General features: G+C 55.8%; 103 protein-coding genes, 1 pseudogene and 2 riboswitches. Of the genes and pseudogenes, 64 read left to right on the forward strand and 40 right to left on the reverse strand.

Annotation, left to right across the window (positions count from 1 at the left end):
- The 10 genes from N3G78_06490 to N3G78_06535 form a co-directional block, all read right to left on the reverse strand.
- The coding region (locus N3G78_06490) for a cobyrinate a,c-diamide synthase (protein ID MCX8117557.1) at positions 1-670 on the reverse strand (670 nt) is incomplete at its 3' end.
- Positions 667-1,194, reverse strand: coding sequence for a cob(I)yrinic acid a,c-diamide adenosyltransferase (locus tag N3G78_06495; protein ID MCX8117558.1), 528 nt, complete (start codon positions 1,192-1,194; stop codon positions 667-669). The genes N3G78_06495 and N3G78_06490, both read right to left, overlap by 4 nt.
- Before the next feature lie 16 nt (positions 1,195-1,210).
- Positions 1,211-3,784 (reverse strand): cobyric acid synthase, encoded by a 2,574-nt coding sequence (locus tag N3G78_06500; GenBank protein MCX8117559.1) that lies wholly within the window; start codon positions 3,782-3,784, stop codon positions 1,211-1,213.
- A 36-nt stretch (positions 3,785-3,820) separates the two neighbouring features.
- Complete coding sequence (locus tag N3G78_06505; protein ID MCX8117560.1) at positions 3,821-5,809, reverse strand: TonB-dependent receptor; 1,989 nt, start codon at positions 5,807-5,809, stop codon at positions 3,821-3,823.
- 142 nt (positions 5,810-5,951) lie between these two features.
- A riboswitch (cobalamin riboswitch) is annotated at positions 5,952-6,161 on the reverse strand.
- A 54-nt stretch (positions 6,162-6,215) separates the two neighbouring features.
- Entirely contained in the window at positions 6,216-7,433 is a 1,218-nt protein-coding gene (locus N3G78_06510) for a hypothetical protein (GenBank protein ID MCX8117561.1), read from the reverse strand.
- Between the two features lie 15 nt (positions 7,434-7,448).
- Positions 7,449-8,759 carry a cytochrome ubiquinol oxidase subunit I gene (locus tag N3G78_06515; GenBank protein MCX8117562.1) on the reverse strand — a complete coding sequence of 437 codons (1,311 nt, stop codon included), beginning with the start codon at positions 8,757-8,759 and terminating at the stop codon, positions 7,449-7,451.
- 46 nt (positions 8,760-8,805) lie between these two features.
- Positions 8,806-9,207 carry an Rrf2 family transcriptional regulator gene (locus tag N3G78_06520; protein MCX8117563.1) on the reverse strand — a complete coding sequence of 134 codons (402 nt, stop codon included), beginning with the start codon at positions 9,205-9,207 and terminating at the stop codon, positions 8,806-8,808.
- 87 nt (positions 9,208-9,294) lie between these two features.
- On the reverse strand, positions 9,295-10,239 hold the full coding sequence (locus tag N3G78_06525) for a PfkB family carbohydrate kinase (protein MCX8117564.1): 945 nt from the start codon (positions 10,237-10,239) through the stop codon (positions 9,295-9,297).
- A 34-nt stretch (positions 10,240-10,273) separates the two neighbouring features.
- The gene (gene glmM / locus N3G78_06530; protein ID MCX8117565.1) at positions 10,274-11,623 is read right to left on the reverse strand and encodes a phosphoglucosamine mutase; all 1,350 of its coding nucleotides are present in this window, start codon (positions 11,621-11,623) and stop codon (positions 10,274-10,276) included.
- Positions 11,624-11,633: 10 nt separating this feature from the next.
- Entirely contained in the window at positions 11,634-12,902 is a 1,269-nt protein-coding gene (locus N3G78_06535; protein ID MCX8117566.1) for a UDP-N-acetylglucosamine pyrophosphorylase, read from the reverse strand.
- A gap of 204 nt (positions 12,903-13,106) precedes the next feature.
- Between N3G78_06535 and N3G78_06540 the strand changes: the two genes are divergently transcribed.
- Positions 13,107-14,489 (forward strand): cytochrome c biogenesis protein ResB, encoded by a 1,383-nt coding sequence (locus N3G78_06540; protein MCX8117567.1) that lies wholly within the window; start codon positions 13,107-13,109, stop codon positions 14,487-14,489.
- 91 nt (positions 14,490-14,580) lie between these two features.
- The gene (locus N3G78_06545) at positions 14,581-14,871 is read left to right on the forward strand and encodes an integration host factor subunit beta (GenBank protein ID MCX8117568.1); all 291 of its coding nucleotides are present in this window, start codon (positions 14,581-14,583) and stop codon (positions 14,869-14,871) included.
- Here the strand turns inward: N3G78_06545 and N3G78_06550 are convergent.
- Entirely contained in the window at positions 14,868-15,923 is a 1,056-nt protein-coding gene (locus N3G78_06550; GenBank protein ID MCX8117569.1) for a histone deacetylase, read from the reverse strand. The two genes, N3G78_06545 and N3G78_06550, sit on opposite strands and share 4 nt — an antisense overlap.
- 220 nt (positions 15,924-16,143) lie before the next feature.
- On the opposite strand from N3G78_06550, the gene N3G78_06555 reads away from it, so the two are divergent.
- A complete protein-coding gene (locus N3G78_06555) occupies positions 16,144-16,977 on the forward strand; it encodes a CsgG/HfaB family protein (GenBank protein ID MCX8117570.1) in 834 nt (277 codons plus the stop codon).
- Positions 16,978-17,049: 72 nt separating this feature from the next.
- The gene (locus N3G78_06560) at positions 17,050-18,279 is read left to right on the forward strand and encodes a hypothetical protein (GenBank protein ID MCX8117571.1); all 1,230 of its coding nucleotides are present in this window, start codon (positions 17,050-17,052) and stop codon (positions 18,277-18,279) included.
- Between the two features lie 3 nt (positions 18,280-18,282).
- Here N3G78_06560 and N3G78_06565 read toward each other — a convergent pair whose 3' ends face one another.
- Genes N3G78_06565 through N3G78_06585 form a run of 5 tightly spaced genes read right to left on the reverse strand, consistent with a single transcriptional unit; the run spans position 18,283 to position 23,613 of the window.
- Positions 18,283-18,783, reverse strand: a complete 501-nt coding sequence (locus N3G78_06565) for a CsgG/HfaB family protein (protein MCX8117572.1) — start codon at positions 18,781-18,783, stop codon at positions 18,283-18,285.
- Positions 18,784-18,787: 4 nt separating this feature from the next.
- Complete coding sequence (locus N3G78_06570) at positions 18,788-20,743, reverse strand: tetratricopeptide repeat protein (GenBank protein MCX8117573.1); 1,956 nt, start codon at positions 20,741-20,743, stop codon at positions 18,788-18,790.
- A gap of 12 nt (positions 20,744-20,755) precedes the next feature.
- Positions 20,756-21,937 carry a protein kinase gene (locus N3G78_06575; GenBank protein MCX8117574.1) on the reverse strand — a complete coding sequence of 394 codons (1,182 nt, stop codon included), beginning with the start codon at positions 21,935-21,937 and terminating at the stop codon, positions 20,756-20,758.
- Between the two features lie 6 nt (positions 21,938-21,943).
- Positions 21,944-22,882: a serine protease gene (locus N3G78_06580; protein ID MCX8117575.1), complete on the reverse strand. Its 939-nt coding sequence runs from the start codon at positions 22,880-22,882 to the stop codon at positions 21,944-21,946.
- Positions 22,879-23,613: a Stp1/IreP family PP2C-type Ser/Thr phosphatase gene (locus N3G78_06585; protein MCX8117576.1), complete on the reverse strand. Its 735-nt coding sequence runs from the start codon at positions 23,611-23,613 to the stop codon at positions 22,879-22,881. Before N3G78_06585 ends, N3G78_06580 begins: the two co-directional genes overlap by 4 nt.
- 84 nt (positions 23,614-23,697) lie before the next feature.
- Here N3G78_06585 and N3G78_06590 point away from each other — a divergent pair, with 84 nt between their 5' ends.
- The 9 genes and pseudogenes from N3G78_06590 to N3G78_06630 all read left to right on the forward strand — a co-directional run bounded on the left by N3G78_06590 (position 23,698) and on the right by N3G78_06630 (position 34,284).
- Positions 23,698-24,582, forward strand: a complete 885-nt coding sequence (locus tag N3G78_06590) for an FHA domain-containing protein (protein ID MCX8117577.1) — start codon at positions 23,698-23,700, stop codon at positions 24,580-24,582.
- A gap of 34 nt (positions 24,583-24,616) precedes the next feature.
- Positions 24,617-26,182 carry a type VI secretion system contractile sheath large subunit gene (locus tag N3G78_06595; protein MCX8117578.1) on the forward strand — a complete coding sequence of 522 codons (1,566 nt, stop codon included), beginning with the start codon at positions 24,617-24,619 and terminating at the stop codon, positions 26,180-26,182.
- A 40-nt stretch (positions 26,183-26,222) separates the two neighbouring features.
- Positions 26,223-26,426, forward strand: a riboswitch (cobalamin riboswitch).
- Positions 26,427-26,567: 141 nt separating this feature from the next.
- On the forward strand, positions 26,568-27,311 hold the full coding sequence (locus N3G78_06600) for an energy transducer TonB (protein MCX8117579.1): 744 nt from the start codon (positions 26,568-26,570) through the stop codon (positions 27,309-27,311).
- Positions 27,308-28,246, forward strand: coding sequence for a cobalamin-binding protein (locus N3G78_06605; protein ID MCX8117580.1), 939 nt, complete (start codon positions 27,308-27,310; stop codon positions 28,244-28,246). The genes N3G78_06600 and N3G78_06605 overlap by 4 nt, the downstream gene beginning before the upstream one ends.
- A 32-nt stretch (positions 28,247-28,278) precedes the next feature.
- A complete protein-coding gene (locus tag N3G78_06610; protein ID MCX8117581.1) occupies positions 28,279-29,343 on the forward strand; it encodes an iron ABC transporter permease in 1,065 nt (354 codons plus the stop codon).
- On the forward strand, positions 29,340-30,119 hold the full coding sequence (locus tag N3G78_06615; GenBank protein ID MCX8117582.1) for an ABC transporter ATP-binding protein: 780 nt from the start codon (positions 29,340-29,342) through the stop codon (positions 30,117-30,119). Before N3G78_06610 ends, N3G78_06615 begins: the two co-directional genes overlap by 4 nt.
- 59 nt (positions 30,120-30,178) lie before the next feature.
- Entirely contained in the window at positions 30,179-31,384 is a 1,206-nt protein-coding gene (gene ilvA / locus N3G78_06620) for a threonine ammonia-lyase (GenBank protein MCX8117583.1), read from the forward strand.
- Between the two features lie 63 nt (positions 31,385-31,447).
- Positions 31,448-32,185, forward strand: a pseudogene (locus N3G78_06625) (NYN domain-containing protein).
- A gap of 248 nt (positions 32,186-32,433) precedes the next feature.
- Positions 32,434-34,284 carry a hypothetical protein gene (locus tag N3G78_06630; GenBank protein ID MCX8117584.1) on the forward strand — a complete coding sequence of 617 codons (1,851 nt, stop codon included), beginning with the start codon at positions 32,434-32,436 and terminating at the stop codon, positions 34,282-34,284.
- Between the two features lie 89 nt (positions 34,285-34,373).
- Here the strand turns inward: N3G78_06630 and N3G78_06635 are convergent, their stop codons facing one another.
- Entirely contained in the window at positions 34,374-36,116 is a 1,743-nt protein-coding gene (locus tag N3G78_06635; protein ID MCX8117585.1) for a DUF2207 domain-containing protein, read from the reverse strand.
- Positions 36,117-36,195: 79 nt separating this feature from the next.
- Entirely contained in the window at positions 36,196-36,756 is a 561-nt protein-coding gene (locus tag N3G78_06640; protein MCX8117586.1) for a LemA family protein, read from the reverse strand.
- Positions 36,757-36,894: 138 nt separating this feature from the next.
- On the opposite strand from N3G78_06640, the gene amrS reads away from it, so the two are divergent.
- A complete protein-coding gene (gene amrS / locus N3G78_06645) occupies positions 36,895-38,031 on the forward strand; it encodes an AmmeMemoRadiSam system radical SAM enzyme (protein MCX8117587.1) in 1,137 nt (378 codons plus the stop codon).
- Between the two features lie 432 nt (positions 38,032-38,463).
- On the opposite strand, the gene N3G78_06650 is transcribed toward amrS, so the two are convergent.
- Genes N3G78_06650 through N3G78_06665 form a run of 4 tightly spaced genes read right to left on the reverse strand, consistent with a single transcriptional unit; the run spans position 38,464 to position 43,052 of the window.
- A complete protein-coding gene (locus N3G78_06650; protein ID MCX8117588.1) occupies positions 38,464-39,411 on the reverse strand; it encodes a DUF523 and DUF1722 domain-containing protein in 948 nt (315 codons plus the stop codon).
- Positions 39,353-40,507 carry a glycosyltransferase family 4 protein gene (locus N3G78_06655; protein MCX8117589.1) on the reverse strand — a complete coding sequence of 385 codons (1,155 nt, stop codon included), beginning with the start codon at positions 40,505-40,507 and terminating at the stop codon, positions 39,353-39,355. The genes N3G78_06650 and N3G78_06655 overlap by 59 nt, the downstream gene beginning before the upstream one ends.
- Positions 40,504-41,373 (reverse strand): ChbG/HpnK family deacetylase, encoded by an 870-nt coding sequence (locus tag N3G78_06660; GenBank protein MCX8117590.1) that lies wholly within the window; start codon positions 41,371-41,373, stop codon positions 40,504-40,506. The genes N3G78_06655 and N3G78_06660 overlap by 4 nt, the downstream gene beginning before the upstream one ends.
- Positions 41,370-43,052, reverse strand: a complete 1,683-nt coding sequence (locus N3G78_06665; protein ID MCX8117591.1) for a 50S ribosomal protein L11 methyltransferase — start codon at positions 43,050-43,052, stop codon at positions 41,370-41,372. The genes N3G78_06660 and N3G78_06665 overlap by 4 nt, the downstream gene beginning before the upstream one ends.
- 384 nt (positions 43,053-43,436) lie before the next feature.
- Here N3G78_06665 and N3G78_06670 point away from each other — a divergent pair, with 384 nt between their 5' ends.
- Positions 43,437-44,600, forward strand: a complete 1,164-nt coding sequence (locus N3G78_06670) for an ATP-binding protein (GenBank protein ID MCX8117592.1) — start codon at positions 43,437-43,439, stop codon at positions 44,598-44,600.
- A gap of 15 nt (positions 44,601-44,615) precedes the next feature.
- Here the strand turns inward: N3G78_06670 and N3G78_06675 are convergent, their stop codons facing one another.
- From N3G78_06675 to N3G78_06700, 6 genes are read right to left on the reverse strand one after another with little or no spacing between them, the layout of a single operon-like run.
- The gene (locus N3G78_06675; protein MCX8117593.1) at positions 44,616-45,734 is read right to left on the reverse strand and encodes a carotenoid 1,2-hydratase; all 1,119 of its coding nucleotides are present in this window, start codon (positions 45,732-45,734) and stop codon (positions 44,616-44,618) included.
- A 45-nt stretch (positions 45,735-45,779) separates the two neighbouring features.
- Complete coding sequence (locus tag N3G78_06680) at positions 45,780-48,269, reverse strand: FtsX-like permease family protein (GenBank protein ID MCX8117594.1); 2,490 nt, start codon at positions 48,267-48,269, stop codon at positions 45,780-45,782.
- Complete coding sequence (locus N3G78_06685; protein MCX8117595.1) at positions 48,266-48,955, reverse strand: ABC transporter ATP-binding protein; 690 nt, start codon at positions 48,953-48,955, stop codon at positions 48,266-48,268. Before N3G78_06685 ends, N3G78_06680 begins: the two co-directional genes overlap by 4 nt.
- A gap of 10 nt (positions 48,956-48,965) precedes the next feature.
- On the reverse strand, positions 48,966-49,169 hold the full coding sequence (locus N3G78_06690) for a hypothetical protein (protein MCX8117596.1): 204 nt from the start codon (positions 49,167-49,169) through the stop codon (positions 48,966-48,968).
- Between the two features lie 55 nt (positions 49,170-49,224).
- A complete protein-coding gene (locus N3G78_06695) occupies positions 49,225-50,088 on the reverse strand; it encodes a thiamine pyrophosphate-dependent enzyme (protein MCX8117597.1) in 864 nt (287 codons plus the stop codon).
- 9 nt (positions 50,089-50,097) lie between these two features.
- Complete coding sequence (locus N3G78_06700) at positions 50,098-51,822, reverse strand: 2-oxoacid:acceptor oxidoreductase subunit alpha (protein ID MCX8117598.1); 1,725 nt, start codon at positions 51,820-51,822, stop codon at positions 50,098-50,100.
- A 206-nt stretch (positions 51,823-52,028) separates the two neighbouring features.
- Between N3G78_06700 and N3G78_06705 the strand changes: the two genes are divergently transcribed.
- The 6 genes from N3G78_06705 to N3G78_06730 are packed head-to-tail and all read left to right on the forward strand — an operon-like array spanning position 52,029 to position 56,319.
- Complete coding sequence (locus N3G78_06705) at positions 52,029-52,766, forward strand: ZIP family metal transporter (GenBank protein MCX8117599.1); 738 nt, start codon at positions 52,029-52,031, stop codon at positions 52,764-52,766.
- Positions 52,767-52,793: 27 nt separating this feature from the next.
- Positions 52,794-53,423, forward strand: a complete 630-nt coding sequence (locus tag N3G78_06710) for a DUF3365 domain-containing protein (protein MCX8117600.1) — start codon at positions 52,794-52,796, stop codon at positions 53,421-53,423.
- 33 nt (positions 53,424-53,456) lie between these two features.
- On the forward strand, positions 53,457-53,621 hold the full coding sequence (locus N3G78_06715; GenBank protein MCX8117601.1) for a hypothetical protein: 165 nt from the start codon (positions 53,457-53,459) through the stop codon (positions 53,619-53,621).
- A complete protein-coding gene (locus N3G78_06720) occupies positions 53,605-54,780 on the forward strand; it encodes a radical SAM protein (GenBank protein MCX8117602.1) in 1,176 nt (391 codons plus the stop codon). The genes N3G78_06715 and N3G78_06720 overlap by 17 nt, the downstream gene beginning before the upstream one ends.
- A gap of 60 nt (positions 54,781-54,840) precedes the next feature.
- The gene (locus N3G78_06725) at positions 54,841-55,803 is read left to right on the forward strand and encodes a TAXI family TRAP transporter solute-binding subunit (GenBank protein MCX8117603.1); all 963 of its coding nucleotides are present in this window, start codon (positions 54,841-54,843) and stop codon (positions 55,801-55,803) included.
- A complete protein-coding gene (locus tag N3G78_06730) occupies positions 55,804-56,319 on the forward strand; it encodes a DUF1850 domain-containing protein (protein MCX8117604.1) in 516 nt (171 codons plus the stop codon).
- Here N3G78_06730 and N3G78_06735 read toward each other — a convergent pair.
- The gene (locus N3G78_06735) at positions 56,269-57,558 is read right to left on the reverse strand and encodes a nickel-dependent lactate racemase (GenBank protein ID MCX8117605.1); all 1,290 of its coding nucleotides are present in this window, start codon (positions 57,556-57,558) and stop codon (positions 56,269-56,271) included. The genes N3G78_06730 and N3G78_06735 overlap by 51 nt on opposite strands.
- Positions 57,559-57,676: 118 nt before the next feature.
- Between N3G78_06735 and N3G78_06740 the strand changes: the two genes are divergently transcribed.
- Positions 57,677-59,620: a TRAP transporter fused permease subunit gene (locus tag N3G78_06740; GenBank protein MCX8117606.1), complete on the forward strand. Its 1,944-nt coding sequence runs from the start codon at positions 57,677-57,679 to the stop codon at positions 59,618-59,620.
- Positions 59,617-60,657, forward strand: coding sequence for an aminopeptidase (locus N3G78_06745; GenBank protein ID MCX8117607.1), 1,041 nt, complete (start codon positions 59,617-59,619; stop codon positions 60,655-60,657). Before N3G78_06740 ends, N3G78_06745 begins: the two co-directional genes overlap by 4 nt.
- 9 nt (positions 60,658-60,666) lie before the next feature.
- Here the strand turns inward: N3G78_06745 and N3G78_06750 are convergent, their stop codons facing one another.
- Complete coding sequence (locus N3G78_06750) at positions 60,667-61,779, reverse strand: inositol-3-phosphate synthase (protein MCX8117608.1); 1,113 nt, start codon at positions 61,777-61,779, stop codon at positions 60,667-60,669.
- A gap of 249 nt (positions 61,780-62,028) precedes the next feature.
- Here N3G78_06750 and N3G78_06755 point away from each other — a divergent pair, with 249 nt between their 5' ends.
- The 11 genes from N3G78_06755 (at position 62,029) to N3G78_06805 (ending at position 72,060) form a co-directional block, all read left to right on the forward strand.
- Positions 62,029-63,357: a radical SAM protein gene (locus tag N3G78_06755; GenBank protein ID MCX8117609.1), complete on the forward strand. Its 1,329-nt coding sequence runs from the start codon at positions 62,029-62,031 to the stop codon at positions 63,355-63,357.
- The gene (locus N3G78_06760) at positions 63,357-64,043 is read left to right on the forward strand and encodes an MBL fold metallo-hydrolase (GenBank protein ID MCX8117610.1); all 687 of its coding nucleotides are present in this window, start codon (positions 63,357-63,359) and stop codon (positions 64,041-64,043) included. The genes N3G78_06755 and N3G78_06760 overlap by 1 nt, the downstream gene beginning before the upstream one ends.
- 10 nt (positions 64,044-64,053) lie before the next feature.
- Complete coding sequence (locus N3G78_06765; GenBank protein ID MCX8117611.1) at positions 64,054-64,905, forward strand: amidohydrolase; 852 nt, start codon at positions 64,054-64,056, stop codon at positions 64,903-64,905.
- A gap of 148 nt (positions 64,906-65,053) precedes the next feature.
- Entirely contained in the window at positions 65,054-66,712 is a 1,659-nt protein-coding gene (locus N3G78_06770; protein MCX8117612.1) for a glutathione ABC transporter substrate-binding protein, read from the forward strand.
- A 108-nt stretch (positions 66,713-66,820) separates the two neighbouring features.
- Complete coding sequence (locus N3G78_06775; GenBank protein ID MCX8117613.1) at positions 66,821-67,744, forward strand: ABC transporter permease; 924 nt, start codon at positions 66,821-66,823, stop codon at positions 67,742-67,744.
- Between the two features lie 48 nt (positions 67,745-67,792).
- On the forward strand, positions 67,793-68,656 hold the full coding sequence (locus tag N3G78_06780) for an ABC transporter permease (GenBank protein ID MCX8117614.1): 864 nt from the start codon (positions 67,793-67,795) through the stop codon (positions 68,654-68,656).
- 53 nt (positions 68,657-68,709) lie between these two features.
- Positions 68,710-69,684: an ABC transporter ATP-binding protein gene (locus N3G78_06785; GenBank protein ID MCX8117615.1), complete on the forward strand. Its 975-nt coding sequence runs from the start codon at positions 68,710-68,712 to the stop codon at positions 69,682-69,684.
- Between the two features lie 15 nt (positions 69,685-69,699).
- A complete protein-coding gene (locus N3G78_06790; protein MCX8117616.1) occupies positions 69,700-70,677 on the forward strand; it encodes an ABC transporter ATP-binding protein in 978 nt (325 codons plus the stop codon).
- Between the two features lie 359 nt (positions 70,678-71,036).
- Positions 71,037-71,321, forward strand: coding sequence for a hypothetical protein (locus tag N3G78_06795; protein MCX8117617.1), 285 nt, complete (start codon positions 71,037-71,039; stop codon positions 71,319-71,321).
- Between the two features lie 40 nt (positions 71,322-71,361).
- Entirely contained in the window at positions 71,362-71,604 is a 243-nt protein-coding gene (locus tag N3G78_06800) for a hypothetical protein (protein ID MCX8117618.1), read from the forward strand.
- 27 nt (positions 71,605-71,631) lie between these two features.
- Positions 71,632-72,060: a response regulator gene (locus N3G78_06805; protein MCX8117619.1), complete on the forward strand. Its 429-nt coding sequence runs from the start codon at positions 71,632-71,634 to the stop codon at positions 72,058-72,060.
- Between the two features lie 111 nt (positions 72,061-72,171).
- On the opposite strand, the gene N3G78_06810 is transcribed toward N3G78_06805, so the two are convergent.
- The 3 genes from N3G78_06810 to N3G78_06820 are packed head-to-tail and all read right to left on the reverse strand — an operon-like array spanning position 72,172 to position 74,255.
- Entirely contained in the window at positions 72,172-72,930 is a 759-nt protein-coding gene (locus tag N3G78_06810) for an energy-coupling factor transporter transmembrane protein EcfT (protein MCX8117620.1), read from the reverse strand.
- On the reverse strand, positions 72,918-73,661 hold the full coding sequence (locus N3G78_06815) for an energy-coupling factor ABC transporter ATP-binding protein (protein ID MCX8117621.1): 744 nt from the start codon (positions 73,659-73,661) through the stop codon (positions 72,918-72,920). Before N3G78_06815 ends, N3G78_06810 begins: the two co-directional genes overlap by 13 nt.
- 30 nt (positions 73,662-73,691) lie before the next feature.
- The gene (locus N3G78_06820; GenBank protein MCX8117622.1) at positions 73,692-74,255 is read right to left on the reverse strand and encodes a biotin transporter BioY; all 564 of its coding nucleotides are present in this window, start codon (positions 74,253-74,255) and stop codon (positions 73,692-73,694) included.
- Positions 74,256-74,398: 143 nt separating this feature from the next.
- Here N3G78_06820 and N3G78_06825 point away from each other — a divergent pair, with 143 nt between their 5' ends.
- Entirely contained in the window at positions 74,399-74,740 is a 342-nt protein-coding gene (locus N3G78_06825) for a phage holin family protein (GenBank protein MCX8117623.1), read from the forward strand.
- A gap of 40 nt (positions 74,741-74,780) precedes the next feature.
- Here N3G78_06825 and N3G78_06830 read toward each other — a convergent pair whose 3' ends face one another.
- Positions 74,781-75,305, reverse strand: a complete 525-nt coding sequence (locus tag N3G78_06830; protein ID MCX8117624.1) for a ferritin family protein — start codon at positions 75,303-75,305, stop codon at positions 74,781-74,783.
- Positions 75,306-75,535: 230 nt separating this feature from the next.
- Here N3G78_06830 and N3G78_06835 point away from each other — a divergent pair, with 230 nt between their 5' ends.
- The 20 genes from N3G78_06835 (at position 75,536) to N3G78_06930 (ending at position 102,121) form a co-directional block, all read left to right on the forward strand.
- Positions 75,536-75,916, forward strand: coding sequence for a hypothetical protein (locus N3G78_06835; GenBank protein ID MCX8117625.1), 381 nt, complete (start codon positions 75,536-75,538; stop codon positions 75,914-75,916).
- Positions 75,909-76,649, forward strand: coding sequence for a hypothetical protein (locus N3G78_06840; GenBank protein ID MCX8117626.1), 741 nt, complete (start codon positions 75,909-75,911; stop codon positions 76,647-76,649). The genes N3G78_06835 and N3G78_06840 overlap by 8 nt, the downstream gene beginning before the upstream one ends.
- 4 nt (positions 76,650-76,653) lie before the next feature.
- On the forward strand, positions 76,654-77,190 hold the full coding sequence (gene tssJ / locus N3G78_06845) for a type VI secretion system lipoprotein TssJ (protein ID MCX8117627.1): 537 nt from the start codon (positions 76,654-76,656) through the stop codon (positions 77,188-77,190).
- Between the two features lie 87 nt (positions 77,191-77,277).
- Positions 77,278-78,666: a type VI secretion system baseplate subunit TssK gene (gene tssK / locus N3G78_06850; protein MCX8117628.1), complete on the forward strand. Its 1,389-nt coding sequence runs from the start codon at positions 77,278-77,280 to the stop codon at positions 78,664-78,666.
- A 10-nt stretch (positions 78,667-78,676) separates the two neighbouring features.
- Entirely contained in the window at positions 78,677-79,354 is a 678-nt protein-coding gene (locus N3G78_06855) for a DotU family type IV/VI secretion system protein (protein MCX8117629.1), read from the forward strand.
- Entirely contained in the window at positions 79,355-82,822 is a 3,468-nt protein-coding gene (locus N3G78_06860) for a type VI secretion system protein ImpL (GenBank protein MCX8117630.1), read from the forward strand.
- A complete protein-coding gene (gene tagF / locus N3G78_06865; GenBank protein MCX8117631.1) occupies positions 82,819-83,550 on the forward strand; it encodes a type VI secretion system-associated protein TagF in 732 nt (243 codons plus the stop codon). Before N3G78_06860 ends, tagF begins: the two co-directional genes overlap by 4 nt.
- Positions 83,540-85,093 (forward strand): type VI secretion system protein TssA, encoded by a 1,554-nt coding sequence (gene tssA, locus N3G78_06870; protein ID MCX8117632.1) that lies wholly within the window; start codon positions 83,540-83,542, stop codon positions 85,091-85,093. Before tagF ends, tssA begins: the two co-directional genes overlap by 11 nt.
- Before the next feature lie 72 nt (positions 85,094-85,165).
- A complete protein-coding gene (gene tssB, locus N3G78_06875; protein ID MCX8117633.1) occupies positions 85,166-85,651 on the forward strand; it encodes a type VI secretion system contractile sheath small subunit in 486 nt (161 codons plus the stop codon).
- Between the two features lie 12 nt (positions 85,652-85,663).
- Positions 85,664-87,151 carry a type VI secretion system contractile sheath large subunit gene (tssC, locus tag N3G78_06880; GenBank protein MCX8117634.1) on the forward strand — a complete coding sequence of 496 codons (1,488 nt, stop codon included), beginning with the start codon at positions 85,664-85,666 and terminating at the stop codon, positions 87,149-87,151.
- Positions 87,152-87,187: 36 nt separating this feature from the next.
- Positions 87,188-87,682 carry an Hcp family type VI secretion system effector gene (locus N3G78_06885; GenBank protein ID MCX8117635.1) on the forward strand — a complete coding sequence of 165 codons (495 nt, stop codon included), beginning with the start codon at positions 87,188-87,190 and terminating at the stop codon, positions 87,680-87,682.
- 114 nt (positions 87,683-87,796) lie between these two features.
- Positions 87,797-88,231, forward strand: a complete 435-nt coding sequence (tssE, locus tag N3G78_06890) for a type VI secretion system baseplate subunit TssE (protein ID MCX8117636.1) — start codon at positions 87,797-87,799, stop codon at positions 88,229-88,231.
- Between the two features lie 30 nt (positions 88,232-88,261).
- Positions 88,262-90,022, forward strand: coding sequence for a type VI secretion system baseplate subunit TssF (gene tssF / locus N3G78_06895; protein MCX8117637.1), 1,761 nt, complete (start codon positions 88,262-88,264; stop codon positions 90,020-90,022).
- Positions 89,986-90,993, forward strand: a complete 1,008-nt coding sequence (tssG, locus tag N3G78_06900) for a type VI secretion system baseplate subunit TssG (GenBank protein MCX8117638.1) — start codon at positions 89,986-89,988, stop codon at positions 90,991-90,993. The genes tssF and tssG overlap by 37 nt, the downstream gene beginning before the upstream one ends.
- Before the next feature lie 12 nt (positions 90,994-91,005).
- Positions 91,006-93,636: a type VI secretion system ATPase TssH gene (gene tssH / locus N3G78_06905; protein MCX8117639.1), complete on the forward strand. Its 2,631-nt coding sequence runs from the start codon at positions 91,006-91,008 to the stop codon at positions 93,634-93,636.
- A 2-nt stretch (positions 93,637-93,638) separates the two neighbouring features.
- Positions 93,639-95,675: a type VI secretion system tip protein VgrG gene (vgrG, locus tag N3G78_06910; GenBank protein MCX8117640.1), complete on the forward strand. Its 2,037-nt coding sequence runs from the start codon at positions 93,639-93,641 to the stop codon at positions 95,673-95,675.
- Positions 95,676-95,683: 8 nt separating this feature from the next.
- Complete coding sequence (locus tag N3G78_06915; GenBank protein MCX8117641.1) at positions 95,684-96,934, forward strand: tetratricopeptide repeat protein; 1,251 nt, start codon at positions 95,684-95,686, stop codon at positions 96,932-96,934.
- A 30-nt stretch (positions 96,935-96,964) separates the two neighbouring features.
- On the forward strand, positions 96,965-97,924 hold the full coding sequence (locus tag N3G78_06920; GenBank protein ID MCX8117642.1) for a PAAR domain-containing protein: 960 nt from the start codon (positions 96,965-96,967) through the stop codon (positions 97,922-97,924).
- Positions 97,925-97,955: 31 nt separating this feature from the next.
- Entirely contained in the window at positions 97,956-101,477 is a 3,522-nt protein-coding gene (locus tag N3G78_06925) for a DUF6531 domain-containing protein (GenBank protein ID MCX8117643.1), read from the forward strand.
- Positions 101,478-101,491: 14 nt separating this feature from the next.
- Complete coding sequence (locus tag N3G78_06930; protein ID MCX8117644.1) at positions 101,492-102,121, forward strand: hypothetical protein; 630 nt, start codon at positions 101,492-101,494, stop codon at positions 102,119-102,121.
- 45 nt (positions 102,122-102,166) lie between these two features.
- Here N3G78_06930 and N3G78_06935 read toward each other — a convergent pair whose 3' ends face one another.
- A complete protein-coding gene (locus N3G78_06935) occupies positions 102,167-102,385 on the reverse strand; it encodes a hypothetical protein (protein ID MCX8117645.1) in 219 nt (72 codons plus the stop codon).
- A 187-nt stretch (positions 102,386-102,572) separates the two neighbouring features.
- On the opposite strand from N3G78_06935, the gene N3G78_06940 reads away from it, so the two are divergent.
- The 4 genes from N3G78_06940 (at position 102,573) to N3G78_06955 (ending at position 105,354) form a co-directional block, all read left to right on the forward strand.
- Positions 102,573-103,322, forward strand: a complete 750-nt coding sequence (locus N3G78_06940; protein MCX8117646.1) for a YkgJ family cysteine cluster protein — start codon at positions 102,573-102,575, stop codon at positions 103,320-103,322.
- A 61-nt stretch (positions 103,323-103,383) separates the two neighbouring features.
- Positions 103,384-104,142, forward strand: coding sequence for a hypothetical protein (locus N3G78_06945; protein MCX8117647.1), 759 nt, complete (start codon positions 103,384-103,386; stop codon positions 104,140-104,142).
- 91 nt (positions 104,143-104,233) lie between these two features.
- The gene (locus N3G78_06950) at positions 104,234-105,010 is read left to right on the forward strand and encodes a hypothetical protein (protein MCX8117648.1); all 777 of its coding nucleotides are present in this window, start codon (positions 104,234-104,236) and stop codon (positions 105,008-105,010) included.
- Positions 105,011-105,075: 65 nt separating this feature from the next.
- Positions 105,076-105,354 (forward strand): acylphosphatase, encoded by a 279-nt coding sequence (locus tag N3G78_06955; protein ID MCX8117649.1) that lies wholly within the window; start codon positions 105,076-105,078, stop codon positions 105,352-105,354.
- Here the strand turns inward: N3G78_06955 and N3G78_06960 are convergent.
- Positions 105,348-105,575: a hypothetical protein gene (locus tag N3G78_06960; protein MCX8117650.1), complete on the reverse strand. Its 228-nt coding sequence runs from the start codon at positions 105,573-105,575 to the stop codon at positions 105,348-105,350. The two genes, N3G78_06955 and N3G78_06960, sit on opposite strands and share 7 nt — an antisense overlap.
- Positions 105,576-105,729: 154 nt before the next feature.
- Here N3G78_06960 and metC point away from each other — a divergent pair, with 154 nt between their 5' ends.
- Positions 105,730-106,971: a cystathionine beta-lyase gene (gene metC, locus N3G78_06965; protein ID MCX8117651.1), complete on the forward strand. Its 1,242-nt coding sequence runs from the start codon at positions 105,730-105,732 to the stop codon at positions 106,969-106,971.
- A gap of 5 nt (positions 106,972-106,976) precedes the next feature.
- Here metC and msrA read toward each other — a convergent pair whose 3' ends face one another.
- Positions 106,977-107,990, reverse strand: a complete 1,014-nt coding sequence (gene msrA, locus N3G78_06970; protein MCX8117652.1) for a peptide-methionine (S)-S-oxide reductase MsrA — start codon at positions 107,988-107,990, stop codon at positions 106,977-106,979.
- A gap of 647 nt (positions 107,991-108,637) precedes the next feature.
- The gene (locus N3G78_06975) at positions 108,638-108,763 is read right to left on the reverse strand and encodes a hypothetical protein (protein ID MCX8117653.1); all 126 of its coding nucleotides are present in this window, start codon (positions 108,761-108,763) and stop codon (positions 108,638-108,640) included.
- A 396-nt stretch (positions 108,764-109,159) separates the two neighbouring features.
- On the opposite strand from N3G78_06975, the gene N3G78_06980 reads away from it, so the two are divergent.
- Together N3G78_06980 and N3G78_06985 are read left to right on the forward strand one after the other, a co-directional pair.
- Positions 109,160-109,363 (forward strand): cold-shock protein, encoded by a 204-nt coding sequence (locus N3G78_06980; protein MCX8117654.1) that lies wholly within the window; start codon positions 109,160-109,162, stop codon positions 109,361-109,363.
- A 77-nt stretch (positions 109,364-109,440) separates the two neighbouring features.
- A complete protein-coding gene (locus tag N3G78_06985; protein ID MCX8117655.1) occupies positions 109,441-109,983 on the forward strand; it encodes a hypothetical protein in 543 nt (180 codons plus the stop codon).
- On the opposite strand, the gene N3G78_06990 is transcribed toward N3G78_06985, so the two are convergent.
- Positions 109,978-110,643: an MBL fold metallo-hydrolase gene (locus N3G78_06990; GenBank protein MCX8117656.1), complete on the reverse strand. Its 666-nt coding sequence runs from the start codon at positions 110,641-110,643 to the stop codon at positions 109,978-109,980. The two genes, N3G78_06985 and N3G78_06990, sit on opposite strands and share 6 nt — an antisense overlap.
- Before the next feature lie 105 nt (positions 110,644-110,748).
- On the opposite strand from N3G78_06990, the gene N3G78_06995 reads away from it, so the two are divergent.
- On the forward strand, positions 110,749-111,396 hold the full coding sequence (locus tag N3G78_06995) for an MBL fold metallo-hydrolase (protein ID MCX8117657.1): 648 nt from the start codon (positions 110,749-110,751) through the stop codon (positions 111,394-111,396).
- A 136-nt stretch (positions 111,397-111,532) separates the two neighbouring features.
- A complete protein-coding gene (locus N3G78_07000) occupies positions 111,533-112,219 on the forward strand; it encodes a cupin domain-containing protein (protein MCX8117658.1) in 687 nt (228 codons plus the stop codon).
- Here N3G78_07000 and N3G78_07005 read toward each other — a convergent pair.
- Positions 112,212-112,781 (reverse strand): DMT family transporter (locus N3G78_07005; protein ID MCX8117659.1); only part of this gene is annotated, 570 nt, incomplete at its 5' end. The two genes, N3G78_07000 and N3G78_07005, sit on opposite strands and share 8 nt — an antisense overlap.

Raw genomic sequence — 112,781 nt, forward strand, 5'->3', positions numbered from 1 at the left:
CGCTAAGGGAGACGGATCTATCGAAGAGATCGGACATCTCGTCGAGCATTGCCGGGGTGAGGGTGTCCGAAGAGGCGGTGACAAGGCCGAGGTGGCGGCTCGGAAGCAAAGGAAGGGCCCCTCTCGGGATCGCCCCTAAGAGAGGTGGCAGAGAGGCGCCTTCGAGGGATCGGGAAAGCCACATCTTGTGGCTTTCCGATCCGCCCTGATTGCCGATGACGCCTGCAATTCGAAGGACATTGTCGAACTCGACACACCCTTTCACGAGGGCGGCAAGGCTTCGGGCCATGCCATGGACATTCACCACCAGAAGGACCGGTGCATCGAGCCAGCGAGCGATCTCTGCGGTGCTGCCCTCCAAGGTTTCCGGATCGGCGCCATCGAAGAGTCCCATCACTCCTTCGATCACTGCGAGGTCGGCATCTCCGGTGGTCCGGGAGAAGAGCCTGAGGACATATTCCTTCGAGGTCATCCAGCCATCGAGGTTGTAGCAGGGCCTTCCGGAAGCGAGGCTCAGGTAGGTGGGATCGAGAAAGTCGGGTCCTACCTTGAAGGTCTGGACCCTCAGGCCCCTTCGTCTGAAGGAGGACACCAGGGCCAGGGCGACAGAGGTCTTCCCCGCTCCGCTCTGGAGGCCTGCGATGACGATCCTCGCAACCGATCTCTTCAATATTCGATCCCCCGCTGGGCCCTCCAACCCTCTCGCAAACCGTGTTTGAGGCAAAGCATCTCGGTCACGGTGTCGGCCTCCTCGATCAATCCCGGGGTCGCCCCCCTTCCGGTCAAAACGAGACAGACCTTCTCGTCACCCACTCGGAGGAGTTCGATCACCCGATCCTCCTCCACCAATCCCTTGGCGATGGCGGTGCAGATCTCGTCCAGAACGATCAAATCGTATCGCTTCGACTGCAACGCCTTGAGAACCACTCCCAGAGCATTCTCTGCGGCTTTGCGATGTTCAACAAAGGCTGGATCATCGGCCGGCGGCGTAAAACCGCTTCCCATCTGGAGGACCTCCACTCCTGGAAGGTCTCTAAGGGCTTTTAATTCGCCGACCGATGGGTTCGATTTGATAAACTGGATCACAAGGATCCGAAACCCATGGCCAGAGGCCCTGAGGACGATTCCCAGGGCCGCTGTCGTCTTCCCCTTCCCCTCGCCCGTAAAGATCAGGATGCGCGGCTTTCCGTCCATCCCTTAGCCCTCTTCTTCATTTAAGCCCCATCACCCTGTAGATCTCGTCGATCCTCAAACTCCTACGGACGACCTCTGCAAGCCTCTCCAACGCCGGCTCCAGATCGTAATAGGCACAGATTTTTCCGAGGGGAGGGAGGCCCCGGCGTACGCGCAAACGGTCGATGAACCAGCGTCTGAACCCGTCGGCATCGAAGATCCCGTGGAGGTAGGTCCCCCAGATCTGCCCTTCCCCGATTGCGCCTCCGATCACCTCGCCATCGTCACGCCTTACGAGGGGCGTGAGGAAGCGAAAATCGGTCTCTCCATGGTGGATCTCGTAACCCTGGATTCTCAAGCCCGAGGCGAGGTGTTGCCCTTCGACGCGAAGGAGCGTCTTCTGGGCCGCCATGGTGGTTCGGATGGGGAGGAGACCCATCCCCGGAACGGTTTTCTCGTTCGATTCGACCCCTAAGGGGTCTTCGATCCTCTCGCCCAACATCTGTAACCCGCCGCAGAGACCCACGATCTCCGTTCTTCCCTCCCTCGCCAGGCCGATGATCTTCTCCTCGAGCCCGCTCTTCCGGAGATACCTCAGATCGTTCACCACGCTTTTGCTTCCCGGGAGGATGAGGACATCAGGGTGATCGAGGTCTTTTGGCGATCGAACGATCCGGAGGAAGACATCGGGTTCGATTCGGAAGGGGTCGAAGTCGGTGAAATTGGATATGTGGGGCAGGTCGATCACGGCGATCTCCACGGCTTCGGGCTTAGGAGGCATGTCGAGGCCTCCGCTCTTGAACTCGACCGAGTCTTCTTCGGGCAATTTCAGATCTTGGAGATAGGGGACGATGCCGAAGAAGGGAAGCCCTGTGTGTGCCTGGGTATATTTCATTGCCGGGTCGAGGAGATCCTTCTGGCCCCGGAAACGGTTGATCACGAAACCGGCGATCAGCCGCCGCTCCCACTCTGTTAAGACCTCGAGGGTCCCGATGAAGGAGGCGAAGACCCCACCCCGGTCGATATCTCCCACGAGGATGACCGGTGCTCGGGCATATTCGGCCATCCTCAGGTTGGCGATGTCGTGGTGCTTGAGGTTGACCTCGGCCGGGCTTCCCGCTCCCTCGAGGACGATGACGTCAAACTCTTCAGCCAATGAGTCGTAGGCCTTCTTGGCGGCCTCGAAGGCCTCCGGTTTAAATTCGATGTACCGGGAGACCTCCATATGGCCGACGGGCCTTCCGTTGAGGATGACCTGGGATCCCGTGTCGGAGCTCGGTTTGAGAAGGATCGGGTTCATCCGGACATCCGGATCGATCCGGCAGGCCTGGGCCTGCACCACCTGGGCCCTCCCCATCTCTCCACCGTCGCGCGTCACAAAGGAGTTGAGCGACATGTTCTGGGCCTTGAAGGGCGCGGGTCGGTATCCGTCCTGGAGGAGGATTCGGCACATGGCCGCGGCGAGCACGCTCTTTCCCGCATTGGAACCCGTACCTTGGAACATGACGGCAGGCGTCCTCTTCCGTTTCGAAACAAATACGGAGGGGAAACCCATCTCCTTCTTCAGGGCATCGAGGAGCTTAAGGTTCTCCTCCCTTCTCCTCACCGCTACGCGGAAGAATCGCTCATCCAGTCCTTCGAAGTTGGCGCAGACACGGATGGTGATGCCGGAGGAGAGCAGGGCCCGGAAGAGACGATGGGCATTCATACCTTTTCGATCGATCCGCACCAGAAGGAAATTGGCCCTTCCCGGATAGACCGTCACTCCGGGCAGTGAAAGCAATTCGTCAAAAAGGAATTCCCGTTCCTTACGGACGTACATCCTGGTTTGGCCGATAAAGGCGTCGTCCTTGAGCGCTTTCTCGCCCACGGCCTGGGCAAGGGCGTTGACCGACCAGGGAGGCTGAAGCTTCTTCATCTCATCGATCAAACCCTTTTCTGCGATGGCAAAGCCGAGTCTCAGACCCGGGAGGGCATAAAATTTTGTGAGGGAACGAAGGACGATGACGTTGGGAGGTCTATCTTTGATGAGGCTTTCCACCTCGTCCACAAAGTCAAGGAAGCTTTCGTCCACGATAAAGAAGGTGGAGGGATGCCTCGTTGCCAGGTCTCTTATCGCCTCGGGTGGAAGGACGAATCCGGTGGGGTTGTTAGGCTGTCCTAAAAAGACGATCTCATCTCCGATGAGCTTCGAATCGAGCACGGAGAGATCGAGTTTGAAACCTTCTTCCTCTTCAAGGACGATCTTTTCTATGGGTTTTCCCGTCAAAATCACCGCTTTGGCATAATCCGCGTAGGTCGGAACGGGGATGAGGGCCCTCGAGAAGGGCAAAGCCCGGGGAAGAAGGTAGATGATCTCGGAGGAGCCATTTCCCGCGAGGACCTCTTCCCCTCTCACACCATATCGATCAGCGATGGCGGCCTTGAGGAGGCTGCATTCCGGATCGGGATAGTGGACGATCGAACTCAACCGAGAACTGATCAGGGGACGAAACCATTCCGGAGGCCCCAAGGGGTTGATGTTGGCCGAAAAGTCGAGAATATCCTTTTCGGACCGACCCGAGAGCCTGCCTAGCTCCCTCAAATTTCCTCCGTGTTCATGGTCCGCCATCCCAGCCGATCTTGCTCCCTGGTTGAGGATACATGTTTAAAAGTTAAAAGAGAGGCCTCCGAAGAAATTTCGCTCCGGAGATGGATAATAGAATGGGAGGCCCGCGACATTGAGGACGCCGTGTTCGGCATACTTCTGGTTGGTGAGGTTGTTTACGCCCACGAAGGCTTTTAGGCCTCTCCACTCATAAGAGAGCTTGGCATCGAGCGTATAGTATCCATCGAGTCTTCCTGCTCGATTCCCCCAGTCACTGATGAAATGGCGGGAGCCTACAAAATTGGCCCTACCGCTAAAGGTGAGGCCTTTGAGAAAGGCATTTCCGAAGGCCTCTCCAAAATGGAGATCCGTCCCTAAAGAGCCTTTGTGCCTTGGAACGGCAGGGATGTCGCTCCCGGAGAAGCCGTCTCCCCGGAGTTTGGGATGGACGTATCCATAATTTCCCCAAACATGGAACCCCTGGAGGGGTTTCGCTTTTAAACCCGCCTCCAACCCACGGCGCCTCGTCCTCGGGTAGTTCTCATTGCTGAACGTGAGGGGATTAAAGAAGAGCTCGTCTCGAAGATCCGCCCAGAAGAGGGTGAGAGTCCCTTCTAACCAATCGTTTAAGGCGTGACGGATACCGGTTTCGTAGTGGTATCCTCTCTGGGGCTTGATCGCGGTATTGGCCTGAAATAGAGGAAAGTATTGAATCAATTCATCCGACACCGGAAAACGGAAACTCCTTTTCAGGCTTAAAAAGACAGAACTCCCCTTTCCGAAGAGATAGTTGAGCCCTATATTCCAAGCTGGCTCGGATTCCCGTTTGCGATCCTCGGCGCCCGAGGAGGCCTGGGCGACATCATAGGTAACCCATTCCCATCTTCCTCCGAGGGAGAGAAAGAGCTTTTCGAGTATGGAAAATTCATCGTAGAGATAGAGGCCGATCGACTTTTTCTCGACGCTGATACGGTCAGGGCCGAAGAATAGGGATTCGGAATCCACCTTTGAATCGGAATGATAATAATCCAAACCCAAAATGAGCTTATTGGCGCGGCCTCCTATTGTTTTTTCAAGCACATACTTGGGGGTGAGTCCGAAGGTGGAAAGATTCTTTCTGTCTTCAAAGAAGAAGGAGCGAAAGAGACTGTGCACCTCGCGATGCCGATAGGAGAGATCGGTTTCGACCCGGCCCATCTCCTTGAAATCCATTTTGGTGCCGAGGGAGAGGTAGCCGTCGTCCGTATCCGCTTTATCGTCAGGGTTCAGCGTCGTCCTTCTGTCAACTTTATAAAGGAACCGTGGAAGGGCCCCTGGCATACCATAATCGTCTCGGTGGAAATTTCCGTTTAAAGAAATTTGCAGGGTGGGATTGAGGTCGAGCTGGATCTTGCCACCGATGTCCTTATATCGGAAAAAGTTGTTTTCCCGATAGCCTTCGGTGGAGCTGTAAACCCCGTGAATTAGGGCGGAGAGGGGACCGGATTTTCCTGAAACGGAGGCGCTCTCCTTATGATAGAGATAACTTCCCCTTACAACCTCCCCTTTGACAGAGAAGGGTTTTTCAGGTTTTTTGGTGATGATGTGGATCACACCGCCGACGGCATTGTCTCCATAGAGGACGCTTCCCGGACCCCGGAGGATCTCTATCCGCTCGATCTGATCCAGGGGGATCTGGGTCCAATCCACCCCGCTTAGATCGATCTCGTTCACCCTCCTTCCGTCCACGAGGACGAGGGTGTTGAGCAGACCGGTTTCACCGAATCCCCGGACATCGACCGAGACGGTCTTTCCGCTTCCGGTGTAGTCCCGGACCACTACCCCGGCCTCTGTCCGCAACAGATCGACCGTCGATTGGGCGTTGGATCGCTCGATCTGTTCTCGGGTGATGACGGTGATATTGGCCGGAATCTTTCTTACCTCTTGGGGGTCTCTTGTGGCGGTGACGACGATGGTTTCGAGGGTGATCTCTTTTTCTTGAGCCCTCAAAGAATTTGGGTCGGCGAGCAGCAGGATCGTCGTTGCAAGAAGGTAAAAAAACCTTATCATAGGAACCCTCCTCTCGATGTGTTCCATTGACCTGGTTTTTCGGGGGAGAAGAAAGGGATCAAAAAAAATCCCCGGCCTTCGCACGAAAGACCGGGGATTTTACCCGCTTTTGACCCTTCACAGTCTCGACCTCGAAGACCTTTGCGTGAAGCGCATCCGGGCAAGGTTTTCTGACTTTCCCGACCTTAACTCGCCTTCCCAATCCCAAGGACCAGTGGCTTTCTCGTTAAGGCGCTTACCTCGGCTGGAACCGAGGTCGGGATTACAGCGGCGGGTCCGTCCCCGACTCTCACGGGGTTCCCTTTTCCCGGATACCACCTATTCAATTGATCTCCCATTAACCGATTGAGGAATAGGTTGTCAAGACGGTCGGGGTTTAACCTTTGATTTTAAATAATGAGCTCTTCTACAAAAGATAGTTTTTGATCGAAAGGAATACTCCCAAACCTGCCACAACGACGATCCAGAGCACGAGCAAGGCGATGCCGAATTTTCCCAATTTATGGAGAGAAGGGGTGGCTTCGTAAAAACCCCTCTGCCTTCCCGAATGGTAGGCCACCGAGAGGAGGTAGGCGACGACGACCAGGCCCATCAGAAAGGTGCCGAGAAAGAGGATCGTGCTTCCCCAGTCGATGTTCAGTTTATAATCGAAGATGGAATAATGAAACCGGCCCACATATTTCATCCTCAAGGACTCCCTGGCATAGGACATCCCGAAGAGGGTGAGAAAGGCACCGAGGAGGCTCGGTAAGGCGTACTTGACCGGATCGTTTTGAGCAAAATGGAGGAGAAAGAGGAGACCGAGGCCGAGCCCCGCGCCGATGAGGAAGAAGGGATCGGTGTGGAAGTTAAATTCCTGCGGCAGGCTGAGGAGCCACCAGAAACCCACGGCCGCCTGCAGGGCGGTGAAGAGGAAGGCCGTCTTGGCACCGAGCCTTCCCACCCAAGCGAGGTAACTTTTCTCGAAGTCCGTCCTCTCTTTGAAATACCAGGAATAGAGCATGAGAAATATCCCGGCCAGGGCGAAGGAGGGGACGATGAAGTGGATGAATCTCGAAAGCTGGAAGGCATGGAGAGAGCTTCCGGAGGCGTCGACCCTCCCGCCTTTGATATACCAGCCGAACCATTTTTCTGGCTGAAGGAGCTGGTATCCGAGGCCGTGCATGATGGCCCCGGCAAGAAAGAAGAGGAGGACCGCCACGATCCCGAAGAAGGCATAACCCCTCCCGCCATGGCTTTCTCTCTTAAGATAGAAGATATAGGTAAAGCCATAGGCTACCATCAGGATGAGGACGAAGGCGATGACCCAGACGGCCGAAAGGGTATTCGACGTATACCAGAAAGGATCGTAGATGACCTGCACGAAGAGAAGAGGCGCTATCCCCAGGAGCATGGCCATGGAGAGGTTGGCCGGAACGGCCCTGGCCAAGGCCCTCGAGAGACGCTTCCAGTAGCCATCCTTCTTGAAATGGCCATAGACGGCATAGAAAGAGGTGCCCAGGGTGAAGTTGACAAAGAGGATGTGCAAGGCAAAGGTCAGAACCATCAACACCTGGAAGACGAGAGGGTAAAAGGGTATTCCCATCGGGTCCTGCAAGGCCTTCAACATCGTCCCGGTATCCATGGTCTCCTCCTTTCCTCATTCTTTAATGAAAGAAGCGAGATAGGCGGCGAGGGCCTGCTTCTCCCTCTCCGTTCCGAAGAAGGGCGGCATATAAGGCGATTGTTTGAGTCCCTCCAGAAACTCTCCCAGGGCCTCCTTGTCCAGTCCAAGGTTCTTGATCCTCTGGGGCATCGGCCTCAGACCTTTTTCGTCGAGGGTGTGACAGGCAGTGCATTGGATCATCGCGATCAGCCGGCCGGCTTCGAGCAAGTTTTCCTCTTTGACCTCTCTCAAATCTTCGGGGACGAAGGGAGAGATCTTAAGGAGTCCCGTCTCGTCCATCCTTCCCGTCTCCGCCTTAACCCCTTTGGCAGGGATATCATGGCCGATGATCTGGTTGGAGTACATGTACTGGGGGATGAGGTAAGGTTTTCTCACGATCTCCCTTATCCTCTCGGCCGACCAGATGCCTCCAAACATGACCGCGATCATCGCCAGGGCCGGGATGAGCCTGATCGTGAGGGGTTTGATTTTGACGAAGATGAAGTAAAGGATGAGGAGCCCGAGGGGAACGGCGATCCCGGTTTTCAGCCCCCGGGAGACGGCTGTGGAGAGCAGGCCGCGGGCCTCCTCCGGAAGGGTCTTTAAATACCATAGAGACAGGAAGGCCCCGAGGATCAGGCCGGCAAGCCCCCATTTGGCCGCGGTCTTCGTGACCCATCCCCTCACCTCGGCGTTCTTCACCCGTGTGGCCACGGCGATGGCATAGACCGCCGAAACGGAAAACATCAACGCTGTCCTCATCAAAAGCTGGGGCCAATAGGTCTGATTGAAGAACCCATCGAAGAAGTTCCCGGTCTCCATCAACTTGCCAGGAGAGACCATGAAGGCCAGGATTCCCACGATGATGACCATCGTGATCCATGAGCCTATGGCGAAGATCCAGCCGATCGTCAGATGGGTCCTCCGATCCACCTTGCCGAAGGTGTAGTAATAGACGAAGATTCCGACCACCTCGATGATGAAGAAGACCCATTCCGTCGCCCATCCCCAGACATAGGTGTGGATCAGGGCGGAGATGCTTCGGGGGCTGCCCACGGTTGCGGCGAACCAGATGCCGATGCCGCTCAGGGAGCCGAGGACATAGGAGAAGACGAGGAGGAGCAAAGTATATTTTTTTAGGAATTCCAGAAGATCCTCCCTCTTCTCCCGATAGGCTTTCGTCTCCACGAAGACGTTGAACCACATGGCGCCGATCAGGAGATGGGACGGCAGGACGTGGAAGGTGGCCATGAAGGCGAGAATCATGCCCGAGGTCCATCCAGGCACTTCCCAGATCGGATACATCTTCTCCTCCTTTCCCCGTCAAGGAAGCTTTCGTTAGACGGTTCACTCATCCCTTTTTGGCGAGGGTCGCGAAATTTTCCCTCCTCAGTCTCTTTTCCACATGGGTCCGGATCTCGGTCCAGATCGGATGGACCGTGCAGGTGGAGCTTCGGCTGCATCGCCTCCGATCGATGGCGCATACGTTCATGGCCGAAGGGCCCTGGATCGCCTCGATCACGTCGAGCAAGGAGATCTCCCTCGGCTTTTTGGCCAGTTGAAATCCTCCGGCCACCCCGCGGACGGAAGAGACGATCCCCTTGGCCGCGAGGCGTTGGAGGATCTTGGCAAGAAAGGTCCGCGGGATCTCCATGGACTCCGAAATTGCCTTGGCGCTGGCGGTCTTGTCTGGGTTCTGGGCAAGGTAGAGGACGCAACGGACCGCGTAATCGGCCTCTCTCGTGACATACATGGTCAGGTCTCAGGGCGAGGAGGTTCCTCAAAATAGGACTAAATTAGTCCTATATTCGCCCAAAAAAAATTTTTTGTCAAGCCTTTTTTAAGGCGAAAGGGTGGGCTCCCCCTGGCGCATGAACTTCTGGGCCTCCTCCAGGGGAGGGATTCCCTTTCGGCCGCCGAGGTCTCGGCATTTGAGGCCGGCGACCACATTGGAAAATCTCAAAATCTCCTCTACCTCCCAGTTCTGAAGCAGCCCATAGATGAAACCCGCATGAAAGACATCGCCCGCGCCGGTGGTGTCGATGGCCTCGACGGAAAGCCCTTTTGAATAGACGATCTCTCCATCGATGAGGGCCATTGCGCCTTCGGCCCCGAGGGTCGCACAGAGGAAGCCGGAGGTGTACTTCTGGAGTTCCAAAAGGGCCTTCTCCCGATCCTGGACCCCTGTGAAAAGGGAGGGGAAGCGTGAGGAGGTGATGACGAAATCGATCGTCTCGATCAATTCTCCCGTCAACGGCTCCACCTTGTCGATGTCGATCACCGTGGGGATCTTCTCCTCCTTTGCCCATCGGGCACACTGGAGGGCGGCCTCGATGTCGTGCCCATCCAGATGGAGGATCTTTCCGGAACAGACCTCCTCCCTCTTGAGTTCTCCGGGACGGTACATCAGTTTTTCGTCCCGATCCCAGAGGATCGTCCGTTCTCCCGAAGGGGCATCGATCAGGATCACCGCGACCTGATTGGTCGCACCAGGTTCGATCGTCACGGAGGAGACGTCCACCCCTTCCTCCCGGATCGACTCGAGGGAGTAGCGGCCCAGTTCATCATCGCCCACCTTCCCGATATATTTGGTTTTTACTCCCCAGCGGGCCAGGGCGACCATGGCGGTAGCCACCTGACCACCTCCTTGCTTCGAGAATCGGAGCACCTTCAGCTTCGAGTTGAACTCCGGAAAATGGGGGAGGACGGCGAGAAAGTCGACCGCGTTGAGGCCCATCCCTACCACATCGAAAGGCCTGTTTAGGAGGGGGAGATCGAAACGCATCCTTCTTGGATCGAGGATAGATTTGGATGGAGGGTCAGCCGATCGTCTTTCGGATCACCTCGGCGATCTCCTGGCAGTATTGCTCGGTCAGGTCGTGAGTGGGGCCTTCCACCATCACCCGGCACATGTTCTGGGTCCCGGAATAGCGTACCAGAACCCGGCCGTTGTCTCCCAGCTCCGACTCGACCCGTTTGATGATCTCTACAACCTTGGGCAACGAGGCGATCTCGGGTTTCTGCCTCACCTCGACATTGATCAGTTTTTGCGGGTAAATTTCCATCCACTTTGCCAGCTCGGAGAGGGGTTTTCCTGTCTCCACCATCGCGGCGATCAACTGGATGGCGGTGATGATCCCATCGCCCGTCGTGTGGTGTTCGAGAAAGATGGTGTGGCCCGCCTCCTCACCGCCGATGATCCCGCCCAACCGGAGCATCTCCTCCAGGACGTAGCGGTCTCCGACGGCAGAGGCATGGTGCTGAATGCCGTATCGCTTGCAGGCCACCTTGAGGCCGTAATTGCTCATCACCGTGCTGACCAGCAGGTTGTTCTTAAGCTTCCCTTTCTCTTTGAGGAGTTTGGCACAGATGATGAGGATCTGGTCGCCCGTGAGGACCTGGCCCTTTTCGTCCACGGCAATTAAACGATCGCCATCGCCATCGAAGGCCAGCCCGATGGCCGCTCCGGTCTCCAGGACCCGATGCCTCAAGTCCTGAGTATATTGGGAGCCACAGCGATCATTGATGTTGAGGCCGTTGGGGGTGTTGTGGATCACGTCCACGCTCGCCCCGAGCTCGAAGAAGGTGGTCGGCGCCACCTTATAGGTGGCCCCGTTGGCCGTATCGAGGACGATCTTCATCCCTTCCATCGAAAGGTCTCTGGGAAAGGTATTTTTAAGAAAGACGATATAGCGCCCCTGCACATCCTCGAGCCGAAAGGCCTGACCCATCTCTTTGGGAGGAGGGACCATTTCGGAGAGCCGATTTTCGAAGATGAGCTTTTCGATCTTCTCCTCCTCCTCGTCGGAGAGTTTGAAACCGTTCCCCGAAAAAATTTTGATGCCATTGTCCTGGTAAGGATTGTGAGAGGCCGAAATCACAATCCCTGCATCGGCCCTCATGCTCTGGGTGATGAAGGCGATGCCGGGCGTGGGAAGGACGCCCACCAGGTAGGGATGGCCTCCCATCGACGTGATGCCCGATTCGAGGGCCCCTTCGAGCATATAGCCGGAGATGCGGGTATCTTTGCCGATGATAATCCTCGTTTTATGGTTGGGCTTTTTTAAAAGATAGGTCATCGCCTGCCCCACGGAGAAGGCCACATAGGCATCCATCGGATATCGATTGGCCTCCCCTCGAATTCCGTCTGTGCCAAACAACTTCCCCATGGTTCCCCCTTCAGGTCTCTCCGATTCCCTTGAACAACCTCAAGGCCGGCAGGCCCCTCTTGGCCTTCAGGCACGTGTTCAGAACGATGGCATCGAGCCACGCGGTGCCTACGGACGATATCTTGGTAGGCAGGCCCTGGATGACCTTGAGGTAGTGGTCCCCATGCTCTCTCTTCTGCTTGAGAAGGCCGTCGAGGAAGGTATCCCGCTCCTCCTCCCCGGCCCTATGGGTGGCCTCGGCGTCGAGCAGCCCCTCAAGGTCTTTTCCTTTTTCAAAGAACTCCTGTTTGGCTTTTTGATGTTCAGGACCCTTTGGGGCGGTAAGATCGATGGCCTCGGCCACCTTGTTGGCCATCTCTTTGAGTCGTTGGAACCTCTCTTTTTTGGCTCGCTGGAGATTGTCGAGAACCGCTTCCCAGATCAGGGTCCCGTATTCCTGTTCCCTAAAGAAGAGCTTCCTTACATGGCGATACCACTGCTCCAGGGCGATCAAATTTCCGATATAGCGAACGTTATTTTCAACGATCTTGGAAAGATTGGGATAGGCCTTGGGAATCCGATGGAGAATCTTGGGCGAGTGCCTTCTCCCAACAATTAAACAGTTCTCCATCTCGATGTCCTTCCGGAGGATCGCTCCAGCCGCCGTCACATTTCCGAAGTTGACCCATAACGGCCCGACCAAACCGCCCTGTCCCCCGAGAAAGATCGGGGGTTTGTTGAGCATCACCCCCCGGGGGACATCCCCGATCAAGGATGGGGTGGCTTTATCCCCATCGGGGGTAAAGTTAAAGTGAATAAAAGAGCTTCCCACCTCGCTATGATCTTTTCGGCTCGTCCCTCCGGCCATCAGGCAGTCACAGAAATTGATGAGGCTTCCGAGGGTGACGAAAGGGAAGAGGATGGTATGTTTCAGACCGACGCAGTGGGCCCCGCTCGCCTGTTCTTCAAGCAAGCAAGCTTCCCGGACATGGGCGCCCGACCCCATGCTCGACTTTTCGAGAAAGACCGAATTTTTGAAGTAGCCGCCTTTCAATTCAACCCCAGGCCCGAGTTGGCAGTTTTCCAGTGTGACCGGGCCTTCGGCACCGAGCTGAACGCCAGAGGAGATGACCGTTTTTTCTCCATAGATTCGGCATCCTGGATAGATCCGGACGCCCTTTCCTGAAATCCGGTCGATATCGACCTCTTCGCCTATGTCGATGGTGAAAGGGGAAGGAAGCTTCACCCCTTTCTTAAATAATTGGTCGATTTTTGGATCGGGCGTGAGTTGATAACCCAACCTAAATCCCTCCAACGGGGTTCTGGCCCCATCATCTTAATATAAAAATCTCGGAAAAAAAAGATTCTTTCTTGAACCCAAGGTCCGACCTTTTCCTTGACAGGGTGTGGTCTATAGGTTAAAAATTTCAAATACTTGTCATGCTGAGGGTCCTTCTGAAGGGATTCCCCCAGAAGGAGGGCCTAAAAAACCTCAGAGGGGATCATGGGTCAAAAGGAGAAGGGGTGGTTAAGTATTCTTTTCGATTTTCTCCGTTCCGTTAAGCTTACTATATTTCTCCTCATTCTTCTTGCTCTAATCTCCGTCATCGGCACGGTGATCAAGCAGAACGCCCCCCAAGAGGAATATATCCGTCGCTACGGGATCGAGCTCTACAATATCCTTGATTTTTTCAATCTTTTCGATATGTACCATTCTTGGTGGTTCAGTGCCATCCTGCTGTTTCTCGTGCTCAATCTCATCGCTTGCTCCCTTCATCGCCTTCCTGGGGTTTTGAAACAGATCTTCCGAGAAGCCGAACTAAAGGGGATTGAAGCGTCGAGCCTTAAAACACTTCCTTTTGTGGAACAGATCCGCCTCCATTTGCCTCCGGAGGATGTCGCCTCCGAGATCGACTCCCTTTTAAAGAAAAGGTTCAAGAGGCCCAAACGAATCGACGGGGAAACCTATCGGGGGTTCTATTCGGAAAAAGGAAGGTTTTCGAGGCTTGGGGTCTATATTACCCATTTAAGCATCCTCATCATCCTTGTCGGCGGGATGATCGGGTCCCTTTTCGGATTCAGGGGATTCGTCAATATCCTGGAAGGGGAGACCGTGGACCATATCTTCCTGAGAGGCAAAGACGGGGAGATGATGAGACCGATCGGTTTTTCCCTCCGCTGTGACGATTTCAGGGTGATCTTTTATGACCTCGAGAGACCTGAGAAGATCGTCAAAGAGTACATGAGCGACCTGACCGTCCTTGAAGAGGGAAAAGAGGTGTTGAAGCGAACGATCGAGGTCAATCACCCCCTCCAATACAGGGGATTGACCTTTTATCAGTCCAGTTATGGAACGATCCCAGATCTGACCATCGGGGTTCAATGGAAGGGGAAGCAGGAGAAGCGATTCCTCAGGGGGCTTGAGGGTGAGACGATCGGGATCCCGGAATCCCAGATGAGGCTTCGCCTCCTGAGATATGTACCTCAGGTCCATAATTTTGGGGAAGGGGTCCAAGTCGCCCTTTTCGAGCCCAACCGGCCGCCCAAAACCCTCTGGGTGCTAAAGAACTTTCCGAAGATGGAACAGCCTGGGGAAGATTCTTTAATCCTCACCCTCGAAGAGGTGAAGACAAAAGAGTATACCGGCCTCCAGGTCACGAAAGACCCAGGGGTCTGGATCGTCTGGGTGGGCTGCGGCTTGATGATCGTCGGGCTCATCCTCGCCTTCTTCTATTCCCACCAGAGGGTCTGGGTGGTAATTCCCCTGAAAGGTGACGGTGAGATCGTCCTGGCAGGTTCGACGAATAAAAATAGGGTGGGGTTTGAAAAGAGGTTCAGGGAGATCGCGGAAGAGGTTCGCAATTTGGTCTCGGGTTCCAAACGGTGAGTTCGGAAGCAGGGACCTTAACCGAGACTGGTCTTTAGGGCCAGGGGAAGGAGGAGCTATGGTGCAGGGCAAAAGGGAGAAGGCAGGCGTCATGAACAAAGCAGAACTGATCGAAAAGGTCTCGGAGAGGACGAATGTGACCCAGAAAGTGGCCAAGGTGATCGTCGATACCCTCTTCGAAGGGATGAAGGAGAGCCTCCAGAAGGGTCAACGGATCGAAATCAGGGGGTTTGGCAGTTTTATGGTCCGCCATTACGGAGGTTATAAAGGCCGAAATCCAAAGACAGGGGAGGTCGTCGATGTCCCTCCCAAAAGACTCCCTTTCTTTAAGGTCGGAAAAGAGCTTAAGGAGATGGTCAACACCGTTGGAAAAACGACCTAAAGGCTTTTCCAGTAACGCTTTTGAATCTCCTTCACCTGACGGATGACCCCATCGATCCGGGAGTATTCCGACTTCTCTTTTTCGAGGAGGTCTTTCTTTTCGAGGGGAGAGATCTGGGCCAGCTCTTTCAAAACGGCTTTGACAGATCTCCCCTGACCCGCAACGTCATACCCCCCCTCTAAAGCGATTGCCACTCTCCCTTGGGCGGTCGCCTCTGCCACTTCCATCAAGATCTGGGTCATTCTGGCAAACCCCTTCTCCGTTACTTCCATCCCTCCCAGGGGATCGTTGTAATGGGTATCGAATCCGGCAGAAATCAGAACCAGCTGGGGTCGATATTCGAGGGCGATGGGCTTGATTAACTTCTCAAAGATATTTCCAAATTCGGCATCGCCGGCTCGGATGGAAAGGGGGATATTGACCGTGAATCCCAATCCCTTCCCTTTTCCCACCTCGTTGGCCGAACCCGTTCCAGGATAGAAGAAGCCGTATCGGTGGGTCGAGACGTAAAGGACCCTGGGATCCTCGTAGAACATGTTCTGTGTTCCGTTTCCGTGATGGACATCCCAGTCCACGATCAGGATCCGTTCGAGAGAAAATTCCTTGATCGCGTAAAGGGCTCCGACGGCGATGTTGTTGAAAAGGCAGAACCCCATGGCCCGGTCCCTTTCCGCATGGTGACCGGGTGGCCGGATCAAGGCAAAACCGTTTTTCAATCTTCCCTCCATGACGGCCTTGATCAGCTCCAAGAGCCCTCCCGCTGCGAGAAGGGCCGTTTCGTAGGATTTGGCACAGGTGGAGGTATCCATATCGAGACGGTAATAGGGTTTTCCCGAGGTCTTTGCCACCTGATCGATATAGGCGGGCGAATGGACCAGTTCCAACTCCTCCCGCGTGGCAAACCGGGGTGGGACAAGTTCGAGAAACCCTTTTAGGTCCGGCTCTTCGAGCATCTCATAAATGACCCTTAACCGCTCCGGGCTCTCCGGATGGCCTGGGTCCATGACATGATCCAGATATCGTTCGTCTTTAACGATACCGGTTTGATTCATCTTCGAGCTCCTTTCACGAGGAATAGACCTTTTGAGCCTAATGGGTTTATCTCTGTTTGTCAAGAAAAAGCTTGACAATAGGCCATCCTAAGGTATAGATTAAACCCATTCCAATGAATCAAAAACAGGGTGATTGAGGATGAAAAACCTAATTCTACTCCTTCTGATAACGGGCTGGTCTTTCTTCCTTTTTCCTCCGTTCCCGGGGGAGGCAGGAGAGGTGGTAACCCCTAATATTAAACTCTGGGCCAAGAAGGCCCTTGAAGAGGAGAAAGCTCTTCGGCCCGTCGAAGCTCGAAATACGGTGGCGGTTCTCTATTTCGAGAACAAGACCGGCAATCCAGACCTCGATCCCCTTCAGAAGGGCCTCGCCCTGATGCTGATCACCGACCTCAGCACCCTCAAAGGGCTTCAGGTGGTGGAGCGAATCAAGTTGCAGGCCTTGGTGGAGGAGATGGGATTTGGAACCGCAGGCCTGGTTCAGCCCGGAACGGCTCCCCGGGTGGGAAGACTCCTGGGAGCCAGGTGGATCATCGGGGGAGAGATCGTCAAAGGGTCGATCCACCTCAAATCGACCCTCCTCGACGTAGGGGAGCAGAGAATTGTGGGGCAGCCCCTCGTGACGGGGGAATTGGCAGACCTGTTTCGTCTCGAAAAAGAGCTCCTCTTCAAGCTGATCGAATTTCTCAAGATCGAGGTCTCCCCGCAGGAGCGGGAGGAGCTTCGGAAATACATTTCCACCAATCTTCGGGCTCTTACCCTCCTCTTCAAGGGGATTGAGGCAAGCGACCGGGGGCAGTACGAAAAAGCCGGCCAATTCTATGAGTCGGCTCTTAAAGAGGATCCCAAGATCTTTGTGGCCCGGAGTGCCTTGCAGGAATTGATCCAGCTGAAATTGATCAAGCCGCAGAAGAGAACCCGTGAGCTTCTCAATTCCTTGAGAGATCGAAGCTCCCTCACGGATCAACTGACTCCCGAAGACGCAACGAGAAGGGGGCGGGGGCCTTCCGAGATAACCCCCTCCAAGGGCGAAAGGCCCTATAACCCAGATTAAGGGAACAAGGAAAAGGAATCCTGGAACCACGGGCAATATTGAAATACTTTATAGAAATTAGGAGCGATTTTCATGAAAACTTTCCTTAAATGGGTCATTTTTTCTTTTCACATCCTTCTCGGTTTGGAGGCAAGTTTTGCAGTGGAGTTCGAGGCCCAGACATGGGTTCGGTCGGATTGGTGGAAGGATGACGTCAATCGTCAGGGTCAGCAGGTCTACATCCCCATCTGTGCCGAAGCCCGTTTTCAAAATCTATCCCTGAGGATCCTTACTGGGGAGGCTTACACCCGACTCGACCCGCGTAGAAATCCAAATCGTTCCCTGGCCACTCTCCTTGACACCAAAGTAAACTTTTCCTATGAAATCATTGAGAAATTGCCGGTTGATCTCCTCGTGGGCCTCGATTTCAACTTGCCCACCGGTAAATCGAACCTCAAGCTTAAAGATCGGGGACTCCTCATGGATCCGGACCTTGTCTCCATTAACAAATTTGGAGAAGGTTTTAACGTAAATCCCAACCTTAGCATTGCGAAGGATTGGGGAAGGTTCGCTGCGGGAGTCGGTTTGGGTTATGTCTGGAGAGGAGAATACGATTTTACCACTCAGGTTTTGGAAATCAACGACTTCTTATTCGGAAGAATTATTAAATTTTATGCCCGGGATTATGATCCGGGGGAGATCTTCAATATCAATGCTGAGCTCCGTTATGATGTTTTGCCGAGATTCCAGGGTCGTCTTTACAGCCAGTATGTCTGGTATGGCCGGGACAGGCTGAAGAAAAAGGACTTTTATCAGGAAGGTGATCTTTGGATGGTTGGCATGGGGCTCCAATATTCCCAAGAGGAGTGGGAGGTGGAGATCACCTTAAGAGGGCTTCTCCGAGGGAAGAGCAAAGTGAAACAAGACCCAGGAGATGTTAGCTTGATTCCTCCGGACCGGTGGTATCTCTATGGACTCCGCCAGCCCATCCGGACCGAACCCAAAAACAGCCACGGCGACGAATGGGTGGCGGATCTTTCGATCCGATATTTTCTCGACGAAAAGACCGCGCTGAAATCCTTTCTCCAAGGGCTTTACGTCACCAAAAACGACTATCCCTTCGGCTCGCCCCGTTTCCTAGGGAGACGAGAGAAAGGCTCCCTCGGTCTCGGCCTCTCCAGGGTGTTGCATCCCTCGCTCCAGGGAGAGCTTATCGGCAGAGCCTTCCTCATGCATGACGAAGAACGCTTTATGCCGGAATTTCAGAGCGAGCGGAATTACCGGGGATATTCCGTCGGTCTCTACCTGACCGGAAAGTTTTGAACCCTACCGAAGAAGTTCTTCGGCGGCCTTCCTCGTCGCCTCCATCCACCCTTCAAGGCTACCGGAGGCGGAAGTTTTCTGGACCGCCCTTCTCACCCTTCCGGTTTCGACTTCCACGAGCCTCAAATCGAGGCGCATCTGACCTCCGATGACCTGATAGCCGCCGAAGACCATCTGCTTCGCCCCGAGCATTTTTCCCAGTCTCAGCCGGGTCGCTTCGTCGACCAAGGCGGTGGACCCCAGACGAAGCTCTTCAAGGGCAAGCAGAAGGCGCTGCCTCTCGACCACGACATACTCCCTGCGCTCCTTCAGAAATTCGATGATCTTCCCGGCAAGGATTTCTCCCATGGGAAGCCTTGTCCCTTTGGCCGGGCTCAGATCATCGAGGTCCCAGACGGCGATCGTTTCTACCTTCTGCTCCCCCGGGGGGGAAGTGGCGCAGCCGGTCAGAATCCATAAGCCACACAAGAAAAAAATCGTCCCGGTCAGGTCTCTCTTCCTCATCGTCCTATCTCAATGCGACCTCCTCGGCCCTCTCCTGGACTTTGTCGTCTGTCCGGAAGGGCCGGGTCTGTTCGAGGATCTTGGCATAGCTGAAATCTGGTTCGACCCGAACGACCTCCATCCGGCCCGCAGACTTGGGAGTGCCCCGTAGCGTCTTACCCTTATAGGTTATCTCTTCCCCTTCCTCGATCACTTCCAGTTTGGTTCCCACCACCATTCCATGTTTCGCCCCGAGATTGAGGACGACCTGGTCCCCCGTGACTTTGACGATATATCCCCTCAGAGGATATTTGGTCACGACCGTCTTCAAAATCTCCCGATTCAGCTGAAAGAGTTCCTTTTCGAGAGAGGCTTGGGGAGGGATCTGTCGGGTGGTGACCTGCGGGATGGCCGTGGTCTCGGTATCGATCAGCCTCAGATTGAGGAGCGTGCCCTGGGGGAGATAGAGGAGCGAGCCTGTGCCGATCAGCCTGGCCGCCAGAACCCGCCCCAATTTAAGGGCGGTCTCCGGATTGGCCAGTTCGGACGAGCCGATGTTCAGCTCCTCAAGGAGGCGGTCGATCAAAATCCTTTCGACGACCTTGACCCTTCCGGAGGCATTGAGATGGTCCGCCAACTGACTCATCAGCACGGCTGAAAGACCATCTCTTTCGGCAAGGCCTCCCCTTTCCTGAAAATCGACAAAGGTCAGCACCATAGGGGGAGACGTCCAGGCGTCTTCGACCTTCCTGGCCTCTTCCTTTTGTGCCCTGAAGCGGGCGGCCAGCTCCTTCACAAGTTGATCGACCCGTTCTTTTCGTTTGAGGTCTTTCTGAAGATCGATCATCTCCTGGGCCTTTTTGGCAAGGACGGCGGCAAAGGTGTCCGTCTTATCGAGGGCCAGGGCCATCCGGTAGGATTCGAGGGCCTGATCCCATTTGCCCTCTTTTTCAAAAGTCAACCCCTTATTGGTCGTCCCTTCGATATAATAAGGATCGATCTGGATCGCCTGGTCGTAGAATTCTCGAGCTTTACCATATTGTCCCGCGTTGGCGTAATAGCGTCCCATTTGATTGTAGCGGAGGGCCTCCTGATAGGGTTCGACGGTCTTTTTCTGTATCCCCTTCTGATATTCCGTCTCGGCCTCCTTCCTCTTATCCTGGGCGTAAAGCAGGTCGCCCTTGACGACGTGGACATAGGCTCGATCAGGGGCCTTCTGCTCGACCTCCCTCGCCAGCTGAAGGGCCTTTTCGGATTCCCCCTTCTTCGCATAGACCGTGGCGAGCCCCTCTTTGCCAAGGATCTCTCCCTGGCCACCCTTTTGAGAGACCTCTTTGAAGACCTCCTCAGCCTCCTTCAGGTTCTGCTCTTTGAGGGCCGCATAGCCCTTAACGGTCTGGGCTTTCACGTTCTGGGGATTCTTCTTCACGACATCGTCGCTGATGGCCTTGGCAAGCTTGGTCTGCCTCCTCTGGAGCTCCCTTTCGGCGACCCGAACGAGCATCGCCTCCGTCGTCTTTCCCCCTCCCTGGAAGTAGTCGAGGACCTTCAGGCCTGGACCGAGGATACAAACCGTGGGAAGGACCTGCCGGGCCCGGTAAAGGTCGCTCACCTTGGCAACGTCCTGCAGAACCGGGAAGAGGATCCCCGTGCTTTCGACGAATTTCGAGACCTTCTCCCTGGAGGAGAGGGTGATGGCCCATACCGTCATCGACGCTTCCTGATGTTGTCTGGCAAGCTGGTGGAGGGTGAAGAGCCCCTCCTGGCTGGGCCGGGAGTCGACATCGAAAAAGTAGAGGATCACCATCGATCGGTCCTTCAGCATCGAGAGGTCATGGACTTGGCCTTTCAGGTCTTTCAACGAGAAGGTGGGGGCGCTCTGGCCCGGTGCGACCTGTCCATAGCTTACGGGCATGCCCAAGATCAGGAAGACCGTTACCGACATCAAGAAGCGACCCAGGTTGAGCACTGGCTTTTTCATAAACTCCCTCCCTCATCTATTCCCTTCGCGGATGGGAATCAACCGCACCTGCAAAGGGGTTTCTCCTTCCTCGGTGATCTGGACCTGCGCCTCCCAGTCGTGGTGGTCTGGATGGGTGATCCGAACCTCATGCTTGCCGACCGGAAGGCTCAAGGTTAAAGGGGCATTCCCTTTAAAAGCACCGTCGATGAAGACCTGTGCTCCGAGGGGATGACTCTCGATCCTCAACGAGCCCAGGAGGACCTTTTCCACGACATCCGGTTTCGACCCTTTCGAAGTGACAAACCAATAGCCTGTCCCCCCCAGGCCCAAAAGCATCAGAACCAATATCAGCATGGGGAGAAAGCGCGATCTCGCCCCTTTCTCCTCTTGGGAGACGGAGGGCTTCTCTTCGACCGATTCCAGCAAGGCCCGGGCCAGGGCAGAACCCGTTTGGAAGCGTTCCTCCGGCCCCTTTTTGAGGCATCTCAAAATGGTTTGAGACAGTTTCGGGGGAATGGACGGGTTGATCTGGGAAGGCTCGGGAGGATGGGCCTGGACGATGGCCTGGAAGATGGCCGACATATTTTCGCCCACAAAGGGCCTCTGACGGGTGGCCAGTTCGTAGAGCACGATGCCCAAAGAGAAGAGGTCCGAACGGCCATCCACCGGACGCCCCTGGACCTGCTCTGGCGACATGTAGGCTGGGGTGCCCAGGATCTCCCCGGCTTGCGTCTGAACCAGGGCCGAAGGGTCTTCGATGTGGGCGATTCCGAAATCGGTGATCTTGATCTGGCCGTCTTTTTGGAGGAGGATGTTGCTCGGTTTCACATCCCTGTGGACGATCCCCTTCTGATGGGCATAACCGAGGGTTTCGGCGATCTGGGCCCCCCAACGGGCGATCTCCTGAAAAGAGACCTTTCCCTCCTGAACCACCCGATTTAGCGGGATCCCTTCGAGGAGCTCCATGGCGATGAAGATGGTCCCATGGTCTTCCCCTACATCATAGATCGTCACGATGTTCGGGTGGGAAAGCCTGCCGATCGCCCTGGCTTCTTTCAGAAAGCGTTGGACAAAGGCCTCGCTGGTGACCCGGTCTTCCCGGAGCACCTTGAGGGCGATGGACCGGTCGATCTGGGGATCGTACGCCTTATAGACGACCCCCATCGACCCTTTGCCCAGCTCTTCGATAATCTCGTAACGGCCGTATTTCATCAAGGGTCAATCCTTCATGAAGTCCGCGAGGGTGGAGACGGGGATGAGAAACCCGATCCCCGAAACCCCCCGATACCTCCCCTTGATCATCCCCACCAAATGCCCTTCACGGTCAAAGACGGGGCTTCCGCTGCTTCCCGGTTGAATCTCCATTTCCGCCTGATAAAGGGGAAGATCATTGACCCACCTCATGGGGCCGTCGATCGTACCGGTGAGGAAGCGTCTCGTATGATTGGGACAGCCGAGGGCGAAGATTTTATCTCCGTGTTGGAGGGGTCTCCGAATGGGCGAAAGGGGAACCGAGACATTCCATTTCGAGCGGATATCGATCAGAGTCAGATCCCGGCGGGGATCGATCTTCTTGATGGAACCCCGTAGGATCCGTCCATCCGGAAGGGTGACCGAGACCTCCGAGATGCCTTTGAGATCGTGCGCGGTGGATAGGATGAGGCCTTTGCGGTCCGCGACGAAGCCGGTAAACTGCATCGTTTCCTTCCCGTTGGAGACGCCCAGACAGACCAGGGCCTCCATTTTCTGCTGGACTTTCTGTGGAATCGTCTCAGAAACTTTCTCGGAGGCTCTCGGACATTCTTCTTTGAATTGGCCCTCAAGAAAGGCCTCAAGGTCAGCCAGGACCTCCTCCGAAGTTCTCATCTCCCCTTCCCCACGAAGGACCTGGACCTGGGTGGCTAAGGCCGATTTCGGCCTGAGGACGAGGACCAACACCTCCTTCTCTTTTTTGATTCCCCTGAGGTGAATCTCCAACCCTTCCCTCTCCTGTCGGTGAACCTCTAAGCCCCCTTGGAGAAGCCATCGGACGAGGAGATGCTCGATCTCTCTTACGGGAAGGGGGAGAAGCTTCTCTTCGGCCCGAGGGAAAACAGGGCTCGCGGAGAAGATCAAGAGGAGCCAGAGGAGAACAGCCCGACATCGGTTCGGCCTCACCTTTCCTCCATCTCGCACAAGACCACGGTGATATTGTCCTTTCCCCCTGCGGCCTTGGCCAGATCGATCAGGCCCTCCCCTTTTTGATCGAGGCGGAGGGAGGAGTGGAGGAGGTTCAAGATTTCATCATCCTCCACCATATCGGTCAACCCATCCGAGCAGAGCAGAAAGAGGTCGCCCGGAAAGACCCTCCCTCTGATCAAATCCAAGGCTAAGGCCTCTTCAATGCCAACGGCCCGGAGGATGACGTGCCGCATGGGATGGTGTTTTGCCTCCTCTTTCTGGAGCAGCCCCTGATCGATCTGTGCCTGAAGATAAGAGTGGTCCCGGGTCAGCTGTCTCAATTCTCCTTTTCTCAGGAGGTAGGTCCGGCTATCGCCCACATGGCCTAAGACGTAGGTCTGATTCGAGAAGGTGATCAGTTCTGCCGTGCAACCGAGGCCCTGATGATGGGGATGGGTGGCCGAATATTTCAGGATCTTTTCATTGGCAAGCTGGAAGGCCTTTTGGACCGACCTGGAGCTCTCCTCTCCGGGGCGTAGGATTGAGGTGGAAAAGACCTCGAGGGCGGTATCGATAAAGATTTGGCTTGCGACTTCCCCTGCGGCCGCCCCCCCCATGCCATCGGCAACCACAAAGAGATTTAATTCGGGTTTTATGAGGAAGGCGTCTTCGTTGTTGGCCCGTTTCAAGCCCGGATCGGACCTGCCGTAAGACCGTATTTCAAACATGACTCATTATACAAAAATTGTCTCTGTATTGGCAATAATTTTTCTTGACCCGGGGGACGGGTTGGTTATAATTTATTCGGACCGATGAAGAAAGCCCCGTTAATCATAGCCCAATTTTTCCACATCAAAGGGCCCTTGCCTGTGAACGGGAAGGAGGCGGAGTTTTCGAGCCCTTCCATCACCATCGGCCGACATCCCTCGAGCCAGCTCCGTTTTCCCGGAGATCTCACCTATATCTCCCGCCAGCATGCCGAGATCGTCCGCGAGGGCAATCAATTTAAGCTGATCGATCACAGCACCAACGGCACCTACGTGAATGGGAAAAGGGTGAAGGAGATTTTCCTGAAAGACGGAGATGTCCTGATGTTCGGCGAGGGAGGGCCTCAGGTGAGTTTCCTCACCCGGATGGCAGAGGGGAGCCTCGAAAGCGAGGCGGTGCCCGTCCCACCCCCTCGTGTGACCGAAAAGGAGGTTGGAGGAGAGCCGCCCCGGATCGAGAAACCTTCCATACCCTCCCCACCTCCCGAACCAAAGATTTCGGAGGTCTCCCCTCAGGTGGTTAAAGTACCGCTGATCATCCAGTACGGACCCACCATCCGCTCTTTCAAACAATTACCCGTCACCATCGGAAAAGGCCCTGCCTGCGACTATCCCTTGGAACATCCCGCCCTCCATGACCAACACGCCCAGATTTTTTTCAGCGAGGGCCAATACTACGTCAGAGACCTGACCGGCCAGAAATTGGTCCATATCGACCGAAGGCCCATCGACTTCCAGGCCCCTTTAAAGGCAAGCGACGAACTGGCACTGACCCCCCAAGGACCCTTCTTTCGATTCTTCGGCGAGGGCCGCCTGGGCGAGGTGGAGGAAGTCAAAGAGGAAGCGCCTATGGAGGCCCCAAAGACTTCCCCGGAGCCATCGGAAGAAAAATCTGTCCTTTCGAAGTTAAAAAAGATCTTTAAATCCTGATCCGGGAGCCGGCCCCTCCCCGCAGGAGGTCACGATGTCCATTCCCTCACTCCCCTTCAAGGTCCTGGCCTTGGGCCCTTTTGTCCCCTCGGGAGAGGAGGTCATGTTTCGGGACCCGATTCGGGTCGATCCCGAGCAGCCCGATCAGGCCATCGAAGCCCTCCATCTCCAGCTTTCCATCGCCCTTCCCGGGAACCTCTGCGCCTGGGATCGACTTGCTTTCCCTATCCGGAGGTTAAAGGACTTCCACCCAGACTCCCTCCTCGAACACCATTCCTCTCTCAAGAATCTCCTCGATGCGAAAAGGCTCGTTCACACCTCGAAGGCCCAGGGACTGCCTGACGAAGAGGTCTATCGCCAACTCCAAAACTGGCCAGACCTTCCATTCGACCTCCGCCCTCCTCCCTCCCGGACCCAGGAACACGCCTCAAGCCCGGTGGACCGTCTCTTAGAGATGGTCGCCATGCCCGGGGAGGAAACTGCCTCCCCGGCAGCCGCTGTGCCTCTTTCAACCCAGATCGATTCATTCCTCCAACAGGTCTTGAGGCAGATCTTCTCCGACCCCGAATTCCGAAAGGTAGAATCGACTCACCAAGGCCTCCACTTCCTCCTGAGGCAAGCCAAATCGGAGAAGGAGGTCGCTTTCGAAATCCTCCCGGTCTCCTTTGAAACCCTTGAGGAGATCCTCGATCATCTCACCCTCTCGAAGCTCGACGACCTGCCCTCCCTGGTCATTCTCGACCTCCCCTTTGACCACTCGATGAGGAAATTGGAACTCCTTGAAAAAGTGGCCCTCTTTTCCGAAACCCTCCTCGTCCCCACGCTCTGCTGGGTGAGCCCCAAATTTCTCTTTCTCGAACGTTGGGAGGAGATGGACAAGCTCCCGTTCCTCCCCCACTATATCGATGAGCCCGCTTTTGCCAAATGGCGACGCCTGAGAGGGCTCACCTCCTCGAGATGGATCGGCCTTTTCTGCAATCGATTTTTGATCCGATATCCCTATGGCCCGGACAATCGGGTGCGATCCCTGCCCTTCACCGAATCTGATCCCCTTTGGATCTCTCCCGTATGGGCTGCCGCCAGCCTCATCCTCCTCAGCCATCTCCAATTCGGCTGGCCCACCCGATTCACCGACTGGCAGAGCCTTCGGTTGACCGATTTAGCCACCCATCTCATAGGGAACGACCGGGGGATTGCGACCGAGGCCGATTTCGGTGACGAGAGGATCGACCAGCTGATCCGGATCGGGATCATTCCGCTGGCCTCGTTTCTGAACCGAGACATTGCCTTTATTCCCCGTGAGACAACGGCTGGAGGAACGGCCTTGAGCTGGCAACTCTTCCTCTCCAGGACCTCTCAATTCCTACTCGGGTGCCGGGATCATCTCGGATCGGATCTCTCTCCCTCCACCCTCGAAGAGAAGCTGAGGGAGGCCTTCCTTCGGTTCTATGAACGATCTGGCCGCCAGTTTCCCCAATCCCTTGAAATCACAGCGAAGCGACCGGCCCCTGGAGAGCCTATCCAATTGAGAATTCGAATCGACCCCCCCAAACAGATTTTACCTTCAGGAGAGAGACTCGAGCTGGAATTGCGCTGGTGAAGGGGATTGTGATCCCAAGTTTGACACCCCATCGGGCCATGTGATATAAATTTCTATAGGCATTCAGGAGAGGGAACCCCGTGAGAGTCGGGGACGGCCACGCCGCTGTGATCGGGGACGAAACCTGCCGAAGACCACTGGTCTTTGAATAAAAGACTGGGAAGGGGCAGGGAGGCCCAAAGGACGTTGGGCCGAGTAGGTCGATCCGTCAGTCAGAAAACCTGCCTGGATGCGCTTCACGCATAGGTCTTCGGTGGAAGGCTGTGAAGGGTCATTTAAAATAAAAAAACCCGCTCTTTCTTCCGAAGAGCGGGTTTTTTTATGCCACCTTAGAATTCGCAACATGGAGCGCTCCTCCATAGTTAAACGCTTCTTACCCCTATCGTTGGGAACCCACCTCTTCTTCGTGGGTCTCCTTTCCCTCATCACGCAGGAGGGGAAAGCCCCGACCTTCTCCAAGGTCAACTTGGAGGTCTCCTTTCTGCAGGAGGCCAAAGAGGAACGAAGAACGCCCGAAGGCGGAAAAGTCGAAAGGACCCTCAAGCGTTCCGAAAGGAGAGGAGAGGAATTGGGCGAGAAGGGGCGAGAACGAACTCTGGAGGAGAGGGAGGATAAATGGCAGGACCACCCGACAGAGGTTCCTCCACTTCCCCTACCTGCTCAGACCGAGGCCGTTGCCTTGTCTTTAAACCTCACCCCGTCTCTCCCGATCGAAGGGGAGATACCGAAGAAAGAGGAGAACCATTCCGAGAGGGTTCTGGTCGCCTCCCCCGGAAGCGTTGTTTCTCCAACCGACATGGGAAACCCCTCCGACGGCCTAATGAAGCGATCCCCTTCCCTCCCAGCAAATGAGCCTGTCCTGATCCAACCCCGATACGCCAGCAATCCAAAACCCCCTTATCCCAAAGAGGCAAAGAGACTGGGCTTCGAGGGCGAGGTTCTTCTCAGAGTGGAGGTCCTCTCCAATGGCAGGGTAGGAGAGATCGAGGTGAAGCGTTCCTCTGGATATAAGATCCTGGATCAATCGGCAGTGGCTGCGGTCAAGGAATGGAGGTTTATCCCGGCCAGGATGGGCGAAACCCCTGTCTCCGTATGGGTCAACATCCCTGTGCTCTTTAGGCTTCGATGAAAAGATTTTGCATCTCTCTTACAAAGATTTGGGCCACGTTTTGGCCAATCGCCCTCCTCTTCTCGCCCCTCCTCGCCGCTTCGGTCTCCTATCCCGCGACCCTCACCTTCAGGGACGAAGTGGGAAGGGAGGTGGCCCTTCCTTTTCCTCCTCGGAGGATCGTCTCCCTTGCCCCCAACATCACCGAAATCCTCTTCAGCCTCGGCCTTGATGAGGAGGTGGTCGGGGTTTCGATCCACTGTAATTATCCGGAAAAGGCGAAGACCAAGGCGAGGGTGGGAAGTTATATCCAGATCGACGTCGAAAGAGTGCTCTCGCTAAGGCCAGACCTGATCATCGCCACTGGCGCGGGAAACCCAAAGGAGGTCGTGGAACGTCTCGAACGGTTGGGGATCCCTTCTTTCGTCATCTTTCCAAAGAGGGTGGACGATGTCTTTCAGAGTATCCGCCATGTGGGTCAGGTGGTAGGAAGGGAGAAAGAGGCGCTTCACCTCATCCGGTCCCTGCAGAAGAGGAAGGAGAAGGTGGTGGCGGCGACCCAAGGACTTCCCCGGCCACGGGTCTTTCTCCAGATCGGGGAACAGCCCATCGTGACGGTTGGAAAAGGAAGTTTTGGAGACGACCTCATCCGCCTCGCCGGGGGGGAGAACGTTGCAGGAGAGGACCGCGAGGCCTATCCCAGATGGGGCATGGAGGAGATCCTGAGGAGATCTCCGGAGGTGATCCTCATCAGCTCCATGAACCCGAAGGGAAACTATCAAAAGGCCCTTCAGGACTGGGAGCGCTGGAAGACGATCCCTGCGGTCCGGACAAAGAGGGTCCACCTGATCGACTCCGACCTGATCGATCGACCCTCCCCGAGGATCGTAGAGGGCCTGGAGGAGATGGCAAAGGCCATCCATCCGAACCGGTTCCCCAAAACGATCCCTCCATAGCCCTTCCAAGAAGTTGGCTCGGATAGAGACCGATGGTTTTCTCCGATAATCGCCAAAAGATCCCATTGAACGTCCTTCGGCCTAAAAAAGTGATCTCGATCTGCGCTATCCTCACCCTCCTCCTGATGGCCATCGTCCTCACTTCGGTCATGGTGGGTAGCGTCAAGCTCGACCCACGGCGCAGCCTTTCCATCCTTGTCGAATCATTTTGGGGCCGTCCGGGGGAGGGGACAGAGACCGAGGCCGCAATCCTCCTCTCCATCCGTCTCCCCAGGGTGCTGCTCGCAGCGGGGGTGGGAGCCGGGCTCTCTCTTTCGGGCGCCATCTTCCAGGCCCTTCTGAGAAACCCTTTGGCCGATCCCTATATCCTCGGCGTATCGAGCGGCTCGGCCGTGGGAGCGATCCTCGCCATCCTCCTCGGTTGGGGGAGCCTCTCCTTCGGACTCCCCCTGGCCTCCTTTGCCGGAGCGGTCCTCACGATCGGCCTCGTCTTCCAGTTTGGAAAGCAGGATGGCCGGATCCATCCCAATACCCTTCTGCTGGCCGGTGTGATTACAGGGTCGTTTCTTTCGGCCCTCATCATGTTCTTCCTCTCCATCTCGCAGAGGGAGGAGCTTAGAACGATCGTCTTTTGGTTAATGGGAGACTTTAGTTTCACTCATCCTCGGTCGCCCCTCATCATCCTGCCTTATCTCGCCATAGGCTTTTTCATCCTTTACCGGCGGTCACGCCAGCTCAATCTAATCCTTTCGGGCGAGGAAAGCGCCCTCCAATTGGGGGTGGAGGTGGAGCGATTGAAGGTCATCTCCTATCTCTGCGCCTCCTTGATCACCGCAGCCTCCGTCTCCCTCTGCGGTCTCATCGGATTTGTCGGGCTGATCATCCCCCATGCCACCCGGCTCCTTTTCGGTCCAGACCACAGGCTCTTGCTTCCTGCCTCTGGCCTGATCGGAGCTTCCTATCTCATCCTCTGCGATACGTTGGCGAGGACGATTCTCTCTCCCGTGGAACTCCCCGTTGGGGTGATCACCGCGGCCTTCGGCGGGCCCTTCTTTCTTTACCTTCTCAGGAGAAGCGTGGGGGTGAGGCCCCTATGATCGACCTCCGCTCAATCGCTTTTCGCTACCGCAAGGATTGGGTCCTTGAGGAGATCTCTTTCCGGATCGAAAAGGGTGAATTTCTCGGCGTAATCGGTCCCAACGGCTCGGGAAAGAGCACCCTGCTGAAGCTCCTCTGCCGCGTCCTCACCCCACAGCGGGGCGAGGTCCTCATCAATTCCATCCCCTTGAGGGAGATGGGGCGCAGAGAGATTGCCCGGAGGATCGCGGTGGTCCCCCAGGAGACGTATTCCCTATTTCCCTTCCGTGTGATAGAAATAGTGCTGATGGGGCGTTCTCCCTATATCAACCATCTCCTCTTCGAGAGCCCAGGGGATCTGGAGATTGCCAAAAGGGCGATGGAGTGGACCGAAACCCTCCCGGTTCAGAACCGGTTGATCGATGAGCTTTCGGGCGGCGAACGAAAGCGGGTCTTCATCGCCAGGGCCCTCGCCCAGGAACCGGAGGTGATCCTTCTTGACGAACCCACGGCCAACCTCGACATCCATCACCAGGCCGATTTTCTAAACCTCCTCCTCGCCCTCAACCGGGAAAGAGGCCTGACGATCGTCATGGCCCTCCACGACCTGAATATCGCTTCCGAATATTGCGATCGGCTCGTGCTTCTCCGGAACGGAAAGATTTACAACATGGGCCATCCTGCCGAAGTGATCACCCGGGAGGCGATCGAAGAGGTTTATGGCTGTGAGGTATGGGTGGACGAGCATCCCGTCTCCCGAAAGCCGAGGGTCACCCTGCTGAGACCTCGACATTGAAAGGGTCTGAGCCTCTCTCGGTTGGGCCACCTCGTTCCAAAGGGGAATCGAGCGGTCTGATGGAACTCTCAAAAGAGATCGAAAGGGCGGAAGAAAAGGTGCGAAAGGTCGTCCTCCGGACGCCGATCATCCATTCCGAGACCCTCTCCAAGATGACCGGAAAAGAGGTCTACCTCAAATTGGAGAATCTCCAGAAGACCGGCTCCTTTAAGATCCGGGGGGCCTATTACAAACTGTCCTGCCTGGCCGATTCGAGCCGGTCGAATCAGGTGGTGGCCGCCTCGGCCGGAAATCATGCCCAGGGCGTCGCTTATGCCTCATCCCTTCTGGGGATGCATTCGACGATCGTGATGCCCTTTGGGGCCTCTCTTGCCAAGCAGGTGGCCACAAAAGCCTATGGCGGAGAGGTCGTCCTTTTCGGCCGGGATACCGACGAGGCCCTCGCCCACGCCCGGGAGATGGCGAAGGCGGGGAGGGTTCTCATCCACCCCTTCGACGACGAAGAGGTGATCGCGGGCCAGGGGACGATCGGCCTGGAGATCCTCGAGGATCTCCCGGAGGTGGAAGGGATCGTCGTCCCCGTGGGCGGAGGAGGATTGATCTCGGGGATTGCCACGATCGTCAAGGAGCGAAGGCCCCGGGTGACGGTCATCGGGGTGCAGGCCAACCATGCCCCTGGGGCTTACCGGTCCCTCAAACGGGGGAAGATCATAGAGGCGAAGGTAAAACCGACGCTGGCCGACGGGATCGCCGTGGGAAGGATCGGGGAGATCGCCTTTCCCATCCTTCAGCAGAAGGTCGATGCGATGGTCCTGGTCAGCGAAGAGGAGATCGCCTCGGCCATCCTCCTTTTGATGGAGAGGAAACGGATCGTGGCCGAAGGGGCGGGCGCCGCAACCCTTGCCGCCCTCCTGTCTCATAGGGCCCGGATCAAACCCCGACGCGTGGTCTTGGTGATCAGCGGAGGCAATATCGACCTCCACCTTCTCGATCGGATCCTCGAGAAAGGGCTGAGCCGCACCGGCAGGATGGCACGGTTCCAGGTCCTTCTGAGGGACGTCCCGGGGGCGCTGGCCGAATTGACAGGCGAGATCGCCCGACATCAGGCCAACATTCTCCATATCGTCCATGAGCGGGCTGCCCGGGACATCCCCATCGGATTCTCAAAGGTGATTCTCATCCTCGAAACCCGCGGCCCGCAACACATCCAGGAGCTGAAGAGGGGGTTAGAAAGAAAGGGCTATCTTCTCCCTCCTCCGGGTTGACCCAATCAGGGGGTTTACAAATTTAAGAATAGGTTGTAGGATGATTTTGACGAGGGGAACTCTATGGCGGAAGCAGAACATACCTTGGCGGTCTTCATCGATTTCGAAAACCTCGCCCTCGGGTTCAAGGGGAAGAAGGAGAAACGCTTCGACATCCAGAAGGTCCTCGAACGGCTGGTCGAGAAGGGGAAGATCATCGTGAAGAAGGCCTACGCCGACTGGGCGGAATATGCCGAATATAAGAAGCCCCTCCACGAGGCGGCCATCGAGTTGATCGAGATTCCGAAGCGCTCGATGAGCGGAAAGAATTCGGCCGACATCCGGCTCTGCGTCGATGCCATCGACCTCTGTTATTCCAAGGAACACATCGACACCTTCGTCATCGTCTCGGGCGACAGCGACTTCTCGCCCTTGGTCTCCAAACTGAAGGAGAACGGGAAGCGGGTCATCGGGCTGGGGATGAAGGAGTCAAGCTCCAACCTCTTGATCGACAACTGCGACGAGTTTATCTACTACGAAGACCTGGAGCGTTCCATCGGGACCCCTCCCAAGATCGAGAAGGACCTTCCCGAGAAGAAGAAGGAGGCCTTTCAACTCCTGGTCGATTCCGTCCTTGCCCTGGTCCGTGAGAATAAGGAGGTCCTCTGGTCTTCGCTTGTCAAGGAGACGATGAAGCGGAAGAAGCCCTCCTTCAACGAGTCCTACCACGGCTACCGGACCTTCAGTGATCTCCTCGAGGATGCGGAAAAGGAGGGGATCGTTCGTCTGAGGACCGACGCCCGCAGCGGCACCTATGTCATCGTCGGCTTCGGAAAGGAGGAGAAGAAGGAACCGCCTGCGGAATCGACAGAGAAGAAATCCCCGAAGGAGCGGAAGGCTCAGAGGTCCAGGTGGCGGTCCCGGCAGAAGAAAACAAACGCCGTTTCGGTGACGATGCCCTTAGACTCCGACCATCCTCCGTTGGAGACCCCAGATTACTCCGAAGGGGAGGAAACGGTCTTCGACCTCAAAGGTCAGGTCTGACCTCTCCGCGTCACGAGAAAACCTCGATGAGGGGGGCTCACCTCAAAGCCATCCTCCTTAAAATCCTGATCTTCTCCCTCTCGGTTCAGGGCGATCCCTCCCATGCCTTTCGACGCCTCGGAACACCCATTCAGGAGGGTATTCCCTGGGGCGTTTATGTCGGCCCAGGAAAGTCCGGGAGGATGGATACCCTCTATGTGGTGCTAGGTCGCTACCAGGAATCGGTCGCCCTCCTCTCGGTCTCTCCCGATACAGGGGAGGTCCGACAGTTCAACGGCCCCCTGCCCAGTGAGATGGGGTCTTGGGGCTTTGCGCTCGATCAGGAAGGCCGGATCTATCTCGGCACCTATTACCGTGCCCACCTCCTCCGATTCGACCCGAAAACGGAGCGATGGGAAGACCTGGGTCGGCCAGCTGGAGAGGGCGAGTCTTTCATCTGCAGCCTCACCACAGCGCCGGATGGAAAGATCTGGGGAGGGACCTTCCCTTCAGCAAAACTCTTCTCCTACGATCCGAAGACAGGAAAGATGGAAGATCATGGCCGGATGGACGAGAAGGAGTTTTACTGCTATCCGACCGCCGGCGAGGACGGTTTGATCTATTGTGCGATCCGGTTTTCGAGGACGGACATCGTCGTCTTCGACCCGGCCACGAAGGCGAAACGGTCCCTCCTCCCCTCCACGGAGCGGCAGCCGGGCTGGCTTCACCTCACCAAGGGAAGGGATGGAAAGGTCTATGCGAAGCTTCCCTCGGGAAGGTGGTACCGGGCCGAAAAGGGAACGGATCTCGTCGCCGTCTCCGAATCGGAGATCCCGTTTCCGAGGGTGGGTCTTCCTGACGGGAGGCGTTTCCATCTGATCGATCCCCACCTTCTGAGGATCGAAAACCCGGCCACCGGGGAGGTGCGGGAGATCGTTTTGAGGCACGAAGCCTCTGGGGCTTTTCTCTTTTTGGTGGGATCGGGCCCTGAGGGAAGGATTTATGGAAGCAGCATGCTCCCCCTGAGGCTATTCAATTATGACCCCCAGACGGGGAGAATGGCCAACCTTGGCAAGGCCTCTTTTTCGACAGGCCAGATCTATTCGATGGGGCCTTTAGGTGGCAAACTCTATCTCTGCGCCTATCCATCCGCCAGGCTCTCGGTTTACGATCCTGCCAAACCTCTCCATTTTGGAGATGGCCCAGAGGCCAATCCGAGGGACCTGGGACCCTTCGGAGAGGGGCAGGATCGGCCGAGGGCGATGATCGCAGGCCCCCAGGGCAAGGTCTATGTCGGAAGTTATCCGGATTATGGACTTCATGGAGGAGCCCTGAACGTTTATGATCCTGAGAGGGGTGAGAAACGGGTCTACCGAGACGTCGTACCGAACCAGAGCCTTGCCTCCTTGGCCTTTGTAGAATCCCTAAATCTGATCGTGGCCGGGAGTTCGGTCCGGGGTGGCGGAGGGACCCGTGCCCTCGAGAAGGAGGCCAAGCTTCTCCTCTGGGATCCCAGGAAGGAGAAGAAAGTTTTTGAGACCATCCCCGTTCCAGAGGCCAAGACCATCCTCTCCCTTGCCGCGACCCCAGATGGCCTCGTCTTTGGGATCACCGACAACGAGAAGGTCTTTGTCTTCGACCCCGCAAGCAGGACGGTGAGGTCGATCTTCCCCCTCGGATTGAAAAACCCGGTAGAGGTTTCCCTTCAGAGAGGACCGGAGGGACTGCTTTACGGGCTTACTCGGGAGATGATCTTCTTTATCCAGCCTGGCCGCGATGAGGTCTTTCCCTTAGGCAAACCTCCTGTGCCGGTTACGGCTGGGATGGCCATTGGAGGAAGACAGATCTATTTCGGGTCCCATGCGGACCTGTATGAATTTGAGATCCCCTCTTATTAGTAAGGTTGGGAAACGGCCTTGGGTCATGGAGCCGATTCGACCTCCGAGGATCCGAACCGCCACGCCCCTTAAAAAGGGAAACGCGGCCGTCACCAGCTTCCCCCTCCGCCGCCGCCGAAGCCCCCTCCTGAAAAGCCCCCTCCCCCGAAGCCGCCCCCACCCCTTCCGCCGCTGCTTCCTCTGGGAGCGGAAAACATCGCGGCACCGAGACTCGAGGCCACCGCCTCCATGGAACGGGTAAAACCGACCGGGTGAAAGGTCCTTAATCCTCCTGGAGAGATATACCAGGAGGGCGGCTCCTGATAAATCCCCTCAAAGGCCTCTGCCCAGTTGTCCGCGACATCGAGGGCGATGGCATAGGGTAAATATCTCGAGAAGAGGTCTTTATCTCCCATCCGCTCGAGCCGGTCTTTCTCTGCGCGATTCATAAACTCCTGAAATCCCAAAATCGCCATATAGGCCAGGGCACCGGCTTTGGTTTTGGCCGGCATATGCCGGCCAAAGAAAAGGACGGGAAGCCCGGTCAGCCCCGCTGTCACAAACCCCTTCCACATCGAGGCGGGAGAGAGGAACGCCAGGACAAAGCCTCCGAAGACGATGATGAGAAATCCCACGAGAAAATAGAGGGTTCGGACTTTCTCGGGATTGACGAGAAAATATCTATTTTTGACGAGCTCCCCATAGAGGGTCTTCTTCAGGGAGGGTAATTCCTTGTAAAATTGATTCTTCAAACTGGATACGGAGAGGCGGGGGGAGGCCGAGGAGAAGAGGCGTTTCATCAGTTCTGACTCAAAAGAACTAAGTCCGCTATCAGGCTCTTTGATTTTATTGAGATAGAAATCCGATCGGTCAAAGATCAACCCTTCCTTCTTCACCTCTTCGATCTGGATGTAACCCTTGACCGCAAGTCCAACGATCGTCGAGGTGATGTCCCTCGGATCCAGTTTTTCATCGAGCAGGGTTCCTGCCTCTGCCGGAGTGAGAAAACGGCTCCCCACTTTTGGGGGTTCGTAGGCAACAGTAACAGCCTCTCTCACTCTCGGGTCTCTCCCCTTCCTGTACCAGCGATTGAACATAAAGAGAAAGGAGACCATGGGAAGGAAAAAGACCCAATTCTCCTGAAGGTTGATCCTCCATAAAAATTTCTTCCAGGAAGGAGGAGGGGAGACGAGCCCTTTATCCCATCCAAAGGCAACCGTCAGGCCCTCTCCGGGTGCCAGGCTCTTGCGGGCAATAAATTTCCCCCGATGATCGTTCGCTTCAACGTCACACTCCGAGGCTTTGGAGCCGTAAGTTCCCGTGAATCCGGCCGCCCATACATTCTTGCTCTCCTCCTTTGTCGCAAGAAAGACCTCTGCAGAGGCCTTGAGGATATCGGCCTTCCAGGCATTCCCGGTCACGTTCCAGTAAAGCTCATCGTGATCATCGAGAAAGAGGACGGCATTCTCCACCTGGTAGGTGATCACGTAGGTCTGGTCTCCGGAGACAAACCGCTTGGGATCACCGATCCGGATATGAATGACCGAACCCGATTTTTTGACCTGATACTTCCAGGGATTTCCGGATCCATCTTTCACGGACAGGACGGTCGTCGGTGTGGTGATCGTCCGGCCGAACTCATCCTTATATTTGAAGGGGATCTCCCGGTAAATCCCATGCCTGGGTTGGTGGAACTTCACCTCGATCGTCTCACGGACAATAAAAGAGGAGTCTTTCCGAATGGAGATATCGGCGTGGAACCGGGTGATGGTGAAGTGCTGGGCGAAGAGGGGAGTATGAAATAGGGTGAGCTCGCAGATGAGAAGGATGAAAAGGAATTGATGAAACGCCATCTTTCCTCCTCGGCCTCGACCGGACCTTCGGGAAGGGGAAGAGGGTGGTTCTTCCTTCCCCCAATGGAGCTTAATCGGCTCAGGAAAAGCTCACCTTCACCGGCCTTCTTTCCACCTCGGGGGTCTCAAGCTGAAACAATTCGGCCTGTCTGAAACCGAAGAGGGAGGCGATGAGATTTGAGGGAACCGATTCGATGAGGGTGTTATAATCCCGAACGACCGCATTATAATATCGCCTGGCATATTCGATGTTATTCTCCAATTCCTGCAACTGGGTCTGGAGCTGCATGAAGTTGGCATTGGCTTTGAGTTCAGGATAAGCCTCCGCAACGGCAAACAGGCTCTTGAGCGTATCCCTGATCATGTTCTCGGCCTTGGCCATCTCCGCAGGAGAGTTTGCCTGCATGGCCATGGTCCTCGCCTGGGTCACCTTCTCGAAGACGGCTTTTTCATGTGCAGCATATCCCTTTACGGTCTCCACCAGATTGGGGACGAGGTCGAATCGTTTCTTGCACTGGACATCGATGTCCGACCACGAAGACTTGACCGTATTCCTGAGTCGAACGAGTTTGTTGTAGATGAAGATGACAACGGCAGCGATCACGATCGCGAGGACGAGGAGAACGATGGTCAGGGCCATGGATTCCTCCTACCGGGAAATTTTACTGTAGGGTACAGAATTAAAAGAATTTTTTCAAGCGCCGACCCCAGATCCCCTAAGGCCAGGGCATCCAATTGACAAAAAAATTGGCTCCTTCTACATTTAATTTTGAGGATGGTGGGAGTCAGTCGAAGAGAGTTTCTCAAGAAGGCTGGCGAAGGGTTTCTGAGGCAGGCCCTCCTTCCCGGCTTTCTCATCACCCTGTTTAAAGCCTCTCGGGCTTGTGGGGAAAAAAGGGCGGAGATCCTTCGGGAGGCTCTACACTACCAGAAGCTCCCCCAGGGTCGGGTGCGATGCCATCTCTGCTTTAGGGGATGTGAAATCTTTCCCGGAAGAAGGGGATTTTGTCGAAACCGGGAGAATTGGAACGGCACGCTTTACAGCATCGCCTATGGAAAGGCAGCGGCCCTCCAGATCGACCCCATCGAAAAAGAACCCTCTTTCCACATGATCCCTGGCACCCAGATCTTTTGCACGGCCACGGCAAGCTGCAATTTTCGCTGTAAATTCTGTCATAACTGGCACCTCTCCCAGAAGGGCGTGGAGGAGGTCCCTTATGTCACGGTGAGGCCCGAAGAGATCGTAAGAAAGGCCATCGAATATCGTTGTGAAACGGTCTCCTTTACCTACTCGGAGCCCACGGTCTTCTATGAGTACATGCTCGACATCGTGAGGATCGCAAAGGAGAAGGGGCTCAAGACCCTCTACCATACGAACGGCTCCATCCGGAAAGAGCCCCTTCTTGCCCTGCTCCCATATATGGATGCCGTCACCGTCGATCTGAAAGCCTTCACCGAAAGGTTCTATTCGGACATCTCCTCCTCCGAACTCGAGCCCGTCCTTCAGACCCTGAAGACCATCCGATCCTACGGCCGACATCTCGAGATCGTCAACCTCCTCATTCCCACCTTGAATGACGATCCCGCCGATATCCAGAGGATGTGTCATTGGATCAGAAACCACCTCGGCAAAGAGATCCCCCTTCACCTCAATCGGTTCTTCCCGAATTATAAACTGACCCACCTCCCACCGACCCCCATCGAGACCCTTGAACGGGCCCATCGGATCGCTAAAGAAGCGGGACTGGAATACGTCTACATCGGAAATGTCCCTGGCCACGAGAAGAATTCCACCTTCTGCCCGCGATGTCAGAAAAAGATTATCCACCGAACCCACTTTTCGGTGACCGCCATCGAGATCAGAAACGGGAAGTGCCGGTTCTGCGGCTATCCCATCGCAGGGATTTGGGCTTAGCGATTCCCGTGGGCCTCGATCCCTTCGGCCTTAGGCCGGTATCGAGGCCGGCTCAACTTTTAGCATGCCCTTAAAGGAAGAACCTCAATCCTTAAAAAGCATGTTAAGGCATTAAGGCTCTTCCGGGTTTTTAATGGGTCCCATCCCATTATATTCCATTATATTAAGGAAAGGAGGGGAGGGGTTATGGGTTGGTCAGGTTTAGCCTAAATCCATTCATCTGTATTCCGGATCCATCCGAGTGAATTTTATAACCTCCCTCCCCCTTAACCCCCGTTATCCCCCTAAGCTAAGAGGGGGATTTAAAGGGACGTCAGGAAGGAGGTAATTTCCCACACGAATTCCCGAAGAACCTAAATGAAGAGTGATTTGCCGATGGTCAGATTCCCATTCCGGTTAAAACATCGAAACAGAGGGGGAGGACGGAAGGGTTCAGACGTGGTTTCGGAGTTGGAGCTCGAGGGGATGGGGGTGGAGATAGACCTGCTCTTTCAGATAGGGTTGGTCGTATTTTCGGACATAGTGTTGAATGAGGGTGATGGGGACGATCAAGGGAAGAATCCCTCTTCGATACTGATCGATAACCTCGAGGAGTTCCTGTTTTTCGTCGGGAGAGAGGTTTTCTCTGAAATAACCCATCATGTGCATCAAGACGTTGGCGTGTTTCTTTGGGGTGGTTTGGAGTCGAAGGGCTTCCATGAGGAGGGCCTGGTATTTCCGGTAGAGCTCTTTGATGGGAAACTCTTTGGCCTTCGCCACCAGCGTTCCAAGGACCTGGTAATGCTTGGGACTGTGGGAGAGGATGAGGAGCTTGTGCTGGGTGTGGAATTGGACGAGGGGACCGCGGCTCTCCTTACGGGCCAGCATCTCCCTCCACCGCTTCAGGGTGAAGACCCTCTCGATGAAGTTTTCCCGGAGCTTCGGATCGTGGAGCCTGCCTTCCTCTTCGACCGGTAAAAGAGGAAAATGCTCCATAAAGATCCTCGCGAACACGCCCACGCCCCTTTTTACCGGTATTCCTTTATCGTTATAGACCTTTACCCGTTCCATCCCGCTGCTGGGCGAGTCGCTTTTGAAGATGAAACCGCAGAGGTCCTCTTTTTCCAACTCGGCGACCCGTCTTCGGGCCCATCGAACCATCTGGTCGGTGAGGTCCCTTTTCGTTTGGATCGTCAACAACCGGGGGGAGTCCGGCGGACCCACGAGATGCATCGCCTCCCTCGGGATCGGAAGGCCGCACTCCACCTCCGGGCAGACGGGGACGTACTCCACATATCGGCCCAAGGTGTCGCGAAGAAACCGGTCCAATTTGTGTCCGCCATCATAGCGGACGTTCTGACCGAGCAGACAGGCGCTGATCCCCAGTTTGATTTTTTCCATCGAACCTCCCCGGCTCCCTCCTCCCCCCCTGTTTTAACGCCTCCTGGTAGATCTGAACCAGACCCCTTGCTTCCTCTTCGGGGGTCGGCATTTTGGCTGCCTGTTCTCTCCCGTTGTCGCCGAGGGCCCGACGAAGTTCCTCCTCATCGATGAGACGAAGGGCCTGCTGGACGAAGTGTTCTGGCGATTCGGGATCGAAGAGAAGTCCCGCGGGAGCCCCTTCTCCCCCTCCACGAACCGGCCATCGGTTCCCCGGAATATCGGATGCCAGGATGGGCTTTCCCGCTGCTTTGGCCTCAAGGAGGGCGTTGGAGAGGCCTTCGGAGGAAGAGGCATTGAGAACGATATCCGCTCCGGTGTAGGCCGAACGCATCGCCTGAAAGGGGATGAGGAAGAGCCATCGAGCAAAGAAAAAGAGGAGGTTCACCTCGGCCTTGAATCTTTCTCCATAGGCCTTATCGATGACCGGGCCGCTGAAGACCGCCCGGATCTTCGGCCTCAAACGATGGACCTTTTCGAGAAGTAGCAGGGCTTTCAGATTTCCCTTCACCGGACGGATTCCCGCGGGATAAAAGAAGAGGATATCCTCCGGGCCGCAGTGGGCCACCTCCCGAAGGTCGAAGGCTTCGTCTCCCATCCAGCAGAAGGATTTGGGAAGGAAGGCGACCTTCCCCCGAACGTCCGGATAGGAATGCCCTATCTGTTGGATCATCTCTTCGCTCTGGGCGATAATCGCCTTTGCTCCCTCGAAGATCCTCGTGATGATGGGCCGACGATCCCTCTGGTAGGTATCGAGAGAAAGGTCGGTCCCCCCCGGGGAGACCACCAAGGTCCACGGAGGGCCGGCCAACGCCTGAGGTAGGGCCAGAAATAAGGATCCCGTCCGGTAGGCATGGTGGAGGTGAACGATCTCGGGTTTGAAGTCGATTAGCCTCCGTTCCAACTCGATAGGGCTGAGACCCTCGGTTGCCACTACCAAGACCTCTTGGCCTTCTCGGGAGAGAAAACGTCTCCACCTCTCGGTGGTAGAGGCGTTTCCGGTCGGGGTGGGATAGGCGGTGGGTGTGAGAATTAGAATTCGGAGAGAGGGACTCAACTCAGGATCTCCGGAAAGGGGGTCAAGAAGATCTCCTTTCTTTTTAGGATAAGACGCAAATGGCCATCAAGCAATATCTTAAGTTCTTCTTCCCTGTCCTGGGTCGAAAACCCCGAGAAAGGGGTCTGCGGAGGGTCCTTTATCCTCCGTCCGGGATGGACCATCCACTCGGTCAGACCATCGGGGAGAGTCTCGAGAAAGGATTCCACCCTCTGAAGGGAAGGGCGGTTTTTTAGATAGAGACCGTAAAAATGATCCGGCACATGGAGTCCCGAGGCCAAGATGAAGGGCCGAGCGGCCTGGCCCAACTGGCTGAAGAATCTGGCCTCTTCCAGGGCAGAGGGAGATAAAGGGTCCTCCCCAAAATCCGAGATAGGTTCCTCTGGGATTCTGACCCAAGGGATCTCGTGCTTCAGGGCAGCCCTGATCATGGCCTTTAAAACGGCCGGAAATACATGAATATGCTGATGGCCGTCGATGTGAGAAAGGGAAAGCCCCGATGTTTTGAGGAGGGTGATCTGGGCATCGATTTCACGACCGATCTCATCCTCAAGGAGGGGGTCGCCTTGGGTCATCAAAAGGCGTTGCGAGGCTGGTTTCCCCAGAAACGTCCCCTCGGGGCAGAGAAGCGGTGACGGCTTGGTCGATACGGGCCTTCCTTCTGAAAGATTGAGGTGAATTCCCCAAGAGATACGCCCAAAGGCGCTGGAACGAATCCTTTCAATGGCATCCCGAAGCCCTGGGCCATTCGGAAGGATGCTCACGCTGGTCACCATGCCCGCCTGGATGGCTTCAAAGATTCCCGCGTTTCTCCCCTCATCGGCTCCGAGGTCATCCGCGTTGATGATGAGCCTTTTGGCGGTCATCGGAGACCTCTGGCCCGAATAAAGAGATTGCGAAAGAACCATCTGCCATTCGAATCCTGTTCGAATTGAGATAATCCGGAGGATCTCAACTGAAGAAGGTGATTGAAGAGGCCGGCCTCCATGGCCTCGTACTCCTCAGGGGTGAAGAATCTCTCGGTTTCATAAACGAGCCTGACCTCTTTAAACCGTTCCTCCAATCGTTTCCATAATCCCTCGGGGTCTGCCAGAGAGATGGCAAGCATCCAGAGCCTTCCCCGCTCAGGATGGAGAAACCTTTGGACCTTTTCAAGGATCGCAAAAAGATGGTCTGTTCCGTGCAGCCCCCCGTAGCGCGGGCCGAAGGGCCGGGGCCCAGGAGTCTGGGGAGGTGTGGCGATGACCACGTCGAACCGATCGAGATTCTCCTTCAGCGGCTCAAACCAAGACCCTCCTTTGATCTGGATCCTGGCAGCCACCCCGTTGAGCTTGGCGTTGAGGGCCGTTGCCTCGAGGGCCTTGGGGTCAATATCGACCGCCACCACCTCTTTCGCACCGAGTTTGGCCGAAACGATGGAGAAAAGCCCGCTTCCGCACCCAAGGTCAAGGACCTTCTCATCCCTCCGAATGTCAAGGAACTTGGCCAGATCGATGCTCGAAGGGGGTGGGATATGGACGCCTTCAGGAAGATCGAGGAGGATGCGGCCAAAAGGGAGATCGAGGGTCATCTGACTCCTTTCTGGGCCACCCATATGGCCATACCGGTTCAGGCCGGAGGAGAGGAGGCGTCCGATAAGGGTCGGATAATCCAAACCCGACCATCTGGCAGATCGGGCAAAGGCCTCGCCGATCTCGAGGCTCGGCGTGACATTGGCCTCGAGAAGATAAGGGGTCCCATCCTCCGTGAGCCGTAAATCAAAGCGAGCGTAGTCCTTCAAACCGAGGGCGTCGAAGGCTTTGCGTGCAAATGCCTCGATCCTCTCTCGAAGATTAAGCGGGAGGTCGGCAGGCCTCATGGATTCTTCGGGTGGATCCACCTTTTTAAAGGTTTCGCTGAGCACCTCATTCCCGGTATGTTCCAGTCGCCATTCGAGGATCGTCAAGACCTCTAACCCCTTCGGACCAGCAATCACCGGTACGGCCAGTTCCCGCCCCTTAAGATAGGTTTCGACCAGAACAGGTTGGCCATACCGTTGGAGCAGGTCGGCTGCATGAAGGTGAAGCTCCTTTTCATTTCGGGCGAGCCTGAGGCCACGACTCATATGCTCGAAGGCGGGTTTGAGCACCAGAGGGGGTTCAAGCCACTGAGGAAGTTCGAATTCTTTTGTGCGGACAAGGATCCCTGGAGGCGTCGGGATCCCCGCGGTGGAAAGCCGCGCTTTCGAAGCCATCTTGTCATCGGCAAGGAAACAGGCTTTGGCATCCGAGCCCACGATTCGGGCTCCTCGGGACTCGAGCAGGAGCCGGACGAGGGCCCGGAAGAATCCCCTGCCTTTGAACGTATCCGTATGATCGATGATGAAGTCACATTGGCAGGCCAGATCGTCTGCCTGAAATTCGATCTCCTCGGAGTTGACGATGAGGGCGTCATGACCGAGAGCGGCAAGACCCTGGGCAATCGACTCCGCACAGCGGCAGACGGATTCGAGGGTTCGGACAATTCCTATGCGCATTCGGTCATCAGAGATCTTGAGAAGCCTCACCGAGGCCGATCCTCCTCGGTCTGTCAACAGCCCGGCTCTCCAGGATGGCCGCAGCAGGACTGAAAGCGACGGATCTTAATCCAGTTGTTCCTCAACAAAAGCCATAGCTTCTTAGGCCATGGCAGATCCCCTCGGAGATTGGTGAGAAAAGATCGGGGATTTGGTTTATCCATTGTATTCCATTTTAGCCAAATGGAGCCCCGATTTTCAAAAGAAATTTCTCCAAAGAGGGCCCATTCCAAAGACTGCTTTCCTCCTCTCTTGACAACCTCCTCGCCTTTTATTATTATTCAAGCTATGAATAATGATCATTCAAAATATGAATTATTTTACAGAAAAAGATGGATTGGCCCCCTGATCCAATCAGGGATCAAAACATTTCCTGTGGTCATTGTCTCTGGAGCGAGACAGGTCGGGAAGAGCACCTTCCTGCAGAACGAATTCCCAGATTTTAAATACCTCAGCCTGGATGATTTCTCGGCGCTCCACCAGGCCCAAAGAGATCCATCTTCCCTGTGGATCGACACGGATCGGGTCATCCTCGATGAGGCCCAAAAAGCTCCGGAGCTTTTTAGCGCTGTGAAACTTGCGGTAGACCGTAGCAGAAGGAAGATCCGCTTTTTAATCTCCGGGTCCTCGAATCTGTTATTGATGAAAGGGATCAGCGAGACCCTTGCAGGAAGAGCCATCTACTTTGAGATGCATCCGATGACCTATGGCGAAATGTATGGAAAAGGCGAAAGGCCTCAAAATTTCCTTCACCTTCTCCATACCCATTTCAAGATCAAAGAACAAGAGTTGAAGGAAGTAGATCCCGTTCCCCTGATGCTCAAAGGTTTCATGCCTCCCCTGCTGCATTTGTCAGAGGGGAAAGACGTCCTACTCTGGTGGGAGGGTTATGTTAAGACATATCTTGAAAGGGACTTGAGAGAACTTTCGCAGATCGAGTCCTTGGTCGATTTTAGAAGAGTCCTGGAATCCCTCGCCCTCAGGACAGGGAATTTACTTAATCAGACAGAGGTCAGTCGAGATACCGGAGTCAGTCAACCTACGGTTTATCGATATATGAAGCTTCTCGAAATCTCAAACCTCGTCAAAAGGATTCCAGCCTACTTTCCTGCCCGAACGAAAAGGATTACAAAATCTCCTAAATGTTTCTTCGTGGACCCAGGCCTGAGCATTTATCTTTCAGGATATTACGATGAAGAGTCTTTGAGGAAGGCGAGGGAGATCGGACATTACTTCGAGTCCTTTATCTTTTTACATTTACAGGTCCTGAGCGAATGGTTGGTCCCCAAGGCCTCTCTTTTTTACTGGAGAACCCCATCGGGAAAAGAAGTGGACTTCGTCCTCGAGCAGGGCAAAAACCTCTTTGCCTTTGAGGTTAAGATGACCCAGAAACCTACTTTCCATGATGTGCGGAATTTAATCGCCTTTGTGGAAGAGCATCCGAGGACCGTAAGAGGGGTTTTGATCCACGCCGGATCATCGATTCAATATTTTCATTCAAAGGTGATCGCTATCCCCTGGTGGTGGATTGGATTGTAATTTAAACGAGTCCTTTCAAAAGATTCCACCTAAGCTTCCGGCGTAGCCGGTCAGTTCCACATAGCCCTCGCAGGTGATCGCTCTGCCTCCCGCGGTTCCCCTTCCGGCGACCGCGCCCTCCCAGTAAACGATCCCGGTGGACCCTTGGGTCAGGAGTTCCTGGCCGGAGACGAGGGGGGTCAGTTCTACCTCTATCTTTTCCGAGGCGATCTTCAATCTCCATCGGCTCGGATATCTGCCACCGCTCTGAGGGCTTTTCCAGTAATCGAGGACTTGCAGGTTGATGTCGTTGAGTTGGAGATGAATCGCCTCCCCCGAGGCCTTGACCAGGGTCCCCGAGGAGGAGGCTTCGATCGTCCCGTCCTTCCTCCTGAGAAAATAGACCATCAGCTCCCGGCCGTCCGAAAGGTGGAGGCTGAACCAGTCCCAACCCACCTGATCGGGGGCGAGTTGATTCGAACCGAATTCATGGTCAAACCAGCTCGTCCCTTTTACAGGAATGGAGGAATTGGAAAGAGGCGTTTTGATGAGTCCTTCGGTTGCGAGATTCGTATAGGAGAAGTAGTAGGAGGCCTGGCCTTCCTTCGGCCCTTTTTGGCTGAGTCCGTTCCTTCCATGGAAGACGAGGGGCTTGCGGGGCACCAGGCGGAGGGAGAGCCCCATCTCCTGATGCCGGGCCGATAGGTGGATCCGGTTCCCCTCCATCTTGGCGAGCCAGTTGAGGAGCCAGACGTCCATCCTGTCTCGAGCGGCCCCTGCAAGCCCAGGACCCTCCCGCGAAACCCTTTCTGCATACCAGAAACGATTGGAGGAGACATCGGTCAGGGCAAAATGGGCCAGGTAGATGTCGCGAATCGACCAGGGGTGATCCGGATCCTTTGCCTTGGGGAGCGCCCCCTGCCGGAAGAAGGTGAGCTGGTATCCAAAGCGGTTGTTCGAAGCATCTCTCAGATGGCCCGTGAAGTACCACCACTCGGTCCTGAATTCAGGGTGAGAACCATGATCTCTTGGGAAGGACCAATCCCAAGGACCGATGGCCTGACGCCAATCCCGGGCGGAGGCCAGAGAGAGGAACCCCATCAAAAGCAGAGGAGGGAGGAGCTTCCAAAGGGATTTATGAAGGCGACGATTCATCTTCTTTTTGCGTAATCCTGAGGCCCCCGATCCTGCTTAGATGAACTACTCCTCCCGGATTTGGATTTGAGGATAGGTCCGGTAGACCCTCCAGATGGGATAAACGGCGGCTCCGATGCTGGCCAGAATGGCGATGAGGCCCGTCCATAGATAAGGTTCGGGGGTAGGGTGATAGAAGATGGTCCAGTTGAAACTTCGGAGGTTGATCACCTTGATCAGGAGAACGGCAAGCCCGGTTCCGACGACGAGGCTCAGGATGAAACTGATCATCCCCATCCCCAGCCCCTCCATAAGCGTCATCTTCGCCACCTGACCCGTCGAAAATCCCAGGGCACGGTAGATGCCGAACTCCCGGCTCCGCTCGATGAAGAGCGTCAGCAAAGCACCGGCGATGCCGAAAAAGGCGACGACGATGGCGATGACCCTCATGGAACGGGTGATGGCAAACGTCGTGTCAAACACCTCGAGGATCTCTCGATGGAGTTGAGCGCCCGTCAGCACCGGAAGCCCCCTCGCCTCCGCCCTCTTCTTCACCTCTTGGATCAGTTCGGATCTGCGCGGGTTGTCGGGGTCGATGAAGATCCCGATGTTGTTGAGGGTTCGGTCACCAAAAACCTTGAGATAGGTGGACCGGTCCATCATGACCAAGCCGTGTTCCGTGGTGTAATCGTAAAAGATGGCCCCGACCCTAAAGGCCGTAGGGCCTTGTCGGCCATCCAGCGTGATCGTATCACCCGATTTCACTCCAAAGCGCCTCGCAAAACTTTCGGAGACAATGACGCCACCCTGTTTGACAGGTTCCCAATTCTCATCCCCCCCTTTGACCCAGCCAAACCGGGCATACTTCTGAAGGACCTTCGCATCCACCGCACTGATATGGATGGGGGTCTCTTGGTATAAGGTCTGGACATTGCGATAGGGATGGACCCCACCCAATCCCTCCAACCCCTTCAGCTCCTCGAAGAAGTCCTCCGGGACCTCGGCTTCGAGGATCTTTCCGATGTAAAGATCCCCCCGGATCTGGGTGCCCATCCACCAGATCAGGGACTGTCTGAAACTTCCGATCATCGTCCCCAGGCCGATCGACATGGAGAGCGAGATCATGAAGGCCGCGATGGCCACACCCGTCCTTCCGAGATTCTGCCGGATCGTCCCCGCCGCCACCTTCCCCGGAAGCCCTCCCCAAAGGACGAGGAGTTTTTTGAGAAAGGGGTGAAGGCCGAGGAGCAAGACGCCGGTGAGAAGGCTCGCCCCGAGGACGAAGCCGAAGACGCCGGCGAAACCGACATAGACATCGCCATCAGGGATGAGGAAGAGCATCAGGCTGACGAGAAAGACCGCAAGACCCGCGAGGGCCAATTGTATGGCCCGCTGGCCGCTCTTTCGGCCGGGCGCCCTTCCGCTCAAGGCTTGAACCGGATCGGTACGGATCAGTTCCACGAGGGGGACGATCCCTCCCACCAGGCCGGCGCCGCATCCGAGCAGGATGCCGACCACCGGGATCCAGAGCGACCAGACGACCGGTTCCGGTCTTAAGAAGAAGTAGAGATTGCTGATGGTATCGCCGATCATGCCGGTCAAAAATCGGGTCAAGAGATACCCCACCCAACCTCCGAGGGCTCCGCCGATGGCGCCGAGGATGAGGATCTCGGAAAGAAAGGCGAGAAAAATCTCGACCCTTGTTGCCCCGAGGCTCCTCAAGATGCCCGCATCGCGCCTTCGGCTGATGACCGTGAACATGGCGGTATTGTAGATGAGAAAGACGCCGACGAAGAGGGCCAACAGGGAGAGGGCCTCGAGATTGAGACGAAAGGCCCGAAGCATCCCGGAGTAGGTCTCGCTCCGCTGACGGGACGACTGGATGAGAAACCCTTTTCCCCAGCGAGACCGAAAACCGGGTTCGTCTGAAAGGATGAGGTCGACCCGGTCGACCCAGCCCTGGAGTTGATAGAGTTTCTGAGCATGACCGATATCCATGACCATCAGAGGCTCTGCCGAAGGATTGGAAAACACCCCCTTGACCCGAAGCCTCCCTTTCGTCGTCTCCAGGAGGGTATCGGGTGGGATTTCGATCTCTTCGATCAAATCCTGGTCCACGAGGACCGAGCGCTCGTCGGTCAAAAAGGAGAGGAGATGAGAAAGGACGTCTGCCTTTTGATCCAGCCATTCCACACGGGCAAGTTCGGGGCGAAGCGTCCGGTCCAAAAACGGATCGATCCCCAGAAGCCGGACCTGGCCACCCTGGAGGAGGCTCAGCTGACGGTCGATGACCGGAGAGAACCACTCCACCGCAGGATCGCGGCTCAGTTGGATCAACAGGTGCTCCTCCATGGGACCGACCGGTCTCTGGATCGAGTGGGTGGCTTGGCCTCTCAAAAATTCGATGGCCTTATGGAAACTCCGGAGGGCCGTCTGGGCGGAGAGGGTCATGCCCACCACCGCGGCCACGCCGCAGGCCACGCCCATCAGTTGGAGGAGGCTGAGGCTCCGTCTGCGGGGAAGATAGCGGAGAAAGGATTTGGCGACGATCCTCAATGGGGCGATTCCTCACAGAAGGTCTCTTCGGTGATCACGCCATCGACCATTCTCAGGATGCGGGTCGCATAACGGCAGGTCAATGGGGAATGGGTGGCCATGATCAGGGTGGTTCCTGATTCGCGACAGCTTCGGGTCAACAACTCGAGGATCTGGTTTCCTGTGGCCGTATCGAGATTTCCCGTGGGTTCATCGGCCAAGACGATGGTAGGGTTTTTTACGATGGCCCTGGCGATGGCCACCCGTTGCTGTTCCCCTCCGGAGAGCTCATTGGGATAGCGGCGTTCTTTGCCCTTAAGCCCCACGTCTCTCAAGGCCTGGAAGGCCAGCTCCGGCTCCGGCCGATTGGCCAGTTCGAGGGAGAGGTAGACGTTTTCGAAGGCCGTGAGGGTCGGAAGAAGGTTGAAGAACTGGAAGATGAATCCGATCTTCGCCCGTCTCAACAGCGTTCGGCCCCTCTCCCCAAGTTCCTCTAAATCTCGACCCTCCACCTCGATCCGTCCCCGTGTCGGACGATCCAGTCCCGCGATGAGGTTGAAGAGGGTCGTCTTTCCGGAGCCGCTCTTTCCGAAGAGGGCGACGACCTCTCCTGCCTCGATCTCGAGGCTCGTCCCACAGAGGGCGGGGGTGGCCGCCCCTACCTCCCCATAGTGTTTCCAAAGATCGTGGATTCGGATGAGGGCCATGGGGGGAAGGCTAAAGTTTTTCTGGGAAACAGAGGTTCTCCCCGCGAGCTGCGGCACGTCCGCAGTGTTGACAGAAATATTTGGCGTCCCGGATGAGCTCCTTGTATTCCTCCTGGGTCATGCTCTTCCGGAGCTCGCAGAGATGCCGTTCGTGTCCCTCATGGGGCACATTGAGAGCTGCCTCGGATAGGAAGACCTTTCCTGTGGTGGCCATGCTTAATCACCCTCCCTTCGTCAAATTCACCAAAGAGCCGTGACGAAACACACGCTCAAAGACCCCGTTTGGTTTCGATCCATTCGGAGAGTTTCTTCAGATCCGGGCCCCTCGTGAAGAGAGGGGTTTTGTTTTCCCGATAGACCGTCAGGTTCTCTTCAAAGGTCGGCCTCGGGTTGAGGTAAAAGATCCCTAAAGGCATGCGGTCGGTCTCCCAGGCCTTTTTGAGCGCCTCAACTCGATCGTAAGGATCGTGGTCCTCCCCAAGATAGTAAATCTTCGATTTAAACCACTGGTAGGTATTCAACTTGTTATAGGTAACGCAGGGCTGGAGGATGTCGACAAGGGCATACCCTTTGTGGGAGATCGCCTTTTTGATCAACTCCTTCGTCTGATCCACATCCCCGGCAAAGGCCCTGGCGACAAAGGAGGCCCCCAGGGTAATGGCGATCGCAAGGGGGTTGAAGGGTTCGTGAAAGACGCCTTCCCGCTGGACGAGGGTTTTGAACCCTTGAAGGCTCGTGGGCGAGGCCTGCCCTTTGGTCAACCCGTAGACCATGTTGTTGTGAACGATATTGGTGATGTCCGGGTTCCGACGAATGGCGTGGAGAAAATGGTTCCCGCCCTCGCCATACATGCAGCCGTCACCGCTTTCGTCGATGACGATGAGGTCAGGGTTGACCGCTTTGATGGCGGTGGCCACGGGCAGGGATCGCCCGTGGAGGCCGTTGAAGAGGTTGCACCGGAAATAGTGGGGGGCTTTGGCCGCCTGTCCGATGCCCGAGACGACGACGAGCCTCTCGGGTTCGATCTGAAGCTCAAAAAGCGCGGCCTTCAGGGCCCTTAGGATGGCAAAATTCCCACAGCCCGGACACCAGGCGATATCCAATCCTTCTATGTCATATCGGTTCGTTTCCATTTGAGGCTCCTAAGGCAGGATCGATTGCAGCCGCCTTTCGAGATCGTCCACGGCAAAGGGAAGACCGTTATATTGAAGGACCTGATCGTCCATCTCCAATCCCGTCTCCATCCGGAGGAGCCGGCCGAATTGGCCAGTGGCGTTGTTCTCGACGAGGACCCTCTTTTTGGCCTTGCGAAGATACTGGCGTGTTTTCGGATGAAGGGGGTAGGTCTGTTTGAAGTGGAGGAACGATACCCCCTCCCTTCCCAGCCTTCTTATCGCCTCCTGGATCGCATGGTAGGTGGATCCCCATCCAACGATGAGGGTTTCGTACTCTTCGGGTCCATGAAGCTCTGGAGGGAGGAGGTCTTTCCTCAGGAGTTCCAATTTTTTGAGCCTCTTGTCAACCATCCTCGTTCTCAGGCCGAGATCTTCGGTGATGTGACCCTCCTCGTCGTGCTCATCGCTGTCGAGGACGACAAGCCCCTGGCCGTAACCGGGGATGCCCCGAGGTGAGAGGCCGTCCTCGGTGATTCGATAACGCTTATAATCGCGGTCCGTTTCGATAAAATGCCTTTTCGGTTGAAAATCGGAGAGGTCGATTGAGGGAATGTTGTAATGAGACTCGAGGAGGTATTGATCGGTTAAGATGAACACAGGGATTTGATATCGATCGGCCAGGTCGAAGGCCTTCTGGCCGAGATAGAAACAGTCTTCGATCGTCCCCGGGGTGAGGATCGCCCTCGGAAATTCCCCATGGCCTGCGAAGAGGGCAAAGAGGAGTTCCCCCTGTTCGGTCCGGGTGGGAAGCCCTGTGGCGGGACCCGGCCGTTGTCCGATATGGATGACCATGGGCGACTCGATCATCCCCGCAAGGCTCAACCCCTCGACCATCAGGGCAAAGCCTCCCCCCGAGGTGGAGGCCAAACCCCTGGCGCCCGCATACCAGGCGCCGAGGCCCATGTTCATGGCGCTGATCTCGTCCTCGGCCTGCTCCACAATGAGGCCAAACTCGTTTGAGCGTTCTGCGAGATGCACGGCCAAAGCCGTGGAGGGGGACATGGGATAGAAAGCGAGGAAGTTGCATCCTCCGGCGATGACGCCCATGGCGAGCGCTTCGACCCCGTCCAACAGGAGCTCGTTTTTGACGAGCTCGTGTTTCGTGAGGTCGATCCGGATGTGGCCGGATTGGAGGATGGCCGCGGCGATCTCATATCCCCTGTCCATCGCCTGAAGGTTTTTCTGGACGGTCTCTTCCTCTTTTCCCGAAAAATGGTGGCGGAGATACTGACGGAGCAATTCCGTGTCCACCTGAAAGAGTCCGGCCAGGACTCCCGCCGCAACCGTGTTGATATAGATGAGGCCCCCCACTTCCTGGGCGATCGAAGAGAAAGGGACATCCACGGCCCGGCAGGTCGGACATTCCTTTTCATAAAGGGCCTTCTCTCCCAACAGGAGAGTCTGAGGCGAGATATGTTTCTGAAGGTGATGGACCGCTCCGGGGTTGAAGGGGATCAAGAGATCGATTCGATTTACAGGGGCGGCCACCCGATGGTTGGAGACCCGAATCCAGGTGGAGTTGCTCCCGCCCCGGATGCGGGACATATATTCCTGGGAGGAAAAGACGTGATATCCCGAAAGCTTCAACGTTCGTGTGAGGAGGTGTTCGACGGTCTGAATCCCCTGACCCGCCTCTCCACAGAGAACGATGGAGATCTCTTCCCCGAATCTACCGCTCCTTCCCTGTTCCATTGCGCCTCCTGAAGGACACCGGGCCCTTTGAAGATATTATAAATGACCTCCTCCGGCGGGGCAAACGGCCAGCCCCTCGGAACTTCAGGAAACTTTTAACGATTGGAGAAACCTGCCCCGTTGTGTTAGCTTTATTAAAAAGCCCTTCACCCCACCAAACCCTTTTTTCTCGATCACGGGGATCGAAAACGGGCGTCCTTTTGAGAATGATCTGGGAAGGAGGACTCTTTAGTTTAGGAGCAGGATTGGCCACAGGGTTAGGGGCCCTTCCTGTCCTCTTTACGAAGAACGCCTCTCCTAAATTGCTCGACACCCTTCTCGGCCTATCTGCGGGCATCATGCTGGGGGCGACCTCTTTCAGCCTGGTCCTACCTTCGATTCAGTTGGGAGATGTTTGGGTCGCTGCCTTGGGCATTCTCCTGGGAGGGGCCTTTCTCGCCCTATCCAATCGCCTCGTCCCGCACCTCCACACCTTTTCAGGACGCGAAGGACCCTCCTTGAGCCTCTCGAGGGTCTGGCTCTTTGTGTTGGCCATCACGATTCATAACTTCCCTGAAGGGGTGTCTGTCGGCGTGGGGTTCGGAAGGGGCGATCTCCTCGAAGGGATGGGGTTGGCCATGGGCATCGGCTTTCAAAACATACCCGAGGGGATGGCCGTCGCCTTTGCTCTCCTGCGGGAGGGTTACAGTCCCTTTCGAGCCATCGGATATGCGACATTAACGGGATTGGTCGAGCCCATCGGAGGCCTCATCGGGGTCACGGTCGTCACCCTCGCCCAGTCCCTCCTTCCCTGGGGCCTTGCCTTTGCGGGAGGGGCGATGCTCTTCGTCATCAGCAACGAGATCATCCCCGAGACCCATCGGAGCGGCCATCCCTTAGAGGCCACATCAGGGGTCCTGTTGGGTTTTGTGGTGATGACCATTTTTGACAATCTTTTCGGTTAAACATTTAACCCCCATAAGGAGAAGTGTATGAAGCTTACGTCATTATTCCCTTTACTTCTTATCGGGACCTTGATGAACCTGCTGATGATGCTTGAGAGGGTTCCTCCAGTTGGAGCAAATCCCCTGACCCAAACCACATCTGCCTTTGATAAAGAGCTCCTCGAGGCCAGGAGAATTGCCAATGAGCTGATGGAGACCGTCCGTGGGCTTTTAATGCAGGAGATTCAGAAGGGAGGTTTCGAGGGCGCAGTCCGCGTCTGTTCCGAGCTGGCCCAGGAGATGACGGCCCGCCTCTCGAGCCAGACCGGCCACCAAATCCGGAGGGTTAGCCTCAGGTACCGGAACCCCAAGAATATCCCAGACCCGTACGAGGCAAAAAGGTTACAGGAGCTCGATCGCCTCAACCGGGAGAAAAGACTCCCTGAGGAGACCTTTGAGATCGTCGAAGAGGGCGGGGTCAAATATCTCCGTTATCTCAAACCCCTGACGGTCGCCCCTCTCTGTGTGACCTGTCATGGACCCAAGGAGAATATCCCCTCCGATGTCCAGGCCATCTTGAGGGAGAAGTATCCGGAGGATCGGGCCACGGGATTCCTCGTCGGAGACCTTCGGGGAGCCATCAGCGTGAAAATCCCCCTATCGGAGAGTCGGAGGTAGGGGAGGACGAGAGGCGGCAGGAGAAAGGACGGGATGGCCATCGACAAAGAGTCGCTCATCCGCCTCATCTGCGGCCATTGCGATTTTTACAAAGAATCCGAGAAGGATCTCGAATGCGGCGCCTTCAAGATCCTGAGAGCCCTTCTTGAAAAGGGGATCGTCACGCCGGAAGAGATCGAGGATGCCCTACGAAGGTAGATTCTTGACCCTCGCCCCCCATTGCACCCTCAAGAGGCTCGAAAAGCCCTACCTCTTCGATATCGAAAACGATCAGCTATACGAGCTGGGGGAGGAGGCCTTTCAATTCCTTTTGAAGGCTTCGAGGGGAGAACCCCTCTCGGCCACCGAAGAGGAAGAAGGGTTTCTCCACTACTGCCTCTCAGAGCAACTCGTCACGATCTCAGAGAGGCCGGTTCCGAGAACGTTCCGGTTGGATCCCTCGCCCGTTCCTTCTCTAAGGTATCTCGAACTCCTGATCACCGATCGCTGTAACCTCCGCTGTCGCCACTGCTATCTTGGAGAAGGGCGAGGCCAGGATCTCCCTTTCGTAACCATCCTCAAGGTCCTCGAAGAGTTCGAATCGATCCAGGGGCTCAGGCTCCTCCTTTCTGGTGGAGAACCCCTGCTTCATCCCGACTTCTGGGCGATCAATGACGTTTTAACGAATTACCCATTCCGATCCGTCATGCTCTCCAACGGGACGTTGATAACCGAGAACGTCGCCCGGAGGCTTCGCCTCCACGAAGTCCAGTTGAGCCTCGACGGGATGAAGAAGGGACACGAAGCGATCCGGGGAGAAGGGACCTTCGAAAAGGTCCTCCGGGCCATTGACCTCCTCCAAGAGGCCGGTCTCCGGGTCTCGATCGCCACGATGATCCATCGAAAAAATTTAGAGGAGTTCGAGGAGCTGGCCTCCTTGCTTCAGTCCAAAGGGATCGAGGAGTGGAATGTTGATATCCCATGTCCCGCGGGCAGACTCGAGGAGAGTCAAGACCTCTGGGTCTCGCCCGAGGAAGGAGGCCCTCTTTTGCGCTACGGATTCGGGGGAGGATTTCACGGTTCGGAGCATAGGGAAATCTGCGGCGCCCACCTCTGCGCAGTCCTTCCGGACGGAACCGTCGCCAAATGCGGTCTCTTCGGCGACGAACCCCTCGGCACGATCGAAGAGGGGCTGCGGGTCTGCTGGGAGCGGATGGCCCGAATCCCCCTCGATCGGTTGAAGTGCCGGTGCGAGGTGATCGAGGAGTGCCGAGGAGGATGCCGCTTTCGGGCCAAAAGGCTCGGAGATTTTTATGGGCCGGACCTCTACCAATGCTTCGCCCGCGGGGTTCTCCCTTCCACCTCCGAATCTCCTTGACATGGACGAGGGATTTGATATATTGGGAGGCATAATTCCAAGGTTTAAAGGAGGGGAAGCATGAAACGCCTCATCGTCATCGGAATCCTTTTAATGCTTATTTGTGGAGTTTCCACCGCTTGGGCCCAGAAGGCGGTCCGCCTCTCCATCGCCACGGGCGGGACCGGAGGGGTTTACTATCCCCTTGGCGGCGGCATGGCCAGCCTCATCTCGAAATACATCCCCTATGCGGAGGCGACCGCAGAGGTGACCACGGCCTCCGTCGACAACGTCCGACTGATAGGCGCTGCCAAGGCCGATCTTGCCTTCACCATGGCCGATACCGCCTGGGATGCCTTCCAGGGAAAGGGGGTTTTCAAGGAGAAGATTCCCCTTCGGGCCCTCTTTGCCTTCTATCCCAACAACATGCACATCGTCACGGTGGAGGGCAGGGGGATTGAAAAGGTGGCCGACCTGAAGGGAAAGAGGGTCTCCACCGGCGCGCCTGGAAGCGGGACCGAAGTGATGGCCCTCAGGGTCCTCGAGGCCTTCGGCATCGATCCGGACAAGGACCTCAAGAGGGACAAATTGGGGGCCTCCGAGTCCGCAGGCGCTCTGAAGGACCGCAAGATCGATGCCTACTTCTGGGTGGGAGGCGTTCCGACCGCCTCTGTGACCGATGTGGCTGCCACGCCCGGGATGAAGATCAAATTGATCGCCCATGACGAAGCCCTCCCCAAGATGAGAGAGAAGTACGGACCCCTCTACGTCAAGGGAACGATCCCGGCCAAGGCCTATCCGGGACAGGACGTGGACGTGCCCATCGCCGTGGTCTGGAATCTTGTTGTTTGCCATGAGAATATGAAGGGCGACGTGGCCTATGACATCGTGAGGACGATGTTCGAGCGGAAATCGGAGCTTGTGGCCGTCCACAAGGATGCGGCTTGGCTTGCCCTTGAACCCCAGGCCGCTGGCGGCTCTCCGATCCCCTTCCATCCGGGGGCGGTTCGCTTCTACACCGAGAAAGGCCTGAAGATCCGATAATTGAAATTCAGACGCTGGCCCCTCCTGTCCTTGATCGGGTTCCTCATCGTGGCAGGAGGGGTCTTTGTTTCGACAGAGGTCACGGTCCTCCAACTTGAAAACCTGGACCGGCAGAAGATCCTGCGGATCAAGGTAAGCCCGGCCGAATCCCTCTCCCTTTCTTACCTCCATTCCATCTATCGCGAGCCCGTCGTGGAGGAATTTCGCCTGAGGGAGGGCGAATTCCTCCTTACAGGGGTGATTACGAGAAGCCCGGGCGTCATGGAGTATTACGGATTCGAGGAGGTGAGAGACCGCCATCCGGTCGAGAGGAGATGGGCCTTCCTCGATCTGAAGAGGACGCCGGGAGGAGAACAGGTCCTGATCGTCAAGGGAAGGCAAATCGAACTTAGGGATCTCGGAGAGGAAGGAGATCGAATCCGATTGAGGGTTCTCTCCCTGAGGCTCGGCCCTTATCTTTTGGGATCAATCGACCAGCTCCTTTCTCCTCCTTTCCTGGGCCAGGAAAGGGAGTAGGTTTCCTTTGGGATCGAACCTCATCGGATAGGGGCCCTCCAAGACCCTCAGATCGGTCCTTTCGAGAAGCTCCTCCTTGTAGATTTCGGAAACCTCCACCTCGTCCACCTGGAGGGTGTTCTTGATTCGAACGATCCTGGCCCTCTCCGGCGGGGTGAGGCCAATCGAACCGAGGCCGACCTCGATCGCCTCTCGATCCGTCTCGAAGGCCATCGGAATCGCCGCCTTTTCGAGGCTGATGGCGGTGATGCAGTTCGTATAGGTGGCCCGAGGGTCGATCCTTTCGACCAGCCTTTTCGTGGTGAGGTCGGCCAGCCCGATGCCGATGGCGTTGCCGTTTGAATTGGGCGTCAGGTCCCGGACGAAGAGCCTCCTGACCGAGGTGGGATGGGGAAAGGTTCCGAGGATGTCCCGATTCCGTCCGGTGACGTTCGGGTCCATCCCGACACCGCTCACATCCTTTCCCATCTCGTCCACGATCAGCAGATCGATCTGGTCGAAGGGGAGTTTTGGCATCCACTGCTTCGCCTGAGCAAGAAGTTCGGGTTCCCGTTCCCTGATTTCCCTGGCCGAAAGGCCGACCAGCGCCGCAGTCTCGTCGTATCCATTTTCTATGATTCCGAGACCGAAGAGGATGGGCATCCTGTCGAGGACCACCGTGGCGACCTCCTCGATCACCTTAGGAAAACCGTGATCGATGGCGGCCCGATGGGCCAGTTCCGCGCCCTTCTGTTTCCCCATGCCGATGGCCATCATCTTCATCAACCCGCTCTCGATGGGCCCTTTGAACTTGGTATGGGGTTTGATCCGGTTGACCACGACGACATGGTCGGCTTCGAAGGCCTGCCTGTCGATATAGACCGGTAGGCCCGATCGGGTCCTTCCGATCTCGGCCACCTCCATGGAGGAGAGGATGGGAGCGCCGATCGCCTCCTCGGTGATCCGGTAATGCCTGAGGAGGGCGACCTGCCCCTCTGCCGTCGCCCCTCCATGAGAACCCATGGCCGGAAAAAGGAAGGGTTGAGCACCGAGAAAACGGAGGTAATCGACGAGGGTCTTGAGGATGAGGTCGATCTGGGAGATCCCCCGGCTTCCCGCGGTGATCGCCACCCGGTCACCCGGCCTCACCTTCTTTCTCAAGTCGTGCTTGGAAAGCTCCTCCCGGATCGTTCCCTCAACGTCTCCGACCGCGGTCCGATCGAAGGTCTGGCCGATACGGTACATCCTGGGAAGATCCATGGACCAATTATTCTTGATTTACCCATTGCTGTCAAACGCCTTGGGTCCCTCTTTCTCCTTGACATGAAAAAGCCTTTTTTATTATTTTGGAACTGCTTTTCAGGGAGAGAGGTGGGAAATGGAAACCGAAGACCGACTGCAAAAGGACGAAGGCCTCATCACGGAAGAGGTCCTCAAGGAGGCGGAGAAGTATATCGAGGAGGAAGAGGGACCATCCCGGAGGCTTTCGGGGAAGGTCGACCTCTTCGTCACCGTCGTGGCCGTGGTGATGTCCCTCGTCCATCTCTATGCCGCCATCGGCGTGGTCATGACCCAGGTCCTCAGGGGCATCCATGTGATGTTCGTCCTCTTTCTCTCCTTTCTGGTCTTTCCTTCCTTTAAGCGATACAAAAACCGGATCATCTGGTACGACTACCTCCTCGCCCTCCTCGGGGTGGCGGTGATCGCCTATATGTTTATCGATTTCCAGGAATTCATCTACCGGTCGGTCGTGCCCACGCGCTGGGACATCGTCTTCGGCACCCTCTTGATTCTCCTGGTCCTCGAGGCCACCCGGAGGACTACAGGCTGGATCATGCCGGCCATCGTCCTCCTCTTCATCGTCTATGCCTTCATCGGCCCCATCCTTCCAAAACCCTGGACCCATCGGGGGTATGACCTCGACCGGCTGGTGGGGCACATGTACATGACCCTCGAAGGGATCTTCGGCGTTCCGATCGACGTCTCCTCCACCTTCATCATCCTCTTCACCATCTACGGCGCCTTCCTCGAGGTGTCGGGGGCTGGGAAATTCTTCATCGACTTCTCTTTTGCGGCCATGGGGGGGAAACCGACCGGTGCCGGACGAACCGTCACGTTGGCCTCCTTTCTTCTCGGAGGGCCATCGGGAAGCGGTGTGGCAACGACCGTCACCTTGGGTTCGGTCGCCTACCCGATGCTGGCCAAGGCCGGCTACAGCAAGGAGGCGGCAGGGGGGCTGCTCTCCGCAGGGGGCATCGGGGCCATCCTCTCGCCACCGGTGCTCGGCGCCGCGGCCTTTCTCATCGCCGAATTCCTGAAGCTCTCCTACCTCGATGTGATCGTCATGGCCTGCATCCCGACCTGTCTCTATTATTGGTCGATCTTTCTCATGGTGGAGATCGACGCCAAGAAGTTCGGGGTGAAAGAGATTTCCGTGGATAAGACCTATAGCCTCTGGCAGCTCACCTACCTCTACGGCTTCCACTTCGTCTCCCTCATCGCCATCGTGGTGATCATGGTCCTCGGGTTCACGCCGATCCTCGCGGTCTTCTGGGCCACGGTCGTGGCCTTCGCCGTAAGCTTCCTCCGGAAGGATACGGCCCTTACCCCGCCGAAACTGGTGAGGGCCTTGCGAGGAGGGGCGATCGGCGTCCTGAGCGTGGCCTCCACCTGCGCAGCCGCAGGGATCATCGTAGGGGTGGTGACCCTCACGGGCCTGGGCCTCAAATTCAGCTCGATCATCATCGAATATGCGGGAGGAAGTCTGCTGCTGACGGCCATCTACACGGCCCTCATCGTCTGGGTGATCGGATTGGCCGTGCCCGTCACCGCCTCCTATATCATCGCCGCGGTGATCGCCGCGCCGGCGCTCATTCAACTCGGCGTCCCCGATTTTGCCGCCCACATGTTCGTCTTCTACTATGCGATCCTCTCGGAGGTCTCTCCGCCCACGGCCCTCTCCTGCTTCGCTGCGGCCGCCCTGACGAAGGGGAATCCCTACAAGACGACGATGTATGCTTGGAAATATACCCTTCCCGCCTTCATCGTCCCCTTCATGTTCACCCTCGATCCCAAAGGGGTGGGCATCCTTCTCAAAGGGTCCTTGACCGATGTCATCTGGACCACCGTGACCGCCTTCTTGGGGGTGGCGGCGCTTGCAGGGGGCGTGGAGAACTGGTTCTTCAAGAAGGCGCTCCCCTACGAGCGGGTCCTGTTGATCGTCGCAGGCCTCCTCCTCTTCTACCCTGTGGCACAATACGACTTCATCGGCCTGGGGTTGATGGCGATCGCCCTCGTCTCTCAGAAATTGAGAAGGGAATGATTCTCGGGACAAGGCTCCTCTTCGTCCTAACCTTTTTACCCTTGCTCACGGGGTGCGGAAATCTCCTCTACCTTTCTCGATTGGGATGGCATCAGTCCTTTGTCACCTTTCGAAGCCTCCCCGTTGAAGAAGTCCTCGAGGAAGAGGGCCTCGACGAGGAGGCCCGAGGCAAGGTCCTCCTCATTCAGGAAGTGAAGCGGTTCGGAGAGAGGCGATTGGGACTGAAGGAGACGGGAAACTATACCAAATTTTTCGAGGCCAGAGGGCCCATCCTCTTCCTCCTCACGGCGAGCGAGAAAGACCGTCTTCATCCCCATTCGTGGCATTTTCCCATCATCGGAAGGGTGACCTACAAGAGCATCTTCACCCTGAAGGCCGCCTTGAAGGAGAAGCGCCTCCTGGAAGGCCGAGGCTTGGACGCCTATCTTCAAGCGGCAGCTGCCTACAGCACCCTCGGATGGCTGAAGGACCCCATCTTTTCGACGATGCTCACCTGGGACGTCCCCACCCTGGTCAACGTCATCCTTCACGAGATGGTCCATGCCACGATCTATTTCAAAGGCGAGACCGATCTCAACGAAAAGATAGCCACCTTCATCGCCAATCAAGGAACTCTCCAATTCCTTTCCGAGAGATACGGGCCCGATTCGAGGGAGGTCTCCCTTGCCCTGCAGTATCAAGAAGACGACCTCCTCTTTTCCCGGTGGGTCGAAAAGGCTTACCGGGAGTTATCCGAATTTTACGCTCAACCCCTGTCAAGGGAGGAGAAATTGAAGGGACGGGAGGAGATCTTCGAGCGGCTCCGGGAGCAATTTGTCCAATTGCTGGGCCAGTTCAAAACGGACTGTTATAGGGGATTCGAGAAGACGGAGTTCAACAACGCCGTGATCCTGGCCCACCGTCGATACGTCGGCCACCTCGAGGGCTTCGAGGAGCTTTACGAGCGATCGGGGAGAGAGCTGAAAAAGGTCGTGGATTACTTTAAGGAGATCAGGGCGAAGGGCGATTGGAAGGCCCTTTCCCCATTCAAGGAGTGATCCCTCTCGTTATCTCTCCCGCTTCCCAGCGATGAACTCTTCCACCATCACCTTGGCCTCGTGATCGGGAATCTGGATCGGGGGGTGTTTCATCGCATAGGCCGAGATGGAGAGGAGGGGGCCGCCGATGCCCCGGTTTCGTGCGATCTTGCAGCAACGGATGGCGTCGATCGTGATCCCGCCGCTGTTGGGAGAATCTTCGACCGAAAGCCTCAATTCGAGATTCAGGGGGACCTCTCCAAATCCCCTTCCTTCCATCCGGAGAAAGCAGACCTTATTGTCGTTCTGCCAGGGGACGTAATCGGAGGGCCCGATGTGGATGTTTTCGGGCTCAAGCGGGACGCCGAGTTGAGACTGGATGGCCTCGGTCTTCGAAATCCGCTTGTTCTTCAGACGGCTCCGGTTGAGCATATTGAGGAAATCGGTATTCCCCCCCGTGTTGATCTGATAGGTGCGATCCAGCTTCACCCCCCGGTCCTCGAAGAGTTTGGCCAGGGCCCGGTGGATGATGGTGGCCCCCATCTGAGACTTCACGTCGTCGCCCACGGCGGGGATCCCTTTCTCTTCGAATCGTTTGGCCCACTGAGGATCCGAGACGATGAAACTGGGCATGCAGTTGATGAAACTCACGCCCGTATTTAGACAGGCTTCGGCATAGAATTGGGTGGCCTGATCCGAACCGACGGGAAGGTAGTTGAGGAGGATCTCCACACCGGACTCCTTGAGGACCTTCTCCACGTTGCAGGGCTTCTCATTGGCCAGGAGGAAGGTTCGGTCTTCCGGATAGTCCTTCATGTGTTCCGAGATGCCATCAAGCGGTTCGCCCATGGAGACGGTGACGCCGGAATCGTTGAACTGGGAGAAGAAGATACGGGTGCAGTTGGGTTTGGCGAAGATGGCCTCCCTCAAGGGTTTTCCCACCTTTCTTCGATCGATGTCGAAGGCCGCCCCCACTTCAATATCCCAAGGCTTGTAACCTCCGAGGTCGAGGTGCATCAGGCCCAAGGGCTCGAACTTTGGGTTTTTCCGAGAAAGATCTCTATAGAATTCAATCCCCTGAATCAGAGCACTGGCACAGTTTCCAACGCCGACGATGGCAATGCGGATCGAATTCTTTTTCATAAGTCATCAACCTTTCTGACGAAACCCCATTTTTTACAACTAAACTTACTATCTCATTTCAACCCGGTTGTCAAGGAATTTGGAAAAGGGCAATTGACTCACATGCAATGTTACTCCATGATATCCCATCGCGATTTTTTTAAGCTATGGAATTTGGCCTGAAACGCCCACTTTTGACAAATCCGATGAGGTTTGGTACCTTTTTTGTAAGGGAATGATGCTCCATCTGACCCCCGACCTTCATCTCCTATGGGCACAAAACACTCCCCTCACATCCTCCTCCTCAATCCCTGGATCACCGATTTTGCCGCCTATAATTTCTGGATCAGGCCTTTCGGGCTCCTCTATATCGCAAGCCTCCTCAAGGAGTATGGGTTTAGAGTCACCCTGGTGGATTGTCTCGAGTACGATCGTCGGGTCAAGAGGTATGGGGATGGGAAATTTTTCAGGTCGAAAATTGCAAAGCCCGATCCACTTCGTTCCATCCCGAGGCACTATTGCCGGTATGGAATTCCTGAAGAAATGTTGTTGAAAAGACTCTCATCCCTTGAAGGAAGGCCAGACCTTATCGGGATCACTTCTGGGATGACCTACTGGTATCCAGGGGTATTTAAACTTATCGAAATCCTAAGGGATATATTTCCTGAGGTCCCGGTGGTTCTCGGTGGAATTTATGCAACCCTCTGCCACGATCACGCCCAGAAGCATTCTGGCGCAGATGTCGTGTTGACAAAGGGAGACGATGGGGCAGTGGTGGAAGGGATCTCCCAATTGATCGGTTTTCCGACCCCGCCCCCTAAAACCGAACCCCGAACCGACCTTTATCCCTCCTTCGACCTCTATCCCCGACACGATTATGTCTGCATCGCCACCTCAAAGGGGTGTCCCTTCCGGTGCGCCTATTGTGCCTCTCCGATCCTTTCCAAGGAATTCGTCAGACGGGACCCTTTCAAGGTCGTGGACGAGATCGAATATTGGGTCTCCCGGTTTGGGGTGTTTAACGTGGCGTTTTATGACGATGCCCTGCTGGTCGATTCCAGAAATCATTTCATCCCGATGATGAAGGAGATCATCAGAAGGGAGATCCAGGTCAATTTTCATACGCCCAATGCCCTTCATATCCGGGAGATCGATGAGGAGGTGGCCAGGCTTCTTTTTCAGGGCGGGTTTAAGACGATCCGGCTGGGCCTCGAGACGTCGAACGAGGAGGCCCAGATCGAAACAGGAGGGAAGGTAAGCAATCAGGACTTCCGAAGGGCCGTTTACCATCTCCAAAAGGCTGGATACTCGACCGATGAGATCGGCGTTTACATCATGGCAGGGTTGCCCGGGCAGAGGGTTGAAGAAGTCACCGAAAGCATTGCCTTCGTCAGGGAGGCAGGAGCAAAGCCCATTCTCGTGGAATACTCACCCATCCCGGGAACGCCCCTCTTCGAGAAGGCGAAGCGGTTCTCTCCCTACGACATCGAGAAAGAACCTCTCTTCCAGAACAACACCCTCTTTCCCTGCCAGTGGGAGGGGTTTACGTTGATGGACTTCAGGCGATTGAAGGAGAAGCTCAGGAGCGGAGAGGCCTGATGAAGCCCCAAGAGATTGTCCGAGGCATCTATATCGTGGGAGGGCCAGAGATGACCGACGGTCGAGATGGTTGCGTCTATCTCCTTCATCTGGACGAACTGGTCTTGATCGATTCGGGCGCTGGCTGGAGCGTGGGGAAGATCATCGAGAACATCGAGAAGTTAGGGTTCGACTCTCGAAACCTTAAAAGGATCCTCCTCACCCACTGCCATATCGATCACATCGGGGGGGCCCCGGAGTTGAGACGACGGTTCGGCTCGAAACTCTACATCCACCGCCTGGACGCCCCTCCCCTCGAAAAGGGAGATCCGATTCTTACCGCCGCCACCTGGTATCAGACCTCTTTTCCACCGACGCCCATCGATGTCCAGCTCCGTCTCCCCGAAGAGACCCTCGAGATCGGCGGCGAGAGGATCGTCTGCCTCCATACGCCGGGCCACACCCCTGGGTCGATCTCCCCCTACATGGATCGGGACGGAAGACGCATCCTCTTCGCACAAGACCTTCATGGCCCTCTGCTCGAGGAGTTCGGGTCGAGCCTCGCCGAGTGGGATCGTTCAACCCAAAAACTTCTGGAACTGGAGGCCGATATCCTCTGCGAGGGGCATTTCGGGATCTACAAAACGAAGAAAGAGGTGAGGAACTATATTCTCTCCTACCGGCGGCAGTACGGGGTGGGAGGTTAGGGGGCTTGCGGTGGGATTTTACGACGCCCATGTCCATTTTTTCTTTGACGGTCCTCTGGAGGACCTAAAAGGGAAGATCAGCCTCCTTAAAGAGGCCGGTTTTGCGGGAATCAACGTCCTGGTGATCAGTGAATTTCCTCCGGAAAAGGAGACCTATCTAAAGATGATCCCGGGCGCCTACCATGGTCACGCTACCCCTGACGCTTTCCGACATCAGAAAGACCCCTTCGAGGCCCTCGGGGTCTTATCCTCTCAAATCGCCATCGTCCCATTCCTGGATGCGCGCTTTATCGGGAAGGATATCGCAGAGACGGTGAAAAGATATTGGGAAAAAGGGTTTAAGGGCCTCAAACTCCTCTATGTTCCCGAGGAGGATTCGACGTTTCAAATCGGGGGCATGGAGAAGACCTTCGGCCGAACGCTCAAGGAGTCGGAGGAGATCACCTCCCAGCTCATCGACCAGGCCGATTCTCTGGGATGGCCCGTTCTGATGCATGTCGATTTGCGGCGATACGGAGAATTCGCCGAATCGATGCTCCGGAGCTATCCCAGGACCCCCTTCAACATCCCCCATTTCGGTTTTTCGCGCAAGGCCATCTCCTCGCTTCTAAAGAGATACCCCAACTGCTTCACCGATACCTCCTCCTTATTCCCCTATATGGAGCAGGAGCCCGCCGCATACCGGGATTTTATCAAATCCTATCAGGACCGGATCCTCTTCGGAAGCGATGCCGTCATCGGCGAACCCGAAAAGATGGTCTCTGTCTTGAATTTTATGAAGGGTTTTCTCGAGGACGAGCAGCTCCTCCTTAAAATCGCCCACCGAAATTACCTCCAATATATGGCCTATAGGGCCGGTTGAATCGATTGACATCGAAGGGATGATTTTGATAAAGTGAGGGCGTTTCCCCCGGAGGGGAGGATTTTGAGCACGGGCAAGAAAGGGGGTGAAGGAGAAGGTTTGAAGAGGGACCCATAAAAGGAGGTCGAGAACGCAAGGAGGAACGAAGATGACGGAGAAGATCAGGAGACACAGCACCTCAGGAGTTGTCGTTTTAACGATTTTGGGCCTTATCATTTATATGTTGTTTGTTCCGATCGAGAGGTCGACCGGGCAGACCAAGCCGGCGGAGGTGAAGGCAAAGCCCGCCGAGGCCAAACCCGCCGAGAAATCGAAGCCAGCGGTGGCGGCCAAACCCAAACCCAAGGTCCCCCAGCGGCTGATCATCGCCCAGGGGACGGATGCCCTCACCATGGACAATCACCACATGATCGATTCTCCCACGATCACCATCGGAGAGCACATGGTGGAGACCCTCCTCGAGCTGACCACGAAGGGCGAGATCGTGCCCCGGCTTGCGGAAAAGGTCGAGGTCTCCCCGGATGCCACCGAATATACCCTGAAACTGAGAAAGGGCGTCAAATTCCATGACGGTGTGCCTTTCAATGCGGAGGCCGTAAAAATCAATTTCGACCGGAGGCTCGATCCGAAGGCCGCCACCAAATTCGGCTTTCTCGTCGCGCCGATCTCGTCGGTCACAGTGGTGGATGAATATACGGTGAAGATCAAGACCAAAGCCCCCTTCGCGCCGATGTTGAGCAACCTGACCCACGGCACCAACGGCATCATCAGCCCGGCCGCGCTGAAGGCCTCGTGGGATAAACCCATCACCAAACCCGTTGGGACGGGTCCTTTCATGTTCAAAGAATGGATTCCCGGGTCGAAGCTGGTGATGGTCCGAAACGAGAATTACTGGGGAAAGAAGCCCCACCTCGAGGAGGTCGTCTTCCAGGTCATTCCCGACGATGCTGCCAGGGTCGTCGCCCTCGAGACCGGAGAGGTCCATGTGGCGGTCCGGATCCCGCCTTTCGACATCCCACGCTTGAGGGCCAATCCGAAATTGACGGTGGTCAGCGCGCCCAGCGTCCGGACCATCTACCTCGGCTTCAATCATCTCAAGGAACCCTTTCACGATAAGAGGGTGAGGCAGGCGCTCAATTATGCGGTGAACAAAGAGGCGATCGTAAAGCATGTCCTGGGCGGCGTGGGAAGGGTTTCCGATGCGCCGCTAAGTCCGGGGATCTTTGGGTACACCCCGATCAAAACGTACGAGTATAACGTTGAAAAGGCAAAGGCCCTCCTTGCCGAAGCAGGATATCCCAAGGGGTTTGAAACGACGCTCCACCCGGCGGTCGGGCGGTATTATATGGATGTCTCGGTGGCCACGGCCGTGGCCGCTGACCTCCTCAAGGTCGGGGTCAGGGCAGAGATCAAGATGATGGAGTGGGGCACCTACCTCCCCACGATCCTCCGAGAGAAGGAGGTGGCCGATCATAAGATCTATATGCTGGGATGGGGCTGCGTGACCGGAGATGCCGACTACGGGCTCTATACCCTTTTCCACTCCGGAGAATGGCCCAAAAAAGGGATGAATGCCTCTTTTTACAAGAACGAGAAGCTCGATCCGATCCTTGACGCCGCCCGAAGCACGGCCAACCCCGAGGAGCGGAAGCGGCTCTACAAAGAGGCCCTCACCCTCATCCACGAGGACGCCCCCTGGCTCTTCCTTCACAGCGAGGTCCAGATGGTGGGCGTGAGGGCGAACGTGAAAGATTTGATCGTCCATCAGACCGAACGGGTGATGGCCCATTCGGCGAGGATAGAATAGCCCACTCAGGAAAGTCAAAAGCGGGAAGGGGCTGACTTTTCCATGAAAATTTGTTATGAGAAGCGTCAGCCCCTTTTTTATCCCTCCCGAGGATGACGAACGAGACCGATGAGCGGCCAGTATATCGTCCGAAGACTCCTCATCATGTTACCGGTCCTCTTTGGAATCTCCGTGATCATCTTCACCATCGTCAGGGTGATCCCGGGGGATCCGGGCTACCTTATGGCTGGTCCTCATGCCACCAAGGAGCAGGTCGAACAGATCCGGGCCCAGCTCGGATTGGACCAACACCCGGTGAAGCAATACCTCCTCTTCATTGGAAACATCCTCCAGGGAGACCTTGGGACCTCAAACCGGACGGGACTGCCCGTCCTTAAGGAGATTGCCGCTCGCCTACCGAACACCCTCTCCCTGGCCTTTGCCAGTATTCTGGTGGCCACGGTCTTCGGCGTGCTCACCGGCATCATCGCCGGCGTGAAGCAGAATTCGAAATTCGATTACCTGAGCATGCTCTTCGCCCTCTTCGGCCTCTCCATGCCCGTCTTCTGGCTCGGTCTGATGCTCATGCTTCTCTTCTCGATCAAACTGGGATGGTTTCCGGCGGTCGGCGCCGAGAGTTTCAAGCATCTGGTGCTTCCGGCCATCACCTTGGGAGCCAATTCCACCGCAATCATCGCCAGGATGACCCGATCGAGCATGTTAGAGGTCATCCGGCTCGATTATATTCGGACGGCAAGGGCGAAGGGGTTGACCGAGAGGAGGGTCATCCTAAGGCATGCCCTGAAGAACGCCCTGATCCCTGTGGTGACGGTGATCGGACTCCAAACCGGGACGCTCCTCGGAGGCGCGGTCCTCACCGAGATCGTCTTCGCGTGGCCGGGGATCGGAAGGCTTCTGGTGGAGGCGATCCTCTCCCGGGATTACCCGGTCGTTCAAGGAGTCGTGTTGGTGGTGGCCACGATGTTCATCTTTATCAACCTGATCGTCGACATCCTCTACTCCTACCTCGATCCGAGGATCCGATATCATTGAGGGTCGTTTTAGCCAACAGGATCGGCAATGAAAGAGAACGGTCCACCGATGGAAGCGTTAGAGAGAGAGGAGAGGGGTCGCCTCCGGGAGGTGTTCCGACGCCTCTCGAAGAGCCTAACCGCGATGATGGGATTGACGATCGTGGCGGTCTTCCTCCTTTCGGCGCTCTTCGCCCCATGGATTGCTCCGAATGATCCTCTCGAGCATAGCCTCGTCCATAAGCTGGAAAAACCCTCATGGGCCTACCCTCTCGGAAGGGACGAATTGGGCCGCTGCATCCTCAGCCGGATCATCTATGGAGCCCGAATCTCGCTCCTGATCGGACTGATCGTCATTTCGATCGGGATCCTCCTCGGCGTGCCCATCGGGGTGGTCTCGGGCTATTTCGGGGGAAAGGTCGATTTCCTCATCCAGCGTTTCGTCGACACGATGCTCGCCTTCCCCGGAATTCTCCTCGCCCTGTTGCTGATCGCCATGCTCGGCGTGGGCCTCCACAATGTCATGATCGCCGTGGGGATCTCCACGATTCCCATCTATGCCCGCCTGGCAAGGAGCTCGGTGCTCTCCCTCAAATCGAGACAGTTCGTGGAGGCGGCCCGTTCCATCGGGTCGAGCCATCTGAGGATCATCCTCCAGCATCTCGTCCCGAACAGTCTCTCGCCGATCATCGTCCAATCGACGCTCCATATGGCCACGGCCATCTTATGGGCTGCAGGGCTGGGGTTTTTGGGGCTCGGGGTGAGCCCACCGACTCCGGAGTGGGGGGCCATGCTCAACGGGGGGAGGCTTTATATTCGGGTGGCCTCCCATGTGGCCACCTTTCCAGGGCTGATGATCTTCATTACGGTCCTCGGTTTTAATCTGTTGGGAGATGGACTGCGGGATGCCCTCGACCCGAGGTTAAAGACCTAAAAACCCCTTCGGAGGGGAGGCCGAAGGTCCGGGGAAAGTGATCATTGAGAGAGATGGGCCTGCTTCAGGTCAAGGATTTAAAAACCTATTTCTATACGGACGCCGGGGTGGTCAAGGCTGTCGACGGAGTCTCCTATGAGCTGGAGGAAGGGGAGACCCTGGGGCTGGTGGGTGAAAGCGGCTGCGGAAAGAGCGTCAGCGCCCTCTCCATCCTCCGCCTCATCGCCTATCCTCCGGGGAGAATCATCGGCGGAGAGATTCTCTTCGAAGGCAGAGACCTCCTCAAAATTCGGGAGGACGAGATCCGCCAGATCCGGGGCAATCAGATCGCCATGGTCTTTCAGGAGCCGATGACCTCCCTCAATCCCGTTCTCACCATCGGGCTTCAGATCGGAGAGGCCCTTGAACTTCACCGAAAGATGAAGAAGAGGGAGGCCAGGGAGGAGAGCCTCCGGCTCCTGAGAATGGTCGGGATTCCCGATCCTGAAAGACGGATCGACGACTACCCCCACCAGCTGAGCGGGGGGATGCGCCAGAGGGTCATGATCGCCATCGCCTTGAGCTGCAATCCTAAGCTCCTCATCGCCGACGAGCCGACGACCGCGGTCGACGTGACGATCCAGGCCCAACTTCTGGAGGTGATCAAAGAGCTCACCTCCCGCCTTGGGACAGCGGTCATCCTGATCACCCACAACCTCGGGGTAGTGGCCCGCTATGTGAATCGAATGGCGGTGATGTACGCGGGAAGGATCGTGGAACAGGGGCGAGCGAGAGACGTCTATGCTCATCCCCGACATCCTTACACCCTCGGCCTGCTTGCCTCGGTGCCGAGGCTCGATCAGCCGAGAAAGAAACGTCTTGTCCCCATCATGGGACAGCCCCCCAATCTCATCTCCCTGCCGCCGGGATGTTCCTTTGGGCCGCGGTGTTCCTTTCGAGTTGAGAGATGTCTTCGGGAAAGGCCCGAGCTGAGGCCGGTAGGGGATGGCCATTTCGCCGCCTGCTGGGTCGATCTCGATCAGGGATGAGGAAGGCGGGTAGAGATGTCTGAAACTTTTCTGATCGAAGTGAAGAACCTCTCGATGCATTTCCCGATCACGAAGGGGATCCTTCGACAGCGAAAGATTGCCGATATTAAAGCGGTCGACGAGGTCAGTTTCTTCATCCGGAAAGGGGAGACCCTGGGTCTGGTGGGCGAGAGCGGCTGCGGAAAGACGACCCTCGGCAGATGTCTGCTTCAGTTGATCCGTCCCACTTCTGGCGAAGTCTACTTCGAAGGCGTCAACCTCTGTGCCCTGCCCCCCCAAGACCTCCGGCCCATTCGGCAGAGGATGCAGATCATCTTTCAGGACCCTTTTGACTCCCTCGACCCGAGGATGCCCGCTGGGGAGATCGTGGCCGAGCCCCTCCGGGTCCACACCCGGATCCGGGGAAAGGCCCTGAAGGAGAAGATCGGCCAACTGCTGGAGACAGTAGGGCTTGATCCCACCATGGCAGACCGCTACCCCCATCAGTTCAGCGGTGGCCAGCGCCAGAGGCTCGGCATCGCACGGGCCCTCGCCATCCGGCCCCATTTTATCGTCTGTGACGAACCGATCTCGGCCCTTGACGTTTCGATTCAGGCCCAGATCATCAACCTCCTTGAGGACCTTCAGGCGGAGTTCAACTTGACCTATCTCTTTATCGCTCACGATCTTTCCGTCGTCCGCCATATTAGCCATCGGGTGGCGGTGATGTATCTCGGAAAGATCGTCGAGATCGCAAACCGGGACGCCCTATACCAGTGTGCAAAACACCCTTACACCCAAGCCCTCCTCTCTGCCGTGCCGATTCCGGACCCCGTCGTTGAATCCCAGCGGGAAAGGATCCTCCTCAAGGGAGAGATACCAAGCCCTATCTCCCTACCTCCCGGGTGCAACTTCCATCCTCGCTGCCCCATCGCCATCGAACTCTGCAAAAGGGTAGTCCCTGCTCTCAGGGAGGTAGAAGAGGGACACTGGGTCTCCTGCCACCTTGCCTGATCTCCCGCGAAAGAGATTATTTTCAATTTCTTGAAACAAATAATCGGTTGAGGCAACCCGTTTTTTGAGGTCAACAGGGGAACCAAATGTATAAAAAAATTATTCGTTCATCGGTTTCGTGAAAAAACCCTTTTAAATTCAAAAAAATATTTAAAATTCAAAAAGTTATAATAAAATCGGCCAGGGTTTAAAAGCTCATTGTGTATATTAAAAAAATTCATCCATGCCGGATGGGAAAGGTCAGAAATGGCGGTCTCATATAAAAAAATTATTAATTTCAATAAGTTATAAAATGTGCCCAAATTGGCACGGTTAATGCTGATTATGAGGTTGAAGATCAAAGGAAGGAGGTATTAACGATGGAAAGGATAAAAAATGGATTGAAGGTTGGGATGATGGTTGGGTTGATGAGCCTTGCCGCCTCTCCTGCTTTTGCGAGGTCTCTTAGCCTTAAAGAAGCGGGGCCTGCCCTTTGGGTCTTTGTAATCATCGGGGCCATCATCATCCTTCTCCAGCTGATCCCTGCGGCCATTCTCTTCTTCAGCTTTATCGGAACCGTCACCGGCATGGCCTTGAAGAAAGAGAAGAAGGTCGAAGAGGAAGTGGTGGTGCCTGGGGTCAAGCCCGTTCCCGTGAAAAAGTAACGGGGATGTGAAAAAGAAAAGGGGTTTCCCAATGAAGAGTATGAAGAAAATCCTTACCATTTTGAGCCTTACCCTCGTTTTATCGATTGCGATGGGTTCTCTCGGAGTGGCCTATGCGGGAGGGGTCAGGGGGATCGGACTTCTGGGAGTCTGGTTCTTTCTGACCTTTGGGATCATCGTGGTCTTGGCTCAGCTCATCCCTGCAGGTATCCTTCTCAGCTCTTTAATCACCTCAACCATCAGTCCTCATCGAAAGGCTGAGGCGCCGGTTGGAGCAGCCTAAACGAGGAGGGTGGAACGGAGGGTTGTTATGCGCTCTAAAAGATTACTCATCGCCTATCAGGACGATTTATGGGTCCGATCCCTGACGACCTACTTTCATGGAAAGGGATACCGGGTCGAAACGGTTCGGGTCCTGAGCGATATGATCAAGAAGGTCCGAAATGGTGGATATGAAGTGATTCTTCTGGACGATGAGATGGATGGGTTGAAGGCCTGCGAAGTGGTCCCTCTTGTCAAGAAGATCAACCCGAGGGTTCAGGTCATCATGATCTCTTCCGAAGAGTCCTTGAGTTCGGTCAGGCGACTCCGCGGCGCTGGGATCTTTTATCAAGCGATGAAACCCGTGGATCTGGAGGAGATTCGATCTGCAGTGGAGTGCGCCTTTGAGAAGATCGCACGGGAAAGCGAGAAAGAAGGCTTCTTCTCCTTCCTCGTCCCGAGATTGGCGCCGGCCTAAACAAGGGGAGATGAGATGAAGCCTTAGCCCCTATTTTTTGACTCAAAGGGGGGTGAAGATAGCCGCAAGCCCAAGCGGCTATTTTTTTATCTTCTCCCATCGCCTCCCTTTTTAAGAGAGCAACCCTTCGATCGAGAGGAGGAGGACCAATAGGATGGCCAATGGGAGGAGATGGCGCAAGGGGAGTTTAGAGAGAGTGAGGGGCAAGTCCTCCCTGTAACCGCGGGCAGCCAGGGCCCAGGTGAGCTCTTCCGCCTCATAAAAGGAGCGGCGAAGAAGAGGAAGCACGATGAATTTTATTCTCTTGATGGGATTCTTCGCTCGATCTCCTCTGCGGGCTTTATTCGCCAAATGGACTTCGTCGGCATGATCCAGGATGCGGGAAAAAAAGCGGAGCGTGAGGGAAGCCATCAGTCCGATGCGGCGTCCCGACAAAAAGGGAACCGGTTTGAGGAACCAGGTCAGGCCATCTCGGAGCTCCCGGGGGCGGGTCACCGCAGTGAAGAGAATGGCATAAAGGAGAATCAGCCCCATCCGCCAACAGGTCATCCCTCCGAGCATGAGGCCCTCTTTGCTGAAGGGGAGGAAAGGCAGAAACGGAACCCTGGTTCCCGTGGTCCCGAGGGATTGGAAAAGAAAGAGGATGAGGAGTAAGATCCCCCAAAACCGCATCTCCCGGAGGAGATACCTCAGAGGAAATCTTAGAGCCATCAGGAGTGCGGCCAGGAGGATGGAATCGAAGAGGAGCCAGGTGGTCTTCGGGTAAACCAAGGTCCCTGTGATCATCAGGAATCCCAAGAATTTACAACGGGCGTCCCAACGGTGCAGAAAAGAATCTTTGGGGAAATAGTGGAGGGCTATTCGAGCCACGACAGTCTTTCGCACCCTAAAAGGATGTAGCAGGGAGGCCGAACCCCGAAGAGGGAGAGGTCGTGGGCCAGATTTTCGGGCGGCCCTATCGCCTGGATCCTTCCTCCCTGGAGGACCACGACCCGATCCACATGGGCGATCACCTTTTCGACCTCGTGGGTTGTCACGACAAGGGTATGCCCCTCCTGGTGTAGCTGGATCATCCCTCGCAAGGCCTCTTGAACGCCGGGATAGTCGAGATTGGCAAAGGGTTCGTCGAAGAGAAGGATGTCCGGTTGCATCGCCATCACCCCGGCGAGGGCGAGCCGCCGTTTCTCCCCTCCGGAGAGGAGGTAACAGGGTTTTCCGGCGAGGGGTTCAAGCCCCATCTTCTTGAGGGCCCAAAAGACCCTTCGGTCGATCTCTTCTCGAGAAAGCCCAAGATTTTCAGGGCCAAAGGCCACATCCTCCTGCACGGTCTCTCCGACGATCTGGCTCTCGGGGTCTTGAAAGAGAAGCCCCACCGACTGTCTTGCCTTGAGGGGATCCTTCTTCGTATCGAACCCGTTGATAAGAATGGATCCCTCCGAGGGCTCGATCAATCCACTCAACAGGCGGAGCAGGGTGGTCTTTCCGCTGCCATTGGGACCGCAGATGAGAAGAAACTCCCCGGTCTCGATGGAAAGGTTGATGCCTCTCAGGGCATAAGTGCCATCGCCGTAGCGATAGTGGAGGTTTTTTACCTGAATCATAAAAAAAAACGGGATCCCCGTGCCGGGGCTTTAGGATTTTCGGTCTCCAACCCCTACTTGCATGGCCCGGAGGTTTAAAATGGGCCTGACGGCCTTGGCCAAGACGATCGCCGCCGATGCCTTCAATCCATCTCCAAAGAGAAAAGGAATCATCCCCGCAATCAGGGCTTTTTCCCAGGTCATACCCGTGACCATCTTGAGCCAGGGGAGGCCGAAGGCGTAGATGAGAAGGGAGCCGATGAGCACCGCCAGGATGTCTCCGAGGAGCCTTCTTACGAACCTTTCGGAGATCCAACCGGCCACATAGGCGGAAAGAACGAATCCGAAAAGGTAACCTCCGGTTGGTCCGAAGAGGTGGGCCAATCCTCCTTTTCCTCCCGCAAAGACCGGCAGGCCGACGGCTCCACAGAGAAGGTAGGCCCCGACGCTCGTTGCGCCCCAACGACTACCCAAGAGGAGACCTGAGAGAAGGACGAAGAGGTTGGTAAGGACGATGGGAACTGGACCGATGGGAACGTGGAGATAGGCTCCGACCGCCATTAGCCCTGCCATGAGTGAAGAAAGAACAACGAGCCTCAGTTTTTCGATCGCCATTATCCCCTCCTCATTAATTGTTAACTTAATCCGAGAAAGAAGTTAACAAATTTTTGAGCCGCTGTCAATGACCTCCTTTTTTGAATCGAAGAATTTGACGAAGGGGTCAGGAAGAGGTATGGTAGGGAGGGGAGGAAGCGTTGATGTATTTCGTTCTAAAATTAGTCATCCAGATGATTTCCATTCTGATCGTCTCTTACCTTTTCCCCGACTGGATATGGGTCGATCATTTCTGGGCCGCACTGGTGGCAGCTTTCATCCTCGGGATCGTCAATGCCGTGCTTAGACCGGTGCTTGTCTTTTTGACCCTCCCCATCACCCTATTGACCTTCGGCCTCTTCCTCTTGGTCATCAACGGACTGATGCTCTGGCTGGTCTCGGCGCTGGTGAAGGGATTTCACGTGGAAGGCTTTTGGGCAGCCCTGATGGGATCGATCCTGATCAGCGTCGTGAGCTGGATTCTCTCAAGGGGGGTCCCACGATAAGCTTCGAAAGGAGAACTTCTCTTTTTGAGGAACGGGTGGATTAACCTCCGTCAAGGGTATGGTGTTCCATTTTCCGATACCACGACGCCGGATCCGTGAAATACTCTTCGGTATCTTTCAATGAGAGGTAGTGCTCGTGCTCGATTTTTGAAAGAAGATCGAAAAAGGCCTTCTCTTTCGGATCGCTCACCGAGTCCCTCAAGTCCGCATAGAATTTGGCTCCCTTGGCTTCGAAGTCCAGGGCCTTCCTGACCGCTTCGAGGTCATCGGCATCCCCCTTTTTTGAACCTTCTGCCTTTTTCGCCAGCCCATTGAGGACCTCTTTGATGTTGGTCTCTTTCACCTGCAAAGGGACGGTCTCGGGCCATCTCTCCTGCTTGGACCATCGCTCATGCAGCTGTTTAAGTCTCTCGTAATGTTCAAGCTCTTCGTCGCCGATCTGTTTGAACATCGCCTTCCCAAGGGGATTTGAGGTCCTCTCGGCATTCTTGAGATAGAACTCCCGTTCCACCATCTCATTTTTGAGCGCCACCTCCAAGGCATTCAATCGTTCTTGCTCGTTCATCAAACTCTCCTCCTGACGACCTGCTGAGATTTGTAAACGCTAAGGTCTATCATATCTTAATTTTTTCGATCCATCAAGAGAAATCGCCGTTGGGGTTATCTTGACTTTAGAAGGCCCATTCAGTATAGTGAGGTAATAAATGAGTGAATAAATAACAATAGATCCGTGGGTGAAAAGGTTGGGTCCCTTTCTACCGTTCCCCCCGGAGATTCCCTCATCTCAAGATCAAGATGAACCGTGAGCAACGCCTTCAGGAAGAAGAGCGGCTCGCCCTTTATCGAATCCTTAAAGGAATTCTCGAGCATTGGCGAGCCGAGTTAAAACAACAGGAAGAGGAATTTACGGAAACCGTCGTCCTTTCTCCAGGCAGGGGTGGACGGCCAGCCGTTGCCTCTGAGTCGGAAACCCCGATCGAGGGGGAGGTTCTTACGGCCACCGTCATCCTGCCGTCTCAGAGAGGCCCCATAACCCCTCCTGCCGTTGCGGAGGCAGAGGGGCGCATCGCGGAGCCAACCGAACCCCAAAAGGGGAAGCATCCCGAGACGGAAGAGTGTCTCGAAGAGACCGTGATCCTTAAGCCCAAAACGCCTAAGGGAAAAGGAATTGGATAGGGCCCTCTCGCTCGAACGGTTGACGGAAGAAGTCCAAACGATCTATCGATCCCTTCCAGAAGGGGCAGAGGAGGCGATAGAGGCCTATCTTCGTAACGCCCTAAAAAGCCAATCCACCGAAGACCGATTGGCCTTGCTCGAGGCCCTGGTCCGACAGTTCGAGACGCCCTCTCCTCCTCCGTCCCAAGAGGGCCACCCTCTTCCCGAAGAAATCTCCCGCCTGTTTTCGCTCCTCTTCGGGCAGAGGATCCCGAAGGCCGGGCTCACTTCTCCAGACTTACTCGAAGAACTGGCCCATGTCCTCAATACCCTCTTCGACACCTTGAACGAGATCATCCGGACCATCGACACAACCCTGCTTGGTAAGAGGCCAGAGCTCGAGACCATCCGGCACATCATCGGAAAGCAGCTGACCGCCGAGGTCCCCCCCGAACCCCTTCAACAATATCTCTCCAGGATCCAAGAGGCCTTTTTGATCTCTCACAAGGCCTTCCAGGAGGCCGCCCAGACCAAACTCGGAGAACTGCTGGAGGAGCTCAGCCCGCAACGCTTTGAGTCGGAGCCCGTGGATCGGTTCAAGATCGGCCCCCTACGGAAGGCCGAATTCTTTGAACGGTACAAGGAAAAATTTCTCACCTTAAAGAAATGGTTCGAGTCGGGCCGTTTCAGAGAAGAGCTCTTGAGAGAGTTTGAGAAATCGTGCCAGAAGCTCTATGATGCTAAACGGAGGTAGAACGATGAATCTGAGGACCCTGTGGATCTTCTCTCTCGTCGCCTGTTTGGTCCTTTCCTCCTGCGCTACCGTCGTCATCCCGCCGAGCTGGGAGTATGAACCCAATGCGATCCGCCTCAACCTGAAAAGCGATGCCCAGCTCAATCTCTTCCAAGGGAGGGCCCATACCCTCGTCCTCTGTGTCTATCTCTTATCCGACCCCAATGAACTCAACCAGCTTGTGGACGAAAGAGGTGGCCTCGAAAAGCTCTGCGAATGCACCAAGTTTCATCCCAGCGTGACCTTTGCGAAACGGTTTATCATCCATCCGAATCGGGAGTATAAGGAGACCCTGGACCGCGCGGCGGGGGCAAAGTATGTGGCCCTCGTGGCCGGATACTTCAAACTCCAGAAGGAGAATGTGGTCAAGCTCTACTCGATTCCGATCGTGGAGGAGAAGAAGAAGGGCAATATCTATCAGAAGCCCGGCCCCCTCTCGATCGATCTCTACCTGGGATCCCAACAACTTCAGGATACGAAACCCGCTCCAGAGAAAAAGTGACCCTGCTCTGAATCAAGGCTAAGGAGACATTCCGTTCCCCTTCTTCAAAGGGAATCCTTCGAGACGGGGGAGAAGGAGACAACACGCATGGAGATTCAAAGACCCCTCTTCTGGCATCAAGGGCTCTTCCTCCAGCCCCAGCATTTCCAGCTGTTAGACCTTTCCTTCCAATCGCTCCTCATCCCCTTTCACCAATTCATGGAACCCCATTTCTGGGGGGTGGGCGAGGTGGAGATCCATAAGGCCGGACTGGGGTTGAGAACGTTCAATCTCCTCAAAGGCTCCTTCCTCTTCCCAGACGGCACCTTTGTCGTCTTTCCTGGGAATGGGATCGTCGAGGCCAGGTCTTTCCACGAGGCCTGGACCGACGGAGGAAAGCCCTTCACCGTCTTCATCGGACTGAAGAAGATGAACCCGGCAGGGGAGAACGTGACCGTCGTCGACACCTTGGAAAACCTCTCGAAGGTTACGACCCGATTCGTCACGACCCCCAACCCGGAGGAGGTGAGAGATCTTCACTCCGGAGGCCCCGTGGGGCAGGTCAAGAGGCTTTACTACCTCCTCAAGGTCTTCTGGGAGACCGAAAGGGAGCAATTGGGAGATTATGTGCTCATCCCTGTCGCCCAGCTCGAAAGGATGGGCGAGGAGGTCCGGCTCTCACCGCGGTTCATCCCCCCCTGTTTGACCCTCTCCGGCTCCGAACCTCTTCTGCGTCTCATCAAAGAGATTCGGGACCAGCTGGCTTCAAGGGCCCACCAGCTCGAGGAGTATAAAAGCCAACGGGGGGTCCACACGGCCGAGTTTGGTTCAAGGGATATGGTCTACCTCCTGGCCTTGCGGTCCCTGAACCGGTATGTGCCCCCTCTTTACCACGCGACCGAGGCCCAGCTGACCCATCCATGGGCGATCTATGGTCTGCTGAGGCAGTTGATCGGAGAGCTTTCGTCCTTTTCCGAGCGGATCAATGTCATGGGAGAGCAGGAGGATGGAACCCGGGCCCTCTTAGGATACGACCATCAGAATTTATGGGAGTGCTTCTCAACGGCCCAGGCTCTGATCGTCCAGCTTCTCGATGAGATCACCGCCGGGCCAGAATACGTGATCCCCCTCGTTTATGACGGGACCTATTATGCCGCTTCCCTCAAGCCGACGATCTTCGAAGGCCGAAACCGCTTCTACCTCGTCCTAAAGACCGAAGAGGACATGAAGTCGGTGGTGAAGTCGGTCGAGACGATGGCCAAGCTGAGCGCCCGGGAGCATTTGCCTATTTTGATCGCCCGTGCCCTTCCTGGCATCGGGCTGGAGCACCTTCCCGTTCCGCCCCAAGAGCTGCCCCGCAGGGCCCATTCGGTCTATTTTGCCGTCAATCACCACAGCGACCAATGGTCGTTGGTTCAGAAGACCCATAACCTCGCCCTCTACTGGGATAATGCCCCGGAAGACCTGGAGGTGGAGTTGATGGTGGTGGGACGATAAGGAGAGATCTATGCACCTCACTGATGCCTTCATGGAACTGGTGGCCTATGTGGTCTATTTCGTCAAGACAGCGGGGGCCAAACAGCCCCCTTATGAACAAGTCAAGGCCGACGTCCTGAGGCTTCTCAGCCAGAGCGAATCGGTGGTGAAGCGGGGTCTTTTTTCCCAGGAGGATTACGATCTGGCACGCTTCATGGTCTGTGCCTGGATCGATGAGGCGATCCTCAACTCCGATTGGAACCAAAAATCACAATGGCAGAGAGAGCCCCTCCAGCGCCTCTATTACCATACCCTCGAGGCCGGCGAGGAGGCCTTTGAACGGCTCAACCACCTCGGCCTTCACCAGAGGGACGTCCGGGAGGTTTACTACCTCTGTCTCGCCCTCGGGTTCAAGGGTCGATTTCACCATCCGGGCGATGAGCATCTCTTAGAACAGGTCAAGACCTCCAATCTGAAACTCCTTCTGGGTAGTTCGGTGGGCCTGCCTTCCCTGGAGAGGGCCGAACTCTTTCCGGAAGCCCACCCGGTCGAAGCCGTGGAGATCGGCCCCCAGAAAGGGAAGTTTCGATTCTCGGCCTTTACCCTCGCCTGCCTGGTCGGACCGGTGATTCTCTTCGGCCTTCTCTTTCTGATCTACCAGTTCGCCTTGGGCGGGGTGGGAGAAAATCTTCTTAAGGCGGTGCCGTAGATGAAAACCCTACTCTTGAAATATCTGAAGTACGCCCTGATCGGAATGGCCTTCCTCTTCGTCATCCTGCTGGCCTTTGCTCTGGTCCTTCTCCTCAACTGGCCCTGGTGGATGGGGTTCTTCTTGGTCCTCTTCCTCCTCGCTCTGGGCGTCCTCTTCCTCCTTCTGAGAAAGATCTGGCTCAAACGGAGAGAGGAGAGGTTCGTCCAGCAGGTGATCGAGCAGGACGAATCGAACCTCAAGGCCCTATCGGGCAAGGAGAAAGACGACCTCAAGGAGCTGCAACTCCGATGGAAGGAGGCGGTGGAGGCCCTGAGGCGATCCCATCTGAGGAAGTATGGGAATCCCCTGTACGTCCTTCCCTGGTATATGGTGCTGGGAGAAAGCGGGTCGGGAAAGACGACGGCCATCACCAGTGCCCGCCTCTCTTCTCCCTTCGCCGAGGTGAGTCGAACCTCTGGGCTATCGGGAACCAAGAACGTCGATTGGTGGTTCTTCGAACAGGCCATCATCCTCGACACCGCAGGGAGGTACGCCATCCCCATCGATGAAGGACGAGACAAGGAGGAGTGGCAGAAATTCCTGTCGCTGCTCGTCCGATACCGGAGAAAGGAGCCCCTACACGGCCTGATCATTGCCGTGGCGGCCGATCGACTTCTCGAAGGTCGAGCCGAGGCCCTCGAAGAGGATGGGAAGCAGATTCGGCGCAGGATCGACGAATTGATGAGGGTCCTCGGGGCCAAATTTCCCGTCTATGTCCTGGTGACTAAATGCGATCTGGTCCAGGGGATGACCCAGTTCTGCGAGCAGCTCCCGGAGAAGAGCCTCGACCAGCCCATGGGATACATCAACCAGGATCTCCAAACCGATGTGGTCACGGTGCTGGAGAAGGCCTTTCAGTCCATCGGTGAGCGCTTGAGAAACCTCAGGCTCCTCATGCTCCACCAGCCCGGGCCCAGAGGGGTGGACCCCAGTCTTCTCCTCTTTCCGGAGGAGTTCGAAAATTTAAAGAAGGGCCTTCACGCCTTTATGACCGGCGCCTTCAAAGAGAACCCTTACCAGGAGACGCCCATCCTGAGAGGTCTCTTCTTTAGCAGCGGCCGCCAGGAAGGAAGCCCCTATTCCCACTTCCTAAGCGCCCTGGGCCTGATCGGCGAGAAGGAGGTCCTTCCGGGAACGAACAAGGGCCTCTTTCTTCACGATCTCTTCGCCAAGGTCTTCCCGAAAGACCGGGGCCTGTTCGCTCCGACCAAACGGGCGCTCCAGTGGCGGATGCTCACGAGGAATTTGGGGCTGACCGCCTGGGTCCTCTTGGTGATCGCCTTATGCGGACTGCTCAGTTTCTCCTTCGTCAAGAACCTGAAGGTCATCAACGATGCCCGAAACGAATTTGCCAAACCCCTTGTGTTGAAAGGGGAGGTCCTTTCGGACCTCGCCACCATGGACCGTTTCTGCCAGTCGATTCTAAAGGTGGAGGAGCAGAACAGGGGGTGGTGGGTCCCGAGATTCGGTCTGACCGAGAGCAAGAAGGTGGAGCTGGGGCTCAAGGAGAAGTATTGCAGACAGTTCCAGATGGGGTTTTTGACCTCCTTCGACAAACAGATGGCCCAGGCGTTGGCCGGCCTGACGCTCACGACCCCGGATGAAACCGTCGCCCATTATGTGACCCATCTGGTCAGACGAATCAACCTCCTCAAGGCAAGACTCGAGGGTCAGCCCTTTTCGGTCTTAATGGGAAAACCCCAGCCCTCTTATGAACCGACGTCCCCTTCGGCCGATCTCAAGGCGACGTCGGAAATGAAGACCAGATTCGGCCAGCTCTACCTCTACTACCTCATCTGGAGAACGGATATCGGTGAGATCAACAAAGAGATCGCCGTGCTTCAGGCCTGGCTCAAAGACCTCCTCGCCACCAAGAGGACGAATCTCCGTTGGCTTGTCCTCTGGGCGGATCGTCAGGGGACGATCCCCTCCATCGGGCTCCGAGACTTTTGGGGAGGAAGCCTTTCGGTCGCGGAGGAGAGATCGGTCGCCCCCTCGTTTACCCGGAAAGGAAAGGAGGCCATCGACGCCTTCATCAAAGAGCTGGAATCCGCTCTGCCCGAACCCGCCCTGCTCTCGAACCAGAAGGCAGACTTTGAGAGATGGTACCCAACGGTCTGTTTCGAGCACTGGCAGCATTTCCTGACCGTCTTCCCCCGGGGGGCTGAAAGGTTAAAAGGAATGAAGGAGTGGCAACCTGTGGCCTCCAAGATGGGAACCGACCAAGGGCCTTACTTCGCCCTTTTGAACAGGATCGCCACAGAACTGGAACCCCACCTCCAGGGCGAAAGCCTTCCCCTCTGGCTACAACAGGTCTATCACTTCCAGGTGATTAAGGCCCTCAGCAGGACCCAGAAAGAAGGAGGTCTGATCGACAAGGCTGCAGAGGAGGCCAGAAAGTGGTTCACCCAGCTGGAAAAGAGGCTGGGCAAGGAAGTGGGTCAGTTGGAAGCTCAGTCTCAAGCGGCAAAAGCCTTTCTCGACTACACCCAAGGGTTGAACACCATCGCCCAAGCCACCGCCTCCAGGTCCCAGGCTTATCAGTTGGCTTCCCAGGTCTTCTCCGAAGATCCTGCCTCGAGCAAATCCCCCCTGGTCGGATGCGCCAATGCCCTCAATCGTCTGAAAGGCTTGATGGCCAAGGGAAGGCCGACCGAGGAGGTCTTCTGGAGGCTGGTCGGCGGTCCCCTCGATTTTCTCTGGTCCTTCATCCGGAGAGAGACGGCGGCTTATTTGCAGGCCCAGTGGGAGGAGAAAGTGCTGGCCGAGGTTCAGGGATTACCCCCTGCCCAGGCCACCCAACTTCTCCTCGGGCCCGAGGGCCACGTCTGGAAATTCATGAAAGGAACCGCCGCTCCGTTTGTCTCCAAGACGCCCAAGGGATATGTCCCCAAGGAATTTCTCGGTGGGGCGATCCCCTTCGAACCCTCCTTCCTCAATTTTGTGACCAAAGGAGCCCCTGCCCCAACCCTCACCAAACAGAGTTATTCGGTCGTTATCCGGGGGCTTCCGACGGCGGCCAATCCGGAGGCCAAGACCAAACCTCACAGCACGAAGATCGAACTCAACTGCGCGGGCCAGACCCAGACGCTCGTCAATTACAATTTTCCGGTCAGCAGGACCTTCCAGTGGTCGATGGAGACCTGCGGAGACGTCCTCTTTCAGATCGAAGTGGGTCCCTTTGTCTTGACCAAGAGATTTACAGGCAACCAGGCCTTCCCCGATTTTCTCCAGGAGTTCAGGGAGGGGCAGAGGGTCTTCACCCCTTCGGATTTTCCCAACGAGAAGGCCGGGCTCGAAGGGCTGGGCATAAAGCAGATCAAGGTGAGCTATCAATTCGGTGGCGACTTTCAGGCGCTGGTGGGGCAGATCAAGCCCATTTTGTCACAGGCGCCCGCCTCTATTGTGAGGGCGTGGGAAGAATGAAGGCGGTCTCCTCCTGGCAGTGGTCCGCGTTCGGAAAGCATCCGGTCGCGGCAGACTTCTTCTGGCTGGGCCATCAAGCTCCCCTGCTCAAAGGATTCTCCGAATGGGTGGAGAAAGGGTATCAGGGTGTTCTCAGCAAAAATCCCTCCCCCCAAAGGCTCCATGCCTGGAGGTTCTGGGCAAGGGGCGCCCAGAAAGGCCATGTCGCCTGCGGGGTCGTACGGGATAGTTCAGACCGGATAGGAAGGCCTTTTCCTCTCTTAATAGTAGGAACGGGGATGCTAGAGGGCTGGGAGGAGCACTGGCATCTCATGCCCTTTGCCTGTGAAAGGACCTGGGATCAGATCGATTATCTGGCGGCCTTCGTGATAAACGATCTTAAAAAGTTGGACCAAGAGGTCCGGCAGCTCCGTCCCCCTCTGTCAGATTGGCGGGACTTCGAAAGGAATCGGAAGGATTCGAAGACACTGGAGGAGGAAGCCTTTTCCCTGTTGGGTGGTTCGGAAGGTTTTTGTAATCTGAAGATGAATCCCAATGTGGACCTCCTGAATGAAACCATCCATTGTCTCGACCGGATGCGGAACCGGACGAAGGCGGCTCCCCATGCGGTCTTTTTGGGAGGGACAGCGGATCGGACCTGTCTGGCCCTTTTCAGGCATCCGCTTCAAACCTCCGATTTCATCCAGCTCTGGTCCCTTCAGGCGAACGAGTCGGTCTATGGAACTTGAATCCCTCGGTAAGGAACCGATCGCTCCGGATCAACCGGCGGGCGTGGACTTCCGGTTTGATCCCCTCTTCGAAGAGCTTCAGGCAGAAGTGGGCAAACTCTCATCCCTCTCAGGGCCTGGAAGCATCGATTGGGGAAAGGTGGCCACCCTCTCCACGGAGATCCTCGCCGGAAAGTCGAAAGACCTCTTAGCGGCAAGCTATCTGGCCGTGGCCCTCATTTACCAGAGAAAACTCGAGGGGCTCGCCCTCGGCCTGAAGATCTACCAGGATCTCCTCGAAACCTTCTGGGATCGCCTCTATCCGACAAAGGCGAAAGGCCGGATGAACGCGGTCGAATGGTGGGTGGAGAAGACCGAGGCCGCTTTAAAGCAGCTCGAAGGCCAATCCACCTCAAGGGAGCAATTCGATCTCCTCTACGAGAGGATGGGCAAGATCGAGACCTTCTTCAATGAACATCTCGAAGAGCCTCCCTCTCTGAGGCCCCTCTTCGACCAACTCGATGCCTTTGCCCCCCCGCCCGAGAAGCCCCAAGAAAAGCCGCAGGAACCCTCCCCTCCCAAGGAGGAGAGACCCCCCCAACCCCCTCGTCCGGAACCCGAGACACCGACCGTTCTGGCCTCGGCCCAAGATGCGCAAAGGCTGCTCCAGCAGGCCTTTCAGAAGATTCGCGAGGCCATGAACTTCCTCCAACAGGAAGATCTCTCCAACCCTCTGCCTTACCGATGGTCCCGGATCCTCCTCTGGTCGAACGTCGAGGCCTTACCCCCTGCCACCAGTGGCCAGACCCGAATTCCTCCGCCTCCCGCCCAGATAAAGACCCTCTTGTCCGATCTGGCCGGCAAAGGAGAACACGAAAACCTCGTCCGGGCGGCAGAGGCAAGGCTTCCGCAGTTCATCTTCTGGCTCGATCTGAACCGCTATGTCTCCGAAGGATTGGCCCATCTGGGCGAAAAATACGCAAAGGCGAAGGAGGCGGTGGTGGGGGAGACCGCCTACCTCCTTCACCGCCTTCCGGGCCTCGAAACGCTCACCTTTTCCGATGGGACACCGTTTGCAGACCCGGCCACAGGACAATGGATCAAAGAGATCGCATTGAAACGGGGGGGCATCGCGGAGGCCTTGTCCCCGACCTCATCAAGCCCGAGCCCCTCGGAGGGCAATCTTATCGAGAAGGAGATGGAGGAGGCCCAGGCCATCATCCAGAAAGGGAGGTTGCTTGAGGGGATCGAGAGGCTTCAGGAAAAGTTTTATCGAAGCCCCTCCCAACGAGAGAGACTGCTCTGGCGCCTCGCCCTGGTCCAAACCCTTTTGAAAAATAAACAGGCGAGGTTTGCCCTTCCCCACCTGGATCAGATCTTGAGAGAGGTTGACTTTTACAAGCTGGAGGAATATGATCCTGAGTTAGCGACCCGAAGTCTGAAGGTGGTCTGGGTGGGCCTTTCCTCGCAATCCGATGCGACCTCGAAGGAGAGGGCTTCCGAGGTGCTCCAGCGGATTGCAAAACTCAACCTGGCCGAGGCCATCCGTTTGGGGAAAGCCTGAAGCAGCCATCTGCCACAGTTCCCCTCGTCCTTTCAGTAAAAGGGTGGGATGGAGGGGCGAAAGGAGGAGAGTATGCCGAAAGAAGCATCCGTTGCCCCGAAGGAGAGAATCAACATCGTTTACCGTCCGGCCACAGGCGATGTGAAGGAGGACGTGGAGCTTCCCCTTAAGATCTTGATCATGGGAGACTTCACCGGAAGACCGGACGACCGCCCCCTTGAAAAGAGGGATCCCATCAACATCGACAAGGACAATTTCAACGAGGTGTTGAAATCGCAGGGACTCAGCCTGAACCTTGCCGTCCCCAATCGCCTCTCCGGAAAACCCGACGAGGAGATGACGGTGAAATTACAGATGAAGTCGCTCAAGGATTTCGAGCCCGAGTCGATCGTCCAACAGGTCCCCGAATTGAAAAGGCTGCTGGAGCTGAGGGAGGCCTTGAGGGCCTTGCGCGGACCCCTGGCCAACATCCCCGAATTTCGCAAAAAGGTGCAGGAACTGATCCAGGACGAATCCACCCGAAAGCAGCTCCTCAAGGAGATGGGGATCGGAGAATAAGGAGGGAACGATATGGCGGAAGAGAAAGAGAAAGCGGCGGTGGCCGCTGAGACCGAGGTCGCGGAGCAACCCTCTCTATTAGAAGAGATCATCGAGGCCACGAATCTTAAACCGACCGACGACAATTATGCGGTGATGCGAAGGGGCCTGGAGGCCCTGATCGCCGGCCTCCTCGAACCCGGGAGGGAGGAGGTCAAGGTCTCCAAAGCGGTGGTCGACGACATGATCGCGGAGATCGACAAGAAATTGAGCCAGCAGGTCGATGTCATCCTCCACCATCCCGATTTCCAGAAACTGGAATCGGCCTGGCGGTCGGTGAAATTTCTGGTCGATCGGACCGACTTCCGGGAGAATATCAAGTTGGAGATCCTCAACGTGAGCAAAGAGGAGCTCCTCGAAGATTTCAGCGATTCGCCCGAGATTGTCAAATCGGGGCTTTACAAGCTGGTCTATACGGCGGAGTACGGGCAGTTCGGCGGGAAGCCCTACGGGGCCATGATCGGAAATTATGAGTTTGGCCCGGGTCCCCAGGACATCCGGCTCCTCCAGTACGTGGCCAGCGTGGCTGCCATGGCCCATGCCCCCTTCATCGCGGCCGTCAGTCCCACGTTCTTCGGCGTCACCAGCTTCACCACCCTCCCCCATCTGAAGGATCTCAAGGCGATCCTCGAAGGGCCCCAGTATATCAAATGGCAATCCTTCAGGGAGAGCGAGGACGCCCGTTATGTCGGCCTCACCCTCCCTCGTTTCCTGCTCCGCCTCCCCTACGATCCGGACAACAATCCCGTAAAAAGTTTCAATTACCGGGAGGACGTTTCCGGAAGCCACGAACACTATCTTTGGGGCAACACCGCCTTTGCCTTTGCCTCTCGGCTGACCGACAGTTTTGCCAAATACCGCTGGTGCGCCAATATCATCGGTCCCACCTCAGGCGGTGCCGTGGAGGATCTGCCCCTTCATCAATTCGAGGCCATGGGCGAGATCCAGACGAAGATCCCCACGGAGGTCTTGGTCTCCGAACGGAGGGAGTTTGAACTGGCCGAAGAGGGATTCATCGCCCTAACGATGCGGAAGGGAAGCGACAATGCCGCCTTCTTCTCGGCAAACTCCGTCCAGAAACCGAAGGTCTTTCCCAAGACGAAAGAGGGAAGGGAGGCCGAGACCAATTACAAGCTGGGGCTTCAGCTCCCCTACATGTTCATCATCAACCGACTGGCCCATTACCTGAAGGTGATCCAGAGGGAGAACATCGGCTCCTGGAAGGAGCGGGCCGATCTCGAGAGGGAGCTCAACGACTGGATCCGCCAGTATGTGGCCGACCAGGAAAATCCTTCTCCCGCGGTCCGGAGCCGACGGCCTCTTCGCCAGGCCAGGGTCATGGTGGAAGATGTGGAGGGCGATCCCGGCTGGTATCGGGTGAGGCTGGAGGTGAGGCCCCATTTTAAATACATGGGCTCCTTCTTCACCCTCTCCCTCGTAGGCAAACTGGACAAAAAATAGGTGAGACCTTAATCCATCAGAAAGGAGGAGAGATTTATGCCGATGCCGTTTCACATGTCGATCAAAGGGACGACCCAGGGAGAGATCTCCAAAGGGTGCTGCGAAATCCAGGGCCGCGAGGATACCATCCTATGTCAGGCCCTGAAACACGAGGTCTATATCCCACGGGATCCTCAAACGGGCCTTCCGACCGGAAAACGGGTCCACAACCCGATCACCGTGACCAAGGTCTTCGATAAGGCCTCCCCGCTCCTCTACGAGGGCCTCACCAGGGGAGAGAGAATGACCGATGTGACCATGAAATTTTATCGGATCAATCCCCAAGGACAGGAGGAGCACTACTTTACGATCAAACTCGAAGATGCCATCATCGTCTCGATCAAACCCTGGATCCCCAACGCCCTCGATCCCACCCAGGAGAAGTTCACCCACATGGAGGATGTCTCCTTCACCTATTCGAAGATCAACTGGAGATGGGAGATCGATGGGGTCGAAGGCCAGGACGATTGGAAAGCGCCGGAGAAGAAATGAAATGGGTTTAAGAAGATCCAACACCGCTTACCTCGACAAGCTCGGGGTAAGCGGTTTCATCCGGGGTCCTGACCCCTCCCCAAAAAGGCTCTCCGGATGTCCGAGGGACCTCCGATGAGGGAAGAGAGACTCTTGGAACGGCTTCGCCTCTGGGAAAAGGACCCTTCGAGGAGGGCCAAGGAGGATCCCCGGAGGATGCTCGATTCGGTCGTAAGGCACCTCCATCGGATCCTCAACACCAAACAGGGAAATGTGCCCCTTGCCGAGGATTACGGGACTCCAGACTTCACCGATCTCTTTTTGACCCTTTCCAAATCGGATGCAGAGCCGAAGCGGGAGATCGAAAAGGCCATCCGATCGACCATCCAGAAGTTTGAGCCTCGACTTCAGGGGGTGAGGGTGAATTTCATCGAGCCAGAGGGAGATCCTTCCTTCGATCCCCTTACGATCCGTTTTCAGATCACCGGAAGGCTGGTGACGGAAACGAAGACCCAGGTCTTTCTCGAGACGATCGTCGACAGCGAAGGGAAAATCAAGATTGTGGGTTGATCGGCCCAAATTCTCCTTTCCAGAAAAGAGATGTTCAATCGCTACTTCCAGGAAGAGCTCTCTCACCTGAGGGAGTTAGGCAAAGAGTTTTCGAAGGCCCACCCTGCCCTTGCGCCCATGCTGGCCGGCACGACGCCGGATCCCGACGTGGAGCGCCTCCTCGAAGGGGTGGCCTTCCTCACCGCCCTCCTCAGACAGAAACTGGACGATGAATTTCCCGAGATCGTCAACGAGCTGATGCAGCTCATTTGGCCTCATTATCTTCGGCCGATCCCTTCCACCACCTTGATCGCCTTCCGTCCGAAGCCCACGCTCAGGCAATCGATCACCGTTTCACCCGAGACCCAGATCGCCTCGATCCCCGTGGAAGACACCTCCTGCCTCTTCAAGACGGCCTATGAGGTGGAGGTCCACCCCCTCGAATTGCTCGAAGCCTCCTTCGCCCAACCCTCGGGCGAGCCCCCTCAGATCAAGCTTCTCCTCGAAACCAAGGGGATGAAACTCTCCGATTGGAAACCTAAAACCCTGAGGTTCTTCCTCGGCGGGGACTATCCGGAGGCCTCGGACCTCTACCTTCTCCTTAGACGCCATCTCCGAGCGATCCATCTCAGACCCGTGGAGGAGGGAAAGCCCTGCCAGCTCGGTCCCGAATATTTAAAGCCCGTCGGTTTTTCTGACCGGGAACCCCTGATTCCCTATCCCTCCCATGCCTTTCCGGGTTATCGGATCCTCCAGGAATATTTCATCTTGCCCCAGAAATTCCTCTTTCTCGACCTCACGGGATGGGATCGATGGGAAGGCTGCGGGGAGGGCACGAGGTTCGAAATCCATTTTGAGCTTTTCGATCTCCCCTTTCCTCCTCCCAAAATCAAAAAGGACCATTTTATTCTTTTCGTGACCCCTGCGATCAATCTCTTCCCCCACGAGGCGGATCCGATCCAAATCGACCACCGGAGGACGCAATATCTCGTCCGGCCTGCCGGGGGCCGTACCGAACACTATCAGGTCTATTCGGTAGAGAAGGTGGTGGGTTATGTCCACGGAACCGCTCAGGAGAGGAAGTATGTGCCCTTTGAGGTCTTCCAGTCCGGTCTCCAGTCCCATCCGGTTTATCGAATCAGTATTTGCCAGTCCCCGCTCGGGGAGAGGTTCGATTTCTATCTTTCGGTTGCCTACCCTCCTGGCATAGGTTTGCCCACCACCGAGACCCTCTCGATCGAGTTGCTCTGTACGAACGGAGCGCTTCCTGAAACTCTTCGGCTTGGGGATATCTCGCTTCCAACCAGCGGTACCCCTGAACCGGTGGAGTTTAAAAATATTCTCCCTCCCACGACGAACCTCCTGCCCCCCCTCGAAACGAGAAAGGGAGGAGAGTCCGGAGGAGAGAATCTGAGGTGGCGGCTCCTGGCCCACCTTTACCTCAACTATCTCTCCTTGAACCGGGCGGAGAACCTCAGGGCCCTGCTCTGGCAGTATATCTTCCCGGGGAGTCGAAATCGAGCCCAGACCCTCGCCAATCAGAAACGGGTCGAAGGCATCGAGGACCTCCAGACGAGGATTTCGGACCGGCTCGTTTCGGGCATAGTGATGCGAGGGCAGGAGATCGACCTCAAGCTCCGGCAGGAGAATTTTGCCAGTCAAGGGGATATGTTTCTTTTTGGATGCATCCTGGACCATTTTCTGGCCAATTATGCCTCCTTAAATCACTTTATCCGGTTGAAGGTCCAGGAGGTCGTCAGAGGAGTCACCTATCAATGGCCAGCCCGGATCGGAGATCACCCGCTGCTCTGAAATCGGACCTCTTCGAGAAGGCCCACGAATTCTCCTTCTTCCAGGTGATGAGGCTCCTGAGGCTCCTTCTCCGGTCAGGCAAAACAGGAGCCTCGCAGGAGGAACAACACCTGCGCCTTCGACCTGAACTTTCCCTCTCCTTTCCCCCTGCCGATGTGGCCAGGATCGAAGAGGTGGATTCAGAAAGACCCCTCTACCTCGTCACGGTGACGCTCCTCGGCCTCTACGGCGCAAGCTCCCCGCTGCCCACGTTTTACACGGAGGATCTCCTCGAAGAGGCTTCTGAGGATCTGTCCGTGACAAGGGATTTTTTAGACATCTTGAATAACCGAATTTACCACCTCCTCCACCGATGCTGGCTCAAGTATCGGCTCTTCCTGCAGGTCATCGAGGAGGAAGACCAAACTATCCTCGAAAAGCTCTTCTGTCTGATCGGTCTCGGGGAGGAGGCGTTGAGGAAGGACGTCCCGGACGTCTATTCCCTGCTCCGCTATACCGGGCTCTTCACCCAGTTTCCGAAATCGGCCTCAGGCCTCCGGACCTTGCTTCACGACGCATTCGGAAGAATCCCCGTCGAGGTCATCCCCTGTGTCAAGAGGGTCGTTAAGCTCCCTCTCGATCAAAGGTGTTCTCTCGGGATAAGCGGGTGCCGTCTCGGCCAGGAGAGCTACCTGGGAGAGGAGATTGAGGACCGGATGGGAAAATTTCGGCTGAGCATCGGCCCCCTATCCAGCGAACCCTATCACAGGCTCTTGCCGGGCACCCCAGATCACCGAAGGCTCATCTTTCTGACGAGGTTCTACCTCCTCGACGCCTTTGAATTCGATATCGAACTGATCCTTGCGGCAGGGGAGGCGAGGACCACCTCTCTCGGAGGTAGTCGGTGGTCTCTTCTCGGTCTCGACACCTGGCTCTTCTCTCACGAGACGCTCGGCGAAGGAAGAGCGATCTTTCGACCCCAATACGAATAAAGGAGAGATCCCATGATTACCGTCGACATCAAAACCCTCTTGAATCGATTGAATCCCTTCTGCACCCGGGCCCTCGAGGGAGCGGCAGGCCTCTGTGTCTCCAGGACCCATTACGAAGTGACCGTGGAGCACCTCCTCACCAAACTCCTCGAAGAGCCCCGATCCGATCTCCCCCTCATCCTCCGGCAGTTCGACCTCGACGCGGGAAGGGTGAAAAAGGCCCTGGATCAGACCATCGAAGAATTTCGCACCGGAAACGCCGCCAAACCGGTCTTCTCACCGCTTCTTCTCGAATGGGTCCAGGATGCCTGGCTTATCGCCTCGGTCGATCTCGACGAGAATCGTATCCGATCGGGTGCGCTTCTTTTGGCCTTTCTGGCCAAACCGACCCAGTTCGCAACCGGCCGGTATGTGGAGCTGCTTCGACCCATCGGCAGGGAGGCCCTCCTCTCCCAATTCGGAAACATCGTCAAGGGTTCGATCGAACAGCCCACCCCTGCTGAAAAGGCCGCTCGGGAGCCTATGGCGCCGGCTGGGGAAGGCACGGCCCTGGCCCGTTTCTGCACTGACTTTACAAAGAAGGCCGCGGCCGGAGAGATCGATCCGGTCTTCGGCCGGGATCGAGAGATCCACCAGATGATCGACATCTTGGCCCGGAGGAGGAAGAACAACCCCATTGCCGTGGGCGAGGCCGGCGTGGGGAAGACCGCCGTGGTGGAGGGATTGGCCCTGAGGATCGTCGAAGGGGATGTTCCGGACATCTTAAAAGGGGTGACCATCCTCGGCCTCGATATGGGCCTTCTTCAGGCAGGGGCAGGGGTGAAAGGGGAGTTCGAAAACCGGCTCAAATCCGTCATCAATGAGATCAAGGCCTCTCCGAAACCCATCATTCTCTTCATCGACGAGGCCCATACGCTGATCGGCGCAGGAGGTCCTGCCGGAGGAAGCGACGCGGCCAACCTTTTGAAACCCGCCCTGGCCCGGGGGGAGCTCCGGACGATCGCGGCCACGACCTGGTCCGAATATAAGAAGTATTTCGAAAAAGACGCGGCCCTGGCCCGGAGGTTCCAGCTCGTGAAATTAGAGGAGCCTTCGGTCGAGACGGCCATTCTCATCTTGAGGGGATTGAAGAACAAATATGAGGAGGCTCACGGCGTGGTGGTGAGAGACGATGCCATTGTGGCAGCGGCCGAACTCTCAAGTCGATATATCTCGGGGAGGCAGCTTCCGGATAAGGCGGTGGACCTCCTCGATACCGCGGCAGCCCGGGTCAAAGTCCAGCTTACGGCAAAACCCGACCTCATCGAAGACCGGGAACGGACCATCCAGGCCCTCGAGCGGGAGAAGAGGGCCCTCGAACGAGACCAGCTCCACGGCCTCGAAATCGATGTCTCCCGGATGACGGAGCTCGAGGCAAAGATCCAGGGCCTCAAGGATGAGGTGGCCGGGCTTCAGGAGCGCTGGCTCCGGGAGAAGGAACTGGCCCATCGTCTCATCGATCTGAGGAAGCAACTCTACGAACTGAAGAGCCAGGCCGCCCCAGAGGAGAAGCAGTCTGAGCTGAGAAAGCACATCGACGAGGTCTCCCTCGAGCTTTCCGATGTGCAGAAAGAGGGGGCCCTGCTCAAGACCGAAGTCGATCCCGACGTCGTGGCCAAGGTCGTCTCGGATTGGACCGGCATCCCCCTCGGAAAGGTCCTGAGGGACGAAGCGAAGAATATCCTCCAGCTGGAGGAAAATCTCAAACAGAGGATCAAGGGCCAGGACGAGGCCATCGGCGTCATCACCCAGGTGATCAAATCGGCCAAGGCCGGCCTGAAAGACCCCCAGCAGCCTCTGGGGGTCTTCCTCCTGGTCGGCCCGAGTGGCGTGGGAAAGACCGAGACGGGCCTGGCCATCGCCGACCTCCTCTTCGGAGGCGACCAATACCTCGTCACGATCAACATGAGCGAATTTCAGGAATCCCACACCGTGAGCCGGCTCATCGGATCTCCGCCGGGCTATGTAGGCTACGGTGAGGGGGGGGTCCTGACCGAGGCCGTCCGGCAGCGTCCTTACTCGGTGGTCCTGATCGACGAGTGCGAAAAGGCCCATATCGACGTGATGAACCTCTTCTATCAGGTCTTCGATAAGGGGATGCTTTCCGATGGAGAGGGCCGGGTCATCGACTTCAAGAACACCGTCATCTTCCTCACGAGCAACCTGGCCTCCGACGTGATCACCCAGCTCTGCGCCGGAGAGTCGAGGCCTCCCCTTGAAACCGTGGTCAATACGATAAGGCCCATTCTGAGCCATCACTTCAAGCCCGCCCTCTTGGCCAGGATGACGGTCGTGCCTTTTTATACGCTGGATTCCAAATTCATCCGCGAGATCGTCGTCCTCAAACTCGACAAACTGGCCAGGCGGATGGCCGAGACCCACAAGATCAAGCTGGTCTATGCTCCGGAGGTGGTGGACCAGATCGCCCAGCGCTGCACCGAGGTGGAGACCGGCGCCAGGAACATCGACCACATGATGAACGGCACGATCCTTCCCCAGATGTCGAGAGAGATTTTGGCGCGTCTGAGCGAGGGGGCCATGCCCTCGGAAGTCCATCTCGGGATGGCCGGAGACGGCTCCTTTCAGATCCGTTTTGGAGGTTAGCGATGGCACCTAAGCAGGCGGCCCATGAAGCGAAGTTTCTCTTCGAGGTGCTCGGAACGTCTTACGAGACCCGGGTCCTCGAGTTCACCCTCACGGAAAGCCTCTCCTCCCCCTTCGAGCTCGATCTCTCTCTGGCCTCGGAGGATGAAATCAAGTTTGAGGAGGTGGTGGGCAAGGAAGCCCTCCTCACCCTGCTCGGGGAGGAGAAGGATCGATACTGCCACGGGATCATCAACCGGTTCAGCTTCAGGGGAAGCAAGGGCCGTTTCTACCTCTATCAGGCCCGGGTCGTGCCGAAGCTCTGGCTTCTGTCTCTGGAACGGGACTGCCGCATCTTCCAGGACAAGGATGTGGAGGAGATCGTCAAGCAGGTCCTCCAGGAAGGGGGGATCCCCTCGGATCGATTCAACTTCCGGCTCCAGAATAAACCTCCAAAAAGGGAGTACTGCGTCCAGTATCGGGAGACCGATCTCAACTTCATCTCCCGCCTTTTGGAAGAAGAGGGGATCTTTTACTACTTTGAGCATTCCAAAGATAAACATGTCCTCCACTTCAGGGATAGCTCGGTGGCCTATCAGGACATTCAGGGGACCTCCCAGATTACGTATAATCCCGCCTCCAAAGGGATGGTTCCTGAGGAGGATTATGTCTTCGGGTTCGACTATTCCAAGAGGATCCATTCGGGCAAAATGACCCAAAGGGACTTCAATTTCGAGAAGCCCTCTCTCGACCTGAAATCGGAAGAGAAGCACAAAGAGTATGACAAATTGGAGATCTACGACTATCCAGGGAGGTACCTGGATCAGGAGCGGGGCAAGCGGCTTACCAAGATCCGTCTTGAGGAATCGATGGCCACGGGGGTGAGGGTCGAGGGGCAGAGCTCCTGCGTTCGCTTCCTTCCGGGATTCAAATTCAAACTTAAGGACCATGAATGGGAGAGCTTCAATCAGGAGTACCTCCTGGTGGAGGTCGTCCACCGGGGCACCCAGCCCCAGTCCTTGGAGGAGCAGGCCGTGGAGGGTCCAGGGACGACCTATTGGAACACCTTCATCGGAATCCCTGCCTCGGTCACCTTCAGGCCCGAACGAAAGACCCCGAAGGCCCTCGTCGAAGGAATGCAGACGGCGTGGGTGACGGGTCCCAAAGGAGAAGAGATTTATACCGATGAATACGGTCGGGTGAAAGTGCAATTCCACTGGGACCGGGAGGGGAAACGGGACGAAAAGACGACCTGCTGGCTGAGGGTGGCCCAGTTCTGGGCAGGCAAGGGATGGGGGACGGTCTTCCTTCCGAGGGTGGGGGACGAGGTGCTGGTCGATTTTCTCGAGGGCGATCCGGACCGGCCCATCGTCGTCGGAAGTTTCTACAACGAAGAGGCCAAACCCCTCTACAAGCTCCCCGACGAGAAGACGAAGAGCACGATCAAGACCAAGAGTTATCCCAACGACCCGGGGTTTAACGAAATTCGCTTTGAGGACAAAAAAGGGGAGGAAGAGATCTTCATCCACGCCGAGAAGGACATGAATGAGGTGGTAGAAAATAACCGGACCATCTCGGTCGGAGGCACCCATACCGAGACGATCCAAGGGAATACAAAAATCACTATCCAAAAGGGGACCTTCGAACACGACGTGAAGGCCAATACCGCCAGGTATCATGTCCAAGGAAATCTTACCGAAGAATATGATGCGAACCAGACCACCACGGTGGGAGGAGATATCACCATCTCTTCCAGACGATCCTTCTTTCACCTTACCGCCCATACCGAAATCCTCCTCACGGTTGGGGCGAGCACCCTTTTGTTGAAATCAGACGGGACCATTGCCCTTTCCGGGAAGAAGATTTCCATCGTTGGGGATTCTGAGATCAAAACCTCTGCTCCGAAGATCGAAACCTCAGGAGGGCAGGAGGTTAAAATCGGCGTGGGGAACAGCGTGACGAAATTCGATCCCGCAAGCGTAACCACTTCAGGAGCAAGGATCAATACGAGTGCCACTGGTATTCATGAGATTAAGGGCGGGATCGTCAAGATCAATTAACGGGATCCATGAGAAAACTTTTTGAGGAAGTGCAGGTGACATTGAGCCATTTTATCGATCAGAGAGACCATCTCTTTATGATCATCGGCTGTCGTGATTTTGAGACGGCCTATATCCTTAAAATTCTCCAGGGCATCGACGAATCGAACAACTCGGATCTCTTCTGGATGTTTGCCGATGAATTCAAGGACTTGGCCTCTTACGTCGAAACGGTGATTGGCCATTTTAAGACAAAATATGAAGGCGTCTGCGAAGGATTGAAAAAAGAAGGAAAGCCCCCCTGGCCCCCAATTCCCCAACCGATCTTTGATCCCGCCCAGGATCCCGTGCTTCGTCTCAAAGGGTTGATGGAATTTTCCCGCGCCCTATTGCCCTCGGAGGAGGGACATCTCTCGATCTGGGCATTTTTCCCTTTCAAAATTCACCATCCTTTAGAGTATCAAGAGATGGTAAAAAGGCTGATGGAACATCAATTCCCGGTCCCCTGGTGTCATCATATGAGGATCTTCTTTAGAGACGAAAAAGATTCCCCCCTTCTCCATCCGGCAGGGACTCCCCCTCCCAGAGTTTCCACCTATAGTCCGGATTTGGGTGTGGAGGCCATGGAAAGAAGCCTCCGGGAAGAAGTGATGGATGGGGGTGTCCCTCTGGATCAGCGACTCCAGTCTCTGCTTTCCCTCGCGGGGCTTGATCTCGCCCATGGACGATTTCACGACGCTCTCCCGAAATACAAGCTTCTCCTATCCTACTATCAGGGGACAGGGCAACCTGCGATGACCGCTCTGGTGCTGAATTGGATCGGAGATGTCTTCATGCGATTAGGAGACCTGAAGGAGGCCCAGAGGTATTACGAATCTTCTCTTACGCCAGCCATCGAATCGAAATCGGAGCCCGTCCTGCTGAACATTCTACTGAACTTAGGCCATCTGAAGGCGAAGGAAGAAGCCTGGGAAGAGGCCGAAATCTATTACGAGAGTGCCGAGAAGATTGCGACCGCCCTTCGGGTGCCCCAGGCCAAGATCCTCTGTCTTGAGAACCGAGGTTTGTGCCAGGCCATGCAAAAAAATATAGAAAAAGCCATCGAGACATGGAAAGAGGGAGCCACTCTGGCCAGGGCCATGGAGGAAAAATTCTTGTTGCAAAATATTCTCTTGCGGTTGAAGGATTGTTATCAAAAAACAGGGAAGAACAAAGAGTTCAAGGATGTTGTGGGTGAACTGGAGACCCTTCGGTCATCCCATAATGGTCTTCCATCCTAAAGGGTCAGAAGATCGGACAAGGGGATACCTATGCCTTATGACCCCCAGGATCATTTCAACACCGTTTTAGAAGGGCTTGCCTACGAAGTCAACATGGCAATCAAGCCTTTCAAGGAGGCGGCAGGAATCCCCAACCCTGGGGAGCCCCCCCCACCCCCTCAGCATCCCCTCAGGACGGCCCAGCAAGTTGCGAGTGGGGTTATGGGTATGGTCAATCTTCCCCTCACATTGATGAATACAGGTTTTGCCTTGTTAACCGATCCGATCGCTCAACTGGTCCCCGCCTTCCAACCCGCTGCCACGATGGGATCTCTGTATTTGGGCATTCCCCATCCTCATGCCCACCCCCCCAGTTTGGTTCCCCCGGCCCCACCCATACCAATGCCGAGTTTCGGTCCGGTCCTCGTAGGAAATTGTGTCACCGTCTTGATCGAGGGCAGACCCGCAGCCCGTGCGGGGGATCTGGGATTTGCGGTCAGTTGTTGTGGTTTTGTCCCCGTTTTCGAAATCTTTACCGGTTCCTCCAATACCTTCATCGGAGGAACAAGGGCTGCCCGGGTGGGAGATATCTGCCGGGAATGTCAACCGGCGGCCGCAGGATGGGCGCGAGCCGTGGCTGCTGGAATGGCCCTTGCCTCACAAACCGTTTCAGCCCTTGGGGTGGCCGCAGATACGGCAGAGGCCATTGCCGAGAGCGATGCCGCCATGGCGGCTGCCAAAACGATCTCGGCCTCCGCACAGGCAGCCCAAATGGCTACAGATGCAGCCGCCTTCGCCTTGAGCCAAGCCATGGGAAAAGACCCAGCATTGATCCCGGCTCCAGGCTTCCTCATCTCCTTCTACCCCAGTGTCCAGATCGGGGGCTTTCCCATGATCAATTTTCCAAACCCTTCGGCCAAGCTTCTGGAAAAACTGGGTAGACTCAGGAGAAGGAAGAATCCTTCTGAAACAGGAGACCAAAAAGCAGGCGCTTCTTCATGCCCCTTATAGTGAGGGAAGAGCCCACCGTTCGGTTTTAAAGATGGATGACTCCCTAAGAGTGGTAAGCGATCCGGTCGATGTCATCACCGGGGCCAATACCGATATCCAAGTGGACTTCAAGTTGGAAGGTCCCCTCCCTTTCGAATGGCGACGCTACTATGATAGTTCTAAGAAATTAAAGCCCGGCCCACTCGGATGGGGCCATACCCACGAGTATGATCACTGGCTCCAATTTGATGTCGACGGGATGCGTTATACAAAACCCCAGGGGAAAGCTGTCCATTTTCCCTATCTCCTAAAGGACGGTGATCAGGTTTCCCGGGAAGGCTATACCCTGAAACGCGTCTCTCCTTCGTGTTACCACCTCTTTAAATTTCAGCATCCCGCCATGGAGTTTTCCTTCGAAACCCCTGACCGTCCCGCTCCCATCAAACGTTTGTTCTCGGGATCTGTCTCCATCTATTTTCAATACGATTCCGATGGAGCCCTCCAAGGGATCATCGATTCCCTTCGGCGGCAACTCCGTGTCGAAACCAATGAGAAGGGCCTCATATTGGGCCTCTCCTTGATGGAGACCTCCCAAGGTCAGGAGATCCGGAAGATTCCGCTTGTGCAGTACGTTTATGATGAAGCGGGCCACCTCCTTCAAGGGACCGATGCCTACCGAAATGTCTTCCGATTTACCTATGACCAAAACCACAGGATGATTTCAAAAACAGACCGGCGGGGATACACGTTCTTTTTCGAATATGATGGAGAGGGACGGTGCATTCACGCTTACGGCCAGGATGGCCTCCATGAGGTCCGACTTAAGTTCTTAACCCAAGAAAGGACGACGATTGTCACGAAAGCCAATGGAGGAGAATGGACTTACTGCTATCATGAAAACGGAACCCTCTTCCAAATCATCGATCCCTATGGCGGGGTGAAGCTTTTGAACCATGACGAGGAAGGAAGATTGACCGAAGAGATCGGCCCCAATGGAGATGGAATCCGATGGATTTATGATCCGGCAGGCCATCCGGTCGGGAAATTAAATGGTTTCGGACAGTTTTCCCCGATGGGGGAGGAAGAGACCCCTTCTGGTCCTCCCCCGCACAGGGTTCCAGCTACCCCCCTTGAATGGGAATACGGGGATCTCGTCCGCCGGTCCTATTCCGCCATACCCAAACTCAAAATAGATTCAAAAGCCTCTCCCCCAGCGCCAGACGTTGAGAGAGGTCTCCCGTCAGAGTTCCCGTCAGGACCCCAAATATTCGATCGGTTCGGCCTTCGGGTCAAAGAATTGGGCCCCGGGGGAACCTTCCGACGTTGGACCTACGATGCCAACGGGAATATCCAACGATATATCGACCGGGACGGTTCTCCCTATGGGTTCGAATACACCTCTTGGAATCTCCTCCAACACCGGATCGATCCATTAGAACGAAGGGTCTCCTATACCTACAATGCCTCCGAAAAGATCACCTCCGTCACGGATCCAGGCGGCACGAGGAGCGAGTACCGCTACGACTTGAAGGATCGCCTCGCCGAGATCTGGAGGCACGGGGTCCTGAAAGAAACCTACCGCTATGATCTGGCCGACAATCTGATCGAAAAGAGGGATGGGGAAGGGCGTCCCCTGCTGACGTTCGAGATCGGCCCGGGCAATCTTAAAAAGGCAAGGTTTCTCGCCTCGGGGGAAACCCACTATTTTGAATACGATTCTTCAGGCCGCTTTAAGGAGGTCCGAACGGATGAACATACCATCCAATTTGAATACGACGAGTGGGGGAACCGGATCAAGGACGAAAGGGATGGTCTCGGGGTCAGGCATCGGTTCAACCCGATGGGTTTGGCTCAAACGACCGTTTTCGGCCGGTTCGTCATTAAATACCACCGACAGCAAGACGGTTCCCTTCTGATCGAAGATCCCGGAGGCGGGATCCACACGATTCAGGTGATGAGAAACGGCCTGGTCAGCCGAGCCATGTCTAACGGGACAAAAGAGGTCTCCCTATTCGATTACGAGGGTCGATGCCTGGAGAAAACCCTTGAGCGACGGTCCAACCCCTACACAAAATGGCGAAGGGAATTCATTTACTCAGGGGAAGGGGATCTTTTGAAGATCAAGGACAACCTCAAGGGAGACCATCGATTCGAATATGATCGGGCCCATCGTCTGGTCAAATCCATTTTCCCCGATGGAAAAGTGGATTTTTACGAACATGATCTTGCGGACAATCTTATCAAGAAACCGGGGCTGGAAGGTGTGACGCTCCGGGAAGGAAACCGCCTCGCCAGGGCCAATGGGGACCGGTTCGAATATAATGTCCGGAACGCCCTTTCCGTGAGGGAGAATGATGTCAGAAGGATTAAATACCATTACGACGCCCGAGATTTTCTGAAGGCGATCGAGGAGGACGGAGAGGTCCGATGGGAAGCCCGTTACGATCCCCTCGGGAGGAGGATCGAGAAACGCATTGGTTCCCAGACAACCGAATATTATTGGGATACCGATCGGCTGATAGCCGAGATCCTCGGAGACGGATCGGTTCGAATCTATATCTACGCCGATGCCTTTTCGATCGTCCCCCTTCTCTTCATGGAATACGATAGCGTCGAGGCCGATCCCAAAAGGGGGAGACGGTTCTTCGTTTTTTGCAATCATCTTGGAACGCCGATCTTGGTGGAGGACGAAGCCGGAAAACCGGCCTGGAGCGCCACGATCGAACCCTATGGGACCGCCCATGTCGATGAAAGCTCGACCATCGATTTCTCCCTGAGATTTCCCGGACACCATTTCGACTCAGAAACAGGACTCCATTATAACCGTTTCCGTTACTATAGCCCTGAACTGGGAAGGTATCTGCAGTCGGACCCTGCGGGGATCGGAGAATCTTTCAATCTCTACCTCTATTCGACGAGGCCAACGGTTGAGGTCGATGTCAGGGGGCTCTGTTGCGGGGGCGATCAACCTCCAAAGCCCAAAACCGGTGAAGATGGGCCCGACTTCGAAACGGTCTCCGATGTTCGACAAATACCGATTACGGTAAGAAAGGGGGCTAAGCCGTTCTCTGATGTCCCTCCATTCCGGGACAGGCCGATCGATGAAATCAGACAAATCCTATACGGGCTTGGATTTCGGAGAAGGAGTAAAGAAAGGACAGTAGAGATTCTTATTAGCGATGATCCGGATATTCCCATCTATATGGATAGGACAGATCCCAATTCAGGGAGCGAGGTCTGGTTGAGGAGGGACGAATACGGAAATTACGAGGCCGTAAGAATAGACCCCCATGGCCATCACCCCCCGCCGGAATACAAAGGAGATGTTAAAGATTTTGCAGGAGATCCTCCCCATTGTCATCGGGAATACCTCCCGAACGACCAGGCCCGTCGTGATTCAGCCACGAATCCAAAAACGGGAGAGAGAACCCTCCCCCCCGGCACGAGCGCCGATGATGCTGCAAATGCCTACGCTGGAAGATGGACTCCTGGAATTTACGATACCTTTGATGATAATAATAATCCGACCTCACGGAGTGATTATAAATCTAACCACACGCCCGTGAGTTGGTGATAGGGGAGGATTATATGGATAACGATAGCTTATTAATGAAAGCCCTTTCCGAACCCAATAGATATCTCCGGCGAGACAAACTGTCTGCCCTTATCGTCGCTGTCCGAAAGGGGGAATATAAACTATCGTTAGACGAGGCAAAAGCCCTTTATCAGGCTCAGCTTGAGGAAGCAAAACGGCCTGGGGAATTTGACGGCGCCACCTATCAGTCCCTTTGGCATCTTCTTAAATATTCTCCCCCTTGGGAGACTTTGAAAAAAGTCACAGGACATCTCCTTGCGAATCCGAGGACGATCTGTCGGGGTTTTGCCCTCTATTATCTTTTGAACAATTATCCTGAAATGGCGGAAGAGTTATTAAAAAAGCATCAGGACGACCCGGACCCGGAGGTGCAGGATGAGATCGCCCGCTTTCTTGTCAAAAAAGATAAAAGGCGGGCGATCGAACATTGGGAGAAAGCCCTTGGATCGGATCGCCTCCCTCACGAATTGGCCGAGACCATCCCCCAGGCCATTGCTTACTTCTCTGAGAAAGAAGATCTCCAAAGATATGAGGAGTGGGACCGCCGTTTGGGAGGGAGGACGATCTGGGGAGTGATCGCTTCGTTAATCAAGGAAAGGTTGGAAACAAAAGGACAAGGATGAAATAGTTTGACTGGGGTCCTTGGTTGAGGGCTTGCCGTGGGAAGATTAAAGTTTTTTGAAAAATTGATATAAAGTTAGGCCAATCGCATAGAGGCCGACTGCGATTTTGAGGATGGCGATCAGGTAAAAGAAGGGGCCGAGTTGTTTCGCACTATAAGGGGTGGGCAGATGGAAACGCCCCCCGCTGGTGGAGGTCCCTGTGACACAATCCCAGATCCCCCAGAGGATAAAAACGAGACCTAAGATTAAAACGAGAAAGCGCATTTGAACCCCCCGATTGTTATACCACACCACCCTTCCGAGGCACAAGAATACAAAGGGACTGGTCACCATTGGCCGAGATGGGAACGATCTTGTAACCCGTGACGGAGAAACTCCAAAAGGTTAGAAGGTAATTTTCTGAGGGGCCTTCAATGAAAAGGGCCGAACACTGAAAATTGAAGAAGAGATGATGGGTGTTGCCAAGATCATCACGATCTCGATCGAGACGCCGGATGGGAAGCTTCCGCCGGCAAGGGTAGCGATCCCCGATCTCCCTCTGGGCCTGGCCGATCTCGTGCCTCCGATGCAGAAGCTCTGTGACGGCATCGTGGGGCTTGCCCTCCAGCGGGAAAGGAAGAACGGCGAGACGATCTCCTGCCACAAAGGCTGTGAGAAGGGCCTCTGTTGCTGCCAATTGGTCCCCCTCTCCCCACCCGAGGTCTTCTTCTTAAACGATTTTTTGAAGGGCCTCCCTTTAGAGAAGAAGGTCAAGATCGAGGCCGCCTTCCAGAAAATCCGAGAGGTCATGGATCAGCGAGGGGTCACGGAAAAGATACGGAACATCGAATCCACTGACGAACATCAGGTGATCGCCTACGAATATTTCCGGATGGGACTGCCCTGCCCTTTCCTGGACGAGGGGGCCTGCAGCATCTATCCGATCCGGCCATTCGCCTGCCGGGAGTACAACATCCTCTCCCCTTCGACCCTCTGTGCCGATCCATTCAAAAAAGGGATCCGAAAGGTGAAAATCCCGAGGAGCATGACGACGGCCACCGCGCGCCTGGCTGCTGAGCTGAACCAGACCGCTCCGGTCTTGATTCCGATGCCCTTCGCCCTTGAGTGGGCGAGGGAGAATGCCCCTTTCGGGAATCGACGGTGGTCGGGGATCTGGCTTTTCGAACGGATGATGGAGTTCGCCACGGGCAAAGAGGTTTAGATCCTGAAACCATTTGACATCTTCACGGCAATTATGGTAATGGAAGGGCAGGTCCGGAAGGATGAAAGAGATCCCGAGAAAACAACTCGACAGCCAGGAGTTTTTCAAGCTCCGTCAGGTCACCGAGAAGATCTCTCAGGCCTTGGGCAAACGTCTCAATGGCCACCTCGACACTTTGAGGCCCCTCTTCCTCCCCCGAAAGCTTTTGGGGACTTACGTGAAAAGCGCGGTCAAAGAGGATGTCCCCCGATCGGAGAAGGCCTTTGCCGAACTCCAGGAACTCTTCGGTTCGGTTTGTGAAAAACCCTTCGGCTTACCGAAGAAACTACAGCCCCCTCTTCCCCCCATCAACCAACAGCTGGAGGTCACCCCTTACCAATACCCACTGCGCCTCGAGGGAGACGATCGAACCGTCCAGATCCTTGCCCCCACCCAATGGGTCCTTTCGTTCCGCGGGGATTGTTCTCTGGAGAGGGTCCGCGCCATGGTCTCCGGCCGAGAACCCCGCCAAACCGATGAGATGCAACAGGCCTTGATCGATCACCTCTCGCTGGTGGTCTTCTTGAGGCATTTTCCAGAGCTGAGAAGGCTCTTGGAGGATTTGCGCTATGAGGTGGAGGTTCAGGAGCTGGTCGACCTCGGAAACCTTCCGGTGGTGGTGTTGAAAGCGCCGATCGCGACCTTCCTCCCTCCCGATGACTTCATCCTTCAGATCACCCAGCTTTCGGGAATTTCAGCCTTTCAGGAGATCGTCGACCTCGAGGCGATCGAGAAGATGACGGATTCTCTGAAAGAGCAGTTGAAGAGCCTGGTTTCTTGATCCCTTCGATCGGCCGGACCGAGACCCTTCGCGTCCTTCCTCCTCCTTCAACAGGGGAGGGGGAGGCCGTCGTTTCTGCGGAGAAAAAAAGATGAAGAGCCTTTGGCTGACGTCTTTGATCGATTCTGAAGAGAAGGTGAGCCAACTCATCGCTCAGCTTCGCACCTACGGCCTCGAGGCAAGAGGACATTTCTGGGAGGACGCGCTCGACAAGATGGCCTGGGCCAGACCGAGGGAGGAGCTGGTTAAGCCCGAGGTCTCCCTCTGGTTGATCCTCGCCTCAAGGGAACATTTAAATAACCCCTCTATTCGATATGGCTTATCCCTGTTAGGCTTAACCCTCCAGGCGGCAAAAGGGATTACCTTCCCGGTGGCCATTCTCCTAACGGAGAGAGAGTTGCCCTCTGAAGAAGGCCTCCCCACGCCTTTGAAGGGGGCCGATCTTCTCTCGCTGACCGATCCGGGAATGGCAGCGAAGTTGGTGGTCAAGCTGAGCATGCCCCCGAAAGAGATCTCCCCCGAATACCGGATCGATACCTACGGCCATCCCCATATCGGGCAATGGATCGAGGTGGGACCCTCCCATCAGACCTGGCCCGGGGCGATGTTGGGCGTCTCGGAGGCCGAGATCACCTTCCATGCGGTCGGCCCTAAAGGGAGCCTGCCCACCACCTCGAGCCTTCGGTATCCTCTCAAGGGGATGAAGTTGAGTTTAGGGGGAAGAGAGTTTACGGCCTGGGCCGTTCAGAACGAGATAGACCCGAATACCTCCTATTTTGTCAGGGTCGAGGGTTTTCCCGATGCGATCCTCTTCGGCCCGTATACCACCGACCAAGAGGCCGAGGTCTTCGTTCTTCAATTAAAATGATTTCGCTGAGCAGTGGATCGGGGAGGAGGACCGAAAGGAGGTGAAGCGGTCTTAGGAATTCCGATATGGAAAAGGCGAGGGCCCATGTGATTGTAGAAGGCAGAGTGCAGGGCGTCTTCTTTCGGGCTCACACCCAGGAGATGGCCCACCTTTTAAGCGTGAAGGGCTGGGTCCGGAACAGGAGAGACGGCTCGGTGGAAGCCCTCTTCGAAGGCGATAAGGAGAAGGTTGAAAAAATGATCGCATGGTGCCACCGGGGGCCAACCGAGGCGAGGGTGACCAGGGTCCTGGTCAACTGGGAGGCCTATCAAGGTGAGTTCCAAGACTTCTCCATCCGCTATTGAACCTTCTTGGAGAGATCCCTCTCTTCTTTGAGGATCTTCTTTTTGAGATCCCTCCCCACCTCGTCCTTCTCCTTCTTGAGGACCTCCTCCAGATGCTCCATTCGCTTGCCGGTCTCGGTCAAACCCTCTCCCACCTTTTTGACCGTTTTTCCCCCTCCGAAATAGATGAAGAGAAAGACGAGAAGAATCCCGAAAACCACCCCGAGCAGAAATCGGATCATAATTTTTCCCTCCCTCAGGTGGAATTGAACTTACCAGGAAATGACAGGAGTTTCAATCCAAATCTGCGCCCTTCCTCCCCCTTGGCTTCTTGACCCCTCCTTTCCCCCTGCATTATAATCAACCACAGCCCTGAGGAAAACTTTCCACAGATCGATGAAAAAAAGAGAACTCCCTACGCCTTCAACCCCGAGGATCAACGCCACCTCCTTCGTCGAACTTGGCCGGAGCTTTGAGAAGGCGATTCAAACCCCCAACCTTCCCATCTATCGGACTTCCACCGTCCTCTTCGAGACCCTCGAAGAGGTCAAGGCCACGGCCGAGGCCGTGGAACGGGGGGACTTTGGAGCCTCTCATTACGGGACGATCGGAACCCCTACCACCTTTGCCCTTCGAGAGGCGATCGCCAAGATCGAAGGCGGAGGCCATCCGTGTCAGGCCGTGCTCATGCCCTCGGGTCTGATGGCCATCACCACCCTGCTTCTGTCCTACCTCAAACCAGGGGATCACCTTTTAGTGACCGATTCGGTCTACGGACCGACCCGCCACTTCTGCAGGGGGATGCTTTCGAAGTTCGGGGTCCATACCACCTATTACGATCCTACGATCGTGCCGGAGGACCTTGAAAGGCTTCTACAGCCCAATACCAGGATGATCTTTCTCGAAAGCCCGGGAAGCTATACCTTTGAGGTCCAGGATGTTCCGGGCATCTGTGCCATGGCCCGAAGCCACGGCGTGATGACGGTCATCGACAATGCCTGGGGTTCACCTCTCTTTTCGAGGCCCTTCGACTGGGGGGTGGACGCCTCCGTCATCCCCCTCACGAAATACTGGAGCGGCCATGCCGATGTCCTCATGGGAGCGGTCATCGTGCGGGAGGAACACTGGTCCCCCCTCTGGAGGGCGGTCCGTGAGCTGGGGACCTCCGTGGGAGGGGATGACGCCGGACTGATCCTGCGCGGAATGCGGACGATCGACGTTCGCATGAGAAGGCACGAAGAGAACGCTCTGAAGGTCGCCCGCTGGCTCCAGGGCCGACCGGAGGTAGGGGTCGTCCTTCATCCAGCGCTGCCCACCCACCCTCAACATGAACTCTGGCGCCGAGACTTCAGGGGCTCAAGCGGCCTCTTTTCATTCGAACTGAGGGTGAATTCCAATGGAGAAAAACCTACTTCCCGGCAGGTGGCCGCCTTTTGCGAGGGCCGCCGTTATTTCGGGCTCGGCTACTCCTGGGGGGGCTACGAGAGTTTGATCTTCCCGGCCCGCATCGAGGCCCTCCGGAGCGTAAAACCCTGGAAGGGAGGCCCCTTGATACGAATTCATGTCGGGCTGGAGGATCCGGACGATCTGATCGCCGATCTCGAAGAAGGCTTCCTAACTATGGCGAGGTTCAGCTAAAGAGATCACTTCCTCTCGAACAGCTTCCGGTATTCCCCGTATCCTTCTTTCTCGAGATCTTCTTTGGGGATGAACCGCAAGGCGGCCGAGTTGATACAATACCGGCGTCCGGTCGGAGGGGGGCCATCGTCAAAGAGGTGGCCCAGATGGGAGTTTCCGTGTTTGCTTCTTACCTCGATCCTTCTCATACCGAACCTACGGTCCTCCTTCTGGACAATGTTTCCCGGCTCGAGGGGTCGGGTAAAACTGGGCCATCCTGTGCCCGAATCATATTTGTCGAGGGAGCTGAAGAGGGGTTCCCCCGAGACGATATCCACATAGATCCCTTCCCTCTTATTGTTCCAGTAGGCATTTTCGAATGGGGGTTCGGTGCCGTCCCTCTGGGTCACCTCGTACTGCAAAGGGGTGAGGTTCTCTCTCAATGTGGCATCGTCGGGCTTGCGAAACCCGCCTCTCGGCCTTGCCGCGATCGAAGAGGGCTCTTTTGCCCAGATCTCTCTCAAAAAATGGTCTCTGCCCGAACCCATCCGGTAGAAATGGTATTTCAAAGGTTCTTTCTTGAAGTAATCCTGATGATAGGCCTCGGCCTCATAAAAGTTTCGGTAGGGTCTGATCGACGTCACAATCGGTTTTTTAAACCGCCCCGATCGGCCAAGTTCCTCTTTCGATTTCTCTGCCCGTTGCCTCTGCTCCTCGTCATGATAGAAGATCGCCGTGCGATATTGAGGACCCCGGTCAACGAACTGCCCTTCGGCATCCGTGGGATCGATATGCCTCCAGAAGGCCTCAAGGAGTTCCTCATAGGTGATCTTCGAGGGATCGTAATAGACCTGGACCGCCTCCACATGGCCGGTCTTTCCCGAGGTGACCTGTTCATACGTGGGATCTTTTTCCTCTCCTCCTGTATATCCCGAGACGACCCTGATCACGCCAGGCAACTTCTCAAAATCGGCTTCCGTGCACCAGAAACACCCGCCGGCAAACGTGGCCACTTGGACCCCGACCTCTTCCCCGGACATCTGTCTCACCTCTTTCTGGGTAGGAACACCCTTTTGACAGCCGACGACCATCACGGTCATCCACAAAATCGCTCCCAAAAGCGCTTTCATCAATTGCACCCTTCGACCTAAAATATAATCCTTCCCCGGGCCAATCTCAAAAGCTTTTGGAACACTCTTTGATCCATGTCCTTCGTCACGGATGAAGAGCGAGGGATCGAGGCCCCAGGTTTTGGGATCCTTAGTTTCTCGAAAGGATATGAAACTGCTCCAGAAGTGGTGTAGAGAATCTCCGTGAGATAGGATAGGAGATAGGAGTGGAGAGGAAAACGTCCGAGGGAAGAAAAGGGGTGAGGTGAGGCATGGCTAATTCCACCAGGGTTTTCTTTCTCGGGGTACTGGTGACGGCCATCTTATGCGATCTTGTCGTCCGGTCCATCCTCGGCCGGTACTCCAAGGGATACCGGCTACTCTTTGAACCCATCAGCCTGTTGGGGACGCCGGGAAGTCCCCTCCACGGGTATGCCCGCTTGGTGTTGATAGGGGTGGGGCTCCTTTGGGTACCCTTTGCCTATGGACAGGCTATGGCCTTTCAATTTCTGATCCGGTGGCATGTCCTCTATCTCCTAAACCCCGCCGAAAACCCCCGAAACCCTATTCGGGAAAATTCACGGCATCGCCTCGGGGGTGGGGTTCCTCTTCCTGATCCTCAATCCCTTTTGGTCCAGGTCGATACCAGAATCCTTGAGACTTGGATTCGTCAACGGGATGCTGTTCGCGTTGGCGGTGGTCACCTTCGCCCTCTTCTTCGCCTCTAAGGATGTTCCCCGGGTGTCTTACGCTATAGCGGCCCTTTTCAGCGCCTTCATTTTTAGTGATTCTGTATCCCCCTCTCCTCTTGAACCTCGTCAGGCAAGTCCGAAAGGAATGAGCAAGAAGGACGGGGGATCCTTGGGTTTGGCCAGCTGGGAAAAGGACCGTCCGTGAGGAGTCCCATCGCTAAATAAAAAAAGCTTGACATTTAAAGAGGAATTGGCCATAATTGCAGGCACGGTAAGTTGTAAGGAGTATGTGGTTGAGTCAATAAGAAAGGTCACAAAGTTTTCCCAAAAAACTTCTGTGACCTTTTTTATTTGAGACCAGAGGCTATTACAACTTACGCAGTTCAATAAAGAGAGGAGGTGAAGGTAGTGGCCAAAGGTCGGGTAAAGTGGTTTAATGAGAAGAAAGGATATGGATTTATCTCCCGGGAGGACGGGGGGGATGTTTTCGTCCATTTCTCCGCCATCAAGAAAGATGGATTCAAAACCCTTTACGAGGGAGATGAGGTCGAATTCGATATTTCCGAAGGCCCCAAGGGTCCTCAGGCAACCAACGTAGTCACGAAATCCTAACGGGATTTCTGTAAAGAGGAGAGACCCCAGATCCCCTCTGGGGTCTCTTTTTTTATCTGTTCGCGAGGCAAGGGAAGATGGCCGAAATCAAATCCACTCTCGAGTTGGCCCTGGAGCGGACAAAAAAATTTGCCCTTTCCGATAAAGAACGGGAAGAGATCAAACAGAAGGAGCTTCGGGAGAAGATTCAAAGCCTCTTCCATCGATACGGGGAGGGAAGGCTCCATCTGGCCGACCTTGAGAAAGAGATCGAGCGCATGGAGGAAGGGGTTCGAAAAGCCGTCAAGGAAGGTCTATTCAAGCTCTGGACGGAAGGGCTCACCCTCCAGGGGGAAAACGAAAAGTTCATCAAGGGGATCGAGTGGGTGAAGGGCCAATCGCTGGGAGAGTGGAGGGAGAGCCTCCGAAGACTGGGCGATCAATACCAGAACGAGAAAGACCAGGTAGCCCTCAACTTCCGAGCCCAGAGCTTGGAGGCCCTGAAGAGAGAGGGGTTCAGTGGGGAAGCCATCGAGCCCAACCTAAAGGCCAATCCCTCGTACCAGAAGGCCCTTGCCGACCTGGAGGAAAAGTACCGGGCCCATCTCGACGAGATGAAGAGGCGGCTTCAGGAATCATAGGAAGGGATAGAAGTTCTGGCGGATCGACTGGAAATTATACAATACCCATTCTTTACCCTGCACGACCTCTCCATGTCCCGGAAGGAGCCATTCGATCTCAAGCCGGGCCATCCGCTCGATGCTCCTCATCAATTCCTTGCCATTGCCCCCGGGGAAGTCGGTCCGGCCCACCCCTCCAGAAAAGACGAGGTCTCCGGTGAAGAGGGCCTTTTGGGCCGGCCAGTAGAGGGTGAGCGAACCAGGAGAATGACCCGGCGTGTGGTAGACGAAGAAACGTTCCCTTCCGAGAAAGAATTCTCCTTCTTTTAGAAAGAAATCGATCCGGAGGCTGGGCAGAGGATGTCCCATCATTTCATAGAGGTGTTTTCCGCTGCCCTGCAGATAGCCTTCCTCCTCGAGGCCCATGGCAATCTTGACAGGCCTTTCGACAAAGGCCTCCAAGCCCTCGAGGTGGTCCGGATGGGAATGGGTGGCGATCACCAGATCGATCCTCTCCGGACTCACCCCGTCTCTTTCCATCTGATCGAAGAGGTTCGGAAGACGATGCAGATGGCCCGGGTCGATCAAGGCGATCTTGTCGGTCTCGATCAGATAGGTATTGCAATTGTTTTCGTAAAGGCTCTGCCAGATATAGGCGTAAAGTCCTTCAGCGATCTTCATCGGCTTGGCCTCGCCCGAAGTTGGTAAGGAATCCTCCTTTGAGATTTATCAAGAAAAAGTTGAAGTTTCAAGCCTCCCTCTTGTATGATTTAAAAAAGAGACCCGATGGAGGCGGCCATGATCTTTAAACAGTTTGAGGTGGGAAGCTTTTCGGTTTTCTGCTATCTGATTGGAGATGAAGGGACGGGGGAAGCCCTCTTCATCGACCCGGCGGACGATATCGATGACCTCCTCAGGGAGGCCAGGAAGAAGGGGGCGACTCAGATCAAATATATCATCAACACCCATGCCCATGTGGACCATATCATGGGCAATGCCGAGATGAAGCGGAAGACGGGGGCTAAAATTGTGATCCATGAAAAGGACGCCCCGTTCCTCACCCGCACCCCTCCAGAACTCCTCATGATGTTCCGGGCGACCCCCTCTCCACCGGCCGACCTTCTGGTGAAAGACGGGGATATCCTCCGGGTGGGAGAGATCGAACTGAAGGTCATCCATACCCCTGGCCACTCTCCGGGAGGGATATCGCTCTACGTGGACGGAATGGTCTTCACGGGCGATACCCTCTTTGTAGGCTCTGTCGGTAGGACCGATTTCCCGGGAAGCTCCTGGGAGGTGATGGAGACCTCCATCCGGAAGAGGCTCTATACGTTGCCCGGAGAAACCGTGGTCTATCCTGGCCACAATTACGGACCCACCCCCAGTTCCACGATCCAGCACGAAAGGCGTCACAACCCCTTTGTCAGGGGCTGAGGACTCGCTTGACCTCTTCGCCGGAAATGGTATAAATAAGGCAGGGAAAGTTCGTCGGGGAAAGAGAACCTCCCCGCGCCGGAAGGAAAGGAAAATCCTCTTGGAGGATTGAGCCAGGCCGAGACGGAGATGGGCGATGGAGGAGAAAAAAAGCGAGATCACTTACGAAGAGTTTCAAAAGGTTGCTTCCGATTACGGAGAGGTCAGCGGACAGGATCTTCTCACCGATCCGGCCACCCTTGAAAAGGTGAGGGAGCGTGCCGAAGGCGAAAGGTCGCTGACCCACGGGGAGATGCTCCGGACGGTCCGCGAAAAAAGAGGATTCTCCCTCGAAGAGTTGGCCGTCAGGACCGGCATCGACCGATCCATCTTGTCCCAGATCGAAGCAGGGGATTACATGCCCTCTCTGGGCCAGCTCATCAGATTGAGCAAGGCCCTCTCCCTCCGGATGTCGGACGTCATCGGTCCCGGAGATGAATCGTTTACCATCGTGAAGTCGAATCAGCGTCAGAGTTTCTCCCGGTTCGGAAAGGCGAGGGAGTCGTGCTACGGATACGAATACGAATCCCTTGCCCCCCGGAAGAAAAACCGGGGAATGGAGCCCTTCATTGTGACCCTCCAGCCTTCCGAAGCGAATGAACCTTCTTCCCACGACGGACAGGAATTTATCTATGTGCTGGAAGGGGAAATGGAGGTCATGATCGAAGGCACCCGGGAGGTCCTCGGACCCGGAGACTCGGTCTATTACGACTCCACGAGCCTCCATCTGTTAAAGGCCCACGGCGGCAAACCCGCCAAGATCCTGGCCGTGCTGATCAGCTGAGCCTTGAACCCGCCGACTCTTTCCTCCTCCAGTTGACTAAAAAGATCCCCACCGAGACCAGGGGGAGTCCCACCATCAGGGAGACCGTGAATTCCTCCCCCATAAAGAGGACACCCGAGAGGACACCGAAGACCGGGGTGAAGAAGGTGAAGGCGCTGAGCCGGCTCACCGAGTATTCGTGGATCAGCTTGAACCAGACAAAGTAGCTCAGGAAGGCGACTATGACCGATTGATAAAAAAGGGAGCCCAGGACCGCGGGGCTGATCCGACCGATCGGGTTCGGTTCTAGGAGGAGGCTCAACCCGAAGAGGATGGGGATGGAGAAGAAGAGCTGGTAGAGAAAGGTATGGATCGGCTCCACCTTCCCGGCCATAAATCTCTTGATGTAGAGGGTGGTCGCCCCCCACAAGATCCCCGCGGCAATCTCTAAGAGGTCGCCTAAAAGCATGTGGGGGTTGGCGGCCTTCGGTTTTCCGTAAAAGACGACGACGAGACCCGAAAAGGCGATCACGAGCCCGAGGGCCTTCAGGAGGGTGAGGCGGTCCCCCTTCAAGAAGAAATG

The sequence above is a fragment of the Thermodesulfobacteriota bacterium genome, from assembly GCA_026415035.1.
GTDB lineage: Bacteria > Desulfobacterota > BSN033 > BSN033 > UBA1163 > RBG-16-49-23.

Coding starts and splice junctions, on each gene's coding strand:
- N3G78_06495 (MCX8117558.1), bottom strand. CDS start 1,194: ATGGACGGAAAGCCGCGCATCCTGATCTTTACGGGCGAGGGGAAGGGG.
- N3G78_06500 (MCX8117559.1), bottom strand. CDS start 3,784: ATGGCGGACCATGAACACGGAGGAAATTTGAGGGAGCTAGGCAGGCTC.
- N3G78_06505 (MCX8117560.1), bottom strand. CDS start 5,809: ATGATAAGGTTTTTTTACCTTCTTGCAACGACGATCCTGCTGCTCGCC.
- N3G78_06510 (MCX8117561.1), bottom strand. CDS start 7,433: ATGGATACCGGGACGATGTTGAAGGCCTTGCAGGACCCGATGGGAATA.
- N3G78_06515 (MCX8117562.1), bottom strand. CDS start 8,759: ATGTATCCGATCTGGGAAGTGCCTGGATGGACCTCGGGCATGATTCTC.
- N3G78_06520 (MCX8117563.1), bottom strand. CDS start 9,207: ATGTATGTCACGAGAGAGGCCGATTACGCGGTCCGTTGCGTCCTCTAC.
- N3G78_06525 (MCX8117564.1), bottom strand. CDS start 10,239: ATGCGTTTCGATCTCCCCCTCCTAAACAGGCCTTTCGATGTGGTAGGG.
- glmM (MCX8117565.1), bottom strand. CDS start 11,623: ATGGGGAAGTTGTTTGGCACAGACGGAATTCGAGGGGAGGCCAATCGA.
- N3G78_06540 (MCX8117567.1), top strand. CDS start 13,107: ATGGGTCAAAAGGAGAAGGGGTGGTTAAGTATTCTTTTCGATTTTCTC.
- N3G78_06545 (MCX8117568.1), top strand. CDS start 14,581: ATGAACAAAGCAGAACTGATCGAAAAGGTCTCGGAGAGGACGAATGTG.
- N3G78_06550 (MCX8117569.1), bottom strand. CDS start 15,923: ATGAATCAAACCGGTATCGTTAAAGACGAACGATATCTGGATCATGTC.
- N3G78_06560 (MCX8117571.1), top strand. CDS start 17,050: ATGAAAACTTTCCTTAAATGGGTCATTTTTTCTTTTCACATCCTTCTC.
- N3G78_06565 (MCX8117572.1), bottom strand. CDS start 18,783: ATGAGGAAGAGAGACCTGACCGGGACGATTTTTTTCTTGTGTGGCTTA.
- N3G78_06570 (MCX8117573.1), bottom strand. CDS start 20,743: ATGAAAAAGCCAGTGCTCAACCTGGGTCGCTTCTTGATGTCGGTAACG.
- N3G78_06575 (MCX8117574.1), bottom strand. CDS start 21,937: ATGAAATACGGCCGTTACGAGATTATCGAAGAGCTGGGCAAAGGGTCG.
- N3G78_06585 (MCX8117576.1), bottom strand. CDS start 23,613: ATGTTTGAAATACGGTCTTACGGCAGGTCCGATCCGGGCTTGAAACGG.
- N3G78_06590 (MCX8117577.1), top strand. CDS start 23,698: ATGAAGAAAGCCCCGTTAATCATAGCCCAATTTTTCCACATCAAAGGG.
- N3G78_06595 (MCX8117578.1), top strand. CDS start 24,617: ATGTCCATTCCCTCACTCCCCTTCAAGGTCCTGGCCTTGGGCCCTTTT.
- N3G78_06605 (MCX8117580.1), top strand. CDS start 27,308: ATGAAAAGATTTTGCATCTCTCTTACAAAGATTTGGGCCACGTTTTGG.
- N3G78_06610 (MCX8117581.1), top strand. CDS start 28,279: ATGGTTTTCTCCGATAATCGCCAAAAGATCCCATTGAACGTCCTTCGG.
- N3G78_06615 (MCX8117582.1), top strand. CDS start 29,340: ATGATCGACCTCCGCTCAATCGCTTTTCGCTACCGCAAGGATTGGGTC.
- ilvA (MCX8117583.1), top strand. CDS start 30,179: ATGGAACTCTCAAAAGAGATCGAAAGGGCGGAAGAAAAGGTGCGAAAG.
- N3G78_06630 (MCX8117584.1), top strand. CDS start 32,434: ATGAGGGGGGCTCACCTCAAAGCCATCCTCCTTAAAATCCTGATCTTC.
- N3G78_06635 (MCX8117585.1), bottom strand. CDS start 36,116: ATGGCGTTTCATCAATTCCTTTTCATCCTTCTCATCTGCGAGCTCACC.
- N3G78_06640 (MCX8117586.1), bottom strand. CDS start 36,756: ATGGCCCTGACCATCGTTCTCCTCGTCCTCGCGATCGTGATCGCTGCC.
- N3G78_06650 (MCX8117588.1), bottom strand. CDS start 39,411: ATGGAAAAAATCAAACTGGGGATCAGCGCCTGTCTGCTCGGTCAGAAC.
- N3G78_06660 (MCX8117590.1), bottom strand. CDS start 41,373: ATGACCGCCAAAAGGCTCATCATCAACGCGGATGACCTCGGAGCCGAT.
- N3G78_06675 (MCX8117593.1), bottom strand. CDS start 45,734: ATGAATCGTCGCCTTCATAAATCCCTTTGGAAGCTCCTCCCTCCTCTG.
- N3G78_06685 (MCX8117595.1), bottom strand. CDS start 48,955: ATGGCCCTCATCCGAATCCACGATCTTTGGAAACACTATGGGGAGGTA.
- N3G78_06690 (MCX8117596.1), bottom strand. CDS start 49,169: ATGGCCACCACAGGAAAGGTCTTCCTATCCGAGGCAGCTCTCAATGTG.
- N3G78_06695 (MCX8117597.1), bottom strand. CDS start 50,088: ATGGAAACGAACCGATATGACATAGAAGGATTGGATATCGCCTGGTGT.
- N3G78_06700 (MCX8117598.1), bottom strand. CDS start 51,822: ATGGAACAGGGAAGGAGCGGTAGATTCGGGGAAGAGATCTCCATCGTT.
- N3G78_06705 (MCX8117599.1), top strand. CDS start 52,029: ATGATCTGGGAAGGAGGACTCTTTAGTTTAGGAGCAGGATTGGCCACA.
- N3G78_06710 (MCX8117600.1), top strand. CDS start 52,794: ATGAAGCTTACGTCATTATTCCCTTTACTTCTTATCGGGACCTTGATG.
- N3G78_06715 (MCX8117601.1), top strand. CDS start 53,457: ATGGCCATCGACAAAGAGTCGCTCATCCGCCTCATCTGCGGCCATTGC.
- N3G78_06720 (MCX8117602.1), top strand. CDS start 53,605: ATGCCCTACGAAGGTAGATTCTTGACCCTCGCCCCCCATTGCACCCTC.
- N3G78_06725 (MCX8117603.1), top strand. CDS start 54,841: ATGAAACGCCTCATCGTCATCGGAATCCTTTTAATGCTTATTTGTGGA.
- N3G78_06735 (MCX8117605.1), bottom strand. CDS start 57,558: ATGGATCTTCCCAGGATGTACCGTATCGGCCAGACCTTCGATCGGACC.
- N3G78_06740 (MCX8117606.1), top strand. CDS start 57,677: ATGGAAACCGAAGACCGACTGCAAAAGGACGAAGGCCTCATCACGGAA.
- N3G78_06745 (MCX8117607.1), top strand. CDS start 59,617: ATGATTCTCGGGACAAGGCTCCTCTTCGTCCTAACCTTTTTACCCTTG.
- N3G78_06750 (MCX8117608.1), bottom strand. CDS start 61,779: ATGAAAAAGAATTCGATCCGCATTGCCATCGTCGGCGTTGGAAACTGT.
- N3G78_06755 (MCX8117609.1), top strand. CDS start 62,029: ATGGGCACAAAACACTCCCCTCACATCCTCCTCCTCAATCCCTGGATC.
- N3G78_06760 (MCX8117610.1), top strand. CDS start 63,357: ATGAAGCCCCAAGAGATTGTCCGAGGCATCTATATCGTGGGAGGGCCA.
- N3G78_06770 (MCX8117612.1), top strand. CDS start 65,054: ATGACGGAGAAGATCAGGAGACACAGCACCTCAGGAGTTGTCGTTTTA.
- N3G78_06775 (MCX8117613.1), top strand. CDS start 66,821: ATGAGCGGCCAGTATATCGTCCGAAGACTCCTCATCATGTTACCGGTC.
- N3G78_06780 (MCX8117614.1), top strand. CDS start 67,793: ATGGAAGCGTTAGAGAGAGAGGAGAGGGGTCGCCTCCGGGAGGTGTTC.
- N3G78_06785 (MCX8117615.1), top strand. CDS start 68,710: ATGGGCCTGCTTCAGGTCAAGGATTTAAAAACCTATTTCTATACGGAC.
- N3G78_06790 (MCX8117616.1), top strand. CDS start 69,700: ATGTCTGAAACTTTTCTGATCGAAGTGAAGAACCTCTCGATGCATTTC.
- N3G78_06795 (MCX8117617.1), top strand. CDS start 71,037: ATGGAAAGGATAAAAAATGGATTGAAGGTTGGGATGATGGTTGGGTTG.
- N3G78_06800 (MCX8117618.1), top strand. CDS start 71,362: ATGAAGAAAATCCTTACCATTTTGAGCCTTACCCTCGTTTTATCGATT.
- N3G78_06805 (MCX8117619.1), top strand. CDS start 71,632: ATGCGCTCTAAAAGATTACTCATCGCCTATCAGGACGATTTATGGGTC.
- N3G78_06815 (MCX8117621.1), bottom strand. CDS start 73,661: ATGATTCAGGTAAAAAACCTCCACTATCGCTACGGCGATGGCACTTAT.
- N3G78_06820 (MCX8117622.1), bottom strand. CDS start 74,255: ATGGCGATCGAAAAACTGAGGCTCGTTGTTCTTTCTTCACTCATGGCA.
- N3G78_06825 (MCX8117623.1), top strand. CDS start 74,399: ATGTATTTCGTTCTAAAATTAGTCATCCAGATGATTTCCATTCTGATC.
- N3G78_06830 (MCX8117624.1), bottom strand. CDS start 75,305: ATGAACGAGCAAGAACGATTGAATGCCTTGGAGGTGGCGCTCAAAAAT.
- N3G78_06835 (MCX8117625.1), top strand. CDS start 75,536: ATGAACCGTGAGCAACGCCTTCAGGAAGAAGAGCGGCTCGCCCTTTAT.
- tssJ (MCX8117627.1), top strand. CDS start 76,654: ATGAATCTGAGGACCCTGTGGATCTTCTCTCTCGTCGCCTGTTTGGTC.
- tssK (MCX8117628.1), top strand. CDS start 77,278: ATGGAGATTCAAAGACCCCTCTTCTGGCATCAAGGGCTCTTCCTCCAG.
- N3G78_06855 (MCX8117629.1), top strand. CDS start 78,677: ATGCACCTCACTGATGCCTTCATGGAACTGGTGGCCTATGTGGTCTAT.
- N3G78_06860 (MCX8117630.1), top strand. CDS start 79,355: ATGAAAACCCTACTCTTGAAATATCTGAAGTACGCCCTGATCGGAATG.
- tagF (MCX8117631.1), top strand. CDS start 82,819: ATGAAGGCGGTCTCCTCCTGGCAGTGGTCCGCGTTCGGAAAGCATCCG.
- tssA (MCX8117632.1), top strand. CDS start 83,540: ATGGAACTTGAATCCCTCGGTAAGGAACCGATCGCTCCGGATCAACCG.
- tssB (MCX8117633.1), top strand. CDS start 85,166: ATGCCGAAAGAAGCATCCGTTGCCCCGAAGGAGAGAATCAACATCGTT.
- tssC (MCX8117634.1), top strand. CDS start 85,664: ATGGCGGAAGAGAAAGAGAAAGCGGCGGTGGCCGCTGAGACCGAGGTC.
- N3G78_06885 (MCX8117635.1), top strand. CDS start 87,188: ATGCCGATGCCGTTTCACATGTCGATCAAAGGGACGACCCAGGGAGAG.
- tssE (MCX8117636.1), top strand. CDS start 87,797: ATGAGGGAAGAGAGACTCTTGGAACGGCTTCGCCTCTGGGAAAAGGAC.
- tssF (MCX8117637.1), top strand. CDS start 88,262: ATGTTCAATCGCTACTTCCAGGAAGAGCTCTCTCACCTGAGGGAGTTA.
- tssG (MCX8117638.1), top strand. CDS start 89,986: ATGGCCAGCCCGGATCGGAGATCACCCGCTGCTCTGAAATCGGACCTC.
- tssH (MCX8117639.1), top strand. CDS start 91,006: ATGATTACCGTCGACATCAAAACCCTCTTGAATCGATTGAATCCCTTC.
- vgrG (MCX8117640.1), top strand. CDS start 93,639: ATGGCACCTAAGCAGGCGGCCCATGAAGCGAAGTTTCTCTTCGAGGTG.
- N3G78_06915 (MCX8117641.1), top strand. CDS start 95,684: ATGAGAAAACTTTTTGAGGAAGTGCAGGTGACATTGAGCCATTTTATC.
- N3G78_06920 (MCX8117642.1), top strand. CDS start 96,965: ATGCCTTATGACCCCCAGGATCATTTCAACACCGTTTTAGAAGGGCTT.
- N3G78_06925 (MCX8117643.1), top strand. CDS start 97,956: ATGGATGACTCCCTAAGAGTGGTAAGCGATCCGGTCGATGTCATCACC.
- N3G78_06930 (MCX8117644.1), top strand. CDS start 101,492: ATGGATAACGATAGCTTATTAATGAAAGCCCTTTCCGAACCCAATAGA.
- N3G78_06935 (MCX8117645.1), bottom strand. CDS start 102,385: ATGCGCTTTCTCGTTTTAATCTTAGGTCTCGTTTTTATCCTCTGGGGG.
- N3G78_06940 (MCX8117646.1), top strand. CDS start 102,573: ATGGGTGTTGCCAAGATCATCACGATCTCGATCGAGACGCCGGATGGG.
- N3G78_06945 (MCX8117647.1), top strand. CDS start 103,384: ATGAAAGAGATCCCGAGAAAACAACTCGACAGCCAGGAGTTTTTCAAG.
- N3G78_06950 (MCX8117648.1), top strand. CDS start 104,234: ATGAAGAGCCTTTGGCTGACGTCTTTGATCGATTCTGAAGAGAAGGTG.
- N3G78_06955 (MCX8117649.1), top strand. CDS start 105,076: ATGGAAAAGGCGAGGGCCCATGTGATTGTAGAAGGCAGAGTGCAGGGC.
- N3G78_06960 (MCX8117650.1), bottom strand. CDS start 105,575: ATGATCCGATTTCTGCTCGGGGTGGTTTTCGGGATTCTTCTCGTCTTT.
- metC (MCX8117651.1), top strand. CDS start 105,730: ATGAAAAAAAGAGAACTCCCTACGCCTTCAACCCCGAGGATCAACGCC.
- msrA (MCX8117652.1), bottom strand. CDS start 107,990: ATGTCCGGGGAAGAGGTCGGGGTCCAAGTGGCCACGTTTGCCGGCGGG.
- N3G78_06985 (MCX8117655.1), top strand. CDS start 109,441: ATGGCCGAAATCAAATCCACTCTCGAGTTGGCCCTGGAGCGGACAAAA.
- N3G78_06990 (MCX8117656.1), bottom strand. CDS start 110,643: ATGAAGATCGCTGAAGGACTTTACGCCTATATCTGGCAGAGCCTTTAC.
- N3G78_06995 (MCX8117657.1), top strand. CDS start 110,749: ATGGAGGCGGCCATGATCTTTAAACAGTTTGAGGTGGGAAGCTTTTCG.
- N3G78_07000 (MCX8117658.1), top strand. CDS start 111,533: ATGGAGGAGAAAAAAAGCGAGATCACTTACGAAGAGTTTCAAAAGGTT.